Genomic DNA, 114,472 nt, shown 5'->3' with positions numbered 1-114,472 from the left:
ACCTGGAACGGAGCAATCGCGTCCGGCCAGATGATGCCGCGATCGTCGTGGTTCTGCTCAATGGCAGCCGCGACAACGCGCGTCACGCCAATACCGTAGCAGCCCATGGTGAGGATCTGGTTGCGGCCATCTTCACCCTGTACGGCGGCGTTCAGTGCCTCAGAGTATTTGGTGCCGAGCTGGAAGATATGACCCACTTCGATACCGCGTTTGATCAGCAGGGTGCCTTTGCCGTCCGGGCTTGGATCGCCGGCTACCACGTTGCGGATATCCGCCACTTCCGGCGTCGCCACGTCGCGATCCCAGTTGATGCCAAAGTAGTGTTTGCCATCGATGTTCGCGCCCGCGGAGAAGTCGCTCATGGCGGCAACGGTACGGTCAATCACTACCGGGATCGGCAGGTTAACCGGGCCGAGCGAACCCGGGCCGGCGTTGACCAGCGCGCGGATCTCTTCTTCGGTGGCGAAGGTCAGCGGGCTGGCAACCTGCGGCAGTTTTTCCGCTTTCACTTCGTTCAGCTCGTGATCGCCACGCACCAGCAGCGCAATCAGCGGCTCGCTGGCACCCTCTTCGGCTTTCACCAGCAGGGTTTTAACGGTCTTCTCAATCGGCAGATTGAACTGCTCAACCAGCTCGGCGATGGTCTTCGCATTTGGCGTATCGACCAGCGTCATCTCCTGTGTGGCAGCCGCGCGCGGCGCTTTCGGTGCCAGCGCTTCGGCAAACTCAATGTTGGCAGCGAAATCGGAGGAGTCAGAGAAGATCACATCATCTTCGCCGCTCTGCGCCAGCACCTGGAACTCATGGGATGCGCTACCGCCGATGGAGCCGGTGTCTGCCTGCACCGCGCGGAAATCGAGATCCATACGGCTGAAGATTTTGCTGTACGCAGCGTACATCGCGTCATAGGTCTCTTGCAGCGACTCCTGAGAAGTATGGAAAGAGTAAGCATCTTTCATCAGGAACTCGCGCGAGCGCATCACGCCGAAACGCGGGCGCACTTCATCGCGGAACTTAGTCTGGATCTGGAAGAAGTTCAGCGGCAGCTGTTTATAGGAGTTCAGCTCGTTGCGGATCAGATCGGTGATCACCTCTTCGTGGGTCGGGCCGAGCACGAACGGGCGCTCGCCGCGATCGACAAAACGCAGCAGTTCCGGACCGTACTGCTCCCAGCGACCGCTCTCTTGCCACAGGTCGGCTGGCTGCACGACCGGCATGGACACCTCAATCGCACCGGCGTTGTTCATCTCTTCACGCACGATGTTTTCGACTTTTTTCAGGACGCGCAGACCGGTCGGCAACCAGGTGTACAACCCGGAGGCCAGTTTGCGGATCATCCCGGCGCGCAGCATCAGCTGGTGGCTGATCACTTCGGCGTCGGCAGGCGTCTCTTTCAGAGTAGAGAGCAAGTATTGGCTAGTACGCATGTTGTTACGGTTCCATTTGGACAATTGGAGCAGGCCGGAGGCGGCCTGACACAAAAAAGTGGTTTAGTTTATCAGCCCGGCAGAGATGCCAAAAGAGAGGGGCTCAAAATTAGCGTGGTTCAAGGGCAAACACTTCAAAACCGCCGTCGACAACGCGCCAGCGAACATTCACATCATGCAGCCAGACGGCATAGGTTTTCCCCGGCTCCTCCTCTTTGCGGTAGGCCGGGCGCGGATCCTGCGACAGCACCTCCTGCACAAACGCGGCAAAGTGCGGAAAGCGTTTCTCCAGCAGGGCGAGCGACGGTGCAAGTTCAGGTGCAAAGGTTACGGCGACAGTCGCGGCGGGGCGTGCTGTGCATAGCTTGCCTGCGCGTCTGGCAGCGCTTCTGCAAAGGGGAGGTAGGGTTTGATATCAACCACAGGCGTGCCATCAACCAGGTCGAGACTACCAAGTTGCAGGATCACCTCATCTTTATGGCAGCGGATGCCCTTCAGCTCGACCAGCGACATGCCGATCGGATTGGGGCGAAACGTCGAGCGGGTGGCAAAGACGCCCATGCGGGCATTGCCGCCGAGACGCGGAGGCCGCACCGTTGGGCGCCAGCCGCCTTCCATCGTCTGATGAAAAACAAACAGCACCCACAGGTGGCTGAACGCCTCCAGGCCGCGAACCGCATCGGGCTGGTTATAAGGCGTCAGCAAGTGAAGTTCGCCGCCGCCGTGTTTCACCAGGCCTGGCTGGCGCGGGACAGCGAACTTCTCTTTGTAGGGTGAGCGAATAACGCCGATTTGCTCGAAAGCAAAATGACTCATTTGGCCGAAATATTCAGGGCAGAGCCGACACAGATCGCCTGGCGGTAGCAGCCTGGCGTGCCGCTGGTGACTTCGCAGTTATGCAGCAGGACGGCATTCGCTTTGGCTTTTTTCGAGGCGTTGATCTGCAGGCGTTTACGGGCGGTAGGGATGTTCGGCGGTGAATCCTGGTTGCTGGCCTGGCACGATTCGCCGGTCACTTCACCGAGATCGCGGAACGGCTTGCCGACCAGCTCTTCTGCGTTGGTAATAATGCGAACGGGAGCGGCGCGTGCGACTTTCGCTTTTTGCGGCTCTGCTTTGGGTTCCGCTGCGTTGTTCTGCACGGGTTCGACAGGTGATCTGCTTAGCAACGAACAGCCGCTCAGCGTGAGTGCTAATAGACAGATCGGGAAAGCACGCATAAAAGTATCCTCACAAAAATTTTCTTAACGCCGTATTGAAACAAGGGCGTGCCCAAATAACAAGGCGGGCTTTCGCCCGCCCTGAATGATATTACAGACTGATGAGATTACCAGCCTTTCACCGCGCCGCCGTTAAAGACTTTGTTGGCGGCCTCGCTGACTTCGTCAGAGTGGAACGCCTGCACAAATTTCTTCACGTTTTCCGCGTCTTTATTATCTTCACGCGCGACGATCAGGTTTACGTACGGAGAGTTTTTGTCTTCAACAAAGATGCCGTCTTTTTCTGGGGTCAGGCCAATCTGGCTGGCATAAGTGGTGTTGATCACCGCCAGCGCAATCTGCGCATCGTCCAGTGAGCGCGGCAGCTGCGGGGCTTCCAGCTCAACAATCTTCAGGTTTTTCGGGTTTTCAGTAACGTCCAGCACGGTCGGCATCAGGCCAACGCCATCTTTCAGTTTGATCAAACCCTCTTTCTGCAGCAGCAGCAGGGCACGGCCAAGGTTGGTCGGATCGTTAGGAACGGCAACCTGAGAACCATCCTGCAGTTCAGAGATCGCTTTGATCTTTTTCGAGTAGCCAGCGATCGGATAGACAAAGCTGTTGCCGACCGGCACCAGTTTGAAGCCGCGATCTTTGATCTGCTGATCGAGGTACGGTTTATGCTGGAAGGCGTTAACGTCGATATCGCCTTTGCTCAGTGCTTCGTTCGGCAGCACGTAGTCGTTAAAGGTGACCAGCTCAACATCGAGGCCATACTTCTCTTTTGCTACTTTCTGCGCCACTTCCGCGACTTGCTGCTCAGCACCAACAATCACACCGACTTTGATGTGATTCGGATCTTTTTCATCCGGGCCGCAGCCAACCAGCGCCAGGGAGCCGATCAGTGCGCCAACGGCGGCAAAGGTCTTGAAGTTAAAAGCCATCAGTTATTCCTTACTGTCAGAGTCGTTATGTTGTGTAACGTTATTTGTGCGTCACAGCCTGGACGATACGATCGCCCGCGAATTGAATTAAGTAAACCAAAACCACAAGCAATACTAAAACCGTGTTCATTACTAATGGGTTATAGGTGACATAGCCGTACTGAATACCTAACTGACCAAGACCGCCCGCACCCACGGCACCGCCCATCGCTGAGTAACCGACCAGCGTGATAAGCGTAATGGTTGCGGCATTGATTAACCCTGGCAGCGCTTCCGGCAGCAATACCTTGCGGATGATCTGCATCGGCGTTGCGCCCATTGCGCGGGATGCTTCAATCAGACCTGCTGGCAGTTCAAGCAGGGCGTTCTCTACCATACGGGCGATAAACGGCGCTGCGCCAACGGTCAGCGGCACGATCACCGCGTAAAGGCCGATCGAGGTGCCAACGATGACGCGGGTAAAGGGGATCATCCATACCAGCAGAATAATAAAGGGGATAGAGCGGAAGATGTTGACCGTGGCCGAAATCGCGCTATAGAGCGTGAGGTTCTGCATAATCTGGCCGGGACGGGTCACATAAAGTAATACGCCGAACGGCAGGCCGACGACAAAACCGAGCAGGCCTGAGGCAAAGGTCATAAACAACGTTTCCCAGATGCTGCGGGCGAAGAGCCAAATCATTGCCTCAGACATAACCGAGTACCTCTACTTTTACATGGTGTTCTTGCAGCCAGGCGATGGCCGCCTGCGTATCCTGCGCGGTGCCGTGCATTTCGGTCAGCATAATGCCGAACTTCACGCCGCCGGCGTAATCCATCTGCGCGCTGATAATATTGTTATTCACATTGAAACGACGGGCAGTTTCCGACAGCAGCGGTGCGTCTACCGACTGGCCGGTAAACTCCATGCGCAGCATCGGAACGCTATCCGCCTGCGGCTCAGGCAGCAAACGCTGTAAATAGTCTTCGGGGATGTCCAGATGCAGCGTCGATTGGATAAACTGCTGCGCCAGCGGCGTTTTCGGATGGGAGAAGACTTCGCTGACGGTATCCTGCTCAATCAATTCGCCGTTGCTGATTACCGCCACGCAGTCGCAGATGCGCTTCACCACGTCCATCTCATGGGTGATCAACAGAATGGTCAGCCCCAGGCGACGGTTAATGTCTTTCAATAATTCAAGAATCGAGCGGGTCGTTGCCGGGTCAAGGGCGCTGGTGGCTTCATCGCACAGCAGCACCTTTGGATTGCTGGCTAACGCACGGGCGATGGCGACACGCTGTTTCTGCCCGCCGGAGAGGTTGGCCGGGTAGCTGTCGTGCTTATCGCCGAGGCCGACCAGATCGAGCAGCTCTTTAACGCGGCGGTTAATCTCTTCGCGCGGGGTGTTATCCAGCTCCAGCGGCAGCGCCACGTTGCCGAACACCGTGCGGGAAGCGAGCAGGTTGAAGTGCTGGAAGATCATGCCGATTTGGCGGCGCGCTTTGGTTAATTCCGCTTCAGAGAGCTGGGTCAGATCCTGACCGTCGACCAGCACGCTACCTTGTGACGGGCGCTCAAGCAGGTTTACGCAGCGAATCAGCGTACTTTTCCCTGCGCCAGATGCGCCAATCACGCCATATATTTGGCCAGCAGGCACATGCAGACTGACGTTGTTTAACGCCTGAATTTTGCGGTTTCCCTGTTGGAACACCTTGGTGATATTCGAAAGTTTAATCATTAGATTATTTTTATCGTATAAGAGTGAGCCGTGGCATTTTGTTCTGCCGGTTACGGGAAATAGCCGTAAACAGAGCGGATGGTAAGGCATCCAGACGTCTAAATCAATGTCGCGCTGTTATGATGAGCACTTTCCTGCGTAGCGAAACATGAGATACTACGCCGCAACACGGCCTTTATCAGGAGTAAACCTTTGGCAACTTTAGTACCCGCTATTTTTCTCGATCGTGATGGCACGATTAACATCGATCACGGCTATGTTCATGAGATCGATAACTTCGAGTTTATCGATGGCGTCATTGATGCCATGCGTGAATTAAAAGCGATGGGCTATGCGCTGGTGCTCGTCACCAATCAGTCTGGTATTGCGCGTGGCTTATATAGTGAAGCGCAATTTGAAACGCTGACCGAATGGATGGACTGGTCTCTTGCCGATCGCGATGTCGATTTTGATGGCATCTACTATTGCCCGCATCATCCTGAGGCGAGCGTAGAAGAGTATCGCCAGGAGTGCGATTGCCGTAAGCCGCAGCCGGGTATGCTGATCTCTGCGCGTGACTTCCTGAACATTGATATGGCCGCTTCTTATATAGTGGGCGACAAAATGGAAGATATGCAGGCGGGTGCGGCAGCGAACGTCGGCACGAAAGTGCTGGTGCGTACCGGTAAGCCAGTAACGCCAGAGGCGGAAAAAAGTGCAGATTGGGTGCTAAATAGCCTTGCGGAGCTGCCTGCAGCGATTAAAAAGCACCAAAAATAGCCGTTATGTTGAAAAGATGAGCGGTTGAAATAAAAATGCATTTTTCCGCTTGTCATTCCTCGTAGGCTCCCTATAATGAGCCTCCATCGACACGGCGCTAAGCAAACAACAGCTTGCAGCGACGTTAAGTCGGAAGAGAAAAAATCCTGAAATTCAGGGTTGACTCTGAAAGAGGAAAGCGTAATATACGCCACCTCGCGACAGAGCGCTGAAGCGCGTCGCAACTGCTCTTTAACAATTTATCAGACAATCTGTGTGGGCACTCAGGTGACATGGATTCTTAATGTCTTCGGACACTAAATGAATACCAAGTCTCACGGGTGAACACGTAATTCATTACGGTTTAATTCGATGAGCATCAAACTTTAAATTGAAGAGTTTGATCATGGCTCAGATTGAACGCTGGCGGCAGGCCTAACACATGCAAGTCGAACGGTAACAGGAAGCAGCTTGCTGCTTCGCTGACGAGTGGCGGACGGGTGAGTAATGTCTGGGAAACTGCCTGATGGAGGGGGATAACTACTGGAAACGGTAGCTAATACCGCATAACGTCGCAAGACCAAAGAGGGGGACCTTCGGGCCTCTTGCCATCAGATGTGCCCAGATGGGATTAGCTAGTAGGTGGGGTAACGGCTCACCTAGGCGACGATCCCTAGCTGGTCTGAGAGGATGACCAGCCACACTGGAACTGAGACACGGTCCAGACTCCTACGGGAGGCAGCAGTGGGGAATATTGCACAATGGGCGCAAGCCTGATGCAGCCATGCCGCGTGTATGAAGAAGGCCTTCGGGTTGTAAAGTACTTTCAGCGGGGAGGAAGGCGATGCGGTTAATAACCGCGTCGATTGACGTTACCCGCAGAAGAAGCACCGGCTAACTCCGTGCCAGCAGCCGCGGTAATACGGAGGGTGCAAGCGTTAATCGGAATTACTGGGCGTAAAGCGCACGCAGGCGGTCTGTCAAGTCGGATGTGAAATCCCCGGGCTCAACCTGGGAACTGCATCCGAAACTGGCAGGCTTGAGTCTCGTAGAGGGGGGTAGAATTCCAGGTGTAGCGGTGAAATGCGTAGAGATCTGGAGGAATACCGGTGGCGAAGGCGGCCCCCTGGACGAAGACTGACGCTCAGGTGCGAAAGCGTGGGGAGCAAACAGGATTAGATACCCTGGTAGTCCACGCCGTAAACGATGTCGACTTGGAGGTTGTGCCCTTGAGGCGTGGCTTCCGGAGCTAACGCGTTAAGTCGACCGCCTGGGGAGTACGGCCGCAAGGTTAAAACTCAAATGAATTGACGGGGGCCCGCACAAGCGGTGGAGCATGTGGTTTAATTCGATGCAACGCGAAGAACCTTACCTGGTCTTGACATCCACAGAACTTTCCAGAGATGGAAAGGTGCCTTCGGGAACTGTGAGACAGGTGCTGCATGGCTGTCGTCAGCTCGTGTTGTGAAATGTTGGGTTAAGTCCCGCAACGAGCGCAACCCTTATCCTTTGTTGCCAGCGGTCCGGCCGGGAACTCAAAGGAGACTGCCAGTGATAAACTGGAGGAAGGTGGGGATGACGTCAAGTCATCATGGCCCTTACGACCAGGGCTACACACGTGCTACAATGGCGCATACAAAGAGAAGCAATCTCGCGAGAGCCAGCGGACCTCATAAAGTGCGTCGTAGTCCGGATTGGAGTCTGCAACTCGACTCCATGAAGTCGGAATCGCTAGTAATCGTGAATCAGAATGTCACGGTGAATACGTTCCCGGGCCTTGTACACACCGCCCGTCACACCATGGGAGTGGGTTGCAAAAGAAGTAGGTAGCTTAACCTTCGGGAGGGCGCTTACCACTTTGTGATTCATGACTGGGGTGAAGTCGTAACAAGGTAACCGTAGGGGAACCTGCGGTTGGATCACCTCCTTACCTTAAAGAACCTTTCCCTGCAGTGTCCACACAGATTGTCTGATGAAAAATAACGAGCAGTGAAAATCTCTGCAGGCTTGTAGCTCAGGTGGTTAGAGCGCACCCCTGATAAGGGTGAGGTCGGTGGTTCAAGTCCACTCAGGCCTACCAAATTCGCTCCCGTGCTTTGTTGTGCTGAAGCTCACATACGTTACGTATGCTTCGCTCCATCACGCCGCGCCCGGAAACGAATTCAAGGTACAGAGTTTAACTACGATGGGGCTATAGCTCAGCTGGGAGAGCGCCTGCTTTGCACGCAGGAGGTCTGCGGTTCGATCCCGCATAGCTCCACCATCCTCACTGTTCGTCACTAGAAAACTTCAGAGTACACATTCTGTGTGTGCTGCGAAGTTTTGCTCTTTAAAAATCTGGATCAAGCTGAAAATTGAAACACAGAACAATGCGAATTGTTCCGTGAGTCTCTCAAATTTTCGCAACTGATGATGTTTTACGAAACGTCTTCGGGTTGTGAGGTTAAGCGACTAAGCGTACACGGTGGATGCCCTGGCAGTCAGAGGCGATGAAGGACGTGCTAATCTGCGAAAAGCGCCGGTAAGGTGATATGAACCGTTACAGCCGGCGATGTCCGAATGGGGAAACCCAGTGCAATCCGTTGCACTATCACAGCATGAATACATAGTGCTGTGAGGCGAACCGGGGGAACTGAAACATCTAAGTACCCCGAGGAAAAGAAATCAACCGAGATTCCCCCAGTAGCGGCGAGCGAACGGGGAACAGCCCAGAGCCTGAATCAGCCTGAGTGTTAGTGGAAGCGTCTGGAAAGTCGCGCGATACAGGGTGACAGCCCCGTACACAAAAGCACACAGGTTGTGAGCTCGATGAGTAGGGCGGGACACGTGGTATCCTGTCTGAATATGGGGGGACCATCCTCCAAGGCTAAATACTCCTGACTGACCGATAGTGAACCAGTACCGTGAGGGAAAGGCGAAAAGAACCCCGGCGAGGGGAGTGAAACAGAACCTGAAACCGTGTACGTACAAGCAGTGGGAGCCTCTTTATGGGGTGACTGCGTACCTTTTGTATAATGGGTCAGCGACTTATATTCTGTAGCAAGGTTAACCGTATAGGGGAGCCGCAGGGAAACCGAGTCTTAACTGGGCGTTAAGTTGCAGGGTATAGACCCGAAACCCGGTGATCTAGCCATGGGCAGGTTGAAGGTTGGGTAACACTAACTGGAGGACCGAACCGACTAATGTTGAAAAATTAGCGGATGACCTGTGGCTGGGGGTGAAAGGCCAATCAAACCGGGAGATAGCTGGTTCTCCCCGAAAGCTATTTAGGTAGCGCCTCGTGAATTCATCTCCGGGGGTAGAGCACTGTTTCGGCTAGGGGGCCATCCCGGCTTACCAACCCGATGCAAACTACGAATACCGGAGAATGTTATCACGGGAGACACACGGCGGGTGCTAACGTCCGTCGTGAAGAGGGAAACAACCCAGACCGCCAGCTAAGGTCCCAAAGTCATGGTTAAGTGGGAAACGATGTGGGAAGGCACAGACAGCCAGGATGTTGGCTTAGAAGCAGCCATCATTTAAAGAAAGCGTAATAGCTCACTGGTCGAGTCGGCCTGCGCGGAAGATGTAACGGGGCTAAACCATGCACCGAAGCTGCGGCAGCGACACTATGTGTTGTTGGGTAGGGGAGCGTTCTGTAAGCCGTCGAAGGTGGCCTGTGAGGGCTGCTGGAGGTATCAGAAGTGCGAATGCTGACATAAGTAACGATAAAGCGGGTGAAAAGCCCGCTCGCCGGAAGACCAAGGGTTCCTGTCCAACGTTAATCGGGGCAGGGTGAGTCGACCCCTAAGGCGAGGCCGAAAGGCGTAGTCGATGGGAAACAGGTTAATATTCCTGTACTTGGTGTTACTGCGAAGGGGGGACGGAGAAGGCTATGTCGGCCGGGCGACGGTTGTCCCGGTTTAAGCGTGTAGGTGTGTGTTCCAGGTAAATCCGGTTCACTTTAACACTGAGGCGTGATGACGAGGCACTACGGTGCTGAAGTGACAAATGCCCTGCTTCCAGGAAAAGCCTCTAAGCATCAGGTAACACGAAATCGTACCCCAAACCGACACAGGTGGTCAGGTAGAGAATACCAAGGCGCTTGAGAGAACTCGGGTGAAGGAACTAGGCAAAATGGTGCCGTAACTTCGGGAGAAGGCACGCTGGTGCGTAGGTGAAGTGACTTGCTCACGGAGCTGAAACCAGTCGAAGATACCAGCTGGCTGCAACTGTTTATTAAAAACACAGCACTGTGCAAACACGAAAGTGGACGTATACGGTGTGACGCCTGCCCGGTGCCGGAAGGTTAATTGATGGGGTCAACCGCAAGGTGAAGCTCTTGATCGAAGCCCCGGTAAACGGCGGCCGTAACTATAACGGTCCTAAGGTAGCGAAATTCCTTGTCGGGTAAGTTCCGACCTGCACGAATGGCGTAATGATGGCCAGGCTGTCTCCACCCGAGACTCAGTGAAATTGAACTCGCTGTGAAGATGCAGTGTACCCGCGGCAAGACGGAAAGACCCCGTGAACCTTTACTATAGCTTGACACTGAACATTGAGCCTTGATGTGTAGGATAGGTGGGAGGCTTTGAAGCGTGGACGCCAGTCTGCGTGGAGCCAACCTTGAAATACCACCCTTTAATGTTTGATGTTCTAACGTGGACCCGTGATCCGGGTTGCGGACAGTGTCTGGTGGGTAGTTTGACTGGGGCGGTCTCCTCCTAAAGCGTAACGGAGGAGCACGAAGGTCAGCTAATCCTGGTCGGACATCAGGAGGTTAGTGCAATGGCATAAGCTGGCTTGACTGCGAGCGTGACGGCGCGAGCAGGTGCGAAAGCAGGTCATAGTGATCCGGTGGTTCTGAATGGAAGGGCCATCGCTCAACGGATAAAAGGTACTCCGGGGATAACAGGCTGATACCGCCCAAGAGTTCATATCGACGGCGGTGTTTGGCACCTCGATGTCGGCTCATCACATCCTGGGGCTGAAGTAGGTCCCAAGGGTATGGCTGTTCGCCATTTAAAGTGGTACGCGAGCTGGGTTTAGAACGTCGTGAGACAGTTCGGTCCCTATCTGCCGTGGGCGCTGGAGAATTGAGGGGGGCTGCTCCTAGTACGAGAGGACCGGAGTGGACGCATCACTGGTGTTCGGGTTGTCATGCCAATGGCACTGCCCGGTAGCTAAATGCGGAAGAGATAAGTGCTGAAAGCATCTAAGCACGAAACTTGCCCCGAGATGAGTTCTCCCTGAGACTTTAAGTCTCCTGAAGGAACGTTGAAGACGACGACGTTGATAGGCCGGGTGTGTAAGCGCAGCGATGCGTTGAGCTAACCGGTACTAATGAACCGTGAGGCTTAACCTTACAACGCCGAAGATGTTTTGGCGGATGAGAGATGATTTTCAGCTGATACAGATTAAGCCGTCCGGCTAACGCGGGATGGCAACAGAATTTGCCTGGCGGCACTAGCGCGGTGGTCCCACCTGACCCCATGCCGAACTCAGAAGTGAAACGCCGTAGCGCCGATGGTAGTGTGGGGTCTCCCCATGCGAGAGTAGGGAACTGCCAGGCATCAAATAAGAAGAACCCCAGCCTCACGGCTGGGGTTTTTTGCTTTCTGCGGGAAAAAACGCCCAATAAAATGGCAAGTAGCGCTTAAACAGCCTCTTTCTGTCCTAACCACTGCAAGACAAACTCCGCAACTTCCTCAATATCATTAATATCCAGCACCGGTACAGACAGCGCCAGTTCAACATCGCTCGCAACCGCGATCGAATGTTCATCTATCGTTAACTCACTAATGTCATGCCCACAATCTGCGCGCCAAAGCAGGATCTTAGGCACCGGTTCATGTTTAAAGCCTTCTACAAGCACCAAATCCAGCTTTGTCGCATCCATCCTGCTGACCAGCCAGTTAAGATCCAGCCCCGTTTCATCAGGCGTTTCCATCATTAATGCCCATCGTTGACTGCTGGCGACCAGCGTCTGCGCTGCGCCTGCCTTACGTAACTCATAACTATCCTTGCCCGGCGTATCCAAATCCATATCATGATGGGTATGCTTGATTAAGCCGGGACGAATGCCTCGTGCGCACAGCGCCGGAATCAGCTTTTTCAACAGTGTCGTCTTACCCGTTCCGCTCCAGGCCGCCACCGCAAGTAATGGGATCATGATCTCTCCTGCCAACGCGCGAGATCGTCAGGCGTATTCACATTGGCAAATGCCGCACGGCGATCGCTGAAATCTATCGCATGCCCACCTGCTTCGCGCATAAACATCATAACCCTGCGCTCACCTTGTGCCAGCCACGCTTCCAGGCGCGGTGAAAGGTCCCGATGAAGCAGAGCAATCACAGGGTGATCGCGTTCGCCATCATGCACCCAGACTGCCGGAGCCTGGCCGCGGCCGGCCAGTAAACGCGATAAGAGATCGGCCGGAATATAGGGCGTATCACAGGGGCAAAAGAGGAACCATTCGGCTTCGCACTGTTGTAAAGCAGCCAACATCCCAGCAAGCGGGCCCGGGAAGTCACGTAGAGTGTCCTCAATGACCGGCAGGCCGCTGAGGCGATAGGTATCAAGATTGCGATTGGCGCTGATTGCCACGCTCTTCACCTGGGGTGCTAATCGCCCGGCGACATGTTGCCAGAGCGGTTTACCGTTAAGCTCCAGCAACCCTTTGTCTTTGCCCGCCATACGTGACGCTTTGCCGCCAGCCAGCACGACGCCGAGCACTGCACTGCTATCCTTCACCAGTAACGCCTCTTTTATTGTGGGATTGACCCTGCTAACGTGTCGGAACACAAAATAAGGAGCAGATACATGAAATGTAAACGCCTTAACGAAGTTATCGAACTTCTCCAGCCAGCCTGGCAGAAAGAGCCCGAACTCAATTTAATGCAATTTTTACAGAAACTGGCGCAAGAGTCAGGTTATGAAGGCGAACTGGCAGATTTAAGTGATGACATCCTGATCTATCACCTGAAAATGCGCGACTCGGCAAAAGACGCAGCGATCCCGGGCATTCAAAAAGATTACGAAGAGGATTTCAAAACCGCGTTGCTGCGCGCCCGCGGCGTGATTAAAGAGTAAAACCTTGTAAGAGGAGCCACCGAAAACGGCCCAAAATGATATCCTGAATCATTCGTCGTATTTTCGGATCCCAGGATGACCTGTAACGCTTTTACTTTCCAGACGCTTCACCCGGATACCATCATGGATGCGCTTTTCGCGCAGGGGATCCGGGTCGATTCCGGCCTCACTCCGCTTAATAGCTACGAAAACCGTGTTTATCAGTTTCAGGACGAAGATCGCCGCCGCTATGTCGTGAAGTTCTACCGCCCGCAGCGCTGGTCAGCGGAACAGATACGCGAAGAGCATCAGTTTGCGCTCGACCTGCAAGAGAATGATGTGCCGGTCGCCGCACCGCTCGCGTTTAATAATGAAACCTTACTCACCCACCAGGATTTTCTCTTCGCCGTTTTCCCGAGCGTTGGCGGCCGCCAGTTTGAAGCGGACAACCTCGATCAGATGGAGTGGGTTGGCCGCTATCTTGGTCGTCTGCACCAGACCGGCCGTCAAAAGCGTTTTACCCATCGTCCTGACATGGGGGTTAACGAATATTTGCGCGAGCCGCGCCAGCTTTTTGAGACCACCTCGCTAATCCCGACAAGCTTAAAAGAGGCGTTTTTGAGCGCAGTTGATAAGCTTATCGATGCCGTTATGGCGCAGTGGCATAATCGCGCCAACTTGCTGCGTCTGCATGGGGATTGTCATGCCGGGAATATTCTCTGGCGAGATGGCCCAATGTTTGTCGATTTAGACGATGCGCGTAATGGCCCGGCGGTACAAGATTTATGGATGTTGTTGCACGGTGATAAAGCCGAGCAGCGCATGCAGCTGGAGATGATCGTCGAAGCCTACGAAGAGTTTTGCGAGTTTGATACCGCGGAGCTTGCCCTGATTGAACCGCTGCGCGCCATGCGTCTGGTCTACTATCTGGCGTGGCTTATCCGCCGCTGGGACGATCCCGCGTTTCCTAAAAATTTCCCCTGGTTGAACAGCGAAGATCACTGGCGCAATCAGACGCACATTTTTCTTGAACAGGTGAAGGTTCTGCAAGAACCCCCTTTAGCATTAACCCCCATGTATTAAACGGAGAGAGTTGACCATGAAGAAGATTTGGCTGGCGCTGGCAGGAATGATTCTGGCATTTAGCGCTTCGGCAGCAGACATTACCGAAGGTAAGCAGTACAACACGCTGGATAAGCCGGTCGCCGGTGAACCGCAGGTGCTGGAGTTCTTCTCATTCTATTGCCCGCACTGCTACGACTTTGAGCAGGTCTGGCACGTCTCCGAAGCGGTGAAAAAGAAACTGCCGCAGGGGACAAAAATGACCAAATACCACGTCGAGTTCCTGGGGCCGCTGGGCAAAGAGATGACGCAGGCCTGGGCAGTAGCCATGGCGCTGGGCGTGGAAGATAAAATCAGCTCCCCGATGTTTGAAGCGGTACAAAAAACGCAGACTGTTCAAACCGTTGCTGACATTCGTGACGTATTTATCAAAGCCGGCGTGAAGGGCGAAGAGTACGACGCTGCCTGGAACAGCTTCGTGGTGAAATCACTGGTTGCCCAGCAAGAGAAAGCTGCGGCCGATCTGCAGTTGCAGGGTGTACCCGCGATGTTCGTCAACGGTAAATACCAGATCGATCAACGCGGTATGGACGGCAGTAGCCTTGATGCGTTTGTGAAAAGCTACGCTGATACGGTGAAGTTCCTGGTTGAGAAGAAGTAAAGATAACGCCGGTCACTGACCGGCGTTTTTACAGGTGGCTTTGATGGCGTCTATACGTTCATCTTTAGCGAGCCATAACCCATTCAGCCACTGCTGAAAGCTGCGCTTAAAATTCTTGTCATTAATATAATCGCCATGCAACCCTTCGTGAACCGCCAGCAAATCAATACGCACCACGATACGGGTCAATTTGCCGCTGAGCATATCGAAAAAGGGCGTGCTATCGTTCTCGGGGTAGCAAAGCGTCACATCCAGCATTTTGTCGAACTGTTTACCCAGAACGTTTAACGCCATCGCGATACCCGCCGCTTTTGGTGGCAGCAGATGCTTAAACGAAGAGCGTGTCTGACGCCGTTTCTCTTCTGTAAAACGCGATCCTTCAACAAAATTCACCATCGTTGTCGGCTGCAGGCGAAACTTCTCACACGAACGGCGCGTTGTCTCAACATCCTTGCCCCGTCTTTCAGGATGCCTCAGCAGATAACTTCGTGAGTAGCGGCGCATAAAAGGCATATCCAGCGCCCAGCACGCCAGGCCGATAAAGGGCACCCAGGCGAGTTGCTGCTTCAGGAAGTACTTGTTCATCGGGATCTGTTTGCGGAACAGGACACACAGCACCACGATATCTGCCCAACTATGGTGGTTACAAATAAGCAGATACCAGTTTCTTTTATTCAATCCCTCCAGCCCCTGAATATCCCATTCCAGCCGGGGATTGAGGCGCAGCAGCCAGTAGAGGCCTTCGCACCAGCAAGCCATCATCACATTACAGAAGGCAGAGATCGCCCGCCAAAAACGCGGGATCGGAATAAGCAGTTTTATCAGGCCGGCGATAATAATCGGCACAGAGCAGACAGCAGTAAGCAGGATGGTTAACAGAACGCTAAAAAAGAGCGTAATAACCGCGGGTAGTCTCGACATGATTAAATATTTCAAAAAGTTAGCAGCAAAATGCTTGCTAAAAGGTGTGCAAGGCGCCGATTTTATCAGAAAAGCGAGAGCGGCAATGAGGAAACCTTATTCAGCGCTTTTGATAGATAGTAAAGAAGAATGCAATGCCCTTTTTCTTCTATCCACACAGAGCAGATTATCACCAAAAAGCAACAGCGATCCTTTTTATCTTCTCAATGTGTTGATTTTAATGGTTTTGTATATTTTTACGATCCACGAAAAGCCACAAAAATCCAGCCAATTAAAAACTGTGCACAAACTTATCCACAGGATGTTTCTGCGAGGGATCCCGACGATCGCGAAATCTTTTCCGCCATTTACCGGGAAAAACTCATGTTTTCATCCTGTCTGTGGCATCCTTTAGCGTAAATTGAAAAAACAGGCATGGATATCATGGTTCAGATCCCCGAAAACCCACTCATTCTTGTTGACGGCTCCTCTTACCTCTATCGCGCGTATCATGCGTTTCCTCCTCTGACCAACAGCGTTGGAGAACCCACCGGCGCAATGTACGGCGTGTTGAATATGCTGCGCAGCCTGTTGCTGCAGTATCAGCCGACGCATGTCGCAGTGGTGTTTGATGCGAAGGGTAAGACGTTCCGTGATGAGCTGTTCGAACATTACAAATCCCACCGCCCGCCGATGCCGGACGATCTGCGTGCGCAGATTGAGCCGCTGCATGCAATGGTGAAAGCGATGGGTCTGCCGCTGCTGGCGGTGTCGGGTGTTGAAGCGGATGACGTTATCGGCACGCTGGCATGTGAAGCGGACAAAAAAGGGCGTCCGGTGCTGATCAGTACCGGCGACAAAGATATGGCGCAGCTGGTGACACCAAACGTCACGCTGATCAATACCATGTCCAACACCATTTTGGGGCCGGAAGAGGTCGTTACCAAATATGGCGTACCGCCAGAGCTGATTATCGACTTCCTCGCGCTGATGGGCGACTCCTCCGATAACATCCCCGGTGTCCCTGGCGTGGGTGAAAAAACCGCGCAGGCGCTGTTACAAGGGCTGGGTGGTCTCGACTCGCTCTATGCCGCGCCGGAGAAGATTGCCGAACTGAGCTTCCGTGGTGCGAAAACCATGGCGGCGAAGCTGGAGCAGAATAAAGAGGTCGCTTACCTCTCCTACCAGCTGGCGACCATCAAAACCGACGTTCCGCTGGAGCTGACGAGCGAACAGCTCGAAGTTCAGCAGCCGGCCACCGAAGAGCTGGTGGAGCTCTTTAAGCGTTACGAATTCAAGCGCTGGACGGCGGATGTCGAAGCCGGAAAATGGCTGCAGGCGAGAGGAAGCAAGCCAGCCGCGAAGCCGCAGGAAACGATTGTGGTAGAAGCGGAGCCCGATATCCCGACGGCTATCCTCTCTGCTGAAAACTACGTCACCATCCTTGATGAAGAGACGTTGCAGAGCTGGATCGGCAAACTGAAAAGCGCGGCGCTGTTTGCCTTCGATACGGAAACGGACAGCCTGGATAACATCAGTGCCAATCTGGTCGGCATCTCCTTTGCTATCGAACCTGGCGTGGCGGCCTATGTACCGGTTGCCCATGACTACCTTGATGCGCCGGATCAGATCCCGCGCGACCGCGCGCTGGAACTGCTGAAACCGCTGCTGGAAGATGAAAAGCTTCTCAAAGTGGGCCAAAACCTGAAATACGATCGCGGCGTGCTGGAAAATTACGGCATCGAACTGCGCGGTATCGCCTTCGACACCATGCTTGAGTCCTACATCCTCAATAGCGTTGTTGGCCGTCATGATATGGACAGCCTCTCTCAGCGCTGGTTGAAGCACAAAACCGTGACCTTCGAAGAGATCGCCGGGAAAGGTAAAAACCAGCTGACCTTCAACCAGATTGCGCTGGAAGAGGCCGGGCATTATGCGGCGGAAGATGCTGATGTCACGCTGCAACTCCATCTGGCGATGTGGCCTGAGCTGCAACAGCACGCCGGCCCGCTGAATGTCTTCCAGAATATTGAAATGCCGCTGGTGCCGGTCATTTCGCGCATCGAACGCAACGGCGTCAATATCGATCCGGCTGTGCTGCACAAGCACTCTGAGGAGCTGACCCTGCGTCTGGCGGAGCTGGAGCAAAAAGCGCATGAGATCGCGGGCGAAGCGTTTAACCTCTCGTCGACCAAGCAGCTGCAAACCATTCTGTTTGAAAAACAGGGTATTAAACCGCTGAAGAAAACCCCGGGCGGCGCGCCGTCGACCTCAGAAGAGGTGCTGGAAGAGCTGGCGCTGGATTACCCGCTGCCAAAAGTGATCCTGCAATATCGCGGTCTGGCGAAGCTTAAATCGACCTACACCGATAAGCTGCCGCTGATGATCAACCCTAAAACCGGGCGTGTACACACCTCTTACCACCAGGCAGTGACCGCGACGGGACGCTTGTCCTCCACCGATCCTAACCTGCAAAACATTCCTGTGCGTAATGAAGAGGGACGTCGTATTCGTCAGGCCTTTATCGCGCCGAAAGATTACGTCATCGTCTCTGCGGACTACTCGCAGATCGAGCTGCGCATCATGGCGCACCTCTCACGGGATAAGGGCTTGCTGAAAGCGTTTGCTGAAGGTCAGGATATTCACCGTGCAACGGCAGCAGAAGTGTTTGGCCTGCCGCTGGATAGCGTAAGCAATGAGCAGCGCCGCAGCGCGAAAGCGATCAACTTCGGTCTGATCTACGGCATGAGCGCCTTTGGCCTCTCGCGCCAGCTCAATATTCCGCGCAAAGAGTCGCAGAAGTATATGGATCTCTACTTCGAGCGCTATCCTGGCGTGCTGGAGTATATGGAGCGTACCCGCGCGCAGGCGAAAGAGAGCGGCTATGTTGAAACGCTCGATGGTCGCCGCCTCTATCTGCCGGACATCAAATCGAGCAACGCTGCCCGTCGTGCGGGCGCCGAGCGCGCGGCGATCAACGCCCCGATGCAGGGCACCGCGGCAGATATCATCAAACGCGCGATGATCGCCGTCGATGCGTGGTTACAGCAAGAGAAGCCGCGCGTGCGGATGATCATGCAGGTACACGATGAACTGGTGTTCGAGGTGCATAAAGAGGATATCGAGGCGGTCACGAAGAAGATCCATGAGCTGATGGAGAGCAGTACTCAACTCGATGTGCCGCTGCTGGTGGAAGTGGGAAGCGGGCCAAACTGGGATCAAGCGCACTAAGCCTGCGCCAGGAAAGGGACTTTTCTGTAACTAAGCAACATAACGCGGCGTTTTTGTGACAATCATTAGAATTCCGTATGTAAAAATTGAAAAGAAATTACAAAAAGTCCTTTTTCCAGATCCAAAAAGGGAGTAGAGTTATTCGCGTAGGGTACAGAGGTAAGATGTTCTATCTTTCAGACCTTTTACTTCACGTAATCGGATTTGGCTGAATATTTAGCCGCCCCAGTCAGTAATGACTGGGGCGTTTTTTATTGCGCGAAAGAAAGCAATAAAGCGCAGCGGACGCCGCGCCAGAAGGGTTATTCGCCTGCGTCTTCTGTTGCCGGCGCAATAGAAGAGAACCAGCTATCCAGCTTCTCGCGCAGTTTATCCACGCCCTGTTTTTTCAGCGACGAAAACGCTTCAACCTGCACATCGCCGTTAAAGGCAATTGCCGCTTCCCGCACCATCGTAACCTGCGCTTTGCGCGCGCCGCTGGCGAGCTTGTCCGCTTTGGTCAGCAGCACCAGCACAGGGATCTCGCTTGCTACCGCCCAGTGGATCATCTGCTGGTCGAGATCTTTTAACGGATGGCGGATATCCATCAGTACGACCAGCCCCTTCAGGCACTGACGTTTCTCCAGATATTCACCCAGCGCGCGCTGCCATTTGATTTTCATCTCTTCCGGCACTTCGGCATAACCGTAGCCGGGCAGGTCGACAAGGCGTTTGCCTTCTACGACTTCGAACAGGTTGATTAGCTGGGTACGGCCCGGCGTTTTAGAGGTGCGCGCCAGGCTCTTTTGATTGGTTAGCGTATTGAGTGCGCTCGATTTTCCGGCGTTGGAGCGGCCAGCGAATGCCACTTCGATGCCGGTATCGGCGGGTAAGTGGCGAATATCAGGCGCACTGGTGACAAAGTGCGTCTGTTGGTAATTCAGGTTAGTCAAAACGGTCGTCTCCATCGTTAAAGCATGCGGGGATTATACCTGAACCCACGTAAAAGACTGTTTTTCTCGCATCATTCCTCTTTGTAGGTGATTGCCGCGCGCTTTGTAGGATATTTGCCCTTTATACGTTGCGAACTTTCGGAGTAATTGCAGGTTTAAAAATAGTCAATAATAATGCAATCAAAGACTTATTTTTGTGGAATTCTCTTAATTTATCGTTTGTAAGGGTATTCATACTTGTCTCTTTCTCTGAGACAGGTAAAGTAACGCCCTGTAGCAGGACGCTTTACAGGAAAGGATAACTCACGGATTGAGGGGTCGGGAGCGCCAGGAGGCGAAGACCAGAGGAAAACGTCAGGAGACGTTCACAAGGAGAGGGACCGCAACACGGAGTGTTGATGCTAATGGAAAAACAGGGCACGTTGACAGCAAACAGGGAACGTAGAGCCCTTTACGGGTCAGGGTCAAGAAAAAAGGCGACAGTTTACACTGCCGCCTTTTTTCTTTGCTTGCTTTCTGCTAGATTCCGCCGCAATTCTATACTGATGAAAAACCACCTAAGACCCCTATGATGAAAAAACCGTCTACCCAACCGCGCGGCAAAGTGCGCCGTAAAACCCGTGAAGAGTTGAACCAGGAAGGCCGCGAACGTAAGCGTGATAAACGGCATCGCGGCAACGCTTCAGGCAGCCGCGCGAACGGTGGCGATAACGCTTCAGGCTCCGGCAAGGGCAAAGCGCAGAAAGATCCGCGTATTGGCAGTAAAACACCGATTCCGCTGGGTGTTACCGACACGCCAGTCACTAAGCAGCACAAACCGAAGAGTGAGAAACCTATGCTTTCACCACAGGCTGAATTAGAGATGCTGGAAACGGATGAGCGCCTGGATGCGCTACTTGAACGTCTTGAAGAGGGCGAAACCCTGAGCGCCGACGAGCAGAAATGGGTTGATGCCAAACTGGATCGTATTGATGAGCTGATGCAGAAGCTGGGCCTCTCTTACGATGATGACGAAGAAGAAGAGGAAGAGGAGCGTAAGGAAGATATGATGCGTCTGCTCAAGGGCGGCAACTAATCCTTTCTTATGGGGCTTCCCGTCCTGCTTATAACCCTTCCGGTTATATGTTATCTGGTGTGGTTATTCGTTAAACTACAGCGGTTGTCGCGGCGCAAACAGTGGCTGCGCAACCGGCTGATAACCCGAAACGGGATCGGCCCAGGCCGCCGGTATCGCCAGCGGCGTCATCGGAAGGAGTAAGCAATGTCTGAGCACGTCATCGACTGGGATCTGGCCCTGATCCAGAAATATAACTATTCCGGGCCGCGTTACACGTCCTATCCCACCGCGCTTGAGTTTTCTGACGCCTTTGGCGAAGCGGATTTTCACCGCGCCGTGGCGCGTTACCCTGAACGTCCGCTTTCGCTCTACGTTCATATCCCGTTTTGCCACAAGCTCTGCTACTTCTGCGGCTGCAATAAAATCGTCACCCGCCAGCAGCATAAAGCCGATCAATACCTCGATGCGCTGGAGCAGGAGATTATCCACCGCGCGCCGCTGTTTAAAGGCCGTCACGTCAGCCAGCTGCACTGGGGCGGCGGTACGCCAACCTATCTCAACAAAGCACAGATCAGCCGCCTGATGGCGCTGCTGCGCGGCAACTTCGCCTTTGATGCCGAGGCGGAGATCTCCATTGAGGTCGACCCGCGCGAAATTGAACTGGATGTGCTCGACCATCTGCGTGGGGAAGGGTTTAACCGCCTCAGCATGGGCGTGCAGGATTTTAATAAAGAGGTGCAGCGGCTGGTTAACCGCGAACAGGATGAATCGTTTATCTTTGCTCTGCTTAACCACGCGCGCGACATCGGCTTTACCTCGACCAATATTGACCTGATCTATGGCCTGCCCAAACAGACGCCGGAGAGTTTCGCCTATACGCTGCAACGCGTCGGCGAACTCAGCCCCGATCGCTTAAGCGTCTTCAACTATGCACATCTGCCGACGCTCTTTGCCGCCCAGCGTAAAATCAAAGACGCGGATCTGCCTTCGGCGCAGCAGAAGCTCGATATCCTGCAGCAGACCATCTCCTCGCTGACCGCATCCGGGTATCAGTTTATCGGCATGGATCACTTTGCCCGTCCGGATGATGAACTGGCGATTGCCCAGCGCAACGGCGTGCTGCACCGCAACTTCCAGGGTTACACCACTCAGGGCGACAGCGATCTGCTGGGCCTTGGCGTCTCTGCCATCAGCATGATTGGCGACAGCTATGCGCAAAACCAGAAAGAGCTCAAACACTACTATCAGCAGGTTGATGAGCAGGGAAATGCGCTGTGGCGCGGCATTGCGCTGACCCGCGATGACTGCATTCGCCGGGATGTGATCAAAGGGCTTATCTGTAATTTCCGTCTCTCATTCAGCGATATTGAGCGCGCGTGGGATCTCGATTTCCAGGACTACTTTGCTGAAGATCTGCAACTGCTTGCGCCATTGATCAAAGATGGGCTGGTGGAGAGGGATGAGCAGGGGCTTCAGGTAACGGCGAAAGGGCGTCTGTTGATTCGCAACATCTGCATGTGCTTCGATGTCTATCTGCGCCAGAAAGCGCGGCTACAGCAGTTCTCGCGGGTGATTTAACAGGCCTGCAAAAGCACCAGGCCTGTTAAACCGTTAGCTAAACAGCCCGACCAGCGTTGCACACAGCAGCGCTGCGACAGCCGTTTGTGGCGTATGGCTGGCAGAGGCGCCAGCCGTAACCAGATGAATGAACGATTCCAGCATGATAACCCCCCTGAACGCGCAAGATCATACTGCACTGCGACGAACAGTAAAGCACAAAATAGCAGCACTTTTCGCGGGCGGATCGCGCTTTACGTTTACTCCATTCCCAGCTCTTTTAACTTACGCGTAAGGGTATTGCGCCCCCAGCCAAGCAGGCGTGCCGCTTCCTGCTTATGCCCCTGAGTGTGGCGCAGCGCGGTGGTCAGCAGGGTGCGCTCCATCTCCGGTTGCGCTTCAGAGAGCAGGTTTTGATGACCGGAACGCAGCGCGCGATCGGCCCACTGCGCGAGCAGCGTTGCCCAGCTGTCCGGCAAACTCTGCGACGGGCTTTCCGGCGCGGTAGCTTCAAACAGTTCACTGGGCAGATCCTGAATCAGCACTTCCTGCCCTGCCGCCATCACCGTTAACCAGCGGCAGGTGTTCTCCAGCTGGCGCACGTTGCCCGGCCATGCCAGACGGGTCAATGCCGCTTCGGTTTCCGGGTGCAGCAGCTTCGCTTCCACACCCAGTTCACGGGCCGCGTCCTGTAAGAAGTGGCGCGCCAGACGCGGAATATCTTCCCGGCGTTCGCGCAGCGGCGGCAGATGCACACGGATAACATTCAGGCGGTGGAACAGATCCTCCCTGAATTTCCCCTCCTGCACGCGCAGCTCCAGGTTCTGGTGTGTCGCCGCAATAATACGCACATCGACTTTCACCGGCGCATAGCCGCCCACGCGGTAAAACTGCCCATCGGCGAGCACGCGCAGCAAACGCGTCTGCACATCAAGCGGCATATCGCCAATCTCATCAAGAAACAGCGTGCCGCCGTCGGCCTGCTCAAAACGCCCCTGACGAATGGTGTTAGCGCCGGTAAAAGCCCCTTTTTCGTGGCCAAACAGCTCCGATTCAATCAAATCTTTCGGGATTGCCGCCATATTGAGCGCGATAAACGGCGCTTTGACGCGCGGGCTGTGGCGATGCAGCGCATGGGCAACCAGCTCTTTCCCGGTGCCGGACTCGCCGTTAATCAATACGCTGATCGATGAGCGCGACAGACGGCCAATAATGCGAAACACATCCTGCATCGCCGGCGCTTCGCCAATGATATCGGTGGTCGGGCCGAGAGCCTGCACATTGCGCGGCTGCTGCTGCTCCTGGTAGTGACTGATAGCGCGCTCAACCAGTGCCACCGCTTCATCAATATCGAACGGTTTAGGCAGGTAGTCGAATGCTCCCTGCTGATAAGCGCTTACCGCCGCATCAAGATCGGAGTGGGCAGTCATAATGATGACCGGAAGCATCGGATGGCGCTGCTTAATCTGTTTTAACAGTGCCAGCCCGTCCATACCGGGCATACGGATATCCGAAAGCAGAACATCCGGCGTTTTGGTGGTCAGCGCATCAAGCACTTCAATGGCACTTTCAAACGTTGTACAACTCAAGCCTGCCCCGGTGAGCGCGCGTTCAAGCACCCAACGGATGGAGCTATCGTCATCCACGATCCAGACTATCCCTCGTTGCATAAACACCTCTACTTCCGAATAGGCAGGAATACCGAGAACTCGGTATGGCCTGGCCAACTGGTAAATTCAATTTTGCCTGAGTGTTGATCAATCAGGCTGCGTGCAATCGATAAGCCAAGCCCGGTGCCGCCTTCGCGGCCGCTGACCATCGGGTAAAACAGCGTGTCCTGCAGATGCTGCGGTATACCCGGGCCGTTATCCTGCACATCGATTCTTGCTGCCAGGCGATAACGCACACCGTGCAGCGTTAACTGGAACGCGGTGCGGGTGCGCAGAATAATTTCGCCGCCCTCCGGCCCTAATGCCTGAAGCGCATTGCGCACGATATTGAGTAAAACTTGCTCGATCTGGTCAGGATCGTGCGCCAGCTCCGGTAAACTGGGATCGTAATCGCGAATTAACGTGACGTTAGCTGGCAGCTCCATCGACACCAGGTTCACCACGCGCTCGGCCACTTTATGGATGCTTTCGGTAACGTGCATTCCCGGCTGCTGTGGCCCTAACAGGCGATCGACCAGATTGCGCAGGCGGTCGGCCTGCTCAATGATCACTTTGGTGTATTCCAGCAGCGACGGGTCGGGCAGGGCTTTACTCAAAAGCTGTGCCGCGCCGCGCAGGCCGCCCAGCGGGTTTTTAATCTCATGCGCCAGGCCGCGCACCAGATCGCGCGCCGCCACCTGTTGAGCATGCTGAAGCTGCTCCTGGCTTAAACGACGCTGGTTATCCATCGGCGCCATTTCCAGCAGCACCAGCCCGTCCGGCAGGCGTTGCGCCGTCAGGGAGAGAATATGCGAGCGCCCGTCGATGACCAGCGTCACTTCGTTATCGGTAAAGCCCTGGCCTGCATGCAAACTTTCACGCATCAGGTCGATATTGAGGGAGAAGTAGCTCAGCAGTTCCGGCAGCGGGGTGCCGAACAGTTTGCGCGAGCTTTGCGCCAGCAGCTGTTGTGCTGCGGGGTTGGCGTAATGTACCGCCAGGTCGTCATCAACCAGCAGGATGCTGTTGATCAAAGAGTTGAGGATCTGCCCAGCATCGGGCAGCGCGCCGCTTGCCATGTAGCAGTCTCCCGGAGATATGCACCAATTTTGTGCAGTATAGCGTTATAGAAAGAAAAAGCGCGTGAGATCAGGTTGTTGTCGGCGAAAAAAGCCCATCGTGTGATGGGCCAAAGTTTCCACGGCAACTAAAAAATTCTCTGGCCTCTTTCTCGCCGTCAGCTGCCTGTGACGAGAAAGAGGCTGAGTATTAATAACGTAATTAAACGCTGTAATAGAGTTCGAACTCTACCGGGTGCGGCGTCATGCGAACGCGGTCGTTCTCTTCAATGCGCAGCGCAATGTAAGCGTCGATAGCGTCGTCGGTGAATACGCCGCCGGCGGTCAGGAACTCGCGGTCAGCGTCCAGCGCGTTAAGCGCTTCTTCCAGGGAGCCTGCAACCTGTGGGATCTCTTTCGCCTCTTCCGGCGGCAGATCGTACAGGTTTTTGTCCATTGCTTCGCCCGGGTGGATTTTGTTCTTAATACCATCCAGACCCGCCATCAGCAGTGCGGCAAAGCACAGGTACGGGTTCGCAGCCGGATCCGGGAAGCGCACTTCGATACGACGCGCTTTCGGAGAGGCAACAACCGGAATACGGATAGAGGCAGAACGGTTACGGGCTGAGTAGGCCAGCATAACCGGTGCTTCGTAACCCGGGACCAGACGCTTGTAGGAGTTGGTGGTCGGGTTAGAGAGGGCGTTGATCGCTTTAGCGTGTTTGATTACGCCGCCGATGTAGTACAGCGCCATTTCAGACAGGCCAGCGTATTTGTCGCCAGAGAACAGGTTGGTGCCGTTCTTGGAGAGAGACATGTGGCAGTGCATACCGGAACCGTTATCACCGAACATCGGTTTCGGCATAAAGGTCGCGGTTTTACCGAAGCGGTGCGCAACGTTATGTACCACATATTTGTAAATCTGAATTTCGTCCGCTTTTTTGGTCATGGTGTTGAAGCGGGTTGCCACTTCGTTCTGACCCGCAGTCGCCACTTCGTGGTGATGCGCTTCGACAACCAGGCCCATCTCTTCCATCACCAGACACATGGTGGAACGCAGATCCTGAGAGGAGTCTACCGGCGGAACCGGGAAGTAACCGCCTTTCACAGCCGGACGGTGACCTTTGTTACCACCTTCATATTTGGTGGTGGTGTTCCATGCGCCTTCGATATCGTCGATAGCAACGCTGGAACCGGAGATGGAGCTGCCGAAACGCACGTCGTCAAACAGGAAGAATTCCGGCTCTGGCCCGAACAGCACGGTGTCTGCCAGACCGGTGGAGCGCAGGTACTCTTCAGCGCGTTTGGCGATGGAGCGTGGGTCGCGATCGTAGCCCTGCATAGTGCCTGGCTCGAGGATATCGCAGCGAATAATCAGCGTAGACTCTTCGTAGAACGGGTCAATGACAGCGGTAGTGGCGTCCGGCATCAGCACCATGTCGGATTCGTTGATGCCTTTCCAGCCACCAATCGAAGAACCATCAAACATTTTGCCTTCTTCGAAGAAGTCAGCGTTTACCTGATGGGCTGGGATCGTGACGTGCTGTTCTTTACCTTTGGTATCTGTGAAGCGCAGATCGACAAACTTCACTTCGTGCTCATTCAGCATCGTCAAAACGTGTTCAGCGGACATACTTAAACTCTCCCGGGATTGTCATTGTCGTCGTGGTAACGAGGTCTTCTAATTACTACGTAAATCTGGCGTAGTTGCCGTACAATGGATAAGCGAAATCTATGCCAACTTTTAAATCACCCCAAAAAGGCGTTATCATGCTCGGCATAGTGCAAAAGGGCTGCACCATGATGGTTACCTTGCACCAATATAGTGCTTTTATGGAAACATAGGGCACCATATTGGTGCAATTTTCGTTATTTGCCCCTTTTAACGCTCCGTGAAAGCGATCACAAAGCAACTCTGCAATACTTGTTTGCAGGGTATGTTTGTGATCCTGTTTAGTCCTTCGATTAATACGTGTACAATAACGCGCTATTTCTAATGCCTGAGGCAAAGTTGTGATCGAAAATCTGCGTAACATCGCCATCATTGCTCACGTTGACCATGGTAAAACGACCCTGGTTGACAAGCTGCTGCAGCAATCCGGTACGTTCGACGAACGTGCTGAAACTCAAGAGCGTGTGATGGACTCCAACGATTTGGAGAAAGAGCGTGGGATTACCATCCTCGCTAAAAACACCGCTATCAAATGGAATGATTATCGTATCAACATCGTTGATACCCCAGGGCACGCCGACTTCGGTGGTGAAGTTGAGCGTGTAATGTCCATGGTCGATTCCGTGCTGCTGGTGGTTGACGCATTTGACGGCCCGATGCCGCAAACGCGCTTCGTGACCAAAAAAGCATTTGCCCATGGTCTGAAACCTATCGTGGTAATCAACAAAGTTGACCGTCCTGGCGCGCGTCCGGACTGGGTTGTTGATCAGGTCTTCGACCTGTTCGTTAACCTTGACGCGACCGACGAACAGCTGGACTTCCCGATCGTTTACGCTTCTGCGCTGAACGGTATCGCGGGTCTGGACCACGAAAACATGGCTGAAGACATGACCCCGCTGTACCAGGCGATTGTTGAACATGTACCGGCACCGAACGTCGATCTCGACGGCACGCTGCAGATGCAGGTTTCCCAGCTCGATTACAACAACTACGTTGGCGTAATCGGCATCGGCCGTATCAAGCGCGGTAAAGTGAAGCCGAACCAGCAGGTCACTATCATCGATAGCGAAGGCAAAACCCGTAACGGTAAAGTTGGCAAAGTGCTGACTCACCTGGGGCTGGAGCGTATTGAGAGTGACGTGGCTGAAGCGGGCGACATCATTGCAATCACCGGTCTGGGCGAGCTGAATATCTCCGACACCATCTGTGATCCGCAGAGTGTTGAAGCGCTGCCGGCGCTCTCCGTTGATGAGCCGACCGTCACCATGTTCTTCAACGTCAACACCTCTCCGTTCTGTGGCAAAGAGGGTAAATATGTTACCTCTCGTCAGATCCTTGACCGCCTGAACAAAGAGCTGGTGCACAACGTTGCGCTGCGCGTTGAAGAGACTCAGGATGCGGATGCGTTCCGTGTTTCTGGTCGTGGTGAGCTGCACCTCTCTGTTCTGATCGAAAACATGCGTCGTGAAGGTTTCGAAATGGCGGTTTCCCGTCCGAAAGTAATCTTCCGCGAAATCGATGGCCGCAAACAAGAGCCGTTCGAGAACGTAACGCTGGACGTTGAAGAGCAGCACCAGGGTTCTGTCATGCAGGCACTGGGCGAGCGTAAAGGCGATCTGAAAAACATGAATCCGGACGGCAAAGGCCGCGTACGTCTCGACTACGTGATCCCAAGCCGCGGTCTGATCGGCTTCCGTTCAGAGTTCATGACCATGACCTCTGGTACCGGTCTGCTGTACTCCACCTTCAGCCACTACGACGATATTCGTCCGGGCGAAGTGGGCCAGCGTAACAACGGCGTGCTGATCTCCAACGGTCAGGGTAAAGCGGTTGCGTTTGCGCTGTTCGGTCTGCAGGATCGCGGTAAGCTGTTCCTCGGTCACGGTGCGGAAGTGTATGAAGGCCAGATCATCGGTATTCACAGCCGCTCTAACGACCTGACGGTAAACTGCCTGACCGGTAAGAAACTGACCAACATGCGTGCGTCCGGTACTGACGAAGCAACGGTTCTGGTTCCGCCGATCAAGATGACCCTGGAGCAGGCGCTCGAGTTCATCGATGATGACGAACTGGTAGAGGTAACACCTCAGTCCATTCGTATCCGTAAACGTCATCTGACTGAGAACGACCGTAAACGCGCCATGCGCGGTGCAAAAGAAGAGTAATTCTCCTCTTTTAGCCCAACAAAAGCCGCTGATTATCAGCGGCTTTTTTTATCCCGCGATCGCGGGCGTGAAAGGGCCCGCTATTCAAGCGGAAACTTTCCCGCTACAGTTAACTCTCCATGGCAGGCAAGGAGAGGCAAATGCTCTATATCTTTGATTTAGGTAATGTGATTGTCGATATCGACTTCAACCGGGTGCTCGGAGCCTGGAGCGATTTCAGCCGCGTACCATTGGCAACCCTGAAGCAGAACTTTGTCATGGGGGAGGCCTTCCACCGTCATGAACGCGGGGAGATCAGCGATGAGGAGTTCGCCAAAGCCCTGTGTGAAGAGATGGCGCTGCCGTTAAGTTATGAGCAATTCTCCACCGGCTGGCAGGCGGTTTTCGTCGCGCTACGCCCGGACGTTATCGATATCATGCACAAACTGCGCGCGAAAGGAGATCGTGTGGTGGTGCTGTCCAACACCAACCGCCTGCATACGACCTTCTGGCCGGAACAGTATCCGGAGATCCGCGCCGCCGCCGATCATATCTATCTCTCGCAAGAGATGGGCATGCGTAAACCCGAATCAAGAATTTATCAGCAGGTTCTAACGCTAGAAGGTTTTTCTGCCGAAGATGCCGTCTTTTTCGACGACAATGCTGAAAATATCGCTGGCGCTGAGCGCGTGGGAATTACGTCGATCCTGGTCGCTAACAAGGCCACCATTCCGGACTATTTTTCAAAGCTGCTATGAAAGAAGCCGTAAAACAGCGCGCGAAGAGGAGTGCGCAGTCGCTGCAGGCCTGGTCAAAACTGCTGTGGCGACATATCAACGATGACAATATGACGACGCTGGCGGGGAATCTCGCCTACGTCTCACTGCTTTCGCTGGTGCCGCTGATTGCGGTGATCTTCGCGCTGTTCGCCGTTTTCCCAATGTTTTCCGACATCAGCATCCAGCTGCGTCACTTTATTTTTGCCAATTTCATTCCCACAACCGGCGACGTTATCCAGAACTACATTGAGCAGTTCGTCGCTAACTCGACGAAGATGACCGCGGTAGGGGCCTGCGGGCTGGTGGTCACTTCGCTCTTACTGATGTACTCCATCGACAGCGCGCTGAATACCATCTGGCGCAGCACCCGCGTGCGCCCGCATGTTTACTCATTTGCCGTCTACTGGATGATCCTGACCCTCGGCCCGCTGCTGGCCGGGGCAAGTCTGGCAATCAGCTCTTATCTGCTGTCGCTGCGCTGGGCGAGTGAGCTTAATAGCGTGATTGATGATGTGCTGCGAATTTTCCCGCTGATCCTCTCCTGGCTCTCGTTCTGGCTGCTCTACAGCATTGTTCCGACCACGCGCGTACCAAACCGCGATGCGGTGCTGGGGGCGTTTGTTGCGGCGGTGCTGTTTGAACTGGGCAAGAAAGGTTTTGGCTTATATATCACCATGTTCCCCTCCTACCAGCTGATTTATGGTGTGCTGGCTGTTATCCCTATCATGTTTCTCTGGGTCTACTGGACCTGGTGTATCGTCTTGCTTGGGGCTGAAATTACTGTCACTCTCGGGGAATACCGCGAACTTAAAAAAGCAGCACAACGAGAAGAAGCAGACCAACCATGATTGCATTAATTCAACGCGTTTCCCGTGCGAGCGTTAGCGTGGCGGGAGAGGTGACGGGTGAAATTGGCCCGGGTCTCCTGGTATTACTGGGCGTCGAGAGGGAAGACGACGAGCAGAAAGCAAACCGCCTGTGTGAACGGGTGCTGGGATACCGAATTTTTAGCGATGCCGACGGGAAAATGAACCTCAACGTCCAGCAGGCCGGCGGCAGCGTGCTGGTGGTATCGCAGTTTACGCTGGCAGCCGATACGGAACGCGGCATGCGTCCGGGCTTTTCGCGCGGCGCCGCGCCGGAAAAAGCCGAGGCGCTCTATAACCACTTTGTTGCACACTGCGGCCAGCAAATCGCCACGCAAACCGGGCGCTTCGCTGCCGATATGCAGGTGTCGCTGGTCAATGACGGTCCCGTTACATTCTGGCTACAGATATGAGCCAGCTTGCGGCGCGGCCCCGGGTCACAAGAGAGAATGCAGCTATGTATCATCTTCGCGTACCGCAAACTGAAGAAGAGTTAGAACGTTACTACCAGTTCCGCTGGGAAATGTTACGCAAGCCGTTGCACCAGCCGCAGGGCTCCGAGCGCGACGCCTGGGACGCCATGGCGCATCACCAGATGGTGGTTGATGAAGAGGGCAATATCGTCGCGTCCGGTCGGCTCTATATCAATGCCGATAACGAAGGCTCGATTCGCTTTATGGCGGTGCACCCCTCCGTACAGGATAAAGGCCTCGGCACGCTGATGGCGATGACCCTGGAATCCGTCGCCCGCCAGGAGGGTGTTAAGCGCGTAACCTGTAGCGCCCGCGAAGATGCGGTACCCTTTTTCGCCAAGCTTGGGTTTATCAACGAGGGCGAAATCACCGCGCCGCAAACCACCCCCATCCGCCATTTTCTGATGATCAAACCCATCGCCTCGCTGGATGATATTCTTCATCGCGGCGACTGGTGCGGTCAGCTACAACAAGCCTGGTATCAGCATATTCCGCTCAGCGAAAAGATGGGCGTGCGCATCCAGCAGTACACCGGGCAGAAATTTATTACCACCATGCCGGAGATCGGCAATCAAAACCCGCATCACACGCTGTTTGCCGGCAGCCTTTTCTCGCTGGCGACGCTCACCGGCTGGGGTCTTATCTGGCTGATGCTGCGCGAACGCCATCTCGGCGGCACAATTATTCTCGCCGACGCCCATATCCGCTACAGTTCACCCATCAGCGGTAAACCGAGCGCCATTGCCGATCTCGGCTCGTTAAGCGGCGATCTCGACCGCCTGGCACGCGGGAAAAAAGCGCGCGTGCAGATGCAGGTAGAGCTGTTTGGCGATGATAAGCAGGGTGCGATTTTTGAAGGCATCTATATCGTCCTGCCCGCAAAACCGTTTGGCTCGTTCGAAGAGGGCGGCAACGAAGAGGAGTAGGCGCTGGGCCTGCCGATGGCGCGCGCGAAAAGCGCGCTTTCCCGTATAGCCAGTTACACCCTGGCGACGCGCGACGCCACATCGTGGATTACATCCACTGCCGTGCGGCTGATGCCGGCAAGCTGGAAGAAACCGTGTATCACACCGAGATAACGCGAACAGGAGCAGGCCACGCCCTGTTCGGTCATTCGCTGATAGAGTGACTCTCCTTCATCGCACAGCGGGTCAAACTCCGCGGTGACAATATGCGTCGGCGGCAGGCCGTTGAAATCATCGCGCCACAGCGGGCTGACATCCGGCAGCAGGCGGTCGGTCTCGCCGAGATAGTGCGTGTAGCCGGAGAGCAGTGCCTCGCGGGTGATCACATAATCTGCGCCGTTAAGGGTATAGCTGTCGAACCAGGCGGTTGCATCAAGCATCGGGTAGATGAGGATCAGCTGAGCAGGCTGCCACTCCCCTGCGGCTTTTAAGCGCAGTGCCGTGACCAGCGCCAGATGTCCGCCTGCGCTATCGCCCGCCAGCGTGAGGCGCTGAGGATCGATGCCAAGCTGCTGCGCGTTTTCCCGGACAAGTTCAGCGCCCCTCAGCGCATCATCATGTGCCGCTGGCCAGCGGTGTTCTGGTGCAAGGCGGTACTGCACGGCGATAACCCGACAGCCGCTGTAAAAGGCGAGCTGGCGCAACTGTTTATCATGGGTATCAAAGCCACCGCTAACAAAACAGCCACCGTGGTAGTAGATAAGCGCGGGTAAATTATCATCGGCATTTTGTGGCGAGAAGCAGCGAAAGCGAATGCCCTCAAGCGTTAACTCACTCACCTCAACACGGGTTTCCGTCTCGCCTGCCAGCGTCGTGCTGGCGAGATACCCCGCGCGCCGGTCATCAATACTCTGCTCGCCGGCGGAAGGCCGTCCTGCAGCAATAAAGTCGCTTACCAGTTGGCTAATACCCTGTTCCAGTGCCATTTTGCATTCCTTTATCTGTATAAATACCCAGGTTTTATAGCCTGGTTTTTGCGAAATGGAAACGGGGTTTTTGGGCTGAAAATGAAAAGTGGAACCCAGCTCGAAAGAACGTTTTTTTCTTTCAGGAATGCATCAGAAGGGAGACTTAAGACTTATTAGAAGGGGGGAAGCGCTAATAAACTTGAAAAAGGAGGGGAGTGAGTGTGTCACCCCATATCAGTAACAGGCCGGGCAAAAACTTACCGCGACCTGCTGATTTTACTCCCCTTCGCCGGGGAATAAGAACGGGTTGATGGAGCTACGGGCGAACCCTTCCTGCTCCATGCGGGCATCGAGGATCAGCGACGCAAGATCGTCGGCTACCGCTTCGACATTCTGGTCTTTTTCCTGATAAAGGATCTTCAGGTAAGTGCCGCAGTCGCCGCAGCTTTCCGCTTTGATTGCCGCCTGCTCGTTATCCAGCGACCAGTAGTGCAGATCGCGGGTTTGCTCGCAGTTGCTGCACTTGACGCGTACCACGTGCCATTCGGTTTCGCACAGGTTGCAGTGCAGGTAGCGCAGCCCCTGGCTGCTGCCGATGTGCACCGTACTGGAAACCGGCATCGATCCGCATACCGGGCAGAACTGGCGCTGCTCGCCATATTCCGCGCGGGCTTTCCCCGGAATCAGGCTGGCCATCTGCGCCCAGTAGAGCGACAGCGCGGCCCAGATAAAGGGCGCTTTATCGCTGCTGACGGAGGCGAAGTCGGCGGCGAAGAGCGCGCTGGCCATCGCTTCCAGCTCCTGCGCAGAGGCTTTTTCCAGATTCTCGATCACCGCCAGCGCCGGGCCGCTCATCTCCGGCTTCAGCTCGGCGATCAGCGAATGCAGCAGCTTATGCCAGTGCGTATCGCGCGGCAGAACATGAATATCAAGCGGCGGCTTGCCCTGCGCGGCAGCTTCTTTAAGACGCGCCGTCAGATCGAGTTGTAACGGGTGGTCATACAGCACCACCTCCTGGGCATGGGCGATAAGCGCGGCAAAACGCAGATAATCACCCAGCGGATTACTCTCTGCCAGCGTGCGCAGACGTTCCGCACGGCGGTTATAGAGGTTTTTAAGTCTGGGGAATAACAACGGCGGAATTACTTCCGCCGTGCGTTTCTCGCTCTTCTCCAGCTCATCTTGCGGGATTATGCGAATACTCATTCAGTTGGTTTTTCCGTTGTCTTGCTGCGAACTTCCCGGTACCAGCGCGGGTGATGTTTCTTCGCCCAGGTGCTGGTAACCCAGCCTTCCACCATTGCGGTTATGGTGCCTTTAACCCACAAGGCGGCATAAATGTGCACCATGATAACCACAATTAACGCAACTGCTGCAAATGAATGCACCATCAGCGCTAAGCGGATCACCGGGATGGGAAACGCGGGTGCAAAGTAAGGGCGCCAGATAACCACGCCGCTTGCCAGTAGCAACACCAGGAAGATAATCGCCGCCCAGAACACACACTTCTGACCGAAATTATAGCGCCCGGTGTCACCCACTTCCTCATTGACGACGATCTTACGAATATTCTTCGCCCAAAAGATATCATCCCTATTGATGAGGTTATGGTGCCAATAGCGGAAAAACATGATTATAAACGAGGCAAACATCACCACGCCGACAAACGGATGAAGAATACGCGCCAGCTGCGGCGTGCCCAAAATGTTCATCAACCAGTTGAAGGAGGGGAAGAAAAACCCCAGCCCGCTCACCGACGCCAGCACGAAGCAGAAGGCGGTGATCCAGTGGTTGATGCGCTCGGGTGCCGAATAGCGCACGATGGTGTCACGTTTTCTCATTTGCGCACCTCGTCTTTCTCTTCATGCAGGTTGTCCTCTTCCTCTTCTGCGCGGTTCGGACCGACACCGACATAGTGGAAGATGCTGGCCGCGAAGGTGGCAGCAAAGCCGACCGCCGCAAGTGGTTTCCAGATCCCTTTCCAGAACTTCACGGTTGCGCTGATTTCCGGGTTCTCCGGCAGACCGTGGTACAGATTCGGGTTATTGGCATGGTGCAGCACATACATCACGTGCGTGCCGCCAACACCGGCCGGATCGTACAGACCTGCGTTATCGTAACCACGGGTTTTCAGCTCTGCCACGCGCTCGCCGGCGAGGTTTTTCATATCCTCTTTGGAGCCAAAGTGGATAGCGCCGGTCGGGCAGGTCTTCACGCAGGCTGGTTCCTGGCCTACCGTCACACGGTCAACGCACAGCGTACATTTGTAGACGCGGTTGTCTTCCGGGTTCAGGCGCGGCACATCGAACGGGCAGCCCGCGATGCAGTAACCGCAGCCAATGCACTGCTCAGACTGGAAGTCGACAATGCCGTTAGCATACTGAATGATAGCCCCTTCTGACGGACATGCTTTCAGACAGCCGGGATCGGCGCAGTGCATGCAGCCATCTTTACGAATCAGCCACTCCAGTTTGTCGTTCTGCTCCACTTCCGAGAAACGCATCACCGTCCATGATTTGGCGGTCAGATCCGCCGGGTTGTCATACATCCCGACGTTATGCCCCACCTCATCACGCAGGTCATTCCATTCGGAACAGGCCACCTGACAGGCTTTACAGCCGATACAGGTGGTGACGTCGATAAGCTTCGCCACTTCCTGCTGGTGATCCCGCGCCTGAGGCGCGGGAGTGAAACCGTTAGTCGCGGAACGACGGATGATGTCTTGCGATTGATAAGCCATAAGTCGTCTCCGTTACACCTTTTCCACATTCACCAGGAACGCCTTGAACTCCGGCGTTTGGGTATTCGCATCACCGACAAACGGCGTCAGCGTGTTAGCGATAAAGCCTTTCTTCGCCACGCCTTCGTAACCCCAGTGAATCGGAATACCAATCGTGTCGATATCTTTGCCGTCCACTTTCAGGGTACGAATACGTTTGGTCACCACCGCTTTGGCTTTGATATAGCCACGGTTGGAGGAGACGCGCACAGTATCGCCCTGCGTAATGCCCAGCTTGCCCGCCAGTTTCTCGCCAATCTCCACAAACTGTTCCGGCTGCGCGATGGAGTTCAACAGCGCGTGTTTAGTCCAGTAGTGGAAGTGCTCGGTCAGGCGGTAAGTGGTCCCGACATACGGGAACTTATCGGCTTTACCCATCGCAGCGAGATCGTCTTTAAAGACGCGCGCGGCAGGATTCGAGACGACATTCGGGTGCAGCGGGTTGGTGCCCAGCGGCGTTTCAAACGGCTCGTAGTGTTCCGGGAATGGCCCTTCCATCATCTTATCGAGAGCGAAGAGGCGACCCATCCCTTCCGGCTGCATGATAAACGGCCCGACTTCACTGCCAGGTGCGGCGGTGCTGTAGTCCGGAATATCTGCACCCACCCACTTGCCGTTGGCATAGCTGAGCAGCTTGCGCTTCGGATCCCACGGGTTACCCTGCGGGTCAGCGGAGGCACGGTTATAGAGAATACGGCGGTTGAGCGGCCACGCCCATGCCCAGCCCAGCGTATTGCCAAGGCCCGACGGATCGGCGTTATCACGGCGCGCCATCTGGTTGCCGTCCGGCGTCCAGCTCCCGGCGAAAATCCAGCAGCCGCTTGAGGTGGTGCCGTCATCGCGCAGGTGCGCAAAGCTACCAAGCTGGTTGCCTTTCTTCGCCAGCACGTCGCCGCTTACCGGATCGATAATATCGACCAGCGCTTTGCCGTTGCTCTCCATCGCCACTTCTTCTGCTGACGGATTCTCCGGCGTCGAGTAGTTCCAGGTCATGTTCAGAACCTGTTCCGGATTCGCGCCACCCTCTGCGGCATACATCTTACGCAGACGTAAGAAGATACCGGCCAGGATCTCACCGTCGTTCAGCGCTTCGCCCGGGGCGTCTGCGCCTTTCCAGTGCCACTGCAACCAGCGGCCGGAGTTAACGATGGAGCCGTTCTCTTCAGCAAAGCAGGTCGACGGCAGGCGGAACACTTCGGTCTGGATGGTCGACGGATCGACATCGTTAGACTCGCCGTGGTTCTGCCAGAAGGTCGAGGTTTCCGTATTCAGCGGATCAATGGTCACCAGGAACTTCAGTTTCGACAGGGATGCCACCACCTTGTTCTTGTTCGGGAACGAGGCGACCGGGTTAAAGCCCTGGCAGAGATAGCCGTTGACCTTGCCCTGGCTCATCATTTCGAAATACTGCAGAACGTCGTAGCCTTTGTCCCACTTCGGCAGCCAGTCAAAGCCCCAGCTGTTCTCCGCCGTCGCTTTGTCGCCAAAGAAGGCTTTCATCATCGACACGAAGAATTTCGGGTAGTTGCTCCAGTAGTTAACCTGGCCTTCCAGCAGCGGTTTAGGCGTGTTGACGGTCAGGTAGGTCTGGAGATCCTTCTGCTTCTCACTCGGCAGCGTCATGTAACCCGGCAGGCTCTGCGACAGCAGGCCAAGATCGGTCAGACCCTGAATATTGGAGTGGCCGCGCAGGGCGTTTACGCCGCCGCCTGCCATCCCCATATTGCCGAGCAGCAGCTGGATCATCGCCATGGTACGGATGTTCTGCGCGCCGACGGAGTGCTGCGTCCAGCCCAGTGCATAGAGGAACGAGGCGGTTTTATCATGCACGCTGGTTTCCGCGATGTACTCGCACACCTTCAGGAAGTCCGCTTTTGGCGTCCCGCAGATGTTTTCAACCACATCTGGCGTATAGCGGGAAACATGCTGTTTCAGCAGGTTCCACACGCAGCGCGGGTGAGTCAGCGTTTTATCGCGCTTAGCGAAGCCCTTCTCATCCAGCTCGTAGTTCCAGGTGGTTTTGTCGTACTTGCGTGTTTCCGCGTCATAGCCGGTGAACAGGCCATCTTCGAAGCCAAAATCTTCACGCACGATCAGGCTGGCGTTGGTATAGGCTTCGGTATATTCGCGGTTATATTTTTCGTTGTTCAGCAGGTACAGCAACACGCCTGACAGGAAAGCGATGTCAGTACCGGAACGAATCGGCGTATAAAAATCCGCAACCGAGGCGGTTCGCGTAAAGCGAGGATCGATAACAATCAGCTTCGCGCCATTGTGGATCTTGGCTTCCATCGCCCAGCGGAATCCCACCGGATGCGCTTCTGCCGCGTTCCCTCCCATCACCACGATGAGATTGGCGTTCTTCATATCAACCCAGTGGTTGGTCATCGCACCGCGACCAAATGTTGGAGCAAGACTTGCTACCGTTGGTCCGTGTCAGACACGCGCCTGGTTATCGACGGCTAACATGCCGAGGGCGCGGGTAAATTTCTGGGTTAAATAGCCGGTTTCGTTACTGGAAGCGGATGCGCACAGCATCCCGGTGCTCAGCCAGCGGTTCACGGTGGTGCCTTCGGCGTTCTGCGCAACATAGTTGGCGTCGCGGTCGGCTTTCATCAGTTTGGCGATGCGCTCAAAGGCATCTTCCCAGGTGATGCGTTGCCACTTATCGGAACCTGGAGCACGGTATTCCGGGTATTTCAGGCGGCTTTCAGAGTGGATGAAATCCACCAGACCTGCCCCTTTCGGGCAGAGCGCGCCGCGGTTTACCGGATGGTCCGGATCCCCTTCGATATGGAAAATTGACGCTTTGGCGTTTTTTGCACCGTCGCCGAGGCTATACATCAATAGCCCGCAGCCCACGGAACAATATGTGCAAGTATTACGGGTTTCGCGGGTGCGCAACAGCTTATATTGCCGTGTCTCCGCGAGTGCAATGTTGGGGGCAAAGCCCAGTGCTGCAGCCGTTGTACCTGCCATACCGCCAGCGCAGATCTTAAAGAACTGCCTTCTGCTGACCTGCATGGGTTACTCCTGGTTGACATTACTCTTATCGTTTTTTTCTTTGCGGTGAATTTCACAAAGGTTCAGAATTGCTGCATATCCCTCTGCTTAAGAAGGATATGCGCGGAGAATACCACAATGTCGGTACGCTTGTTCGAGGGTAGTTAATACAAAGTGAACATTTTGCATACTAAAAAGCACAAAAATGCAACATCAGTCACAGGCGTACGCGAAGTCGTGCTCTGGAAGCGTGACAACCTGCAGCAGCCCCAGCCAGACATGCTGGCGGAAGAGGTGCCTGTTGCGCTGGTCTACAACGGTATTTCCCACGTGGTGATGATGGCATCGCCAAAAGATCTGGAGGAGTTCGCCATCGGCTTCTCCTTATCCGAAGGGATTATTGAAACCCCCGCCGACATTTACGGCATGGAGGTTGTGCCGTCCTGTAATGGGCTGGAAGTGCAGATTGACCTCTCCAGCCGCCGTTTTATGGGGCTGAAAGAGCGTCGCCGCGCGCTGGCCGGGCGCACCGGCTGTGGCGTCTGCGGCGTTGAGCAGCTCAATGATATCGGCAAGCCCATTGTGCCGCTGCCGTTCACCCAGACCTTTGATTTAGCCACGCTGGATAACGCGCTCACTCACTTAACTGATGTGCAGCCGATCGGGCAGCTGAGCGGCTGTACCCACGCCGCCGCGTGGCTGTTGCCTTCCGGCGAGCTGGCGGGGGGGCATGAAGATGTGGGTCGCCATGTGGCGCTGGATAAGCTGCTCGGGCACCGGGCACGCGCCGGTGAAAGGTGGGCCTCCGGTGCGGTGCTGGTCTCCAGCCGCGCCAGCTATGAGATGGTGCAAAAGTCGGCGATGTGCGGCGTCGAAATCCTCTTTGCCGTCTCGGCGGCGACTACGCTGGCGGTAGAAGTGGCAGAGCGTTGTAACCTGACGCTGGTCGGTTTTTGCAAGCCGGGCAGGGCGACAATTTATACCCATCCGCAGCGGCTGGTGGGTGTTAAATAACCGTCAAAAAAACTGAAAGAGATTAACAAATCCTTCCGCTTTTTGTTTTGAAGGTAGAGGTCTATCATTACTTTCATCGAGGCACGGCGCCTCACTTAAACAAAACAACGTAAGGGTTTATCTCATGAAAAGCATCAAAACTTTTGTCGCAGTTATCGCTCTCGCTTCCTCTTTCGGTACATTTGCTGCGCAAACCGTGACCGCAACTGACACCACCCTGAGCGGTGCTGAAGCGAAAATCGCGGCCCAGGCACAACAGGCTGGCGCCTCTTACCAGATCACCGAAGCGTATAACGGCAACCAGGTTCACATGACCGCTGAACTGACCAAATAAGTTAAGCACTATCGTCGAAAGAGCGCCTACGGGCGCTTTTTTCGTTTTAGTGCAGACCCGCCAGCCGCAGCAGCGCTGTCACCACCGCTGCTGACAGGATTACCACAATCAGCGGCATCTTGCGCCAGGCAAGAAAGAGCGCAAACAGCACGCCGGAAACCCGCGCCATCCCGGCGAAGTGATCCCCTTCATAGAGCATTGCGGCCAGCGCCACAGCAAACAAAAGCGTGGTTGCTGCATCCGAAAGCAGCCCCTGTGCGCGTTCCGACAGCGCCAGACGCCCGCCCAGTTTTGCGCCGCCGAGCCGCATCAGATAGGTACCTACCGAGAGAATGGCGATACCGCCAAGAGTCAGTGCAACGCTTGCCATTATCGCTTCCTCGTCAATAAACCAAGCAGTGAGAGCAGCACCGGTAACCCCACCGGCGCGAAGGGGACTGTCGCCAGCGAGAGCGCCGCGCCGCTGCAGGCGCGTATCAGCGTGGTGCGCTTTTTCAGCGCTGGCAGCACTAATGCCAGCAAAATCGCCGGGAACACCGCGTCCAGACCGATGGTTTCCGGCGCGGGCAGAAACGTGCCGACCGATGCGCCGATCAGCACGCCAACCGGCCACAGCAGCGCCACGCCCAGCCCGCAGAGCCAGTAGGCGGCTTTGCGCTGTTCCGGGGTTGACTGTGAAAGCCCGAACACCACGCTCTCATCATTCATAATGTGGCAGCCCAATAATCCGGCGGCCCGTTTACCCACCAGTTCTCGCACCGTTACGCCGAAGGGAATATGGCGCGCATTGACCAGCAGCCCGGCGACCGCTGCCGCCAGCGGGCTACCGCCGCTTGCCACAATACCGATAAACATAAACTCCGAGGCGCCTGCCAGCACCAGCGTTGAGAGCATCAGCGGCACCCAGAGCGGAAAGCCGTAGGCCATCGCCAGCGAACCATAGGAGACGCCGACAACGCCGACCGCCAGGCAGACCAGCCCAATCGCTCTAACCGTGTCGCGTGTAAGGGAAGAAAAGTGTTGTGTGAACATCGCTTTTTAGCCATATCGAACGTGTATCCATTATAATGAACACCCTGAGACCGTTTTTCAAGACGAACATAACGTTCGATTAAATGAACATTAAGGCCGGTATGACACAACCCATCGCTATTATCGCCAAAAGCCTGGCGCGTGAGCGGCAGCGGACCGGGCTCTCGCTGGCGGAGATCGCCCGCCGCGCCGGGATTGCGAAATCGACGCTCTCGCAGCTGGAAGCGGGCAACGGCAATCCGAGCCTCGAAACCCTGTGGGCACTCTGCGTGGCGCTGGATATTCCGTTTGCCCGCCTGCTGGAGCCGCAAAACCCACAAACGCAGGTGATTCGCCGCGGTGAAGGCACCAAAGTGGTTGCCGAGCAGGCGCACTACCAGGCGATATTGCTGGCAACCTGCCCGCCCGGTGCGCGGCGCGATATCTATCTGCTGCTGACGCAGCCCGGCGCGGATCGCATCTCCCATCCGCATCCCGCCGGTTCCGTTGAGCACATTATTGTGACGCAGGGACGGGCACTGGTCGGGCTGACCGAAGCGCCTGAAGAGTTAAACGAAGGGGATTACATCTGTTACCCGGCGGATCGCGAGCATATCTTTAAAGCGCTGGAGCCGGATACGCAGGCGATCCTCGTTGCCGAGCAGAATTGAGCCTTCATCCCCTGCGTGCCTTGAGGGGATGAAGGGAGCGGCTTACGCCAGATAGAACACCTCTTCCAGCTCGGCGCTCACCGGGCTGTTATCGGCATTGGCAGGCATCACGTCGCGCATATGCTTCCACCAGCGCTGGCACACCTCGGTGCGGGCAACCGCCTCCCAGCGCGCTTCTGATTCAATCTCCACCGTGGCGAAGAGCAGGTTGCGCGCTTTATCGAGATAGATGGCGTAATGGTGCGCGCCCGCCTCTTTCAGCACCGCTTCCAGCTCCGGCCAGATTGGGTTATGGCGACGCGCGTACTCCTCATGCGCATCGGGATTGACCTGCATAACAAACGCTTTACGGATCATAATGCCTCCAGATAGAGCTCGCGCACCTCATCGCGGCTGGCGCTGCGCGGGTTGCAGGGCGCACACGGATCGGCGAGCGCCTTATCCAGCCACCCTTCGATATCGGCTTCGCGCACGCCCAGCGCACTAAAGCCGGAGGGAATACCGACTTTGGCGCTCAGCGCGCGAATGGCAGCAATCGCCTGCTGGCTTGCCGCCTCCTCGCTCATCTCCCGGGTATCAACGCCCATCGCCTGCGCGATGCGGGCGAAACGCGTTACCGCATGGGGGCGGTTAAAGTTTTCGATGATCGGCAACAGGATGGCGTTGCAGACGCCGTGCGGCAGATTGTGGGTCGCGCCCGGCTGGTGGGCCAGCGCGTGCACCAGCCCGAGCCCGGCGCTGTTAAAGGCCATACCGGCCAGATACTGCCCGTAAGCCATCTGTTCGCGCGCCTCAAGGTTATCGCCCTCGGCAACGGCGGTCGGCAGCCACAGGTTGATGAGGCGAATCGCCTCCAGCGCGTTGGCATCCGTTAACGGATGCGCGCCCACGGAGACATAGGCTTCGACCGCATGGGTCAGGGCATCCATGCCGGTTGCGGCAGTGACCGCGGCGGGGATCGCCAGCATCACGCTGGCATCGTCGACGGCGATATCGGGGATCAGGTTGGCATCAATAATCACCTCCTTCACCTGGCGCTCGCTGTCGATAATCACTGCGTTGCTGGTCATCTCCGCCGCCGTGCCTGCGGTAGTGTTGATTGCCACCAGCGGCACCCCGGCATGTTTCACTTTGCCAACGCCGGAGTAAGCGGTTGACGGTCCGGGGTTCGCGGTGAGGATTTTTATCGCTTTCGCGGTATCAATCGGGCTGCCGCCGCCGAAGGCGATCAGGTAGTCACAGCCTGACTGCTGATAGGCGGCAAACCCCTCCTGCACCAGCGCTTCGGTCGGGTTGGGGAAGACGCCATCAAACAGCTGATAGGGCATCTTATGCGCCTTTAGCGCGGTAAACAGGCTGTCGAGCAGACCGAGTTTCACCAGCTGCCCGTCGGTGACAATCAGCGCCTTACCCCACTGTTTGTCAGCCACCAGTTTCACCATATCGCCAATTGCGCCCGCGCCGTGCAGGCTGATTTTCGGCAGTGCCAACATAAAGCTCATCATGTTTCTCCTTGATTTGGTTGAATCCTGACCGGCGGCAATGCTCCCTGTCGCCGGATAAAATTTTTCCCGCTAGCGCTTTGACGTAAGCCGCCATCCGGCAAGCCATGCCTGCACTACAGCCGCCTGCGCTGCAACAGGCGCCGGGTGAGGATCGGCAGTGAAATCACCACGATCAGCATCGCGCCGACAATAATCGACATCACGATCCCCGGCACGTTGAGCAGGCTCAGGCCAAAGGTCACCAGCCCCATCAAAAAGGCGGCGATAATCACGCCGACCATGCTGCCGGAGCCGCCGAGAATATTGACGCCGCCGAGCACCGCCATCGTCACCACGGAAAGCTCCCAGCCCAGCGCGATGGTCGGGCGCGTGCTGCCGAGGCGCGAAGTGAGCAGCACTGACGCCAGCCCCGCCATTAACCCCACCAGCGCAAAGAGGATCAGGTTGTGGCGTTTGACATTGATCCCGGCATACCACGCGGCGGTCGGGTTATTGCCGATGGCGTAAGTGCGGCGGCCAAAGTTGGTTTTATGCAGCAGAAAGGCAAACAGCAGCCCGAGCACAATAAAGAGCGCAAACTCAAACGACAGCGCGCCCCAGACGTAGCCCTGGCCGAGCCACGCGAAGCTCTCCGGCCAGCTGTTGAGCGCCTGGTCGCCCAGCAGGATGTAGGAGATGCCACGGTATAAGCTCATGGTGCCGATGGTGATAACAATCGACGAGAGGTTAAATCGGGTCACCAGAAAGCCGTTGAACAACCCGCACAGCAAGCCGACGCCCAATCCCACGCAGACTAACAGCGGCGTATCGACGCCCGCCTGCGCACAAAAGCCCATCGCCGTTGAGCTGAGCGCGATGGTGGCGGCGACCGAGAGATCGATCTCTCTGGCGATAATCAACATCGCCATTGGCAACACGATGATCGCCTTCTCGGTGAAGTTAAAGGTGGCATCTGACAGGTTCCAGATATTAAGGAAGTAGGGCGAGGCGAGGGCGTTCACCACAAACACCGCCAGCGTCACCGCCAGTAAAAACCCCTCCCAGCAGAGCAGACGGCGCAAGAGTGGCGTCGGCGCAGCCGGGCTATTTACCGCTTCAGAAGTGAGAATTTTGCTCATGATTTCACCGCCTGTTTCTGCCGGGCCAGCGCCGCATCGCGCAGGATCAACCGCCCTTTGCGCTTATTGCCACGCTCGTTGAGCAGCACCGCAATCACGATCACCGTGCCGGAAATCGCCATTTGCCAGAAGGGCGAGACGCCAATCACCGGCAGGGCATTGTTGATAACGCCGAGGAACAGCGCGCCAAACAGACAGCCGAGCACGCGCCCGCTGCCGCCCATGGTGCTGATGCCGCCAATCACGCAGGCGGCCACAACTTGTAGCTCAAAGCCGTTGGCGACATCGACATAAGCGACGGCGAAGCGCGAGATCCACAAGTAACCGCAGAACCCGGCCAGCGCGCCTGAAAGGCAGAAGCTGACAAACTGCATCTTGCCGGCGTTGATACCGGTGTAGTAGGCCGCCGTGGCGTTGCCGCCTGCGGTATAGAGCGCCCGTCCGCTGCGGCTGTAACGCAGGAAGTAGCCGACCAGCAGCAGCGCGGCGATGGCGCACCAGCTCAGCACCGGTAACCCCAACAGCCCACTGCGCGGCACGGCAAGGAAATCGGCGCTCATCTGGTTGGCGTTCACCCAGCCGCCGCCGGAGAGGAGAAAGATAATGCCGCGGTAGATGCTCATGGTGCCGAGCGTTACCACAATCGCCGGAATACCCAGTTTCCACACCAGCAGGCCGTTGATGATCCCCATCACCAGCCCGAGCGCAGTTGCCAGCAGCAGCAACGCCCACACCGGTACATCCGGGTGATGGAAGTTAATCAGCGCGACAATCATGCCGGTGAGCGCCAGGTTCGCCGCCATCGACAGATCGATCCCTTTGGTCAGCAGCACCAACATCTGCCCGAGGGCGAGAATGATCAGGATGGAAGTATCGTTGAACATCTCCACCAGGTTGCCGGGGCTGATAAAGGCAGGCACGCGGCTGCCGATTGCCAGCATCAGCAGCACAATCACCCCGCCGAGCAGCGCTTCACGATGTTTAAGCAGTGCGTTCATCATGCGGCCTCCTGCCCGGCACCGCTGGCGGCGCTGACAATGGTTTCTGCCGACGCTTCTCCGGCCCGGTAGTGCGCGACCATCAATCCTTCATGCATGACGATCACCCGATCCGCCATGCTCATCACTTCCGGCAGTTCGGAGGAGACCATAATCACCGCCAGCCCCTGCGCCACCAGTTCGGACATAAACTGGTGCACCGCCGCTTTCGAACCGATATCGATCCCTTTGGTCGGCTCATCGAGAATAATTACCTGCGGCTGGGTGGCGAGCCACTTACCGATCACCACCTTCTGCTGATTGCCGCCGGAGAGCGTCTCAACCGCCTGCTTCCAGCTAAAAGCTTTGACCTGCAAGCGGCGGGCGTACTCCTCCGCCAGCGCCCACTCTTTGGCATCATTCAGCACCCCGTTGGCGTTGAGCGTGCTCAGCTGCGGCAGGCTGATGTTCTGGGCAATCGACAGGGCGGTGATCGCCCCCTGCTGTTGGCGCTCTTCCGGCACGCAGACAATCCCGGCCTGAATCGCATCCGCCGGCTGGCGGAACTGTACCGCCTTGCCATTGAGGATAATGTCGCCCGAGGCGGGACGCGTTACGCCGCAGAGCGCCTGCATCAGCTCGGTGCGCCCGGCACCCACCAGGCCATAAAAGCCGAGGATCTCCCCTTTGCGCAGGCTGAAGTTGATATGGGCAAACTCAGTGGCATGGCAGAGATCGTTTACCTCCAGTACCACCTCGCCCGGCTCGCAGGCGATTTTCGGCCAGCTCTGGCTGATGGCGCGCCCGACCATCAGCGTCACCATCCGCGCTTCGGTAATCTCCTTGATAGCACCGGATTCGATAAAGACGCCGTCGCGCAAAATGGTGTAGTGATCCGCCAGTTCGAAGATTTCATCGAACTTGTGCGAGATAAAGAGGATCGCTTTCCCCTCCTGCTTCAGGCGCTCAACGATGTGGTAGAACTCCAGAATCTCGTGCTGCGAGAGGGCGGCGGTCGGCTCATCAAGGATCACCACCTGCGCATCGAAGGCGAGCGCGCGGGCAATCGCCACCATATGCCGCTGGGCAATGCTGAGGGTTTTAAGCGTCGCGCGCGGATCGATCTGCACCTCCAGCCGGGCGAGGAGTGCCCGTGCCTGCTGGTGCATGGCGGGCCAGTCGAGCTTTTTCAGCAGCCCTTTATAGAGATAGTGGCCAACAAAAATATTTTCGGTGACCGATAGCTCGTCGAACAGCACCGTCTCTTGGTGAATGGCGGTAATGCCCACTCTGTGCGCCGCATCGGGTGTCGGCAGAGAGATGGGGATCGCTTTATAGAGGATCTCGCCCTCATCGGGCTGATAAATGCCGGTCATTACTTTGACCAGCGTCGATTTGCCCGCGCCGTTCTCGCCAATCAGGGCGGTTACGTGGCCAGGCCAGAGATCAAGCTGTACGTTCTCAAGTGCGCGCACGCCGGGAAAGCGCTTGCTGATGCCCTTAAGCGACAGCAGTGGGGTGGATGCCGTCATGATAACTCTCCGGTTTTGCCCCCTCCCGTCGGAGAGGGGAAAGGGTCAGAACATCTTCGAGAACTTATCAATATTGCTGGCATCGTAGACGAACGGTTGCGCCATCGCGCCATTGCCGTCGGCATCCAGCGTCACTTTCCCTAAGCGGCCCATGCTGGCTTCCGTTTTCGTCGCCGTCCCTTTCACCAGATCGTTTGCTAAATAGGTGGCGGCATAGCCGAGATCGATCGGGTTCCAGATGGCAAAACTTTTACTCGCGCCGGATTTGATGGCACCCGCCATTTCAGAGGGCAAGCCGAGACCGGTAACGTAGACTTTGCCGATTTTGCCCTGATCCTTCACCGCCTGCGCGGCGGCGACAATGCCGACGGAGGAGGGGGAAACAATTACTTTCAGATCCGGATAAGACTTCAGCAGGCCGACCGCTTCGCGGTAGCTTTTATCGGAGAGGTCGTCGCCATAGGCGACGGTGACCAGATTGACGGAGGGGTACTTCGGCAGCACCTTTTTCATCTCCGCAATCCAGATATTCTGGTTGGTGGAGGTGGGCGTGGCGCTCAGAATGGCGACATCGCCCTTCTCAACATTCAGCGCTTTCAGCGCATCGGCGGCAAGCTTGACGTTGGTTTCGCCAATCAGCGCGTTATTGGAGGGGTTAAGGTGGATCTGCCGCCCGGCTTTCGCCACGCCGGAGTCCCAGGACACCACTTTGATACCGCGCTGCATCGCTTTTTTCAGCACCGGCACTACCGCGTCCGGATCGTTGGCGGAGATGGCGATCGCATCTACCCCTTGGGCGATCAAGCCGTTCAGCACTTCGATCTGCGCTTCCGCGGTGGTGGTGGTCGGCCCGGTGTAGATCACTTTAACGTCGCCTAACTCTTTCGCTGCCTCCTGCGCGCCGGTGTTGGCGGCTTCAAAAAAACCATTCCCTAACGATTTCGCCACCAGGGCGATTTTCACTTCGGCGATGGCGGAACCGGATAACGCCATCATGACAACGGTGAGGATCAAGCTTGCTTTTGTTTTCATTGCTCGTACTCCACGGATGACACTCCCGTTCGCTTTCGTGTTACCGAAATCATTGGGAGTGGTTTTTTGCAGGTGAACAGAGTTCGCCCCGTCTGCGTGAGCGGGGCGCGTTTTTTTTAGTGGTACAGATCTAACGCCGATTGCAGCGGGTTGACGCCGAAGCGTTTGCCCAGTGCGATCAGTTCTTCACGGGTGATGGTCTGTTTCATACTGCCCATCGAATAGACTTTGACTAACACCTCGGCAGATTTTTCTGCGGTGTCGATCAGGCCAAAAGCTTCATCCAGCGTCGGGCCGCTGCCGAAAACGCCGTGGAACGGCCACAGTACCAGCGAATGTTTCTGCATGTCGTTGGCGGTGGCGCGGCCGATTTCATCGGTGCCCGGCACCATCCACGGCAGAATGCCGACGCCGTCCGGGAAGACCACCAGGCACTCGGTGCTCCCTTCCCACAGCTTGCGGGTAATCAGATCCGAGCTGTTTTCCAGCACGTAGGTCAGGGCGATAAGGTTGGTGGCGTGGCAGTGCATGATCACCCGATCTTTGCCGCCGGTCGCCTGGATGCGCTCGCAGTGGGACAAGAAGTGCGCCGGCAGTTCGGAGGTGGGCACCGCTTCGTTAGTCAGCCCCCACAGGATGTGGTAACCGGCGCCGTCGCTGTCGACTTTGACCACGCCGAGGTTGGCCGTTGGATCGAGCTGCACGTTGCGGAAAAATTTGCCGGAGCCGGTAACGATAAAGTGCGTGTTGGCGAGCAGCGGCATCGGCTGGCTGAGGGGAATGTAGCGCGGCTGCGGGTGAAAATCTGCTTCATAGGGCGCAATATCCGCATCGTCGAGACGCAGGGTCAGGTTGCCGCCGTTGCGCTCGTCCCAGCCTTTTAGCCAGGCGTCGGTCGTCGCTTTGATCATCCCCTGGACGAACCAGGCGTTAATAATGGTCTGCATGTATGGAGTTCCTGTTGGTTCTGTTGCCGGATGGCGCTGCGCTTATCCGGCCTACGTGAATCGGTTTCTCTGTAATCCGCCATCCGGCACAGCGTTACTGGCGCTGGCGTAATACCGCTTGCTCATACGCCCGCACGCTCTCAAGCCACTGGCTACCGGCGGGAGTGTCGTGGCGCTGGCAATAGATCTCCCACACCGCCTGCCACGGCAGGGATTTCTGCTCTTCGAGCAGCGCAAGGCGCGCGGTGTAATCCCCGTCGGCTTCCAGCTGGCGCAACTGTTCAACCGGCTCCAGCAGGGCGCGCAGCAGCGCTTTTTTCATATTGCGGGTACCAATCACCCACGCGGCGATACGGTTGATAGAGGCGTCAAAGAAATCCAGCCCGATATGCACGCGGTCGAACAGCTGGTGGCGAATGATCTCGCTGGCAATGGCCTGGGTTTCATCATCCAGCAGCACCACGTGATCGCTGTCCCAGCGCACCGGGCGGCTGACATGCAGCAGCAGGCGCGGCACATAGAGCATGGCGGCGGAGATTTTGTCGGAGATCACCTCCGTCGGGTGGAAGTGGCCCGCATCCAGGCAGAGCGCGGTCTGGCGGCTGGTGGCGTACCCCATATAGAACTCATTCGAGCCGACGGTATAGCTTTCGGCACCGATGCCGAACAACTTACTCTCCACGGCATCGATATGGTGGGCCGGGTTCAGTTTCTCGCTCATCGCCTCATCCAGCGCCGCCAGCAGACGCTGGCGCGGGGCCAGGCGATCGACGGTGACATCCTTCATGCCATCCGGCACCCAGATATTCATCACCGACGGCGTGCCGAGCTGCTCGCCGAAGGAGGCAGAGACGCGGCGGCTGGCTTTAACATGATCAATCCAGAACTGGCGCACCTCATCATTGGCGTGGGAGAGGGTAAAACCATCCGCGCTGAGCGGGTGCGAAAAACAGGAGGGGTTAAAATCGAGCCCCAGTTTGTTGGCTTTTGCCCACGCAACCCAGTTTTTAAAGTGCTCCGGTTTGATCTCGTTACGCGCCACGGGCGCATCGGCTTCGTGATAAATCGCGTGCAGGTTGAGGCGTTTAGGGCCGGGGATCAGGCTCAGCGCCTGCTCAAGATCGGCGCGTAATTCGGCGGCGTTGCGCGCTTTACCCGGGTAGTTACCGGTGGCCTGAATGCCGCCGGTCAGGCTGCCTTCCGGGTTTTCGAACCCGGCCACATCGTCGCCCTGCCAGCAGTGCATCGAGACCGGCAGGCGATCGAGCTGACGCAGCGCCTCCTCGGCGTCGATGCCGACCGCGGCAAAACGCTCTCTGGCAATCTCCCAGGCCTGTTCAAGTTGAGTGGTCATGCGCAAAGCTCCTTTGTCTGTCGTTTTTGCTGAAAACGCGCGACATAGCGGGCGATTTCATTATCAGAATCGGGGGTAAAGGTGAGCAGGGGGTGGTTAGCCGCCACCACCTGACGGAACTCATCGACGTTGGTCAGCTCATCGAGCGTCATCAGCTGTACGCCAATATTGCCGAGCGTTGAGGCTTCAACCGGCCCGGCGACCACCGGCAAACCGCAGGCGTCGGCGCAAAGCTGGTTTAACAACTGGTTCTGGCAGCCGCCGCCAACAATATGCAGGCGGGTAAAGGGCTTGCCGCGCAGGGTTGCCAGCTCGCTCAGCACATCGGCATAGAGCAGGGCGAGGCTGTCGAAGATGCAGCGCGCCAGCTCGGCGGCGCTCTGCGGCACCGGCTGATCCGCGTCGCGGCAGGCGGCCTGGATCTCGGCACTCATATTCGCCGGGTTGATAAAGCGCTCATCGTTGGGGTTGATGATGAAGCGGCAGACCGCGATCTGTTCAGTGAGGGCGATAAGTGCGGGCAGGTCGCTGATGTTCTGCTCTTTCAGCACCCGCTGTAGCAGCCACAAACCCATGATATTTTTCAGCACCCGGTAGCGCCCCTCGGCACCGCCCTCATTGGTGATATTGGCGGCGAGCGCGGCGTCGCTGGTGTAGGGCGTTTTGCTCTCAAAGCCCATCAATGACCAGGTGCCGGAAGAGAGGTATGCCGCATCGTTATCGGCCAACGGCGAGGCGATCACCGCGCTGGCGGTATCATGGCTGGCAACGGCGACCACCGGAATGGCGTTGCCCTGCGGGCAGATCCAGTCACCAATCACATTCCCCGGATGGGTCGGTGTGCCAAACCAGCTTGCAGGCACCCCGGCCCAGTCGAGCAGCGTCGTGTCCCAGTTGTCAGTGTTGATATTGACCAGCTGCGTGGTGGTGGCGTTGGTGTACTCCCAGTTGAGCTGCCCGGTCAGGCGGAAGCTGAAGTAGTCCGGGATCAGCAGAGCGTGCTCCACCTGCGCTACGGTGTGCGGTTGCTGCTCCGCCAGCGCGCGCAGCTGATAGAGAGTGTTGAAGGGGAGAAACTGGATGCCGCTGCGGCGATAGATATCGGCTTGGCCCGGCTGCTGGAAAGCGCGCTGCATAATGCCGTTGGTGCGGCTGTCGCGGTAGGCGATTGGCAGACCGACGCGTTCACCCGCGCGGTTAATCAGCACATAATCGACGCCCCAGGTATCAATGCCGATGCTGTCAGGCTGCACGCCGGATTCGCACACCTTTTGCAGCCCGCTGCGGATCTCGGCTTCCAGGCGGTCGATATCCCAGCAGTCGAATCCATCAACACTCTGTAAGCAGTTAACAAAGCGGTGAATTTCCTGAAGCGTCAGCGCCCGGCTCTGGCGATCGTAACGCGCCAGCATTACCCGTCCGCTGGAGGCACCTAAATCAACCGCGACGCAGTGGCGAAAAGTCATGATGAGGTCCTTCATAGAGTCATTGCGGACAGTCTAAAAAAGGGGGCGTGGGGTCTACCTTCTTGCTACTGACAGCGGCAAGGGGGCGCTGGCAAGAAAGCAAAGATGAACGTGAGAGAGTTCACAAATTCCAGTGATGACGCGGCGTTGCGCCATTGTGACTCTCGCCACATTTCCCGATCTTTCCGGGCGTTTCTTGAAAAACGGGCAACTTATGCGCGAAATGGCGTCGAAAATTAAAGGTGAGGTTGGCTGCCCTTAATTACTATTTTGAGACTGTTTCTCATTTGCTGGGGCGATCATGACCATACTGCATAGCGTCGATTTCTTTCCGCCAGGTAAATCACCGGTTGCCATTGAGCCGCGGCTGCCGCAGGCGGCTTTCCCTGAGCATCATCATGATTTTCATGAAATTGTAATTGTTGAGCATGGCTCCGGCATTCATGTTTTTAACGGTCAGCCTTACACCATCAGCGGCGGCACGGTCTGCTTTGTGCGCGATCATGACCGCCATCTCTATGAACACACCGATAATCTCTGCCTGACCAACGTGCTCTACCGCTCGCCGGACGCTTTCCAGTTCCTTGCCGGGTTAAACCAGCTGTTACCGCAGGAGCAGGAGGGGCATTACCCGTCGCACTGGCGGGTGAGCCAGCAGACGCTGGGGCAGGTGCGCGGCATTATCAGCCAGATGGAGGCGCAGGGCGCGGAACTGGAAACCCACGATATTGCTAACCGCGAGATACTCTTTATGCAGCTGCTGGTGCTGCTGCGCCGTAGCAGCCAGCAGGCGGAGATGGGCAACAGCGACGCACGGCTTAACCAGCTGCTGCTGTGGCTGGAGGATCACTTCGCCGAAGATGTCTGCTGGGCGTCGCTTGCCGAGCGCTTCACGCTCTCCTTGCGCACGCTGCATCGCCAGCTTAAACAGACCACCGGCATGACACCGCAGCGCTACCTGAACCGCCTGCGACTGATTAAAGCCCGCCATATGTTGCGTCACAGCGATGAGAGCGTAACGAATATCGCTTTTCGCTGCGGATTTGGCGACAGTAACCACTTTTCGACCCTGTTTCGCCGCGAGTTTAGCTGGTCTCCGCGCGAGATCCGTCAGGGGCGCGATACGCTGCTTCAGTAACGAGAAGAGAATCACCGATTTTTGGCTGCGCTTTGGCTAATAATGTCAGGTTAGTGCACGCGGAGGTGATGATGTGACAGGCCAGCTTATTCTTCGTCGGGACGACTTTTTTCCGCGCGCCGGTCAGGCGGTGGCGGTGGCGGATCGCTACCCGCAACATGTGTTTGCCGAACACACTCACGAGTTTAATGAGCTGGTGATGGTGTGGCGCGGCAATGGCCTGCATGTGCTCAACAACCGCCCGTATCGCATTACGCGCGGCGATCTCTTTTATATCCGCGCCGAGGATTGCCACTCTTACGCCTCGGTTAACGATCTGGTGTTGCAGAACATCATCTACTGCCCGGAGCGGCTGACGCTCAATCTGGACTGGGCGGCGCTGATCCCAGGCTTTAGCGGCGGGGCGTGGAGCCCGCACTGGCGCATTGGCAGCAGCGGCATGACGCAGGCCCGCCAGGTGATTGCCCAACTGGAGCATGAGAGCAATAAGAGCGATCCGCTGGCGAATGGGATGGCAGAAATGCTCTTCGCCCAACTGGTGATGATCTTAAAACGCCACCGCTTCGCCGCCGATAACCTTGCCGCTACCCACAGCGAAGCGCTGCTGGATAAGCTGATCACCGCCCTTTCCGGCAGCCTGAATCGCAGCTTTGTGCTTGAGCAGTTTTGCGAGCAGGAGCAGTGCAGCGAGCGTGCCCTGCGCCAGCAGTTTCGCTCCCAGACCGGCATGACCATCAACCACTATCTGCGCCAGTTGCGCATCTGCCACGCGCAGTATCTGCTCCAGCACTCGGAGCAGATGATTGGTGAAATCGCCATGCAGTGCGGGTTTGAGGACAGTAACTACTTTTCGGTGGTCTTTAGCCGCGAAGTGGGGATGACGCCAGGACAGTGGCGTCATCGCAGTCGCGCCGCCGCCTGATTAGCTCGCCATACCGAGGCCGACGATATTGGCCGCGATAATGATCACCACGCAGCCGAGGCTCAGCACGCTGACCGGCTGGCGTCCGGCATTTTTCCACTCCTTCAGCACCAGCCCGACAATGCCGCCGCACAGCACGTAGAAACTCATGTGCAGCATCCAACTGATGTAGTCATACTGCGCCGGAATACGGGCGTGGCCCCAGGCGTAGAAGAAGAATTGCAGATACCACATCAGCCCGCCAAGCGCTGAGAGCAGGATATTGCTGATAATCAACGGCGTTGCCAGCGAGAAGTCCGCTTTGACCGACAAATTCTTCACTTTTGCCAGGCGAATAATGCAGAAGCCAAGGTTGACCAGCGCGCCCCCGCCCATGATCACCACATAGCTTGGCAGCGCGGTATAGAGCGGATCGATGCCCAGCGCCGCAGCGGCATCGTGCATCGGTTTGGCGGCATTCATCGCAAAGGACATCCCCGCTGAGAAGATGCCGCACATGACGGCCAGCGCCAGCCCTTTTTTCAGGTTGAACTCTTCGGCTTTGATGCCCATTTTGCGCTCTTTCAACTGCCCGGCGCGCGTCACAATGCCGACGCCAATCAGGGCAACCAGCACGCCAAGCAGCGTCATCCGACCCCCTTCGGTATGGATCAGCACGCCGAAAGTGCCGTTGAGCACCGGCGTCATCAGGGTGCCAACAATCAGCGTGATGCCGATGGCGATACCAATGCCCATCGACATGCCGAGATAGCGCATCGTTAAACCATAATTGATATTGCCGACGCCCCACATTGCGCCGAAGAGAAACACCGGCAGCAGGGTGGAGGCATTGAACGAGCTGAAATAGGCCCAGAAATCGGGCAGTAACAGCGCGCTGATGCTCCAGGGAAGGACTATCCAGGAGACGAGGCCGCCTATCGACCACATCGTCTCCCATGACCACTGTTTGACCTTTTTGAACGGGGCATAGAAACAGGCAGCACTGGCCGCGCCTATCAAATGCCACAAAATACCCATCGTAATCGCGTTACTCATTGTGCACTCCTTTTGTTTTTATGGCCGGGACAGAGGTCGCCGACTCGCAGAGTGTAAAAATCAGTAAACGATTTAACCTTGAGACGATTGCCGCGCTGCGCCTGGCGCTGGCAATCAGGGCATGATGGGGGTGAGCAGCTTCACAATTTCAAGAACATAACTAAAATTTATAACCTTATAAAAACTACGGCATTGATAAACATTTTCAATATCACGTAATTAACTATAATGATCCGACTGCTTACGCGGCATTAACAATCCGCCGCCAGACTAAAAATGGAGATGAAAATGAGCTATACACTGCCCGCTCTGCCGTATGCGTATGATGCCCTTGAGCCTCATTTCGACAAGCAGACGATGGAAATCCATCACACTAAACATCACCAGACCTACGTAAACAACGCTAACGCCGCGCTGGAAAACCTGCCGGAGTTCTCAAGCCTGCCGGTTGAAGAGCTGATCACCAAACTGGACCAGCTGCCGACCGACAAGAAAACCGTACTGCGCAACAACGCGGGCGGCCACGCTAACCACAGCCTGTTCTGGAAAGGCCTGAAAGTCGGCACTACCCTGCAGGGCGATCTGAAAGCGGCTATCGAGCGCGATTTCGGTTCCGTGGACAACTTCAAAGCTGAATTTGAAAAAGCAGCAGCAACCCGCTTCGGTTCCGGCTGGGCATGGCTGGTGCTGAAAGGCGACAAACTGGCTGTAGTCTCTACCGCAAACCAGGACTCCCCGCTGATGGGTGAAGCGATCTCTGGCGCATCCGGCTTCCCGATCATCGGTCTGGATGTGTGGGAACACGCTTACTACCTGAAATTCCAGAACCGCCGCCCGGACTACATCAAAGAGTTCTGGAACGTGGTGAACTGGGACGAAGCAGCAGCACGTTTCGCCGCTAAAAAATAAGTTCGCACGATCCCCCACGCTTGCGTGAGGTCAACCCCCGTCCGGCTTCGCCGTCGGGGGTTTTTTATTGCCTGCGGTTTACCTTCGCGAGGTGATACTAAACACCTGATCGACAATGGCGCACTGCGCGTCGCTGAGCGTGCCGCCGACGTTGCGCGAGACGGGCGTCGAGTAGCCAAATTTACGTGATACCACGGTTTTGATGGTGGTGACGAAATCATCCCCGATGGCGTAGATCGCCATAAACTTGCCGATCTCCTGCTGCGCTTTACTCAACCCGTCGAGATCGCCGGTGCGCCAGGCTTCTCTCGCCTGCACAAACAGCTCTGGCATAACGTTATTCAACCCGGAGATCACCCCTGCGCCGCCTGCCAGTAAGTTCGGGATGTAGTACTCGTCGTAGCCGCTCAACACGGCGAAATCGCCGCGTACCGCCTGGGTGGCGAGGATCATGTTCCGCGTGTGTGACTGGCAATCGACCGTATCTTTGATGCCGGCGAAATCAGGAAACTCGGCGGCCAGGGTGGCAACCAGTTCCGGCGTTAAATCGCAGCCGGTGCGCGCCGGGAAGTTGTAGGCGAACCACTTGCCTTCAACCGCCTGGCCGATGGCGCGGAAATAGTGCAATAACTGCCCGCTGGTCTGCCCGTAGTAATAGGGTGGCAGCACCATTACTGCATCATACCCGACGCGCCTGGCCTCTTGCGCCATGTGCACCACATCGGAAAAGCAGGGGGAGGAGACGTTTGCTACCAGCGTACCCGGCGACATCTCCCGCGCTTCGCGGATAAGCATCAAGCGCTCCTCCAGCGAGAACGAGGCAAACTCCCCGATGCTGCCCATCAGCAGCACGACATCGACTTTTGCCGCGTTCAGGCGGGCAATGTGTTGCGCCAAGCCTGCCAGATCGATATTCCCTTCACGATCCATCGGCGTGATGGAAGGGCACCAGACGCCGGAAAATGGAACTGTAGTGGCCACGTCGCTCTCTCCTCGTTTAATGAAATTGCGTTTCAAAACTCAAGGTAAGTGATAACACGGCATGGCGTCAGACACGCGCATGAATGTCTCATTTTCGCCGCTTCGGGTGAGAAAAAAGTGTGCTCTAATAACGCGACCAACAACGGAATTCCGGGAGGGAAGATGCGCCATCAGGTTAACGTTTTCAGGGGCAAGATAAGGGATTATGAGGGCAGCCGACCGAGCGCCATCGCCAAATTGCAGGTTCAGGGGGAGTTGACCCTGACCGAACTGGGCCTTGCCGGCGATGAGCAGGCGGAGAAAAGCTACCACGGCGGGGCCGATCGCGCGCTGTGCCACTATCCGCGTGAACACTACACGCACTGGGCGCAAGCCTTCCCGCAACAGGCCGCACTTTTCTGCGCGCCCGCCTTCGGCGAAAACCTCTCTACCGTCGGGCTGACGGAACAAAATGTCTTTATCGGCGATATCTTTCGCTGGGGCGAGGCGCTGATTCAGGTGACGCAGCCACGCTCGCCCTGCTTTAAGCTCAACTACCACTTCGGCATTGAGGATATGGCCACGCAGATGCAGGCGAGCGGCCGCGTGGGCTGGCTCTATCGGGTGATTGCCGCAGGCAAAGTCGCCGCTGACGCGCCTTTAGAGCTGGTATCAAGGGTAAGCGATGTCAGCGTTCATGAGGCCGCGGCGATCGCCTGGTATCAACCGTTTGATGATGAGCAGTATCAGCGCCTGCTGGCGGCGGCGGGGTTATCGGCAAGCTGGACGCGCACAATGCAGAAGCGACGCCTGAGCGGCAAAGTTGAGGATAACGCCCGGCGGCTGCGCGGATAAAAAAACGCCCCCTCCGGCAGGAGAGGGCGCATTATCAGGCGCGTTTATAGAGCGGCAGCCAGAGGGTTAAGCGTAAACCGCCTAACGGGCTGTCGTCCGCTTTCACCCAGCCGCGATGCTGCTGAATTGCCGTTTCGACAATCGCCAGCCCGAGGCCAGTGCCGCCCGATTCGCGGTCGCGCGCTTCGTCGGTGCGGTAGAAGGGACGGAAAATCTGCTCGCGATCTTCTGCGCTGACGCCAGGGCCGTCGTCATCAACGTTGATGGTGATGCCCTCTTTATCCACCGCAAAACTCACTTCGATTTTAGTGTGGGAGTAGCGCAGCGCGTTGCGGACAATATTCTCCAGCGCACTCTCCAGCGCGTTGGGGTTGCCATACAGCGGCCACGGCCCGGGCGGGAAGGTGACCGTCAGGGATTTGCCCATCTGCTCGGCTTCGAACGCGGCGTTATCCAGCACCTCATGCCACAGCTGATTGGCTTTCACCGTTTCGCTAACCAGCGCGTTTTTCTGCTGGTTGCGCGACATCACCAGCAGATCGTTGATCATGCTGTCCAGCCGCTGCGCCTCGGTTTCAATGCGCTCCAGCTCTTTGCTCTCTCCGCTACGACGACGCAATAGCGCGGTGCCAAGTTGCAGGCGCGTCAGCGGCGTGCGCAGCTCGTGAGAGATATCCGACAGCAGACGCTGCTGCGCGGTCATCATGCGCTCCAGCGCGCTCACCATCTGGTTAAAACTGGCCCCGGCGGCGAGAAACTCCTGCGGCCCGGCTTCCAGCTCCGGATGCTGACGCAGGTTGCCTTGCGCCACCTCATCCGCCGCGTTTTTCAACTTACGCGCCGGTTTTGCCAGGCTCCACGCCAGCCACAGCAGCAGCGGTGAACTGATCAGCATGGTGACAATCAGCAGCAGCAGCGGGCGGTCGAACAGCAGATTGATAAAGTCAGATTGCGAATTGCTGGCAGGGCGAATCAGGTAGAGCTGGTAGTTGTCTTCCCCGTCACGAATGGAGAAGGGGCCAACCATTTCGACGCGGCCATACTTTTTCTTCTGCGGATGATCGGAGTTATCGGCCTGGCCGATAAAGTTGCGGATGATCTGCATTTCGCTGCGCTCCGCGCCGATCACGCGCCCTTCGCTGGTGACCAGCAGCAGACGTTGACCGGGCGGCGCCCATTTGTCGATGGCGCGAAACAGCCTTCGCCACCACATCAGATCGTTCGGCGGGTCGTTAGCCAGCTCCGCTTCCACATGCTGTTCAATCATCAGACCCTGGCGCTGCTCGCTGTCGAGCAGCTCCGTCATCTGGCGGGAGTCCAGCTTTGGCACCATCAATACCAGCATCAACACCAGCGCCAGGGTTAACCAGAAGATGGCGAAGATGCGGGCGGTCAAACTTCCTATCATGAAGCGGAGACCATCAGATAACCGCGGCCGCGCAGGGTTTTAAACCACGGATGCCCATCTTTACGCTCCGGCAGTTTGCGGCGCAGGTTGGAGATATGCATGTCGATGGCGCGATCGAACGGCGTCAGACGTTTACCCAGCACTTCCTGGCTCAGGTGTTCACGCGACACCACCTGGCCTAAATGCTGAGCCAGCAGGTAGAGCAGGGTAAATTCGGTGCCGGTAAGCTCCAGCGACTGGCCGTCAAAGCTCGCTTCCTGGCGGCCAGGATTGAGGCTAAGCGCGTCCACTTCCAGCGTCGGCGAACCGCTGTCGCTGTTCTGCTGCTGTTCGCTCCAGTGGGAGCGGCGCAAAATCGCGCGAATACGCGCCACGAGTTCACGATCGTTAAAGGGTTTCGGAAGATAGTCATCCGCGCCCAGCTCAAGGCCGAGAACGCGATCCAGCTCGCTGCCGCGGGCTGTAAGCATGATTACCGGTGTCTGGTGTGTCTGGCGAAGCTCTTTAAGGGTATCAATGCCGTTTTTCTTCGGCATCATCACGTCGAGCAAAAGCAAATCGATGCTGTCATCAAGGAGGTCGAGCGCCTGTTCACCGTCATGGGCAACGAGCACGTTAAAACCTTCCATGTCGAGAAGTTCCTTTAACAAGGAAGTCAGCTCTCGGTCATCATCTACTAAAAGGATTTTATTCATTGTTTAAATACCTCCGAGGCAGAAATTACGTCATCAAGCGTCGCTAATCCATGACTTTACGTTGTTTTACACCCCCTGACGCATGTTTGCAGCCTGAATCGTAGACTGATTTTCGTTCACTCGTGAGACAAATAGGTTACTGGAGTAAATGATGCGCATCGTTACCGCTGCCGTCATGGCCTCAACGCTGACATTAAGCGCTGTTAGCCAGGCTGCTGAAGCCGTAACAGGCGATAACTGGCATCCGACTGAAGGGATTGCACAGCGCAGTGTTCAGAGCCATATGTTCGACGGTATTAATCTGACCGAACATCAGCGCCAGCAGATGCGGGATCTGATGACACAGGCGCGGCACGACCAGCCACCTGTTAATGTTAGCGAAATGGAGACAATGCACAGCCTTGTCACCGCAGATAAATTTGATGAAACCGCTGTACGCGCTCAGGCAGAAAAAATGGCGCAGGAGCAGGTCGCTCGCCAGGTTGAGATGGCGAAAGTCCGCAACCAGATGTACCACCTGCTAACGCCGGAGCAGCAAGCGGTTTTAAACCAGAAGCACCAACAACGGATGGCAAAGCTGCGTAACGTTGCGCAGATGCAAAAAAGCTCCCCGTTGACGGTAATGAGTAGTAGCAGTACCAGGTAACAACCCCTGTTTTTCCTTGCCATAGACACCATCCCTGTCTTCCCCCACATGATGTGGGGGTTTTTTTTGCCTGCAATTCCTGCCCCTATTTTCTCCATTGCTCCTTTTGCTATCCGTTATAATTCCGCCAACGACAAGCAGGAGCGTGTATGAAAGCATCTTATGGACGGCTGGTCACACGGGCGGCAATGGCGGCAACCATCATGGCGTCGCTGCTGCTGGTGATTAAAATTTTCGCCTGGTGGCACACCGGTTCGGTCAGTATTCTGGCGGCGCTGGTCGATTCGCTGGTGGATATCGCCGCGTCGCTCACCAACCTGCTGGTGGTGCGCTATTCGCTACAACCGGCAGATGAGGAGCATACGTTCGGGCACGGCAAAGCGGAGTCATTAGCCGCGCTGGCGCAGAGCATGTTTATCTCGGGCTCCGCGCTGTTCCTCTTTTTAACCGGCATTCAGCACCTTGCGCGGCCGGAGCCGTTGCAGGCCGCGGGAATTGGCGTTGCCGTCACGCTGGTGGCGCTGCTCAGCACTGTGATTCTGGTCACCTTTCAGCGCTGGGTTGTGCGCAAAACACACAGCCAGGCGGTGCGCGCGGATATGCTTCATTATCAGTCTGATGTTATGATGAACGGCGCTATTCTCATCGCGCTTGGGCTGGCGTGGTATGGCTGGCACCGGGCGGATGCGCTGTTTGCGCTGGGTATCGGCGGCTATATCTTGTACAGTGCGTTGCGTATGGGGTATGAGGCGGTACAGGCGCTGCTAGATCGCGCACTACCCGATGGAGAGCGTCAGGAAATTGTTGATATTGTCACTTCCTGGCCGGGCGTCAGAGGCGCTCACGATCTTCGCACGCGGCAGTCAGGGCCGACCCGCTTTATTCAAATACATCTGGAAATGGACGATCACCTGCCGCTGGTTGAGGCGCACCTTGTCGCCGAACAGGTAGAGCAGGCGATTTTGCGCCGTTTCCCCGGCTCCGATGTGATTATTCATCAGGATCCGTGCTCAGTTGTTCCTCAAGGACGATAAGCCCGCAGAGGCTTTCGTAACGCGTTTTTTAAGTGTGGGTCAGTCAGTGCGGTTGTGTATAAAATACCCCCATTTCGCCTGACCTGAATCAATTCAGCAGTAGTGGATTGAGATACTATTTGCAGCATTGTTGTTCGCTCCCCGTGGGAGTTGCTTCGGGCCACAGAATTTTATTTTGCATTCCTAAGTTCAGAGGTAGTCATGATTAAAAAAATCGGTGTGTTGACAAGCGGCGGTGATGCGCCAGGCATGAATGCCGCCATCCGCGGCGTTGTCCGTGCAGCATTAACAGAAGGTCTGGAAGTTGCAGGTATCTACGACGGCTACCTGGGCCTGTATGAAGACCGGATGATCCAGCTCGACCGCTACAGCGTGTCTGACATGATCAACCGCGGCGGTACCTTCCTCGGCTCTGCCCGCTTCCCGGAGTTCCGCGAAGAGCATATCCGTGCCGTGGCTATCGAAAATATGAAAAAGCGCGGCATTGACGCGCTGGTCGTTATCGGCGGCGACGGCTCCTACATGGGCGCGAAGCGCCTGACCGAAATGGGCTTCCCGTGCATCGGTCTGCTGGGCACCATCGATAACGACGTTGCCGGTACCGACTACACCATCGGCTACTTCACTGCGCTGCAAACCGTGGTTGAAGCGATTGACCGCCTGCGCGACACCTCCTCTTCACACCAGCGTATCTCCATCGTTGAAGTGATGGGCCGTTACTGTGGCGATCTGACCCTGGCCGCAGCCATTGCCGGCGGGTGTGAGTTTATCGTTCTGCCGGAAGTGGAGTTCAACCGCGAAGACCTGGTAGCCGAGATCAAAGCTGGTATCGCCAAAGGTAAAAAACACGCGATTGTGGCGATCACCGAGCACATCTGCGATATCGACGAGCTGGCGAAGTATATTGAGAGCGAAACGCAGCGCGAAACTCGCGCGACCGTGCTGGGCCACATCCAGCGTGGCGGTTCGCCGGTGCCTTACGACCGCATACTTGCCTCCCGCATGGGTTCCTACGCTATCGATCTGCTGCTGCAGGGCTACGGCGGTCGCTGCGTCGGCATCCAGAACGAAAAAATGGTGCATCACGACATCATCGACGCGATTGAAAACATGAAGCGTCCGTTCAAAGGCGACTGGCTGGACTGCGCCAAAAAGCTCTACTGATACGCAATACGCCCTCGTTGCTGAGGGCGTTTTTTTACCGCAATATATTCCTCAAAGTTATAGCCAATCTTTTTTTATTCTTTAATCATCGGATCCCTTTCTGGCAGGCTGGTGTCATCAAAATTGACAACCGAAGAGAGCGGGCAATGAATAAATGGGGCGTGGGCTTAACGCTGCTGCTGGCTTCCAGCAGCGTACTGGCAAAAGATATTCAACTATTGAACGTGTCTTACGATCCGACGCGTGAACTGTACGAGCAGTACAACAAAGCGTTCAGCGCGCACTGGAAACAGGAGACCGGCGACAATGTGGTGATCCGCCAGTCGCACGGCGGCTCCGGCAAACAGGCGACTTCGGTTATCAACGGTATTGACGCCGATGTGGTGACGCTGGCGCTGGCCTATGACGTCGACGCGATTGCCGAACGCGGTCGTATCGATAAAAACTGGATCAAACGCCTGCCCGACAACTCTGCACCCTACACTTCGACCATTGTCTTCCTGGTGCGTAAAGGCAACCCGAAACAGATTCATGACTGGAACGATCTGGTAAAACCGGGCGTCTCCGTTATCACGCCGAACCCGAAAAGCTCCGGTGGCGCACGCTGGAACTACCTGGCGGCCTGGGGCTACGCTCTGCATCAGAACGGCGGCGATCAGGCTAAAGCGCAGGAGTTTGTTAAAGCGCTGTACAAAAACGTCGAAGTGCTCGACTCCGGCGCGCGCGGCGCGACCAACACCTTCGTGGAACGCGGGATTGGCGATGTGCTGATTGCGTGGGAAAACGAAGCGCTGCTGGCGACCAAAGAACTGGGCAAAGATAAGTTTGAGATCGTCACCCCGAGTGAATCTATCCTCGCCGAGCCGACCGTGTCGGTGGTCGATAAAGTTGCGGATAAAAAGGGCACTCAGAAAGTGGCGGAAGCCTATCTGAAATATCTCTACTCGCCAGAAGGGCAGGAGATTGCCGCGAAGAACTTCTACCGCCCGCGTGATGCGCAGGTTGCGGCGAAGTACGCCAGCGAATTCCCGAAACTGAAATTGTTCACCATTGATGATGTGTTCGGCGGCTGGAGCAAGGCGCAGAAAGAGCACTTCGCCAACGGCGGCACCTTTGATGAGATCAGCAAACGCTAATTTTTACTGTTAAACCAGCCGGATGGCGTCAGTGCTATCCGGCAAAATCGATGTGTCACTTCGTTTAATTTTTGCGCTATTATGCCGTTTCTTTCAGCAAAGGAAGCGGAAAATGAAAACTGTTAAACGTCTTATGATTGCCCTGCTGGTCCTGATTGTCGTTGCAGCCGCAGGTGTATGGATTTGGATGAAGTTCACCAGCAACCCGGACGCGTTGCGCCAAATCGTCTTTCAGCAGTGCCTGCCCAATATGCGTAATCACAACAACCCCGCACCCTGCGAGCAGGTTAATTTCAAAAACGGCTATGTGTTAATGAAGGACCGCAACGGCCCGTTGCAGTATTTGTTAATGCCCACCTATCTGGTTAACGGCACCGAAAGCCCGGTACTGCTTAAGTCTGCTACGCCGAACTTCTTCTGGCAGTCCTGGCAATCACGCGATGTGATGAGCACTCGGCGCGGCAGTCCGATCCCGGATGAGGCGGTCTCGCTGGCGATTAACTCCCGCTCTGGCCGCACGCAGAACCATTTCCATATTCATATCTCCTGCCTGCGTACCGACGTGCGCGAAAAGCTTGATGAGAATGCCGGGCGCATCAGTAGCCAGTGGCTGGTGTTTCCCGGCGGGCTGCTTGGGCATGAGTATTTAGCCCGGCGTGTAACGGCGGCAGAGCTGGCGCAGCGTAGCCCCTTCCTGATGCTGGCGGAAGAGGTGCCGGATGCGAAAGCACATATGGGTCGCTTTGCACTGGCGTTGGCGCAGCAGTCGGACGGCTCGTTTGTGCTGCTGGCGACAGAGCGAAATCTGCTGGCGTTAAACCGCGCATCGGCGGAAGAGATTCAGGATCATCAGTGCGAGATCCTCAAATAACCCCACCATAATTCGCATTTACTCACTCTGCCTGTCCCCGTAGACTTGCTGAAAAAATCTACAGGAGACAGGCATGTCGCTCTGGCTTTCACACCCTCTGTTCCTTCCCTCTGTTATCGTCGGTATCACTATTATTCTCTGGGCGACGTCGCTGTTGCCGGAGTTCATCACTGCGCTGCTCTTTTTCACCGCTGCGATGATCGCGAAAATCGCGCCGCCGGAGGTGATTTTTGGCGGTTTTGCTTCGTCCGCTTTCTGGCTGGTGTTTAGCGGTTTTGTGCTTGGCGTGGCTATCCGTAAGACCGGGTTGGCGGATCGCGCGGCGCGGGCGCTGTCGGCGAAGATGACCGGCTCCTGGCCGCAGATGGTGGCAAGCGTGGTGCTGCTCAGCTATGCGCTGGCGTTTGTTATGCCCTCCAACATGGGGCGAATTGCGCTGTTAATGCCGATTGTCGCGGCGATGGCGGCACGCGCTGGCATCAATGAGGGCACGCGCGCGTGGTATGGCCTGGCGCTGGCGGTTGGCTTCGGCACCTTTCAACTTTCGGCAACCATTCTGCCTGCCAACGTTCCCAATCTGGTGATGAGCGGCGCGGCGGAAGGCTCCTACGGTATCCATCTCAACTATTTGCCATATCTGCTGCTGCACACGCCGGTGCTGGGGATCCTGAAAGGTGCAATTCTGATTGGCCTGATCTGCTGGCTCTTTCCCGGTAAACCGCAGGCGATGCGCGAAGCGCTGCCTTCTACGCCCATGAGCGGGGATGAGAAGCGGCTCGCGTGGCTGCTGGCGGTGGTGCTGACGCTGTGGGTAACGGAGAGCTGGCACGGCATTGGCCCGGCGTGGACCGGGCTGGCAGCCGCTTTCGTTACGCTGCTACCGCGCGTTGGCTTTATCTCCGGCGATGAGTTCTCCAGCGGGGTAAATATCCGCACCTGCATCTATGTCGCCGGGATTTTGGGGCTGGCGATCACCGTGACGCAAACCGGTATCGGTAGCGCGGTGGGCGATGCGCTGCTGCATGTGATGCCGCTCGATGCCGAACGCCCGTTCACCAGTTTTCTCGCGCTCACCGGCATTACCACCGCGCTCAATTTTATAATGACCGCCAACGGCGTCCCGGCGCTGTTTACCACGCTGGCGCAAAGCTTTGCTGACGCCACCGGTTTTCCGCTACTGTCGGTGATTATGATTCAGGTGCTGGGCTATTCGACGCCGCTATTGCCCTATCAGGCTTCGCCGATTGTGGTGGCGATGGCGCTCGGCAAAGTGCCTGCGCGCGCGGGGATGCTGCTCTGCCTGGCGCTGGCGCTGGTGAGTTATCTGCTGTTGCTGCCGCTTGATTACGCGTGGTTTAAAGTACTGGGGAAATTGTAGAAGAGACCCTCTCCCGGGCGGGAGAGGGTAGCAGCATTACGCCTGTTTAGCGGCTTCAGCAGCTTTAACGATCACTGCGAAGGCGTCGGCTTTCAGGGAAGCACCGCCAACCAGCGCGCCGTCGATATCCGGCTGGGCAAAGAGTTCTGCCGCGTTGCTGGCGTTAACAGAACCGCCGTACTGGATGATCACTTGCTCAGCCACTTTCGCGTCGGCTTTAGCAATGTGGTCACGGATAAATTTGTGCACGGCCTGAGCCTGCGCCGGGGTAGCGGATTTGCCGGTACCGATCGCCCAAACGGGTTCGTACGCGATAACCACGCCTTCGAACGCGCTCGCGCCCTGCGTTTTCAGCACGGCATCGATCTGGCGAGCGCACACTTCTTCGGTTTTACCCGCTTCGTTTTCCGCTTCAGTTTCACCGATGCACAGCACCGGAACCAGACCCTGCTCTTTCAGCACGGCGAATTTTTTCGCGATCAGCTCATCGGATTCAGCGTGGTAAGTACGACGCTCAGAGTGGCCGATGATGATGTATTTAGCGCCGATATCTTTCAGCATTTCAGCGGAGGTTTCGCCGGTGAACGCGCCAGAGAGGTTGGTATCAACATTCTGCGCGCCGAGGATGATGTGGCTGCCGTCAGCGGCGTGTTTTGCCAGATCCAGGTAGAGGTTCGGCGGCGCAATCGCCACGCCGCAGCCTGAAACGCCCGCCAGTTCGGTACGCAGGTTGGCAATCAGTTCGTTAACCATGTGGCGGCTGCCGTTCAACTTCCAGTTACCCATCACTAAAGGATGTCGCATTTTTACTCTCCACGCGCTTGGCGAATTAATGAAAATGGCCGCCCGTCAGGGCAGCATGGTCTGAGAAACAGTATAGAGATCCCTCCCCTGAAAGGCTTTGCTTTTTGTCATTTATTGTTCCCTTCGAGAGGTTCAGATAGCGTCAGCTTAATCGGTTCAACCGCGAAGGTTAGCCCCTTTTCGCCGTTGTCTGCCACCACATAGCGCACCGCGCCTTCCGTCTCAGCGTAGTAGGCCTTGCTTTTGCCATTGGTCAGCAGCTTTTGTACTTTTTGCATGCTTTGCGCCGCGGTCATGGTCGGAGAGAAGGCGCGGATAAAGGCGCTCATATACTCCTGCGCCTTCGCTTTCGTCGCTTTCTGCTCCGGCCCCTGCACCGGCAGCCAGGTGATCTGCATCGATTTGATCTTTAACGTGCCGCGCTCAAGCGCCGTGGAGGCATAGAGATAATCGTTGATGCGCGTAGCCGCGCGCGTCAGGTTGGCGCGATCGCTGCGGCTATCAACAGCGCGAAACTCGTTCAGCGCAAGCGTGGGATTGTCGGTATTGAACTTCTCCCGGAACTGGCTGATCGATTCATCAAAGGTGGGGGCGCCCGGCAGTAAATAGGGCGCGGTGACGGCGGCTGGCGCCTCTTCTGCCCAACCCGGCGCGCAGAACGCCAGCGCGGAAAAGAGCAGCCAAAAGTGGTAACGCCGTGCTTTCATTCACATCCCCCTCTGTAGAGTGTGCTGACGATTAAAACGAGATTGGGCGGCCTTGTCAAAAACTCCCGCCGCCAGGGTACACTAGCCGCTATTACGATAATAAGGAACCTTACATGGGCATACAGCAGTGGTTGTTTTCGTTTAAGGGGCGCATTGGACGCCGCGATTTCTGGATCTGGATGGTGCTGTGGGTGGTGAGCATGACCCTGCTGTTTGTGCTGGCGAATGGCGGCATGCTCGATTTTCAGACGGCGGCGTTTATTCTCGTCTGCCTGATCTGGCCGACCGCCTGCGTGATGGTCAAACGGCTGCACGATCGCGGTCGTCACGGCGGCTGGGCGCTGCTGATGGTGCTGGCGTGGATGCTGCTGTCAGGTAACTGGACGATGCTCGACGGCACGCTGGCGTGGGCGGTGGGACGCCTGATCCCGGTGGCGATTATTGTGGTAATGATGATCGACCTGGGCGCGATGATCGGCACCCAGGACAAAAACCGTTTTGGCAGCGAGACGCTCGAGGTGAAGTTCCGCTGATTACCAGTAGTGCTCAGCGGTGATATGCCCCGGACGGCGGCGCAGGTGTTTGGCCATCTGCCGGGTATCTTTCAGCAACTGTGTGGTGTCGCGCACCATCTGCGGATTACCGCACAGCATCACATGGCTGGTCTCGGCGGTCAGTGGCAGACCTACCGCTTCCTCAAGGGCGCCACTCTCAATCAGCGCCGGCACGCGCCCGGTTAAAGAGCCGGAGAGCGTCTCGCGGCTGACCACCGTCTGAATGCGCAGCTTCCCTTCATAGCGCTTTTGCAGTTCCAGCATCAGCGGCAGGTAGCTTAAGTCCGCGCCGTAGCGCACCGCGTGCAGCAGGACGATATTTTTGAACCGTTCAAGATCTTTCCCCTCTTGCAGCATCGACAGATAAGGCCCGATGGCCGTGCCGGTCGCCAGCATCCACAGCGTCTCGCACTCCGGTACCTCTTCCAGCACGAAAAAGCCGGCGGCTTCGCTGACAATTAACAGCTCATCGCCCGGTTGCAGGGCGGCCAGGCGCGGGCTCAGTTTGCCTTCCGGAACGGTGACGAGGTAGAACTCAAGATCGGGATTGCTCGGCGCGTTGACGTAGGAGTAAGCGCGCTGCACGCGCTCGCCGTCAATCTCCAGCCCAAGCTTGGCGAACTGTCCGGCAGTGAAGGGTTGAACGGGGGCATGTACGGTGAGGCTGAAGAGTGCATCGGTCCAGAATTCCACCTTTGTGACTTTTCCTGTTACCCAATCCGCCATGGTTCTCTCCTGTTCTGTAACGTTGCCTTATCCTGGTGGTTGTCGCCTGAGATTTCCAGCCCGTGCGGGCCGGAAAGCTCAATTCAACAAATAGACTTACAGTATATGTCGTTGTACGTCCGGGTCTTTACGATCCAGATAATGGATCGATTGAATCCGGCGAATGGTGCGCGATTTACCGCGGATCAGCAGCGTCTCGGTGGTCGCCATATTGCCTTTGCGCGTAATACCATCCAGCAGATCGCCTTTGGTGATGCCGGTAGCAGAGAAGATAACATTATCGCTGCGCGCCATCTCATCGAGGCGCAGCACATTGCCCGCTTCAATGCCCATACCGCGGCAGCGTTTCAGCTCCTGCTCGCCGATACGGCGGTTCTCTTCGCTGTCGCCTTTCACCTGGTGACGCGCCAGCAGTCGGCCTTGCATATCGCCATCCAGGGCGCGGATCACCGCCGCCGACACCACGCCTTCCGGCGCGCCGCCAATCCCATACAGCACATCCACTTCGCTGTCGGGCATGCAGGTGAGGATCGAGGCGGCGACATCGCCGTCAGGAATGGCAAACACGCGCACGCCCAGCGCCTGTAACTCGGCGATGGTCGCATCATGGCGCGGCTTGGCAAGAATGGTGACCGTCAGCTCGCTGAGCGGTTTACCGAGCGCGGCGGCGATATTGCGCAGGTTGTCGGCTAAGGGCAGGTTGAGATCGATAGCGCCTCTGGCACCGGGGCCGACGATCAGCTTTTCCATATACATGTCCGGTGCGTTGAGGAAGCAGCCTTTGTCACCGACCGCCAGCACCGCCAGCGCGTTGGCCTGGCCCATCGCCGTCATGCGTGTCCCTTCAATCGGATCGACGGCAATATCCACCGCGTCGCCTTTGCCGGTGCCCACTTTCTCACCGATAAAGAGCATCGGCGCTTCGTCGATCTCCCCTTCGCCGATGACAATCGTGCCGTCAATGTTGACCTGGTTGAGCATAATGCGCATAGCGTGTACCGCTGCGCCGTCCGCCGTGTTTTTATCGCCGCGCCCCAGCCACTTATAGCCAGCCAGCGCCGCAGCTTCGGTAACACGGGAGAATTCGATGGCAAGTTCTCGTTTCATCACACACTCAGTTTTGAAAGAAATTGCGCGAAGTTTAACACAGTGAAAAGAGGAGGGGGGTGAGGCAGATGCCCCCTCCCGGCAGGGAGAGGGCATAAGTGGAGCGGTTACTCTTCGTGTTCTTCCCACGCCATCGCGCGTTTCACGGCTTTTTTCCAGCCGCTGTAGCGGAAGTTACGCTCGGTAGTTTCGATACCCGGACGGAATTCGCGCTCGATCACGGCTTTCTCCTGCAACTCATCCAGGTTCTGCCAGAAACCGACCGCCAGACCCGCCAGGTAAGCGGCACCCAGCGCGGTCACTTCGCGCACTTCCGGACGCTCAACGCGCGTGCCGAGAATGTCGGACTGGAACTGCATCAGGAAGTTATTCGCCACCGCGCCGCCATCCACACGCAGTGCGTGCAGGCGAATGCCGGAGTCAGCCTGCATCGCTTCCAGCACGTCGCGGGTCTGGAAGGCAATCGACTCCAGCGTCGCACGAATGATGTGGTTCGCGTTAACGCCGCGGGTCAGGCCGAAGATGGAGCCGCGTGCATACGGGTCCCAGTACGGCGCGCCCAGGCCGGTGAAGGCCGGAACAACGTAGACGCCGTTGGTGTCCTTCACTTTGGTAGCGAAGTACTCGGAGTCGAACGCGTCGTTAATCAGCTTCATCTCATCGCGCAGCCACTGAATGGAGGCGCCAGCCATAAACACCGCGCCCTCCAGCGCATAGTTCACTTCGCCTTTCGGGCCGCAGGCGATGGTGGTCAGCAGGCCATGATCGGATTTCACTGCCTGCTCGCCGGTGTTCATCAGCATAAAGCAGCCGGTGCCGTAAGTGTTTTTCGCCATCCCCTCTTTCACGCAGAGCTGGCCAAACAGCGCCGCCTGCTGGTCGCCCGCAATACCGGCGATAGGAATACGCGTGCCGCCTTTACCGCCGATGTTGGTCTGGCCGTACACTTCGGACGACTTACGCACCTGCGGCAGCATTGCGCGCGGGATATCCAGCACTTCCAGCATTTTGTCGTCCCACTCCAGCGTATGGATATTGAACAACATGGTGCGTGAGGCGTTGGTGTAGTCGGTGACGTGTACGCGCCCCTGGGTCATTTTCCAGATAAGCCAGGTATCGACGGTGCCGAACAGCAGTTCTCCGCGTTTAGCACGCTCGCGCGAACCTTCAACGTGGTCGAGGATCCACTTCACTTTGGTGCCGGAGAAGTAGGGGTCGATAACAAGCCCGGTGGTGCTACGGATGTAATCTTCCATGCCGTCGCGTTTGAGCTTTTCGCAGATCTCAGAGGTGCGGCGGCACTGCCAGACGATGGCGTTATGAATCGGTTTGCCGGTTTCACGCTCCCAGACAATCGCGGTTTCGCGCTGGTTGGTGATGCCGATGGCGGCAATCTCGTCGGAGTTGATATCCGCTTTCGCCAGCACTTCGACCAGCGTGGAGCTTTGTGACGCCCAAATTTCCATCGGGTCATGCTCAACCCAGCCTGGCTTCGGGTAGATTTGTTCAAATTCGCGCTGTGAAACGCTAATGATGTTGGCATCGTGGTCCATCACAACGGCGCGGGAGCTGGTAGTGCCCTGGTCGAGCGCAACGATATATTTTTTGTCAGTCATAGTTATGATCCCGTAGTCACATTACAGCGAAGCTTTTTGTTGAGCCGTGGTGGAGGCGGTGCCTTTCTCTTTCGCAGCCTCACTGGTTCCAGACGGCAGATGGCGGGCGATCAGTTTGCGATAGCTGAACGCGCCAAGCGCCGCGCCTACAATCGGCCCAAACAGCGGCACGAGGAAGTAGGGAATATCTTTGCCGCCGGTAAAGGCGACGTTACCCCAGCCAGCGAGCCAGGCGAAGGTCTTCGGTCCCAGGTCACGCGCCGGGTTCATGGCAAAGCCGGTGAGCGGACCCATGGAAGCACCAATGACCGCGATCAGCAGACCGATCAGCAGCGGCGCCATTGGGCCGCGCGGCACGCCGTTGCCATCATCGCCCAGCGCCATAATCACGCCCATCAGAATAGCGGTAATTACCATCTCAACAGCGAAGGCCTGCACAAAATTGATGTGCGGGTTGGGGTAGGTTGAAAAGATACCAGCCAGATCAAGACTTTCGACGCTGCCGCGTACCATATTGTGCGTCTGTTCGAAGTCGAGGAAAAGATTGTAGTAAAGCCCGTAAACAAGTGCAGCCGCGCAAAACGCGCCGGCAAATTGAGAAAAAATAAAAGGAACAACTTTGCGTCCGTCAAAGCTCGCGAAGAGCCAAAGTGCAATGGTTACAGCCGGATTAAGATGCGCGCCGGAAACCCCTGCGGTCAGGTAGATGGCCATCGCCACGCCCAAACCCCAGATAATACTGATTTCCCACTGGCCAAAGGTGGCACCCGCCACTTTTAACGCTGCAACACATCCCACGCCGAAGAAAATCAACAACCCGGTACCGAGAAACTCGGCAATGCACTGGCCTTTTACGGTTGGTGTCTGACTCATAATCGGATCCTGCAGAAGTTTAATGGTTATTGTAGGCATGAGGGAAACAGCACCCCCATGATGTCCTGTAGACATAGTGTTAATTTATCGTTAACGAGCAAAAACGAGAAATATCGAAATCGAAATGTGTGTACTGCGTCAATAAAATGAGCGTTTACGAGCGGCGGCGCGCGTTTTTGCACCAATACGAAATGAGAGCTGAATCATTTTTGTAACCCGGGCATTAACAATTACGGGGTAGCGAAGCGGATTGCACCAGGACGAGGACGAAAAGTGTTGCAAAGCGCAAACAGCGCCGCTCCACGCTGGACAGGGGCTGGCGCGATTCATACAATCGGTAACAAGCGAAATCCGCTCATTGTATTAAGGCGTCGCCGCTCTGCGGGACGAGGACGCTTAAAGACACGCATAATTTAGCGGGCAGAGGGGTAACCTATTTGTCTGGCGAATAATGAGGTGTAAGTCCATCAACGCCTTGCCACTCAGGAGAAGTATGACTATGTCATTAGAAGTGTTTGAGAAACTGGAAGCAAAAGTACAGCAGGCGATTGATACCATCACGCTGCTGCAGATGGAAATCGAAGAATTGAAAGAGAAGAACAACAGCCTGTCGCAGGACGTTCATTCTGCACACCAGAGCCGTGAAGAGCTGGAGCGCGAAAACCAACAGCTGCGCGAGCAGCAGCACGGCTGGCAGGAGCGTCTGCAGGCGCTGCTGGGCCGCATGGAAGAAGTGTAATTACGCTTTATCTTTCGTGCCGTAGCGGCATTGGCTGCGCACGCTCACCCCGGTCACATAGTGATCTATGCTCCCGGGGATTCACTTGCTTGCCGCCTTGCCACAACACGAAATCTTTCGCGTATTAAGCAAAATAGTTAAGCGCCATTGCATTCGGCAGCGACAAAAAAGGGCACCTTCAGGTGCCCTTTCGTTTATTCGATATCGAGAGGATCTTCGGCGAGAATAATGCCGGTGTTATCGGCATAAAGATGGTCACCGGAGAAGAAGGTCACGCCGCCGAAGTTGACGCGAATATCGCTTTCGCCAATGCCTTCGCCCGCTGCGCCAACCGGGATCGCGGCCATCGCCTGGATGCCGATATCCAGCTCTTCCAGATCGTCCACCTGGCGCACCGCGCCGTAGACCACCATCCCTTCCCACTCGTTTTGCGCCGCCAGACGCGCGAGATCGGCGTCGACTAACGCCCGGCGTACAGAACCGCCGCCGTCGACTACCAGCACGCGACCACGGCCATTCTGTTCGAGCAGATCGTAAAGCAACCCGTTATCCTCGAAACATTTCACCGTGATGATTTGCCCGCCGAAAGAGGAGCGACCGCCAAAGTTGGAGAACAGCGGTTCGACGACGTTGACCTCTTCCTGGTAGATGTCACAAAGCTCAGAAGTATCGTATTTCATAGGATTTACGTTCAGTTGCTGCGAGAGCCGTAAGTATATCGCGCATCGCGCGCTGTTGGCAAAAGCATCAATTTTTAATTGTTCTTTGGCACTCAGGCGAGCGTCTTGCTCAAAATAATCCCCAGTACAAACAGGAGATTAGTCAGCAGCGCGCCTTTCACGGTGCGTTCGAGCATCGGCGGCATCGCGCGCGGATCGCGCTCACGCAGCACATAACGTGCCTGTTTAAACAGCAGCGGTGCGGCAAGCAAAAACAGCCAGCCCCAGAGGCTGTGGAGCGAAATCAGGTTGAAGAGCGCAAAGCAGAGCAGCGCGCCCGCCAGCAAACCGGCGTGATAACGGCGGGCATTCACCGGACCTAAACGCACCACTAGCGTATGTTTACCGTTCTCGCGATCGCTATCGATATCGCGCAGGTTATTGATATTCAGCACTGCCGTCGCCAGCAAACCGCAGGCGGTCGCGGGCAGGAAGATCGCCGGAATCAGCGTATGCGCCTGCAAATACCAGCTTCCCATCACGCTTATCCAGCCGAAGAAGGTGAGCACCGAAATATCGCCCAGCCCCTGATAACCATACGGGCGCTTGCCGACGGTATAGGTGATGGCGGCGATAATCGACAGGCCGCCGAGTGCGAGGAAGCCGACAAAATCCGCCATCGTCTGGGTCGCGGCGCTTACCAGCCAGAGCCCGGACACGCAGCTCAGCACAATGACGATAAGCAGCGCGCGCTTCATCTGCCCAAGGGAGATCGCCCCTTTCTGCATCCCGCGCAGCGGGCCGATGCGATCCGGCTTATCGCTGCCTTTAATGGCATCGCCGTAATCATTCGCGAGGTTAGAGAGGATTTGCAGCAAACCGGCGGTGATCAGCGCCAGCGCCGCCACCAGCGGATCGAAGTAGCCCTGCCACCAGGCAAGCACGGTTCCCACCACGATAGCGGCAAAGGCCAGCGGCAACGTTTTCGGTCGCAGGCTTTCCAGCCATGCCTGGGTAAGGCTCAGAGAGTGCGTATCGTTCATAAGTCCGGCCAATAAAAATGGGGGCATAAGCCCCCATCGAGTGTGATGAAAAGAGTATGAGCGCGATTATAAGATAAAACGGCTCAGATCTTCATCCGCCACTAAAGCATCAAGGTGTTTACTCACATAGTCTGCATCAATGGTAATGGTTTCGCCGCCCAGATCGCTGGCGTCGTAGGAGATATCCTCCATCAAACGCTCCAGCACGGTGTGCAAACGGCGTGCGCCGATGTTCTCGGTGCTTTCGTTCACCTGCCATGCGGCCTGCGCGATACGCTTAATGCCGTCGTCGGTAAATTCGATATTCACCCCTTCGGTTGCCATCAGCGCTTTGTACTGCACGGTCACAGAAGCGTTTGGCTCGGTGAGGATGCGCTCAAAGTCTTCCGCGGTGAGCGCCTGCAGCTCAACGCGGATCGGCAGACGGCCCTGCAGTTCCGGGATCAGATCTGACGGGCTGGCAACCTGGAACGCGCCGGACGCGATAAACAGGATATGGTCAGTTTTCACCATCCCGTGTTTGGTCGACACGGTGCAGCCCTCAACCAGCGGCAGCAGGTCGCGCTGTACGCCTTCGCGGGAGACGTCCGGGCCGGAGGTGTTACCGCCGCGCTTACAGATTTTGTCGATCTCATCGATAAAGACGATACCGTGCTGCTCAACGGCTTCGATCGCTTCCTCTTTCAGCTCTTCCGGGTTCACCAGCTTCGCCGCTTCCTCTTCGATCAGCAGTTTCATCGCGTCTTTGATTTTCAGCTTACGCGGCTTCTGCTTCTGCCCGCCGAGGTTCTGGAACATCGACTGCAGCTGGTTGGTCATCTCTTCCATGCCCGGAGGCGCCATGATCTCGACGCCCATTGGCGCAGCGGCGAGATCGATCTCAATCTCTTTGTCATCCAGCTGGCCTTCGCGCAGTTTTTTACGGAAGGATTGGCGCGCCGCAGAGGGTTCTGCCGCCTGTTCCGGCTGGCCCCAGTTGTTTTTCGCCGGCGGGATCAGCACATCAAGAATGCGCTCTTCCGCCATCTCTTCGGCGCGGTAGCGGTTCCTGTCAATTGACTGGCTGCGCACCATTTTCACGGCGGCATCGGTCAAATCGCGGATAATCGAATCCACCTCTTTCCCGACATAGCCAACTTCGGTGAACTTGGTCGCTTCCACTTTGATAAACGGCGCGTTGGCGAGCTTTGCCAGACGACGGGCGATTTCGGTTTTACCAACGCCGGTCGGGCCGATCATCAGAATATTTTTTGGTGTCACTTCGTGACGCAGCTCTTCATCGAGCTGCATACGGCGCCAGCGGTTACGCAGAGCAATCGCCACAGAGCGCTTTGCCGCGTCCTGGCCGATGATGTGTTTATTCAGTTCGCTGACGATTTCGCGTGGGGTCATTTCAGACATGGGAGATCCTTACGCTTGAGCGGGTAATTCTTCGATGGTATGGAAGTGGTTGGTGTAGATGCAGATATCGCCTGCGATCCCCAACGCCTTCTCAGCAATGTCGCGCGCGCCAAGCTCGGTGTTCTCCAGCAGTGCGCGGGCAGCGGCCTGGGCGTATGGTCCGCCGGAGCCAATGGCAATCAGGTCATTTTCCGGCTGAATCACATCGCCGTTACCGGTGATGATCAGCGACGCGGTTTCGTCGGCGACCGCTAACAGCGCTTCCAGCTTGCGCAGCATACGATCGGTACGCCAGTCCTTTGCCAGCTCGACGGCGGCTTTCACCAAGTGACCCTGGTGCATTTCCAGTTTGCGTTCAAAAAGCTCAAACAGCGTGAAGGCATCCGCTGTGCCGCCCGCAAAGCCTGCAATGACTTTGTCGTTATAGAGACGGCGAACTTTTTTAACGTTGCCCTTCATCACGGTGTTGCCCAGTGTGGCCTGGCCATCACCGGCGATAACGACATGGCCGTTACGGCGTACGCTTACGATTGTTGTCACGAGCAGACCCCTTGGTTACAAAAGCACATACAGCGCCCCGCACAGCGTACGGGGCAGAATGCATTTATAGATGGGGGAGATTTTGGGGGTTTCAACCCCCGGCGGAAAGTCGAATGCAGTTTGCGTGACCGGCCAGTTTCAGCTTGCCGAGGGTGGCTTCGGCGCTCTCTTTGCCTTTCAGCGGGCCCATCACAACGCGATTCCAGCCATTATTGCTGGTGATGCGTGAGTCAAAGCCCTCAAACGCCAGCTGCGCGCGGACGGTTTCCGCCTGCTCCTGGCCTTTGAACGAGCCGCACTGGATCAGCCAGCGACGCTCATCTTTTTTCTCTGTCGGCTGCGCCTTCGCCGTTTCCGCTTCGCGCGTTACCGGCGCGGCCTGCTGCGTTTTCGACTGCGCGGCGTTGCTGTGCGGCGGCGTTTGCAGCAGATCCTGATAGGGCTGCGAATTAGTGGCCGGCTTCTGCTGCGCTTGCTGCGTCTGGCGTGGCGGCGTGGCGACGCGCGCAGGCTGCTGTTCTACGGTGCGCGGCTGCGTACGTGGTTGCTGAACCGGCTGGCTTTGCGTCCACTGAGACTGCTGCTGCTGCTGCTGCTGCATCTGCTGAACCTGGCGCTGACGCTGCAACGTTTGCTGGCGCTGCTCCGGCGTCTGCTCGTTCCACGGCACCTCATTGAGCTGCGTCGGCGTCTGGCGCATATCTGCCTGCATCTGGGCTAACAGCTGGCGCTGCTCATCGGTTAACTGCTCCGGTTTTTGCACTTCGCCCCCGGCTGTCGGCTCGGTCGGCGCGCGTACGCCAGGCTGGCGGCTCTCCAGCTCTTTAATATAGCGCCAGCGCTCTTCCGGCTTCGGCGGCAGGCCGTTACCGGTCACTTTCTGGTTCTGCAGGGATTCTGACTCTTCTTTCTTATGATGCGTAATAAAGTACAAACCACCGATAAAGGCGACCAGCACGGCGGCCGCTATCGCGACCATTGCTGGCGAGACCGCAGGCGCGCTGCGCTGCTTTTTCTTTGAGGTGCTCTTCTTTCGCCGCGCAGGAGTCGACTGGCTGCGGCGTACATAATCTCGTTGGGCCACTATCGTTTCGCTGTATTCATATTCGTTTAACAGCCCGCCATGTTACTTAAGCGACGGGGTTTTGACCAGAAGAGGGCGTCCGAAAGCCCCCGCCTTTACGTTAGCGCTCGCGTTGAGCCACGCAGGATTAATTCACAATCTAATAGTCGCGAGCCGCTGCTCACCGTGTGGCCCTGCAACTGCTCCAGCAGAAGCAGCATTGCTTCGCGCCCAATGTCGTAGCGCGGCTGCGCAACGGTAGTGAGCGGTGGGTCGCAATACTCTGCCAGCGAGATGTTATCAAAGCCGATAATCGACAGATCCTCCGGCACCTTCAGGCCCCGGCGTTTTGCCTGCGACAGTGCGCCGAGCGCCATCACATCGCTATGGCAGAAGAGAGCCGTCGGCGGTTTCGGCAGGGAGAGAAGCTGCTCCAGCGCCTGCGCTCCGGCTTCGAAGGTAAAATCACCGCGCGTAATATACTCCTTATCTACCGTCGCACCCGCGCGGCGCGGCGCCTGCACGTAACCCTGTAAGCGATAGTGGCAGAGCGGCATCTCTTCCGGGCCGGCGATACAGCCAATCAGTTGATGCCCCTGCTCTTGCAGGTAAGAGACAGCGTTGAAGGCTGCGGTCAGGTTGTCGATATGCACCGTCGGCAGCTCCAGCTCCGGCGCGAACTCATTGGCCATCACCATCGGCGGTAAATTGCGCTGCTCTTCAATGCTGGCGTCAAACGGCAGACGTGAACCGAGCAGCAGCATGCCATCAATTTGCTTGGTGATGATCAGATCGATAAAGGTCTTTTCCTGCTGATTTTGATGGGCGCAGTCGCCAATCAGTACCAGGTAGCCATGCTCCGCAGCGGTCACTTCGATGCCGCGGATAATCTCACTGAAGAAGGGATCGCAGATATCCGGCACAATCACCAGCAGGGTACGGGACTCATTGCGCTTCACATTGCGGCCCATCGACTGTGGCAGGTAGCCCACTTCCATGGCGGCCTGCTCAACGCGGTTGCGGGTCGCCTGTGACACTTTTTCCGGGTTCATTAATGCACGGGATACGGTTGCCGTAGAAACCTTTGCTTTCATGGCAACATCTTTCATGGTTGCTGCCGCAACCTGATTTTTCGGTTTCACCTTGTTCTCCTCGCATGCACGGCGCAGGCGTAGTCACATTTTTATCAGATAGTTAAGCGCATCGGTTACAGAAATTTCACAAAAAGTGTGACGGGCATTCTATTTTACGCGCTGGCTCGCAGCATTAGCTCTCGATCGGATCGACATCCAGCACCCATTTTACGCGTCGGGCATCGGGCAGGGTGTTAATCAGCGCCAGCGCGCCATGCACAATGTGTTGCAGGCGAATGCGGGAGGGGTGTTGTAGCAGGATTTGCCAGCGGTAGCGCCCGGCGCGCTTGGCCGCCAGCGCCGGAACCGGGCCGAGGATCCAGAGTTGGTTATCTGCCAGCGGGCTCGCCTGCAGCAGGTTTTTCAGCTGTTGCAGGAAGAGGGGGGCATGCTGGTTGTTCTGATCTTCCGCACGGATCAGCACATGGCTGGTCCACGGCGGGAGTTGCAGCGTCTGGCGCTCGGCCAGCGCCTGCTCGGCAAAAGTGTCGTAGCCTTTATGCAGCAGAGTTTGCAGCAGCGGATGTTCAGGGTGGTGCGTTTGCAGCACCACCTCGCCCTGTTTGCCAGCGCGTCCGGCGCGGCCGGAAACCTGGGTATAGAGCTGAGCAAAGCGCTCTGCGGCGCGGAAATCGGCGGAAAAGAGCGCGCCGTCGACGTCGAGCAGCGCCACCAGCGTAACATCCGGAAAGTGATGCCCTTTGGCGAGCATCTGTGTGCCGATCAAAATGCGCGCACCGCCGCGATGCACTTCGGCAAGATGCTGCTCCAGCGCGCCTTTGCGGCTGGTGGTGTCGCGGTCGATGCGCGAAATCGGCACGCCGGGAAAGAGCGGGGCCAGCGCCTGCTCCAGTTGTTCGGTACCAAGTCCAACCGGCAGCAGGTGGGTGGAGCCGCACGACGGACACTGGCGCGGCACCGGGCGCTGGCTGTCGCAGTGGTGGCAACGCAGATGCTGCTGCGCCTGATGGAAGGTGTAGTAGTGATCGCAGCGCGCGCACTCGGCGATCCAGCCGCAATCATGACAGAGCAGCGCCGGGGCGAAGCCGCGCCGGTTAAGGAAGAGGATCGCCTGGTTACCCGCTTGCAGATGCTGACGCAGGCGGTTGATTAAGGCAGGAGCCAGACCCGCCTGCAGCGGCTGGGCTTTCATATCCAGCACGTGCTGCATCGCCGGACGCGCGTTGCCTGCGCGGCGGGTTAAACGCAGAATATGGTATTTCCGCGCCCGCACGTTGTGCAACGTCTCCAGCGCCGGCGTCGCCGAACCGAGGATTATCGGGATTTGCTCGCTATGCGCACGGTAAACAGCCAGATCGCGCGCATGGTAGCGCCACCCCTCCTGCTGTTTATAGGAGCTGTCGTGCTCCTCATCGATGACGATCACGCCAAGGTTTTTAAAAGGGGTGAAGAGCGAGGAGCGCGTGCCGATGACAATCGCCGCTTCACCGCTCTTTGCTTTCTGCCAGGTGGTCAGGCGTTCACTGTCGTTAAGTCCAGAGTGCAGCACTTCGACAGGAGCATTAAACCGCTCGCGAAAACGGGCGATGGTTTGTGGCGTCAGGCCAATTTCCGGCACCATCACCAGCGCCTGCTTGCCCTGTTCGAGCACATTTTCCAGCACGCTCAGATAGACTTCCGTTTTGCCCGATCCGGTGACGCCCGCCAGCAGCCAGGCGGAGAAGCGATCTGCTGCGCTGTGGATCGCGCCGACGGCGGTGGCCTGTTCGGTATTGAGCCGCAGACGATCGCCGCTGACGGAAAAGGTGCTGCGCCAGTCCGTAAACGTCGGCGCTTCGCTGTTCATCTCCACCAGCCCTTTTGCGCGTAGCGCTTGCAGGGTCACGCTTTTCAGATCTAACGCCGCTAGCTGATGCTGCCACACTTTGCCTTTGCGCAGCGCCGATAACGCCTGCTGCTGTTTTGGCGACTTGATGCGGTTGATGTCGGTGGCCTGCCCCTGTTCAGTGGCGAACCAGTAGCCCTGAAACTCGGCGCTGGCCGGTTTGGTCTGGCGTAGCAGAACGGGCAGGGCATTGAATAGCACATCGCCAATTGGATGATGATAATAGTCAGCTGCCCAGAGCAGCATTCGCCAGACGGGCGTTGAAAACGCGGGCTCGCTGTCGAGCACCTCTTCGACGCTTTTCAGCTCCGCCAGTGGCAGCTCGCTTTTGTCGCTGACCGCCACCACAATCCCGACGCGGGTCTGGTTACCGAACGGCACGCGCACGCGAAAACCAGCGCTGGCGGGGGTTCCCTCCGGCAGCAGGTAATCGAAAGTGCGGGGCAGCGGTACAGAGAGCGCAACGTGGGCGACGGGCATTTCATCATCCTGACTTGAAAAGTGGCGGGTTAGTATACACATTGTTAAGACGGTCGAGCGGATCAGTTTGCATACGCTGGTTAATTTCTGTATGATTCGCCGCCTTTGATGCTCATTGCGGCGTCAAAGATTCACTTACATATCAACTCGCGTGGTGTCTGGCGTTAGGGCTGGAAGAGCGACGCGGCCTTAAACTGAGGTTTCCCCATGAAAAAAGGTATTCACCCGAATTACGTAGCGATTACTGCAACCTGTTCTTGCGGTAACGTGATCGAAACCCACTCTACTCTGGGTCACGATCTGAACCTGGACGTGTGTGGTAAATGCCACCCGTTCTTCACCGGTAAGCAGCGTGATGTTGCAACTGGTGGCCGTGTTGACCGTTTCAACAAACGCTTCAGCATCCCGGGCAGCAAGTAAGTTGCCAAAGAAAAAAGCGCCGAAAGGCGCTTTTTTTGTCTCTGCGGTTTGCCTCAGGGGGAATATTTTTGTGATGAGCTTCACAAAAATATTGCTCTGGTCAAAAAACAGGCATACCCTGTCGCCATACATCTCCTCACACTATTTGAGCGTAAAAGGATCATTTGTATGCTGACAGCAATGAAAAACGTATTTATGTCTTACCTGCTCTCACTGGCAGAAGTGCATCCGGAAGTGACGCGTTTCTGATAAGCAGGTGCGATAAATCAAAAAAGGGCGGAATATGATTTCCGCCCTTTTTATTGCGATCAGTATTCCCACGTATCCGGGTCGATACCCATTTCACGCATAATCACTTTCGCCTCTTCCGGGATCTCATCGCTGCGCTCTTTACGCAGGTCTTCATCATTCGGCAAAGGCTGGCCGGTAAACGCATGTAAAAACGCCTCGCACAGCAGTTCGCTGTTGGTGGCGTGGCGCAGGTTATTCACCTGACGACGGGTACGTTCATCGGTGAGGATTTTTAACACCTTAAGAGGAATGGACACCGTAATTTTTTTTACTTGCTCACTCTTCTTGCCGTGCTCAGCGTATGGGCTGATATATTCGCCGCTCCATTCAGCCATGAGATACCTTTAATCCTCTCAGTCATTGATCTATACCCGGTCGCGCCGGGCCGTAATTGCGCGTAGTTTACCGTAGAGTCATCGGGGTGACACCGTGTATCGCTCTGCAATATCGTACGAAAGCATATAATTTTAACGGCTATTATGCGATTGCTCAATCTATACGCAAAGAAGTTTAGATGTCCAGATGTATTGACGTCTATTATTCCAGTGTTTACTCTGTGACCTGACTTTTCATCCATTAAGCCAGGAAGCCTTCACCATGACGCGTAAACAGGCCACCATCGCAGTGCGTAGCGGATTGAACGATGACGAGCAGTACGGTTGCGTTGTCCCCCCGATTCACCTCTCCAGTACCTATAACTTCACCGGTTTTAACGAACCTCGCGCCCACGACTACTCGCGCCGCGGTAATCCTACGCGTGATGTGGTGCAGCGCGCGCTGGCGGAGCTGGAGGGCGGTGCAGGCGCGGTGATGACCAATACCGGCATGTCGGCAATTCACCTGGTGACCACGGTGTTCCTTAAGCCTGGCGATCTGCTGGTGGCACCGCACGACTGTTACGGCGGCAGCTATCGTCTGTTTGATAGCCTGGCGAAGCGCGGCTGCTACCGCGTGAAGTTTGTCGATCAGGGCGATGAGCAGGCGCTGAAAGCGGCGCTGGCGGAAAAACCGAAGCTGGTGCTGGTAGAAACTCCCAGTAACCCATTGTTGCGCGTCGTAGATATTGCGAAAATCTGTGGGCTTGCGCGGGAAGCGGGTGCGGTGAGCGTGGTGGATAACACCTTCCTGAGCCCGGCGTTGCAAAACCCGCTGGCGCTGGGGGCGGATCTGGTGCTGCACTCCTGCACCAAATACCTCAACGGCCACTCCGATGTGGTAGCCGGCGTGGTGATTGCGAAGGATGAGGCGACCGTCACCGAACTGGCATGGTGGGCGAATAATATTGGCGTCACCGGCAGCGCTTTCGACAGCTATTTGCTGCTGCGCGGGCTGCGCACCCTGTCGCCGCGCATGGAAGTGGCGCAGCGTAACGCGCAGGCGATTGTCGACTTTTTGCAGACTCAGCCGCTGGTGAAAAAGCTGTACCATCCCTCTCTGCCTGATAACCAGGGGCATGAGATTGCGGCGCGTCAGCAAAAGGGCTTTGGCGCGATGTTGAGTTTTGAACTGGCTGGCGATGAGCAGACGCTGCGTCGTTTCCTGAGCGGACTGTCGCTGTTTACACTGGCGGAATCGTTAGGCGGGGTTGAGAGTTTAATCTCCCACGCCGCGACCATGACCCACGCGGGCATGGCGCCGGAAGCACGCGCCGCCGCTGGGATCGGTGAGACGCTGCTGCGCATCTCAACCGGTATTGAAGATAGTGAAGATTTGATTGCCGATCTGGAAAATGGCTTCCGGATCGCCGCTGAGGGGTAAACATGAGTGTGATTGCGCAGGCAGGGACGAAGGCTCGTCAGCTGCACAAATTTGGTGGCAGTAGTCTGGCGGATGTGAAGTGTTATCTGCGCGTAGCAGGGATCATGGCGGAGTATTCGCAGCCGGGCGACATGATGGTGGTTTCGGCCGCCGGTAGCACCACCAACCAGTTGATCAGCTGGCTTAAACTGAGCCAGACCGATCGCCTCTCTGCGCATCAGGTGCAGCAATCGCTGCGCCGCTATCAGCTCGAATTAATTAACGGCCTGTTACCTGCCGATGTAGCCGATGGCCTGACCAGCGCCTTTATTCACGATCTGGAGCACCTCGCCGCGCTGCTCGACAGCGGCATCAACGATGCCGTTTATGCCGAAGTAGTGGGGCACGGTGAAATCTGGTCCGCGCGCTTAATGGCAGCGGTGCTGAATCAGCAGGAGCTTGACGCCACCTGGCTCGATGCCCGCGACTTCCTCCGCGCCGAGCGCAGCGCGCAGCCGCAGGTCAATGAAGGGGCCTCTTACCCCTTATTGCAGCAGCAGCTGGCGCAGCATCCGGGTAAACGAATTGTGGTGACCGGCTTTATCAGCCGCAACGACGCGGGCGAAACCGTGCTGCTTGGCCGTAACGGTTCCGACTACTCGGCAACGCAGATCGGCGCGCTGGGCGATGTTTCGCGCGTGACCATCTGGAGCGACGTCGCCGGGGTCTACAGCGCCGACCCGCGCAAAGTGAAAGATGCCTGTCTGCTGCCGCTGTTGCGTCTGGATGAAGCGAGCGAGCTGGCGCGCCTGGCCGCACCGGTACTGCATGCCCGCACATTACAGCCGGTTTCCGGCAGCAATATCGATCTGCAACTGCGTTGCAGCTACAACCCCGAACAGGGTTCAACGCGCATTGAGCGCGTGCTCGCTTCCGGCACCGGGGCACGCATTGTTACCAGCCATGATGATGTCTGCCTGATTGAGTTCCTCGTGCCGTCAGGGCAGGACTTCAAGCTGGCGCACAGAGAGATCGACATTATTCTCAAGCGCGCGCAGGTGCGTCCGCTGGCGGTCGGTGTTCACGCTGACCGCAATCTGCTGCAACTCTGCTACACCTCCGAAGTGGTCGACAGCGTCTTTAAACTGCTTGATGAGGCGGGTCTGCCGGGCGAGCTGCGTTTACGCCAGGGGCTGGCGCTGGTGGCGATGGTCGGTGCGGGCGTATGCCGCAACCCGCTGCACAGCCACCGCTTCTGGCAGCAGTTAAAAGGGCAGCCGGTCGAGTTTATCTGGCAATCGGACGAAGGGATCAGCCTGGTTGCCGTGCTGCGCGTCGGCCCGACCGAGAGCCTGATCCAGGGTCTGCACCAGTCGCTGTTCCGCGCGGAAAAACGCATTGGTCTGGTGCTGTTTGGTAAAGGCAATATCGGCTCGCGCTGGCTTGAGCTTTTCTCTCGCGAGCAGAGCGCGCTCTCGGCGCGCACCGGGTTTGAGTTTGTGCTGGCAGGCGTGGTTGATAGCCGCCGCAGCCTGTTGAGCTACGACGGGCTGGATGCCAGCCGCGCGCTTGCCTTCTTTAATGATGAGGCGGTAGAGCAGGATGAGGAGTCGCTGTTCCTGTGGATGCGTGCCCATCCGTATGATGATTTAGTGGTGCTGGATGTCACCGCCAGCGAGCAGCTTGCGGAGCAGTATCTCGATTTCGCCAGCCACGGTTTCCATGTCATCAGCGCTAACAAGCTGGCGGGCGCGAGCAAAAGCGATCGCTTCCGCCAGATCCATGACGCCTTTGAAAAAACTGGCCGCCACTGGCTCTATAACGCCACCGTCGGCGCGGGTCTGCCGGTTAACCACACCGTGCGCGATCTGCGCGACAGCGGCGATTCGATTCTGGCGATCAGCGGTATCTTCTCCGGTACGCTCTCCTGGCTATTCCTGCAGTTTGATGGCAGCGTGCCCTTCACCGAGCTGGTGGATCAGGCGTGGCAGCAGGGGCTGACCGAGCCGGACCCGCGCGTCGATCTCTCCGGTAAAGATGTGATGCGCAAGCTGGTGATCCTCGCCCGCGAAGCGGGGTATGACATCGAGCCGGATCAGGTGCGCGTCGAGTCGCTGGTGCCGCCGGGCTGCGAAGCAGAATCCGTCGATCACTTCTTCGAGAATGGCGAGGCGTTAAATGAGCAGATGCTCCAGCGCCTTGAAGCCGCCCGCGAGCTGGGGCTGGTGCTGCGTTACGTCGCCCGTTTCGATGCCAATGGCAAAGCGCGCGTTGGCGTTGAAGCGGTGCGCCCGGAGCATCCGCTGGCCGCGCTGCTGCCGTGCGATAACGTCTTTGCGATTGAGAGCCGCTGGTATCGCGATAACCCGATGGTGATCCGCGGGCCCGGCGCAGGCCGGGATGTCACCGCGGGCGCTATTCAGTCCGATATTAACCGCCTTGCACAGCTGCTGTAGCCCTCGCTGCAACTCCTCTCCCGCTCCGGGAGGGGAGTGTTCCCGCCTCATGAATCTTTTTCATCTTCGCTGAAAACTCCTCACACACAATCGAGATATTTCTGTTGACGCTTTGTACGATTTCCGTCATTTTTACATCTGGACGTCTAAACGTATAGAAGTTCACTCACCCTGAATAATGACTTGTGATTGATGAGGTAAGGTATGAGCTTTTTTCACGCCAATCAGCGGGAAGCCCTGAACCAGAGCCTGGCGGAAGTTCACGGCCAGATTAACGTCTCCTTTGAGTTTTTCCCGCCGCGCACCAGTGAAATGGAACAGACCTTATGGAGCTCCATCGATCGCTTAAGCAGCCTGAAGCCGAAATTCGTTTCGGTCACCTACGGCGCGAACTCCGGCGAACGCGACCGCACGCACAGCATTATTAAAGGGATTAAAGATCGCACCGGGCTGGAAGCGGTGCCGCATCTGACCTGCATTGACGCCACCCGTGATGAGTTGCGCACCATCGCGCAGGATTACTGGAACAACGGCATTCGCCATATTGTTGCCCTGCGCGGCGATTTACCGCCGGGCGGCGGAAAGCCTGAAATGTATGCCACCGACCTGGTGAGCCTGTTAAAAGAGGTGGCGGATTTTGATATCTCCGTCGCTGCTTACCCGGAGGTGCACCCGGAAGCGAAAAGCGCGCAGGCCGACTTGCTCAACCTGAAGCGTAAAGTCGATGCGGGCGCCAGCCGCGCCATCACGCAATTTTTCTTCGATGTTGAGAGCTACCTGCGCTTTCGCGATCGCTGCGCCTCAACCGGTATCGACGTCGAGATCATTCCCGGCATTCTGCCGGTCTCCAACTTTAAGCAGGCGAAAAAGTTCGCCGACATGACCAACGTGCGCATCCCGGCGTGGATGTCGCAAATGTTCGCCGGGCTGGATGACGATGCGGAAACCCGCAAGCTGGTCGGCGCGAATATCGCCATGGATATGGTGAAGATCCTCAGCCGCGAAGGGGTTAAAGATTTCCACTTCTATACCCTGAACCGCGCCGAAATGAGCTATGCCATTTGCCACACCCTCGGCGTGCGCCCGGCCTGTAACGTTGCCGTTTAGTTCGGGGGAAATTACAGGCTCAGGCAGCCAAACGCGCCCTGCCAGTCCTGCTCGAATTTCTCGACGGCGGATTCAACGGCGGGCGTATTGAGCATCTGCTTCGCCACATCGACCGGCAGGGTAATCGCCTCGCATCCGGCGAGCAGACAGTCGAGCGCCTGGCGCGGGGTTTTAAAGCTCGCTGCCAGCACCTTGCTCTCCGGCGCATGCAAACTCAGCAAGGTTTGCAGCTCCTGCACCATGCGCACACCATCGCCGCCCTGCGCATCGACACGGTTAACATAGGGCGCGACATATTTGGCTCCCGCCAGTGCAGCCAGTAAGCCCTGCGCGGCGCTATAGACCGCCGTACCGAGCGTGACGATCCCCTGTTTTTTCAACTGCTTAATCGCCGCCAGCCCTTCGCCCGTTACCGGGATTTTAACCACAATACCCGGCAGCGCGTGGTGAAGCCTTTTCGCCTCGCTCACCATGCCCTCTGCATCGCGGCTCATCACCTGGGCGAAGAGCGTCCCGTTCGCGCCTATTGCCTGTTGCAGACGCGGCAAAACCTCCCACAGAGGAGTTTTACCGGCAGCAATAATGCTCGGGTTGGTGGTAACGCCAGCCAGCGGATAGATGCGCGCAAGGCGCTCCACTTCCGCGATATTGGCCGTATCCAGATAGAGTTCCATCCTGCTTCCTCATCAATATGATCTGGCGAAAGCATACGGTCTGCGAGGCGGCGGCGGCTATATAACAATTCTGCCAAACACTGGACAAATGTACGCATGCTGATGAAGTGCGACAGCGCTCACAAAATGCAGTGCACTCCGATGAAAAGCGGATTCAGGCGCGGAGCGTAGAAGAGAAGCGGGTATAAAAGCGTACAAAAATCCAGTCGCGGAATTATTTGTCCCGTAGCTGGCTGTGGTAGTGCTGGCGATACTCCGAGGGCGAGCGTTCGGTGTTTTTACGGAACAGGCGGCAGAAGTAGTTGCTGTCGACAAACCCGCAGCTGTGCGCCACCTCTTTGATTTTCAGGTCGTAGCCTTTAAGCAGCGTTTTCGCATGCTCCAGCCGGGTATGGGTCAGATATTCACTAAAGCCGACCGCGCCGGTTTTCTGGAACAGATGGGAGAGGTAGTTGGGCGAGATATAGAACGCCTGCGCGACCGACTCGCGGGTGAGCGGCATGGCGTAATGTTCGTCGATATAGTCACGAATAGCTTCAAACAGCGCCTGGCTGCGCGACGCGGTGTGGATCTGGCTGCCGAGCAGATCGTGGCAGTGGCTCAGCAGGCTGGTGACAATCAACCGCGCCGTGTGCTGCTCCTCTGGCTGCATCTGCATCTCGTGCAGCGTTTGCAGCAGGAAGGAGCCTATGCGCGGGCCGCGCCGGGCTACGTGCTGCCGGGTCAGCGTCTGGAGGGCTTCGCCATCCCACTGCGTAAGGCTAAAGCAGAGCTGCTGTTTGCCAAACAGCACGCTTAAGCTTTTCGCCGGTGCCAGCCAGCGCGGGCTGTTCCAGCCGCCAGCGGGAACGTAAAGCACATCATGTTGCATCATCAATGCTGTCTCGCCGGCGATCGCCGCATCGGTCAGCGCTCCTTCCAGCACAATTTCAAGACGCGGGAAATCGACCTGGCAGGCAAGCGCAGGCGCGGTTGCATTCACCGCCGCAAAGCGGATCTGCCTGAGCGTTGCCGGACCGTGGATCAGGCGGGAGAGGAGAGACGCAATATCGTGACTCATGATGTTCCTGCGACGAAAAAAACAGGCTCACCATAGCGCCAGGCTAAAAAAAAAGCCATCCCGATGGGATGGCTTTACACGCTTACTGATTGGCAGGGAGATCGCCGTAAGGCAGCGCGTCGTAATCCCGTAACGCGTTTTTCTTATACGGGTTACCGATCCAGCGCGTCGCTTCAACGAACTGCGGGCTGACCACCGAGCGCGTGGCGTCATAGCCGTCATAGCGCAGGCCAGCTAAATCCGACCAGGTGTGGATCAGCTGCGAACTGCTGTATTTACGGTTGAGGTCGGCGGAGAAATCCCGCGGATGCGCCGCTTGCCACTTATCCGACGTCCAGAGGATAAACGGAATGGTGTACATATGGCGCGTCGGCTCCGCTTCGTTACGCCCCTGAATATTGTGCGGCGGTGTGTCATACACCTCTTCGCCATGATCGGAGAAGTAGAGCAGGAAGCCGTTCGGGTCGGTCGCTTTGTAATCATTAATCAGCGAGGAGACAACATGATCGTTAAAGCGGTTGGCATCGTCATAGCTGTTGTAGGTCTCGGATTGATCGGCATCCAGCCCCGGCGGTTGATGGTCGTGCTTATCCGTAAACTTGCCCCAGCCTTGCGGGTAGCGGAAGTCGTAACGAATATGCGTCCCGAGCAGGTGCACAATGATGAACTTTTTCGGCGCAGGATCGGCGAGCACGGTTTTAAACGGCTTCAGCACGTTGGTGTCATATTCACGGGCGCTCTGCGTACGCTGCTGGTTCATATAGAACTGCACATCCGTCTGTTTTGAAAAGACGGTCAACATGGTGTTGCGCTCGGTCATCGTCTGCTGGTTGGTGATCCAGAAGGTTTTGTACCCGGCCTGCTTCATCATGTTCATCAGCGAGGGCTGCGTCAGATAGAGATCCGGATGCTGCTCATCGGCGAACGTCAGCGCCTGTTGCAGGATCTCAATGGTATAGGGACGTGACGTCACTACGTTAGTAAAGAGGCTCATCCGCGGATCGCTTTTATGCAGCGCATCCAGCTCCGGCGTGGTTTCGCGTGGGTAGCCATACAGGCTCATGCGGCCACGCTGCGTCGATTCACCAATCACCAGCACCAGCGTGCGCGGCGCATCGCCCGACTCATCTTTCAGGTTTGCCAGCGGCGGCAGAGCGTGGTTGCTGTCGAGCAGCCTGTTGAGGCTGTTCAACTGGTTACGATACTGCACATAACCCATCACCAGCTGCCACGGCGCGGCAGGCTCCAGCTTGGAGGCTAATCCTGAGGCAGCCTTAGGGAGATCCTGCTTATATTTCAGCATGTTTATCGCAATCGGATTGAGGATCAGCCCATACAGCAGGGCGAAAGAGACAACCCAGCGCCACGGGTTAGGAATGTAAACCGGACGCAGGCGAGTCCAGAGGAAGATCGCGCCCGCGGTGTAGGCCAGCGCAATCAGCACCAGCTTCAGGCTGAAGTATTGCCCTAAAAACTCGCTCGCTTCATGGGTGTTGGTTTCGAACATTACAAACAACACGCTTTGCGAGAACTCCTGCCCGTAGATGACGTAGTAGGAGAGCATCGACAGCGAAGTGGCCCACAACACTACGCCAATAGCTGCCGCGATGGCGCGCGTATAGCGTGGGAAGAGGAAGACCGGGATCAACCACAGCGAGCTGAAGAGAATGGAGTCGCGAAAACCGTTGGTGCCGCTGTATCCGCTAACCAGGATAGCGACCTGCAGAACCGTGGAGAAGTACCAAAAATAGAGCAGAGCCCATCCAAGGGCTTTCACACTAAACGGTTGTTTAGCATGAGATTGTGTGGAGCGCATACGAAGTGCCTGTGCGAATAAATAGCGCTAAAACATAGCGGCTAAAGCTTAAGCAAACCTGAATGTCACTATTCAGGCGGGTTTATTGTGGTGAAGACTCACCAGGATGTGAGAATTTCGCGAGGAATATAAGGAATGTGAAGGATAGATGACAACCAAAATTTGCAGCATTTTTACCCAAAAGATAAAAATGCTGCAATCGGTTAACAAAACTAACGCGAGAAGATTAGCCGGTGTTACGCATCCCGGCGGCGACGCCAGCGATGGTCACCATCAGCGCCTGCTCGACGCGGCTATCAGGCTCTTTTTGCTGCTCTTCTGCCAGACGCGAGCGTTGCAGCAGCTCGGCCTGCAACACGTTGAGCGGGTCGGTGTAGATGTTACGTAACTGGATAGATTCAGCAATCCACGGCAGATCGGCCATCAGATGGGAGTCGTTGGCGATATCCAGCACCACTTTGATATCAGCCGCCAGCAGCTTACGCAGCTCTTTGCCCAGCGGCCACAGCTCCGGTTTCACCAGGCGCTGATCGTAATACTCTGCCAGCCACAGATCTGCTTTCGAGAAGACCATCTCCAGCATGCCAAGGCGCGTGGAGAAGAAGGGCCAGTCGCGGCACATCGCTTCCAGTTCGCTCTGTTTGCCATCTTCCACCACTTTTTGCAGCGCCGCACCCGCGCCGAGCCAGGCCGGCAGCATCAGGCGATTCTGCGTCCAGGCGAAAATCCACGGAATAGCGCGCAGCGACTCGACGCCGCCGGTCGGGCGACGTTTTGCCGGACGCGAACCCAGCGGCAGCTTGCCCAGCTCCTGCTCCGGCGTTGCCGAGCGGAAGTAGGGCACAAAGTCTTTGTTTTCGCGCACATAACCACGGTACATTTCGCAGGAGATAGCCGACAGCTCATCCATAATGTGACGCCATTCGGTTTTTGGCTCCGGCGGCGGCAGCAGGTTGGCTTCCATAATCGCGCTGGTGTACAGCGAGAGGCTGCTGATGGTCACTTCCGGCAGACCATATTTAAAGCGGATCATCTCGCCCTGCTCGGTGACGCGCAGGCCGCCTTTCAGGCTGCCAGGGGGTTGCGAGAGCAGCGCCGCGTGCGCCGGTGCGCCGCCGCGACCAATAGATCCACCGCGACCGTGGAACAGCGTCAGCTCAATGCCCGCTTTCTCACAGGTTTTGATCAATGCGTCCTGTGCCTGGTACTGCGCCCAGCTGGCGGCCATCACGCCCGCATCTTTCGCGGAGTCGGAGTAGCCAATCATCACCATCTGTTTGCCCTGAATAAAGCCGCGATACCAGTCGATATTGAGCAGCTGGCTCATCACGTCATTGGCGTTGTTCAGGTCATCAAGGGTTTCAAACAGCGGTGCAACCGGTAGGGCGAAGCCGATCCCGGCCTCTTTCAACAGCAGATGGACGGCCAGCACGTCGGACGGCGTTTTCGCCATCGAGATCACATACGCAGCAATCGATCCGCGCGGCGCTTCGGCGATCACCCGGCAGGTGTCGAGCACTTCGCGGGTCTCGTCGCTTGGCTCCCACTGGCGCGGCAGTAATGGACGTTTGGAGTTAAGCTCGCGGATCAGGAAAGCCTGTTTGTCAGCTTCTGACCAGCTTTCGTAATCGCCGATGCCGAGATAGCGGGTCAGCTCGCCCAGCGCTTCGGTGTGGCGGGTGCTCTCCTGGCGAATATCGATACGCACTAAAGGCACGCCAAAACTCTTCACGCGGCGCAGGGTATCAAGCAGTTCGCCGTTGGCGATAATGCCCATGCCGCAGGCCTGCAAGGATTTATAACAGGCGTAGAGCGGCTCCCACAGCTGCTCGTTTTGCGTCAGCAGCCCGGCAGGCTTCGGCAGCTTCTGCCCTTTCAGGCGCGCTTCCAGCCAGCTCTGCGTCGCGATCAGATCGCCGCGCAGCTTTTTCATCAGGTAACGATACGGCTCGCGGGCGCCTTCGGCACCGGCCAGTTCGCGCAGCTCATCGGTACACTCAACCATCGACAGCTCGGAAATCAGCAACTGGATATCTTTCAGGAAGAGATCGGTCGCTTTCCAGCGGCTAAGCAGCAGAACGTGGCGGGTGATATCGGCGGTGACGTTCGGGTTGCCGTCACGGTCGCCGCCCATCCAGGAGGTAAAGCGCACCGGGACAAAATCGACCGGCAGCTTGTAATTGAGGTTCTCTTCCAGCTGTTCGTTCAGCTCGCGCAGGTAGTTTGGTACCCCTTCCCACAGGCTGTTTTCCACCACCGCAAAGCCCCACTTCGCTTCATCAACCGGGCTTGGGCGATTGCGGCGGATCTCATCCGTGTGCCAGGACTGGGCGATCAGCTGGCGCAGACGGCGCATCAGCTGGTGGCGCTCATAATCGGCGATATCGCTGTTATCAAGCTGTTTTAAACAGGCATTCACTTCCACCATCTTGTGGATGAGGGTGCGACGCGTGATCTCCGTCGGATGCGCGGTCAGTACCAGCTCCAGCGAGAGGGATTCAATCGCATTGATAATGGTGGATTCGTTGAGATGAGGTTGGTCTTTCAGCTTTCTGATGGTGCGGGCAATCACCTCCGGGTTGCTGGCCGCTTCGCCTTTCGCTGAAATGCTGTGGTACTGCTCGGCGGTGTTCGCCAGATTCAGAAACTGGCTGAATGCGCGGGCCACCGGCAGCAGCTCATCATTAGAGAGATTCTGCAGGGTAGTGAGCAGTGCCTGGCGGTCGGTTTCGTTGCCAGCGCGAGAAGATTTGGACAGCTTACGGATTGTTTCGACGCGGTCGAGAATGTTCTCGCCCAGTGCATCCTTGATGGTATCTCCCAGCAGTTTGCCGAGCATACTGACATTACTACGCAACGCGGAATATTGTTCGTTCATGTTACCCCAGACACCCCATCTCATTTTGTTTTGTTATACCCGCCGTTGAGCAGATATAAGACACCGTCTTTTATAAAGCCACGTAAAACTCACTACGTCAATTGCGGCGAAATCGGTTCAGCAAACGAATAAATCACGGGAATTTATGAAAGTTAACACCCTTCGCTGCAGATAAGTTTCGCTTATGAAATGCACTATTTTGGCGCATAAAAATCCCCTCAGCAGAGGGGAGTATTCATCTGTTTTGTCGCGCTTAATGCCAACAGAAATGGTGCACAACCTGAGTAATAAGCTCGCGCGTTGGCTTAATAAAGCGCGTTTCCAGGTATTCATCCGGTTGGTGCGCCTGGTTAATGGAGCCAGGGCCGAGGACCAGCGTCGGGCAGAGAGTCTGGATAAACGGCGCTTCGGTGCAGTAGTTCACCACCTCCGTTTCGACGCCGAGCAGTTTTTCCACCACTTCCACCAGCTGATGATCGGGCGGGCATTCGTAACCGGGGATCGGTGGATGGAGTTCAAAGACATTCAGGCGGCCCGGCCAGCGCGAACTGACCGGCTCCAGCGCTTCATTAAGCAGACCGTTGAGATCGTCGAGCGTCATCCCCGGCAGCGGGCGAATATCCATATGTAATTCACAGCAGGCGCAGATTCGGTTTGCCGCATCACCACCATGAATATGTCCCAGGTTAAGCGTCGGATAGGGAACGGTAAACGCCTCGTAGTGATAACGCGCTTTCAGGTTGTCGCGCAGGGTCAGGATATGGCCGATGGCATCGTGCATCAATTCAATGGCGTTGACGCCGCGCGCCGGATCGCTCGAGTGGCCGGACTGACCAAGAATGCGAATGGCGTTGGAGATATGGCCTTTATGGGCGCGAACCGGCTGCAGTGAGGTCGGCTCGCCAATAATCGCGCAATCCGGGCGCAGCTGCGTATTCTCAGAGAAGTAGCGCGCGCCCGCCATGCTGGTCTCTTCATCGGCGGTGGCGAGGATGTAGAGCGGCTTGCTCAGTTTTGTCACATCGACGTCACGCAGGGCATCAAGAATAAAGGCGAAGAAGCCCTTCATATCCGCTGTGCCAAGGCCGTAGAGCTTGTTGTCGTGCTCGGTCAGGGTGAAGGGATCGCGCGTCCAGCGCCCATCGTCAAACGGCACGGTGTCCGTATGGCCGGTTAATAACAGCCCGCCCGCGCCGCTACCGACGCTGGCAAGCATATTGAATTTGTTACGTGTGCCGGGTACCGGCTGCACTTCAACAGTGAACCCAAGATCGCCAAACCATCCTGCCAGCAGATTGATTAAAGACGCATTACTCTGATCGAGTGCTTCTTCCGTTGCGCTGATCGACGGAGTGGCAATCAGGGCGCGGTAGATCTCGATAAATGGCGGCAAATTCATTTTCATTGTTGACATACCTGAGTTCGTGATAGTATCAATATTCATGCAGTAAATGTGCATAAAAATACAATAATGTTGAGCGTATGGGAACCCGTAAGGCGACTTTGCTCAGCGACGCGGGAGGGAGAACGCACCCTTCCAGATCCGAACATGACGTAAGAAGGTAGACCGCACCGATGTTGAACACATTAATTGTGGGTGCCAGCGGTTACGCCGGCGCAGAACTTGTGTCCTATGTAAATCGCCATCCTCATATGAACATAACCGCTTTGACGGTTTCTGCGCAAAGTAATGATGCAGGAAAATGTCTCTCCGATTTACATCCGCAGCTGAAGGGCATTGTTGATCTGCCGCTGCAGCCGATGGCCGATATCAAGGATTTTCTGACCGGTGTGGATGTGGTGTTCCTCGCAACCGCCCACGAAGTGAGCCACGATTTGGTGCCGGATTGCCTGGCGGCTGGCTGCGTGGTGTTCGATCTCTCTGGCGCGTTCCGCGTGAACGATCCCGCGTTTTATGAAACCTTCTATGGCTTTACTCATCAGCATGCCGATCTGCTCGAAAAAGCGGTTTACGGCCTGGCGGAGTGGAACCATGACAAAATCAAAGAGGCGCAACTGGTTGCCGTGCCAGGTTGCTACCCGACGGCGGCGCAGCTCTCGTTAAAACCGCTGATCGATGCGGGCCTGCTGGATCTTAATCAGTGGCCGGTGATCAATGCCACCAGCGGCGTCAGCGGTGCAGGGCGCAAAGCCGCGCTCTCTAACAGCTTCTGTGAAGTGAGCCTGCAACCGTACGGCATCTTCAACCATCGCCACCATCCGGAAATCGCCACGCATCTCGGTACGGACGTGATCTTCACGCCGCATCTGGCAAGCTTCCCGCGTGGGATCCTGGAAACCATCACCTGCCGCTTAAAACCGGGCGTGACCCATGCGCAAATCGCAGCTGTGTTCAAACAGGCTTACGACGGCAAACCGCTGGTGCGCCTGTATGAAAAAGGCGTCCCGGCGCTGAAAAACGTGGTCGGCCTGCCATTCTGCGACATCGGCTTTGCCGTGCAGGGCGAGCACCTGATTGTGGTGGCGACGGAAGATAACCTGCTGAAAGGCGCGGCGGCGCAGGCGATGCAGTGTGCCAATATTCGTTTCGGCTATGCTGAAACCCAGTCTCTTATCTAATCGAACAGGCGTGATGATGAATCCATTAATTATTAAGCTCGGTGGCGTACTGCTGGATAGCGAAGAAGCGCTGGAGCGTTTGTTTACCGCCCTGGTGCAGTACCGCGAAGCCCATCAGCGCCCGCTGGTGATCGTTCACGGCGGCGGCTGCGTGGTGGATGAGTTAATGAAGCAGCTCAATCTGCCGGTGAAGAAGAAGAATGGCCTGCGCGTGACGCCTGCCGATCAGATTGACATCATTACCGGCGCGCTGGCGGGCACCGCCAACAAAACGCTGCTGGCGTGGGCGAAGAAACACCATATCGCTTCGGTAGGTCTGTTCCTTGGCGATGGCGACAGCGTCAGCGTCACCCAACTGGATGAAGAGCTTGGTCATGTCGGTTTAGCGCAGCCGGGCTCGCCGACGCTGATTAACACCCTGCTGGAGGGCGGTTTCCTGCCTGTCGTCAGCTCCATCGGCGTGACCGATGAAGGCAAGCTGATGAACGTTAACGCCGATCAGGCAGCAACGGCGCTGGCGGCGACCCTTGGCGCGGATCTGATTCTGCTCTCCGACGTGAGCGGCATTCTTGATGGCAAAGGCCAGCGCATTGCCGAGATGACCGCGGCTAAAGCAGAGCAGCTGATTGCGCAGGGCATTATTACCGATGGCATGATCGTGAAAGTGAATGCGGCGCTTGATGCAGCGCGCACGCTGGGTCGTCCGGTGGATATCGCCTCCTGGCGTCACGCCGAGCAACTGCCGGCACTGTTTAACGGCACGCCAATCGGCACCCGTATTCTGGCTTAATCACAGACACACTTATGTAGGCTGGATAAGCGCAGGCGCCATCCGGCAAAACGTAGAAAAAGAAGGAAGCATATTATGGCACTTTGGGGCGGGCGTTTTACTCAGGCAGCGGATCAACGGTTCAAACAGTTCAACGACTCTTTGCGCTTTGACTACCGCCTGGCGGAGCAGGATATCGTTGGCTCTGTGGCCTGGTCCAAAGCGTTAGTCACCGTTGGCGTAATGACCGACGCCGAGCAGCAGCAGCTGGAAGAGGCGCTGAACACCCTGCTGGAAGAGGTGCGCGCCAACCCGGAGCAGATCCTGCAAAGCGACGCGGAAGATATTCACAGCTGGGTGGAAGGTAAGCTGATCGACAAAGTGGGCCAACTGGGCAAGAAATTGCACACCGGGCGCAGCCGTAACGACCAGGTCGCGACGGATTTAAAGCTGTGGTGCAAAGAGACCATCAGTGAACTGCTGCTGGCCAACCGTCAGTTGCAGAGCGCGCTGGTGGTGACCGCAGAGAATAATCAGGATGCCGTCATGCCGGGTTATACGCACCTGCAACGCGCCCAGCCGGTCACTTTTGCGCACTGGTCTTTGGCCTACGTTGAGATGCTGGCCCGCGATGAGAGCCGTTTGCAGGATGCGCTGAAGCGCCTGGATGTCAGCCCGCTGGGCTGCGGCGCGCTGGCGGGTACCGCTTATGAGATCGATCGTGAACAGCTGGCGGGCTGGTTAGGTTTCGCGTCGGCTACCCGTAACAGCCTCGACAGCGTCTCCGATCGCGACCACGTGCTTGAACTGCTCTCCGATGCCTCGATTGGCATGGTGCACCTGTCGCGTTTTGCCGAAGATCTGATCTTCTTCAACTCCGGCGAAGCGGGCTTTGTTGAGCTTTCCGATCGCGTTACTTCCGGCTCATCGTTAATGCCGCAGAAGAAAAACCCGGATGCGCTGGAGCTGATCCGCGGCAAGTGCGGCCGTGTTCAGGGTGCGCTGACCGGTATGATGATGACGCTGAAAGGGCTGCCGTTGGCCTACAACAAAGATATGCAGGAAGATAAAGAGGGGCTGTTCGACGCGCTCGATACCTGGCTTGACTGCCTGCATATGGCGACGCTGGTGCTGGATGGTATTCAGGTCAAACGCCCACGTTGCCAGGAAGCGGCGCAGCAGGGTTACGCCAATGCGACCGAGCTGGCAGATTATCTGGTCGCCAAAGGCGTGCCGTTCCGCGAAGCACACCACATTGTGGGTGAAGCGGTTGTGGAGGCGATTCGTCAGGGTAAACCGCTGGAGGAGCTGGCGCTTGCCGACCTGCAACAGTTCAGTGCGGTGATTGGCGACGATGTCTACCCGATCCTTGCCCTGCAATCGTGCCTGGATAAACGCGCGGCGAAAGGGGGCGTTTCCCCGACGCAGGTAGCGCAGGCAATTGCTGAAGCGAAAGCGCGCCTGGTGTGAGATAAGCGTGGAAACAGAGTGAGCCTGGCGTAACGCCGGGCTTTTTTATGCAAAAAAAAGCGGACACGGGGTCCGCAAAACGTTCACGTTGGCTTTAGTTGTACAGAGAGAAACGGTAGTGAAAAGGGTGACTGGTTAGGGTAGAACACAGTACCGCTACGTTTCCTGGAGCCAATTATTGTACAGAAGGCTTGATAGGGATAATCGTTCGTTGCTATGCTATTTATCGCCATGAACTATCGTGGCGACGGAGGATGAAGATGAATATTCGTGATCTTGAATACCTGGTGGCGTTAGCGGAACACCGCCATTTTCGCCGTGCAGCCGACTCGTGCCACGTCAGCCAACCTACGCTGAGCGGGCAGATCCGCAAACTGGAAGATGAATTGGGCGTAATGCTGCTTGAGCGCACCAGCCGCAAAGTTCTCTTTACCCAGGCTGGATTGCTGCTGGTGGACCAGGCGCGCACGGTACTGCGCGAGGTCAAGGTGCTGAAAGAGATGGCAAGCCAGCAAGGTGAAGCCATGTCCGGCCCGCTGCATATCGGGCTGATCCCGACCGTAGGCCCCTATCTGCTGCCGCATATTATTCCGCTGCTGCATCAAACCTTCCCGAAACTTGAGATGTATCTGCACGAAGCGCAGACGCAGCAGCTGCTGGCGCAGCTTGATAGCGGCAAGCTCGACTGCGCGATCCTCGCGCTGGTCAAAGAGAGTGAAGCTTTTATTGAAGTGCCGCTGTTTGACGAGCCGATGATGCTGGCGATTTATGAAGATCACGCCTGGGCGAACCGCGACTGCGTGCCGATGGCCGATCTGGCGGGTGAAAAACTGCTGATGCTGGAAGATGGGCACTGCCTGCGCGATCAGGCGATGGGCTTCTGCTTTGAAGCGGGCGCGGATGAGGATACCCATTTCCGCGCAACCAGCCTGGAAACGCTGCGTAATATGGTCGCGGCCGGGAGCGGCATCACGCTGCTGCCTGCGCTTGCCGTACCGCGCGAGCGTAAACGTGATGGCGTGGTCTACTTACCGTGCATTAAGCCGGAGCCGAAGCGTACCGTTGGGCTGGTTTATCGACCGGGCTCGCCGCTGCGCAGCCGCTATGAGCAGCTGGCAGAGGCCATCCGCGGCGCGATGGATGGTCATTTCGACAAAGGCTTAAAACAGGCGGTTTAGGCCGTTCAGTGCCGCTACCCGATAGGCTTCCGCCATGGTTGGGTAATTGAAGGTGGTGTTAACGAAGTACTCAATGGTGTTACCGCCACCTTTCTGCTCCATAATCGCCTGGCCGATATGAATAATCTCGGCCGCGCGCTCGCCAAAGCAGTGGATCCCCAAAATCTCTTTCGTTTCGCGGTGAAACAGAATCTTCAGCGTACCAATGTTCATGCCGACGATTTGCGCCCGTGCGAGGTGTTTAAACTGCGCACGGCCCACTTCATAAGGCACTTTCATGGCGGTGAGCTGCTGTTCGGTTTTCCCGACGGAGCTGATCTCCGGAATGGTGTAGATCCCGGTCGGGATATCCTCAATCAGATGCGCGGTAGCTTCGCCTTTAATCATCGCCTGTGCGGCGATACGCCCCTGATCGTAAGCCGCTGATGCCAGGCTCGGATAACCAATCACATCACCCACGGCATAGATATGCGGTAGCGCGGTCTGGTACATGCTGTTGACCTTCAACTGACCACGGCTATCCGCTTCCAGCCCGATATTGGCAAGCTGAAGGCTGTCGGTGTTGCCAGTGCGGCCGTTCGCGTAGAGCAGGCAGTCCGCTTTCAACTTCTTACCCGATTTCAGGTGCATGATGACGCCATCATCTAATGGCTCAATGCGCTCATACTCTTCGTTGTGGCGAATCACCACGCCGCTGTTCCAGAAGTGGTAGGAGAGGGAGTCGGACATCTCCTGATCGAGAAACGCCAGCAGACGATCGCGGGTGTTGATCAGATCGACCTTTACATTCATACCGCGGAAGATGGACGCATATTCACAGCCGATAACCCCTGCGCCATAGATAATCACGTGGCGAGGTTCGTGGTGCATATCGAGAATCGAGTCGCTGTCGTAGACGCGCGGGTGCGCGAAGTCGACATCATCCGGGTGATAAGGGCGCGAACCGCAGGCGATGACAAACTTCTCCGCCGTCAGCGTTTCGACGGTGCCATCGTGGCACTCCAGCCCCAGCGTGTGGTCATCAATAAAGTGCGCGTTGCCTTCCAGAATATCGCAGTGGTTACGCTCGTAAAAACCCTGACGCATACGCGTTTGCTGGTTAATCACGCTTTCGGCATGGTTCAGGATATCGGAGAAAGAGGAGCGAAGAAGGCGGGTATGGTCGCTGTAGAGCGGGTTTTGGTTAAATTCGATAATACGGCTGACTGCGTGACGGAGCGCTTTCGAGGGGATGGTGCCCCAGTGCGTACAGCCGCCGCCGACATTATGGTAGCGCTCAATAACCGCTACCCGGGCTCCCTGTTTAACGAGGCCCATGGCTGCGCCTTCGCCGCCGGGACCGGAGCCTATCACTATTGCATCGTAATCGTAGGAATGTGGCATGGTAAGGCTTACCTGTTCTTATACATAAAAGCAACATAATACTAACATTAACCACGGGATAACCCAATTATCACTGTGCTTTTTTCCGCTGAAAAAGAAGAATCTGCGCGTAAACAATCCGTCACAATCCAGTACAATCGGTTTGGATTTATTCTCTGGTATAGTGCCAGCGGGCCCCTGGAAGGATTCAAACATCGTGATGGGTGTAAGAGCGCAACAAAAAGAGAGAACGCGGCGGTCACTGGTTGAAGCCGCATTCAGCCAACTGAGCGCTGAGCGAAGTTTTACCAGCCTGAGCCTGCGGGAAGTGGCTCGTGAAGCGGGCATCGCGCCAACGTCATTTTACCGCCACTTCCGCGACGTGGATGAGCTTGGCCTGACGATGGTCGATGAGAGCGGCCTGATGCTACGCCAGCTGATGCGCCAGGCGCGTCAGCGAATTGCCAAAGGCGGCAGCGTGATCCGCACGTCGGTCTCCACTTTTATGGAATTTATTGGCAATAACCCGAACGCCTTCCGGCTACTTTTACGTGAACGCTCCGGAACGTCAGCCGCGTTTCGTGCAGCGGTTGCGCGCGAGATCCAGCACTTTATTGCGGAACTTGCCGATTACCTCGAACTCGAAAACCACATGCCGCGCGCCTTTACGGAAGCGCAGGCTGAAGCGATGGTCACCATCGTTTTTAACGCCGGTGCGGAAGCGCTGGACGTGAGCGCAGAGCAGCGCAAACAGCTGGAAGAGCGGCTGGTTTTACAGCTGCGTATGATTTCAAAAGGCGCATATTACTGGTATCGCCGCGAACAGGAAAAAATGGCGCAACAACCGACGAGTGAAGGATGAATGATGAAACAGTCAGGTCAAGAGAAAGGTACGCTGCTGCTGGCGCTGATCGCCGGTTTGTCGATTAACGGCACGTTTACCGCCGTGTTTAGCTCCCTCGTACCCTTTTCGCTCTTTCCGATTATCTCGCTGGTGCTGACAATCTACTGTCTGCATCAGCGCTACCAGAATCGCACCATGCCGGTAGGTTTACCGGGTCTTTCAGCGGCCTGCTTTATTCTCGGTGTGCTGCTCTATAGCGCCGTGGTGCGGGCGGAGTATCCGGATATGGGCTCCAACTTCCTGCCCGCGCTGCTGGCGGTAATTCTGGTCTTCTGGATTGGCTTTCGCCTGCGCAACCGCAGCCGCCAGTACGAAGCCTCCGATTCCGAGTAAGCGGTAAGCCGGAGGGCGTTTTAGCACCTCCGGCATCGCGATTACTTGCGCGTCAGCAGAACGCCGCACTCCATATGGTGCGTGTAGGGGAACTGGTCAAACAGCGCCAGGCGTGAAACCGTATGCGTCTGGCTTAATGTTTCCAGGTTTTTGCACAACGTTTCCGGGTTGCAGGAGATATAAAGGATGCGCGGGTAAGCCTGCACCATCTTCTCAGTTTCCGCATCCAGCCCGCTGCGCGGTGGATCGACGAAAATCGTTTCGCACTGGTAGCTCTGCAAATCAATGCCCTGTAAGCGGTTAAAAGCGCGTACGCCGTTCATCGCCTGGGTAAACTCCTCCGCCGACATGCGGATAATCTGCACATTATCAATCTGGTTCGCCGCGATGTTGTACTGCGCCGCTGCAACCGAAGGTTTGGCAATTTCTGTTGCCAGCACGCGATCGAAATTACGCGCCAGCGCCAGCGAGAAGTTGCCGTTGCCGCAGTAAAGCTCCAGCAGATCGCCTTTTGACCCACGCGTGACATCCAGCGCCCACTCCAGCATCTGAATATTCATCGCCGCATTCGGCTGGGTGAAGCTGTTCTCCACCTGGCGGTAGATCATCTCCTGACCGCCAACCGGCAGACGCTCATCGACGAAATCCTGGTCCAGCTCGATTTTGGTTTTGGTGGCGCGGCCAATAATCTGCACATTCAGGTTCTGCGCGCGTAACGCATCGCGCAGACGCGTGGCCTCTTCCTGCCACTCGGCATCCAGCTTCTTGTGATAGAGCAGCGTGACGATCGCCTGGTTGCTCAGGGTGCTCAGGTAATCAATCTGGAAGAGTTTATGGCGCAGGGTTTTGTTGTCGCGCACCGCCTCGATCATCACCGACATTAATTGGTTAATCAGCTCGCTTGCCGCCGGGAAGCTGTCGACGCGGATACGCGATTTGGTCTGCTGATCGAAAATGATGTGGTAGAGATCGTCCCCATCGTGCCAGATACGAAACTCGGCGCGCATGCGGTAATGGCTGACGGGTGAGCGGAACACCTCCGGAAGCGGCGCGGAAAAGGTCGTCATCAACGATTGCAGACGTACGACTTTTTCGGCCAGCTGGGCTTCGTACTGTTCTGTCGGCAGGTGTTCTGGGGTCATGATGCTTCCTGAGAGATTATGAATAACGCGGGGATTGTAGGGATTGCTCACGGGATGTCCAGCCCGCGGCGCAACGAAATAGTCTCGTAGCAGTCTGGACATCTATATGTAACGGAATGTAGCATCCTTTTTCCGGTCCTGTGAGTTAAAAGGGAACCCAGTGCAAATCTGGGGCTGACGCGCAGCGGTAAGGATAAAGGTGAGAGGCCAGACACTGCCTGCGGGTGGGAAGTCGCCTGTCGTAGTACCTCCGAGCCCGAAGACCTGCCGGCATACGTCGCATCTGGTTGTCATCATCGCGAGCTATTGATGGAACCTGCGGCATCCTTCTTATTATGTGGATGCTTACATAATGATAAAAAAAGCTTCGCTGCTGACGGCGCTCTCCGTCACGGCGTTTTCCGGCTGGGCGCAGGATAGCGGTCAGGATCAGTTAGTGGTGACAGCAAACCGTTTTCAACAACCGCTTAAAACCGTGTTGGCACCGACGGAAATTGTTACGCGTGAAGATATCGATCGCTGGCAGTCCCGCTCATTAATTGAGGTTCTGCGCCGCCTTCCGGGCATCGATGTTTCGCAAAGCGGTGGTATTGGGCAGATCTCCTCCGTCTATGTGCGGGGTACGGAAGCCAAACATCTCCTGCTGATGATTGACGGTGTGCCGGTTGGTCGTTCGGGTATCAGCAACAGTCCTGAACTCAACCAGATCCCGCTCTCGCTGGTGCAGCGTGTGGAGTACATCCGCGGGCCGCGCTCGACGGTGTATGGCTCCGGCGCGATTGGCGGCGTAGTAAACATCATTACTCTGACGGGCGATCAGAAATCTCAAATTAATGCTGGCATCGGTTCGAAGGGGTATCAAACCTACGACGGTACAGTGCGCCAGCGTTTTGGTGACACGGTGGTGACCGGTGCGGCCTCCTATACCGGCACGCGCGGGTTTAACGTTCAGCCCGGTTCAAGCTGGGATCATGACGAGGATCGCGACGGCTACCGGAACAAAACCTTCTGGGGCAGCGTTCAGCATACGTTTAACGACAATTTTGACGGCTTCTTCCGCGGATATGACTTCAGCAATAACGTGGACTATGACCTCGGTAGCCCGCCATTTTTACCGGAATACAGCGCCGATGAGCGTCAGCTCTACGCCCAGGGCTGGGATACCGGGCTCAACTTCAACCAGGGCATTTACTCTTCTCAGCTACTGGCGAGCTATCAAAAAAGCAAAGACTACAACTACAGCAGCGTCTATGGTCGATATCATACGGGCACGACGCTGGATGAGCTGGAGCAGCGTTATATCCAGTGGGCAAATAACGTTGATATCGGCAAAGGCTCGGTCGGCGCAGGCGTGGACTGGAAGCAGGAGCGCCTGGTGTCATCTAATGAGACCAGCCGAGATGCCTACGATCGCGATAACACCGGGCTCTATCTGACGGGAATGAAGCAGTTAGGCGATGTAACGCTTGAGGCGTCCGGCCGTGAAGATAAAGATGATTCGTTTGGCTGGCACGGCACCTGGCAGACGGCGGCAGGGTGGGAGTTTGTACCGGACTATCGCCTGACGCTCTCTTACGGCACCGGTTTCCTTGCGCCGTCGCTGGGCCAGCAGTTCGGCGCGAAGCGGTTTGGCATTGCGTCGAATCCAGACCTGAAGCCGGAAGAGTCGAAACAGTGGGAAGCGGGCATTGAAGGGCTTACCGGTCCGCTGGACTGGCGCCTCTCCGCTTACCGGTATGAGATCGAAAATCTCATTAGTTATAGCAATACGACCTATTACAACGTCAACTCGGCCACCATTAAAGGGGTGGAATGGACCGGCAACATTGATACGGGGATTTTCTCTCACCGTATTACGCTGCAATATATTGACCCACGTGATGATGAAACCCACGACGTGTTGCAGCGCAGGGCACAGCGCCAGGCGAAGTACCAGCTTGACTGGTCTGTATATGATGTCGATTTGGATCTTGCCTGGGAGTACTTCAGTAAGCGTCACGATTATACAACGGGCGAGAAACGTATTCTGCCAAGTTATAGCACCGTCGATTTTTCTGCCTCATATCCTGTAACCTCTCACCTGACAGTTCGTGGTAAAATCGCCAACCTGTTCGATAAAGAGTACGAGACAGCATATGGTTACCAAACTGCAGGACGGGAATACACCTTGTCTGGCAGCTACACCTTCTGACGCGCGGCCCACCGTGCTGGTGTTTGACTCCGGTGTCGGTGGGCTTTCCGTGTATGACGAGATCCGGCAGCTCCTGCCGGACTTGCACTATATCTACACCTTCGACAACGTCGCGTTTCCCTATGGTGAGAAGAGCGAGGAGTTTATCGTTGAGCGTGTTGTCGAGATTGTTTCCGCCGTTCAGGCACGTTATCCCCTCTCTCTGGCCATTATTGCCTGTAACTCGGCAAGCACCGTTTCGCTGCCCGCGCTGCGTGAGAAGTTCACCTTCCCGGTAGTGGGTGTGGTGCCAGCGATCAAACCTGCGGCGCGGTTAACGGCAAACGGCATCGTGGGCCTGCTGGCGACGCGCGGGACGGTGAAGCGTCCTTATACGCATGAATTGATCGCGCGCTTCGCTAATGAGTGCCGGATCGAAATGCTGGGTTCCGCTGAGCTGGTGGAGCTGGCCGAAGGCAAACTGCACGGCGAACCTGTGCCGCTTGAGGAGTTGCGCCGTATTCTGCGCCCGTGGCTGCGGATGAAGGAGCCACCGGATACCGTGGTGCTGGGTTGTACCCACTTCCCGCTATTACAAGAAGAGCTGTTGCAGGTGCTGCCAGAAGGGACGCGGCTGATTGATTCCGGTTCGGCTATTGCACGCCGTACCGCCTGGCTACTGGAGCATGAAGCGCCGGAGGCTAAATCGTCTGACAGTAATATTGCCTATTGCATGGCTTTGACGCCGGAAACTGCGCAATTACTGCCCGTTTTGCAGCGCTATGGCTTCGAAAGGCTCGAAAAACTGGCTGTTTAACGCCGTTTTGAGCAAAAAAGAGACGGTTGAAAAGTTTTTTGAAATTAGGGGTTGTCAGGGAAAATTAACTCCCTATAATGCGCCTCCACTGACACGGCACAACGGCAAACACACCGGCCTGTCAGGTGAAGAATTCTGAAAATAATCAGTTGACTTCACAGCGGGAAAGCGTAATATGCACACCCCGCGCCGCTGCGAAAAGCGAAGCGGCACTGCTCTTTAACAATTTATCAGACAATCTGTGTGGGCACTCAGGTGACATGGATTCTTAATGTCTTCGGACACTAAATGAATACCAAGTCTCACGGGTGAACACGTAATTCATTACGGTTTAATTCGATGAGCATCAAACTTTAAATTGAAGAGTTTGATCATGGCTCAGATTGAACGCTGGCGGCAGGCCTAACACATGCAAGTCGAACGGTAACAGGAAGCAGCTTGCTGCTTTGCTGACGAGTGGCGGACGGGTGAGTAATGTCTGGGAAACTGCCTGATGGAGGGGGATAACTACTGGAAACGGTAGCTAATACCGCATAACGTCGCAAGACCAAAGAGGGGGACCTTCGGGCCTCTTGCCATCAGATGTGCCCAGATGGGATTAGCTAGTAGGTGGGGTAACGGCTCACCTAGGCGACGATCCCTAGCTGGTCTGAGAGGATGACCAGCCACACTGGAACTGAGACACGGTCCAGACTCCTACGGGAGGCAGCAGTGGGGAATATTGCACAATGGGCGCAAGCCTGATGCAGCCATGCCGCGTGTATGAAGAAGGCCTTCGGGTTGTAAAGTACTTTCAGCGGGGAGGAAGGCGATGTGGTTAATAACCGCGTCGATTGACGTTACCCGCAGAAGAAGCACCGGCTAACTCCGTGCCAGCAGCCGCGGTAATACGGAGGGTGCAAGCGTTAATCGGAATTACTGGGCGTAAAGCGCACGCAGGCGGTCTGTCAAGTCGGATGTGAAATCCCCGGGCTCAACCTGGGAACTGCATCCGAAACTGGCAGGCTTGAGTCTCGTAGAGGGGGGTAGAATTCCAGGTGTAGCGGTGAAATGCGTAGAGATCTGGAGGAATACCGGTGGCGAAGGCGGCCCCCTGGACGAAGACTGACGCTCAGGTGCGAAAGCGTGGGGAGCAAACAGGATTAGATACCCTGGTAGTCCACGCCGTAAACGATGTCGACTTGGAGGTTGTGCCCTTGAGGCGTGGCTTCCGGAGCTAACGCGTTAAGTCGACCGCCTGGGGAGTACGGCCGCAAGGTTAAAACTCAAATGAATTGACGGGGGCCCGCACAAGCGGTGGAGCATGTGGTTTAATTCGATGCAACGCGAAGAACCTTACCTGGTCTTGACATCCACAGAACTTTCCAGAGATGGATTGGTGCCTTCGGGAACTGTGAGACAGGTGCTGCATGGCTGTCGTCAGCTCGTGTTGTGAAATGTTGGGTTAAGTCCCGCAACGAGCGCAACCCTTATCCTTTGTTGCCAGCGGTTAGGCCGGGAACTCAAAGGAGACTGCCAGTGATAAACTGGAGGAAGGTGGGGATGACGTCAAGTCATCATGGCCCTTACGACCAGGGCTACACACGTGCTACAATGGCGCATACAAAGAGAAGCGATCTCGCGAGAGCTAGCGGACCTCATAAAGTGCGTCGTAGTCCGGATTGGAGTCTGCAACTCGACTCCATGAAGTCGGAATCGCTAGTAATCGTGAATCAGAATGTCACGGTGAATACGTTCCCGGGCCTTGTACACACCGCCCGTCACACCATGGGAGTGGGTTGCAAAAGAAGTAGGTAGCTTAACCTTCGGGAGGGCGCTTACCACTTTGTGATTCATGACTGGGGTGAAGTCGTAACAAGGTAACCGTAGGGGAACCTGCGGTTGGATCACCTCCTTACCTTAAAGAACCTTTCCCTGCAGTGTCCACACAGATTGTCTGATGAAAAATAACGAGCAGTGAAAATCTCTGCAGGCTTGTAGCTCAGGTGGTTAGAGCGCACCCCTGATAAGGGTGAGGTCGGTGGTTCAAGTCCACTCAGGCCTACCAAATTTTCCCTGAATACAGCGTTGTGAAACGACTCGCATACTTCAGTATGCTTCGCCCTTTCACGCCTTGTCTCAGGAAAAATTACCGGTAACGGGATTTAACTACGATGGGGCTATAGCTCAGCTGGGAGAGCGCCTGCTTTGCACGCAGGAGGTCTGCGGTTCGATCCCGCATAGCTCCACCATCCTCACTGTTCGTCACTAGAAAACTTCAGAGTACACATTCTGTGTGTGCTGCGAAGTTTTGCTCTTTAAAAATCTGGATCAAGCTGAAAATTGAAACACAGAACAATGCGAATTGTTCCGTGAGTCTCTCAAATTTTCGCAACTGATGATGTTTTACGAAACATCTTCGGGTTGTGAGGTTAAGCGACTAAGCGTACACGGTGGATGCCCTGGCAGTCAGAGGCGATGAAGGACGTGCTAATCTGCGAAAAGCGCCGGTAAGGTGATATGAACCGTTATAACCGGCGATGTCCGAATGGGGAAACCCAGTGCAATCCGTTGCACTATCGTTAACTGAATACATAGGTTAACGAGGCGAACCGGGGGAACTGAAACATCTAAGTACCCCGAGGAAAAGAAATCAACCGAGATTCCCCCAGTAGCGGCGAGCGAACGGGGAACAGCCCAGAGCCTGAATCAGCCTGAGTGTTAGTGGAAGCGTCTGGAAAGTCGCGCGATACAGGGTGACAGCCCCGTACACAAAAGCACTCTTGCTGTGAGCTCGATGAGTAGGGCGGGACACGTGGTATCCTGTCTGAATATGGGGGGACCATCCTCCAAGGCTAAATACTCCTGACTGACCGATAGTGAACCAGTACCGTGAGGGAAAGGCGAAAAGAACCCCGGCGAGGGGAGTGAAACAGAACCTGAAACCGTGTACGTACAAGCAGTGGGAGCCTCTTTTATGGGGTGACTGCGTACCTTTTGTATAATGGGTCAGCGACTTATATTCTGTAGCAAGGTTAACCGTATAGGGGAGCCGCAGGGAAACCGAGTCTTAACTGGGCGTTAAGTTGCAGGGTATAGACCCGAAACCCGGTGATCTAGCCATGGGCAGGTTGAAGGTTGGGTAACACTAACTGGAGGACCGAACCGACTAATGTTGAAAAATTAGCGGATGACCTGTGGCTGGGGGTGAAAGGCCAATCAAACCGGGAGATAGCTGGTTCTCCCCGAAAGCTATTTAGGTAGCGCCTCGTGAATTCATCTCCGGGGGTAGAGCACTGTTTCGGCTAGGGGGCCATCCCGGCTTACCAACCCGATGCAAACTACGAATACCGGAGAATGTTATCACGGGAGACACACGGCGGGTGCTAACGTCCGTCGTGAAGAGGGAAACAACCCAGACCGCCAGCTAAGGTCCCAAAGTCATGGTTAAGTGGGAAACGATGTGGGAAGGCACAGACAGCCAGGATGTTGGCTTAGAAGCAGCCATCATTTAAAGAAAGCGTAATAGCTCACTGGTCGAGTCGGCCTGCGCGGAAGATGTAACGGGGCTAAACCATGCACCGAAGCTGCGGCAGCGACACTATGTGTTGTTGGGTAGGGGAGCGTTCTGTAAGCCGTCGAAGGTGGCCTGTGAGGGCTGCTGGAGGTATCAGAAGTGCGAATGCTGACATAAGTAACGATAAAGCGGGTGAAAAGCCCGCTCGCCGGAAGACCAAGGGTTCCTGTCCAACGTTAATCGGGGCAGGGTGAGTCGACCCCTAAGGCGAGGCCGAAAGGCGTAGTCGATGGGAAACAGGTTAATATTCCTGTACTTGGTGTTACTGCGAAGGGGGGACGGAGAAGGCTATGTCGGCCGGGCGACGGTTGTCCCGGTTTAAGCGTGTAGGTGTGTGTTCCAGGTAAATCCGGTTCACTTTAACACTGAGGCGTGATGACGAGGCACCACGGTGCTGAAGTGACAAATGCCCTGCTTCCAGGAAAAGCCTCTAAGCATCAGGTAACACGAAATCGTACCCCAAACCGACACAGGTGGTCAGGTAGAGAATACCAAGGCGCTTGAGAGAACTCGGGTGAAGGAACTAGGCAAAATGGTGCCGTAACTTCGGGAGAAGGCACGCTGGTGTGTAGGTGAAGCGACTTGCTCGCGGAGCTGAAACCAGTCGAAGATACCAGCTGGCTGCAACTGTTTATTAAAAACACAGCACTGTGCAAACACGAAAGTGGACGTATACGGTGTGACGCCTGCCCGGTGCCGGAAGGTTAATTGATGGGGTCAACCGCAAGGTGAAGCTCTTGATCGAAGCCCCGGTAAACGGCGGCCGTAACTATAACGGTCCTAAGGTAGCGAAATTCCTTGTCGGGTAAGTTCCGACCTGCACGAATGGCGTAATGATGGCCAGGCTGTCTCCACCCGAGACTCAGTGAAATTGAACTCGCTGTGAAGATGCAGTGTACCCGCGGCAAGACGGAAAGACCCCGTGAACCTTTACTATAGCTTGACACTGAACATTGAGCCTTGATGTGTAGGATAGGTGGGAGGCTTTGAAGCGTGGACGCCAGTCTGCGTGGAGCCAACCTTGAAATACCACCCTTTAATGTTTGATGTTCTAACGTGGACCCGTGATCCGGGTTGCGGACAGTGTCTGGTGGGTAGTTTGACTGGGGCGGTCTCCTCCTAAAGCGTAACGGAGGAGCACGAAGGTCAGCTAATCCTGGTCGGACATCAGGAGGTTAGTGCAATGGCATAAGCTGGCTTGACTGCGAGCGTGACGGCGCGAGCAGGTGCGAAAGCAGGTCATAGTGATCCGGTGGTTCTGAATGGAAGGGCCATCGCTCAACGGATAAAAGGTACTCCGGGGATAACAGGCTGATACCGCCCAAGAGTTCATATCGACGGCGGTGTTTGGCACCTCGATGTCGGCTCATCACATCCTGGGGCTGAAGTAGGTCCCAAGGGTATGGCTGTTCGCCATTTAAAGTGGTACGCGAGCTGGGTTTAGAACGTCGTGAGACAGTTCGGTCCCTATCTGCCGTGGGCGCTGGAGAATTGAGGGGGGCTGCTCCTAGTACGAGAGGACCGGAGTGGACGCATCACTGGTGTTCGGGTTGTCATGCCAATGGCACTGCCCGGTAGCTAAATGCGGAAGAGATAAGTGCTGAAAGCATCTAAGCACGAAACTTGCCCCGAGATGAGTTCTCCCTGACTCCTTGAGAGTCCTGAAGGAACGTTGAAGACGACGACGTTGATAGGCCGGGTGTGTAAGCGCAGCGATGCGTTGAGCTAACCGGTACTAATGAACCGTGAGGCTTAACCTTACAACGCCGAAGATGTTTTGGCGATGAGAGACAGATTTTCAGCTGATACAGATTAAGCCGTCCGGCTAACGCGGGATGGCAACAGAATTTGCCTGGCGGCACTAGCGCGGTGGTCCCACCTGACCCCATGCCGAACTCAGAAGTGAAACGCCGTAGCGCCGATGGTAGTGTGGGGTCTCCCCATGCGAGAGTAGGGAACTGCCAGGCATCAAATTAAGCCGAAAGCCTCATGCGAAAGCATGAGGCTTTTTGCGTTGTATCTTCCTGAAACACCGCAAGCACTCCCCCTTCGTATACGGTAAACTAGCCCTGTTTTTGCATCAGGATAGCGTGAATGAATCTCTCCCTTAAGCCGTGGAACACTTTTGGTATCGAGCATAATGCCCGTCGCATCGTATGCGCCGAGAATACCCATCAACTGCTGGAAGCCTGGCAGAGTGCAGTAGAGCAGCAGCAACCGGTGCTAATCCTTGGAGAGGGCAGTAATGTGCTTTTCCTGGAGGATTTTGCCGGAACCGTCATCATCAATCGCATCAAAGGCATCAAGATTAGCGAAGAGGCTGATGCATGGCTTCTGCATGTTGGCGCCGGTGAGAACTGGCATCAGCTTGTGCAATTCACGCTTGAACGCGAAATGCCCGGTCTGGAAAACCTCGCGCTGATCCCTGGCTGCACGGGATCCTCACCTATCCAGAATATCGGCGCGTATGGCGTTGAGCTGCAGCGTGTCTGCGATTACGTTGATTGCGTTGAATTGAGCAGCGGTAAACAACAGCGGTTAAGCGCAAAAGAGTGCCGTTTCGGCTACCGCGATAGCATATTCAAGCATGAGTATCAGGATCGCGTTGCGATCACTGCCGTAGGATTGCGTCTGGCTAAAGCGTGGCAACCGGTACTCACCTATGGAGACCTCACCCGGCTTGATCCTGCGACAGTCACACCGCAGCAGGTCTTCGATGCCGTCTGTCATATGCGTACCAGCAAGCTGCCGGACCCAAAAGTGTATGGTAACGCGGGCAGTTTCTTCAAAAATCCGGTGATCACGGCTGAAGAGGCGGTTGCTCTACTGGCTGCGCATCCTCATGCCCCCCACTATCCACAGACCGATGGCTCGGTAAAACTGGCCGCCGGTTGGCTTATCGATCAATGTCAGTTGAAAGGGACATCAACAGGCGGTGCTGCCGTTCATCACTTACAGGCTCTGGTGCTCATTAATGCAGGCCAGGCGACAAGTGATGATGTGGTTCAGCTTGCCCATTTAGTGCGCCAGCGCGTCGGCGAAAAATTTAACGTCTGGCTGGAGCCAGAGGTGCGCTTTATTGGCCATGCCGGTGAGGTGAATGCCGTGGAGGTTATTGCGTGAAAGATAATACTATCCCATTGACGCTTATCTCGATTCTGGCTGACGGCGAGTTTCACTCCGGTGAACAGCTTGGCGAGAGCCTGGGTATGAGCCGGGCTGCAATTAATAAACATATACAGACGCTCAGGGACTGGGGTGTGGATGTGTTTACCGTGCCTGGGAAAGGCTACAGCCTTCCTGAACCTATTCAACTATTGGATGAGACATTCATCCGTCGTGAAGTTGCGCAAGGAAGTGTGGCTGTATTGCCTGTCATTGACTCCACTAACCAGTATTTGCTCGATCGTCTTGCCGGGTTGCAGTCAGGCGATGCCTGTGTCGCTGAGTATCAGCAGGCAGGCCGAGGACGCCGTGGCCGGAAATGGGTTTCGCCCTTTGGGGCCAATCTCTATATCTCCATGTACTGGCGTCTTGAACAAGGTCCCGCAGCCGCTATCGGTTTAAGCCTGGTTATTGGCATCGTCATGACTGAAGTATTACGCGATTTGGGTGCTGACCAGGTGCGCGTTAAATGGCCTAACGATCTTTATCTTAACGATCGCAAACTTGCCGGTATTCTCGTTGAATTAACAGGGAAAACAGGCGATGCGGCGCAGATCGTTATCGGTGCCGGTGTCAATCTGGCGATGCGAAATGCGCAGGCAGGTGATATCAATCAGGGCTGGATCAACCTGCAGGAAGCGGGCGTGCGTATTGACCGCAACGTTCTTGCTGCACGGCTTATCACTGAGTTACGCAGCGCACTGCACTGCTTTGAACAAGAGGGACTCACGCCTTTTCTTGCCCGCTGGGAAGTGCTGGATAATTTTATTAACCGTCCGGTTAAATTGATTATTGGCGAGAAAGAGATCTTCGGTATCTCTCGAGGCATCGATTCGCAGGGGGCTTTATTGCTTGAGCAGGATGGCGTAGTTAAACCCTGGGTTGGTGGGGAAATATCGCTACGCAGCGCGGAATAACTTCAAGGGAGCAGAGATGCTCCCTTTTTATTACTTACGCAGACGCACTTCTTCAACAGCATGATTAGCGCTTTTGGTCATAATCAGGCTCGCTCGCTCGCGTGTTGGGAGGATATTTTCTTTAAGATTTAAGCCGTTAATTTCTTTCCACAGCGATTGCGCAATCTCGATGGCTTCCTCTTTCGATAATTTCGCATAGTTATGGAAATAAGAATCGGGATTGGTAAAAGCGCCTTCACGGAATTTCAGGAAGCGATTGATATACCAGTTCTGCAGCAGCTCCTCAGGCGCGTCGACATATATTGAAAAATCGACAAAGTCAGAGACAAATACATGATGCGGGTCATGAGGATAATCCATACCGCTTTGCAGCACATTCAGCCCTTCAAGAATCAGAATATCGGGCTGAGCAACTGTCTTGTCGCCATCCGGAATAACATCATAAATCAGGTGCGAATAGACCGGCGCGGTGACATTGGTCACCCCTGATTT

At 56.2% G+C, this 114,472-nt stretch carries 98 protein-coding genes, 4 tRNA genes, 6 rRNA genes, 1 pseudogene and 1 riboswitch (2 of these 110 running past the window's edge); of the genes and pseudogenes, 53 read left to right on the top strand and 56 right to left on the bottom strand.

Annotation, left to right across the window (positions count from 1 at the left end):
- The 6 genes and pseudogenes from proS to metN form a co-directional block, all read right to left on the bottom strand.
- On the bottom strand, positions 1-1,427 hold the 5' portion of the coding sequence (gene proS, locus BWI95_RS01365; protein WP_076768866.1) for a proline--tRNA ligase. It extends 292 nt beyond the left edge of the window; the window shows 1,427 of its 1,719 coding nt (coding positions 1-1,427); its start codon is at positions 1,425-1,427; the stop codon falls past the left edge of the window.
- A gap of 109 nt (positions 1,428-1,536) precedes the next feature.
- Positions 1,537-2,243: pseudogene (tsaA, locus tag BWI95_RS01360) on the bottom strand (tRNA (N6-threonylcarbamoyladenosine(37)-N6)-methyltransferase TrmO).
- A complete protein-coding gene (rcsF, locus tag BWI95_RS01355; protein WP_076768865.1) occupies positions 2,240-2,647 on the bottom strand; it encodes an Rcs stress response system protein RcsF in 408 nt (135 codons plus the stop codon). The pseudogene tsaA and the gene rcsF overlap by 4 nt, the downstream one beginning before the upstream one ends.
- Before the next feature lie 107 nt (positions 2,648-2,754).
- Entirely contained in the window at positions 2,755-3,570 is an 816-nt protein-coding gene (locus BWI95_RS01350; RefSeq protein WP_042713897.1) for a MetQ/NlpA family lipoprotein, read from the bottom strand.
- A gap of 40 nt (positions 3,571-3,610) precedes the next feature.
- Positions 3,611-4,264: a methionine ABC transporter permease MetI gene (gene metI / locus BWI95_RS01345; RefSeq protein WP_054802830.1), complete on the bottom strand. Its 654-nt coding sequence runs from the start codon at positions 4,262-4,264 to the stop codon at positions 3,611-3,613.
- Positions 4,257-5,288 carry a methionine ABC transporter ATP-binding protein MetN gene (metN, locus tag BWI95_RS01340; protein WP_054802831.1) on the bottom strand — a complete coding sequence of 344 codons (1,032 nt, stop codon included), beginning with the start codon at positions 5,286-5,288 and terminating at the stop codon, positions 4,257-4,259. The genes metI and metN overlap by 8 nt, the downstream gene beginning before the upstream one ends.
- Positions 5,289-5,480: 192 nt before the next feature.
- Here metN and gmhB point away from each other — a divergent pair, with 192 nt between their 5' ends.
- The 6 genes from gmhB to rrf (BWI95_RS01310) all read left to right on the top strand — a co-directional run bounded on the left by gmhB (position 5,481) and on the right by rrf (BWI95_RS01310) (position 11,580).
- A complete protein-coding gene (gmhB, locus tag BWI95_RS01335; RefSeq protein ID WP_076768864.1) occupies positions 5,481-6,047 on the top strand; it encodes a D-glycero-beta-D-manno-heptose 1,7-bisphosphate 7-phosphatase in 567 nt (188 codons plus the stop codon).
- Positions 6,048-6,414: 367 nt separating this feature from the next.
- A 16S ribosomal RNA gene (locus BWI95_RS01330) occupies positions 6,415-7,956 on the top strand.
- 73 nt (positions 7,957-8,029) lie between these two features.
- Positions 8,030-8,106, top strand: a tRNA-Ile gene (locus tag BWI95_RS01325).
- A gap of 107 nt (positions 8,107-8,213) precedes the next feature.
- Positions 8,214-8,289, top strand: a tRNA-Ala gene (locus BWI95_RS01320).
- A gap of 178 nt (positions 8,290-8,467) precedes the next feature.
- A 23S ribosomal RNA gene (locus tag BWI95_RS01315) occupies positions 8,468-11,373 on the top strand.
- A gap of 91 nt (positions 11,374-11,464) precedes the next feature.
- Positions 11,465-11,580 (top strand): 5S ribosomal RNA (gene rrf / locus BWI95_RS01310).
- Together the 16S, 23S and 5S rRNA genes with 2 tRNA genes alongside form the textbook arrangement of a ribosomal RNA operon.
- 84 nt (positions 11,581-11,664) lie before the next feature.
- Here the strand turns inward: rrf (BWI95_RS01310) and mobB are convergent.
- A complete protein-coding gene (gene mobB / locus BWI95_RS01305) occupies positions 11,665-12,180 on the bottom strand; it encodes a molybdopterin-guanine dinucleotide biosynthesis protein MobB (protein WP_054804641.1) in 516 nt (171 codons plus the stop codon).
- Complete coding sequence (mobA, locus tag BWI95_RS01300; RefSeq protein ID WP_232374439.1) at positions 12,177-12,704, bottom strand: molybdenum cofactor guanylyltransferase MobA; 528 nt, start codon at positions 12,702-12,704, stop codon at positions 12,177-12,179. Before mobA ends, mobB begins: the two co-directional genes overlap by 4 nt.
- A 126-nt stretch (positions 12,705-12,830) precedes the next feature.
- On the opposite strand from mobA, the gene BWI95_RS01295 reads away from it, so the two are divergent.
- From BWI95_RS01295 to dsbA, 3 genes are all read left to right on the top strand, one after another.
- Positions 12,831-13,100 (top strand): YihD family protein, encoded by a 270-nt coding sequence (locus BWI95_RS01295; RefSeq protein WP_023479302.1) that lies wholly within the window; start codon positions 12,831-12,833, stop codon positions 13,098-13,100.
- A 75-nt stretch (positions 13,101-13,175) separates the two neighbouring features.
- A complete protein-coding gene (locus BWI95_RS01290) occupies positions 13,176-14,162 on the top strand; it encodes a serine/threonine protein kinase (RefSeq protein WP_076768862.1) in 987 nt (328 codons plus the stop codon).
- A 16-nt stretch (positions 14,163-14,178) separates the two neighbouring features.
- Positions 14,179-14,802 (top strand): thiol:disulfide interchange protein DsbA, encoded by a 624-nt coding sequence (dsbA, locus tag BWI95_RS01285; RefSeq protein WP_042716840.1) that lies wholly within the window; start codon positions 14,179-14,181, stop codon positions 14,800-14,802.
- Between the two features lie 12 nt (positions 14,803-14,814).
- Here dsbA and BWI95_RS01280 read toward each other — a convergent pair whose 3' ends face one another.
- Positions 14,815-15,723, bottom strand: coding sequence for an acyltransferase (locus BWI95_RS01280; protein WP_076768861.1), 909 nt, complete (start codon positions 15,721-15,723; stop codon positions 14,815-14,817).
- On the opposite strand from BWI95_RS01280, the gene BWI95_RS23195 reads away from it, so the two are divergent.
- From BWI95_RS23195 to spfP, 3 genes are all read left to right on the top strand, one after another.
- Entirely contained in the window at positions 15,722-16,117 is a 396-nt protein-coding gene (locus BWI95_RS23195; RefSeq protein ID WP_076768860.1) for a hypothetical protein, read from the top strand. The two genes, BWI95_RS01280 and BWI95_RS23195, sit on opposite strands and share 2 nt — an antisense overlap.
- Before the next feature lie 29 nt (positions 16,118-16,146).
- On the top strand, positions 16,147-18,933 hold the full coding sequence (gene polA, locus BWI95_RS01270) for a DNA polymerase I (protein WP_076770262.1): 2,787 nt from the start codon (positions 16,147-16,149) through the stop codon (positions 18,931-18,933).
- Between the two features lie 164 nt (positions 18,934-19,097).
- On the top strand, positions 19,098-19,145 hold the full coding sequence (gene spfP, locus BWI95_RS24100; protein WP_071892919.1) for a small protein SpfP: 48 nt from the start codon (positions 19,098-19,100) through the stop codon (positions 19,143-19,145).
- A 90-nt stretch (positions 19,146-19,235) separates the two neighbouring features.
- On the opposite strand, the gene yihA is transcribed toward spfP, so the two are convergent.
- Positions 19,236-19,865 carry a ribosome biogenesis GTP-binding protein YihA/YsxC gene (yihA, locus tag BWI95_RS01265; RefSeq protein WP_023479300.1) on the bottom strand — a complete coding sequence of 210 codons (630 nt, stop codon included), beginning with the start codon at positions 19,863-19,865 and terminating at the stop codon, positions 19,236-19,238.
- Between the two features lie 571 nt (positions 19,866-20,436).
- On the opposite strand from yihA, the gene yihI reads away from it, so the two are divergent.
- Both yihI and hemN read left to right on the top strand, forming a co-directional pair.
- The gene (gene yihI, locus BWI95_RS01260; protein WP_042712325.1) at positions 20,437-20,940 is read left to right on the top strand and encodes a Der GTPase-activating protein YihI; all 504 of its coding nucleotides are present in this window, start codon (positions 20,437-20,439) and stop codon (positions 20,938-20,940) included.
- Between the two features lie 186 nt (positions 20,941-21,126).
- A complete protein-coding gene (gene hemN, locus BWI95_RS01255; protein ID WP_054804145.1) occupies positions 21,127-22,500 on the top strand; it encodes an oxygen-independent coproporphyrinogen III oxidase in 1,374 nt (457 codons plus the stop codon).
- A 33-nt stretch (positions 22,501-22,533) separates the two neighbouring features.
- On the opposite strand, the gene BWI95_RS23190 is transcribed toward hemN, so the two are convergent.
- From BWI95_RS23190 to glnA, 4 genes are all read right to left on the bottom strand, one after another.
- Complete coding sequence (locus BWI95_RS23190; protein WP_094192975.1) at positions 22,534-22,644, bottom strand: YshB family small membrane protein; 111 nt, start codon at positions 22,642-22,644, stop codon at positions 22,534-22,536.
- A 95-nt stretch (positions 22,645-22,739) separates the two neighbouring features.
- Positions 22,740-24,149, bottom strand: coding sequence for a nitrogen regulation protein NR(I) (glnG, locus tag BWI95_RS01250; protein ID WP_054804147.1), 1,410 nt, complete (start codon positions 24,147-24,149; stop codon positions 22,740-22,742).
- Between the two features lie 8 nt (positions 24,150-24,157).
- Positions 24,158-25,207 carry a nitrogen regulation protein NR(II) gene (gene glnL, locus BWI95_RS01245; RefSeq protein WP_023479377.1) on the bottom strand — a complete coding sequence of 350 codons (1,050 nt, stop codon included), beginning with the start codon at positions 25,205-25,207 and terminating at the stop codon, positions 24,158-24,160.
- Positions 25,208-25,409: 202 nt separating this feature from the next.
- Positions 25,410-26,819: a glutamate--ammonia ligase gene (glnA, locus tag BWI95_RS01240; protein WP_023479289.1), complete on the bottom strand. Its 1,410-nt coding sequence runs from the start codon at positions 26,817-26,819 to the stop codon at positions 25,410-25,412.
- A gap of 380 nt (positions 26,820-27,199) precedes the next feature.
- Between glnA and typA the strand changes: the two genes are divergently transcribed.
- The 5 genes from typA (at position 27,200) to fabY (ending at position 32,046) form a co-directional block, all read left to right on the top strand.
- Positions 27,200-29,023, top strand: coding sequence for a ribosome-dependent GTPase TypA (gene typA, locus BWI95_RS01230; RefSeq protein ID WP_042712320.1), 1,824 nt, complete (start codon positions 27,200-27,202; stop codon positions 29,021-29,023).
- Positions 29,024-29,163: 140 nt separating this feature from the next.
- The gene (gene yihX, locus BWI95_RS01225; protein WP_054804144.1) at positions 29,164-29,760 is read left to right on the top strand and encodes a glucose-1-phosphatase; all 597 of its coding nucleotides are present in this window, start codon (positions 29,164-29,166) and stop codon (positions 29,758-29,760) included.
- Positions 29,757-30,629: a virulence factor BrkB family protein gene (locus BWI95_RS01220; RefSeq protein WP_076768859.1), complete on the top strand. Its 873-nt coding sequence runs from the start codon at positions 29,757-29,759 to the stop codon at positions 30,627-30,629. Before yihX ends, BWI95_RS01220 begins: the two co-directional genes overlap by 4 nt.
- Positions 30,626-31,060 carry a D-aminoacyl-tRNA deacylase gene (gene dtd / locus BWI95_RS01215; RefSeq protein WP_023479361.1) on the top strand — a complete coding sequence of 145 codons (435 nt, stop codon included), beginning with the start codon at positions 30,626-30,628 and terminating at the stop codon, positions 31,058-31,060. The genes BWI95_RS01220 and dtd overlap by 4 nt, the downstream gene beginning before the upstream one ends.
- A gap of 44 nt (positions 31,061-31,104) precedes the next feature.
- On the top strand, positions 31,105-32,046 hold the full coding sequence (fabY, locus tag BWI95_RS01210; protein ID WP_023479318.1) for a fatty acid biosynthesis protein FabY: 942 nt from the start codon (positions 31,105-31,107) through the stop codon (positions 32,044-32,046).
- A 53-nt stretch (positions 32,047-32,099) separates the two neighbouring features.
- Here fabY and BWI95_RS01205 read toward each other — a convergent pair whose 3' ends face one another.
- From BWI95_RS01205 to fdnG, 5 genes are all read right to left on the bottom strand, one after another.
- Positions 32,100-33,011, bottom strand: a complete 912-nt coding sequence (locus BWI95_RS01205; protein ID WP_076768858.1) for an alpha/beta hydrolase — start codon at positions 33,009-33,011, stop codon at positions 32,100-32,102.
- Between the two features lie 258 nt (positions 33,012-33,269).
- On the bottom strand, positions 33,270-34,199 hold the full coding sequence (gene fdhE / locus BWI95_RS01200) for a formate dehydrogenase accessory protein FdhE (RefSeq protein ID WP_023479362.1): 930 nt from the start codon (positions 34,197-34,199) through the stop codon (positions 33,270-33,272).
- Complete coding sequence (gene fdoI, locus BWI95_RS01195) at positions 34,196-34,834, bottom strand: formate dehydrogenase cytochrome b556 subunit (RefSeq protein ID WP_023479367.1); 639 nt, start codon at positions 34,832-34,834, stop codon at positions 34,196-34,198. Before fdoI ends, fdhE begins: the two co-directional genes overlap by 4 nt.
- Positions 34,831-35,733 (bottom strand): formate dehydrogenase subunit beta, encoded by a 903-nt coding sequence (fdxH, locus tag BWI95_RS01190; RefSeq protein WP_054804143.1) that lies wholly within the window; start codon positions 35,731-35,733, stop codon positions 34,831-34,833. Before fdxH ends, fdoI begins: the two co-directional genes overlap by 4 nt.
- Before the next feature lie 12 nt (positions 35,734-35,745).
- Positions 35,746-38,796: a formate dehydrogenase-N subunit alpha gene (fdnG, locus tag BWI95_RS01185; protein ID WP_139966890.1), complete on the bottom strand. Its 3,051-nt coding sequence runs from the start codon at positions 38,794-38,796 to the stop codon at positions 35,746-35,748.
- A 153-nt stretch (positions 38,797-38,949) separates the two neighbouring features.
- On the opposite strand from fdnG, the gene fdhD reads away from it, so the two are divergent.
- Complete coding sequence (gene fdhD / locus BWI95_RS01175) at positions 38,950-39,789, top strand: formate dehydrogenase accessory sulfurtransferase FdhD (protein WP_076768857.1); 840 nt, start codon at positions 38,950-38,952, stop codon at positions 39,787-39,789.
- A 124-nt stretch (positions 39,790-39,913) separates the two neighbouring features.
- Positions 39,914-40,123: a YdgH/BhsA/McbA-like domain containing protein gene (locus BWI95_RS01170; protein WP_042712305.1), complete on the top strand. Its 210-nt coding sequence runs from the start codon at positions 39,914-39,916 to the stop codon at positions 40,121-40,123.
- A gap of 46 nt (positions 40,124-40,169) precedes the next feature.
- Here BWI95_RS01170 and BWI95_RS01165 read toward each other — a convergent pair whose 3' ends face one another.
- Positions 40,170-40,493 carry an AzlD domain-containing protein gene (locus tag BWI95_RS01165; RefSeq protein WP_023479297.1) on the bottom strand — a complete coding sequence of 108 codons (324 nt, stop codon included), beginning with the start codon at positions 40,491-40,493 and terminating at the stop codon, positions 40,170-40,172.
- Positions 40,493-41,155, bottom strand: a complete 663-nt coding sequence (locus tag BWI95_RS01160) for an AzlC family ABC transporter permease (RefSeq protein ID WP_076768856.1) — start codon at positions 41,153-41,155, stop codon at positions 40,493-40,495. The genes BWI95_RS01165 and BWI95_RS01160 overlap by 1 nt, the downstream gene beginning before the upstream one ends.
- A 101-nt stretch (positions 41,156-41,256) precedes the next feature.
- On the opposite strand from BWI95_RS01160, the gene BWI95_RS01155 reads away from it, so the two are divergent.
- Positions 41,257-41,805, top strand: a complete 549-nt coding sequence (locus BWI95_RS01155; RefSeq protein ID WP_023479331.1) for a helix-turn-helix domain-containing protein — start codon at positions 41,257-41,259, stop codon at positions 41,803-41,805.
- 42 nt (positions 41,806-41,847) lie between these two features.
- On the opposite strand, the gene rhaM is transcribed toward BWI95_RS01155, so the two are convergent.
- The 9 genes from rhaM to rhaB form a co-directional block, all read right to left on the bottom strand.
- Positions 41,848-42,162, bottom strand: a complete 315-nt coding sequence (rhaM, locus tag BWI95_RS01150) for an L-rhamnose mutarotase (RefSeq protein ID WP_054804141.1) — start codon at positions 42,160-42,162, stop codon at positions 41,848-41,850.
- On the bottom strand, positions 42,159-43,307 hold the full coding sequence (gene fucO / locus BWI95_RS01145) for a lactaldehyde reductase (protein WP_054804140.1): 1,149 nt from the start codon (positions 43,305-43,307) through the stop codon (positions 42,159-42,161). The genes rhaM and fucO overlap by 4 nt, the downstream gene beginning before the upstream one ends.
- A gap of 116 nt (positions 43,308-43,423) precedes the next feature.
- Positions 43,424-44,428 carry an ABC transporter permease gene (locus BWI95_RS01140; protein ID WP_023479320.1) on the bottom strand — a complete coding sequence of 335 codons (1,005 nt, stop codon included), beginning with the start codon at positions 44,426-44,428 and terminating at the stop codon, positions 43,424-43,426.
- Positions 44,425-45,429 (bottom strand): ABC transporter permease, encoded by a 1,005-nt coding sequence (locus tag BWI95_RS01135; protein ID WP_076768855.1) that lies wholly within the window; start codon positions 45,427-45,429, stop codon positions 44,425-44,427. Before BWI95_RS01135 ends, BWI95_RS01140 begins: the two co-directional genes overlap by 4 nt.
- Positions 45,426-46,937, bottom strand: coding sequence for a sugar ABC transporter ATP-binding protein (locus tag BWI95_RS01130; RefSeq protein WP_054804139.1), 1,512 nt, complete (start codon positions 46,935-46,937; stop codon positions 45,426-45,428). The genes BWI95_RS01135 and BWI95_RS01130 overlap by 4 nt, the downstream gene beginning before the upstream one ends.
- Before the next feature lie 45 nt (positions 46,938-46,982).
- On the bottom strand, positions 46,983-47,969 hold the full coding sequence (gene rhaS, locus BWI95_RS01125) for a rhamnose ABC transporter substrate-binding protein (protein ID WP_023479368.1): 987 nt from the start codon (positions 47,967-47,969) through the stop codon (positions 46,983-46,985).
- A 116-nt stretch (positions 47,970-48,085) separates the two neighbouring features.
- The gene (gene rhaD, locus BWI95_RS01120) at positions 48,086-48,916 is read right to left on the bottom strand and encodes a rhamnulose-1-phosphate aldolase (protein WP_054804138.1); all 831 of its coding nucleotides are present in this window, start codon (positions 48,914-48,916) and stop codon (positions 48,086-48,088) included.
- Between the two features lie 94 nt (positions 48,917-49,010).
- Entirely contained in the window at positions 49,011-50,270 is a 1,260-nt protein-coding gene (locus BWI95_RS01115; RefSeq protein ID WP_076768854.1) for an L-rhamnose isomerase, read from the bottom strand.
- Positions 50,267-51,736 carry a rhamnulokinase gene (rhaB, locus tag BWI95_RS01110; RefSeq protein WP_076768853.1) on the bottom strand — a complete coding sequence of 490 codons (1,470 nt, stop codon included), beginning with the start codon at positions 51,734-51,736 and terminating at the stop codon, positions 50,267-50,269. The genes BWI95_RS01115 and rhaB overlap by 4 nt, the downstream gene beginning before the upstream one ends.
- Before the next feature lie 301 nt (positions 51,737-52,037).
- On the opposite strand from rhaB, the gene rhaS (BWI95_RS01105) reads away from it, so the two are divergent.
- Positions 52,038-52,874 carry an HTH-type transcriptional activator RhaS gene (rhaS, locus tag BWI95_RS01105; protein WP_054804137.1) on the top strand — a complete coding sequence of 279 codons (837 nt, stop codon included), beginning with the start codon at positions 52,038-52,040 and terminating at the stop codon, positions 52,872-52,874.
- Between the two features lie 73 nt (positions 52,875-52,947).
- Positions 52,948-53,796: an HTH-type transcriptional activator RhaR gene (gene rhaR, locus BWI95_RS01100; RefSeq protein ID WP_076768852.1), complete on the top strand. Its 849-nt coding sequence runs from the start codon at positions 52,948-52,950 to the stop codon at positions 53,794-53,796.
- Here the strand turns inward: rhaR and rhaT are convergent, their stop codons facing one another.
- Positions 53,797-54,831: an L-rhamnose/proton symporter RhaT gene (gene rhaT / locus BWI95_RS01095; RefSeq protein WP_076768851.1), complete on the bottom strand. Its 1,035-nt coding sequence runs from the start codon at positions 54,829-54,831 to the stop codon at positions 53,797-53,799. It lies immediately after the preceding gene.
- 288 nt (positions 54,832-55,119) lie between these two features.
- Here rhaT and sodA point away from each other — a divergent pair, with 288 nt between their 5' ends.
- A complete protein-coding gene (sodA, locus tag BWI95_RS01090) occupies positions 55,120-55,740 on the top strand; it encodes a superoxide dismutase [Mn] (RefSeq protein ID WP_054804136.1) in 621 nt (206 codons plus the stop codon).
- Between the two features lie 78 nt (positions 55,741-55,818).
- On the opposite strand, the gene BWI95_RS01085 is transcribed toward sodA, so the two are convergent.
- Positions 55,819-56,670 carry a dihydrodipicolinate synthase family protein gene (locus tag BWI95_RS01085; RefSeq protein ID WP_232374437.1) on the bottom strand — a complete coding sequence of 284 codons (852 nt, stop codon included), beginning with the start codon at positions 56,668-56,670 and terminating at the stop codon, positions 55,819-55,821.
- A gap of 213 nt (positions 56,671-56,883) precedes the next feature.
- Here BWI95_RS01085 and yiiM point away from each other — a divergent pair, with 213 nt between their 5' ends.
- Positions 56,884-57,555: a 6-hydroxyaminopurine reductase gene (gene yiiM / locus BWI95_RS01080; RefSeq protein ID WP_076768849.1), complete on the top strand. Its 672-nt coding sequence runs from the start codon at positions 56,884-56,886 to the stop codon at positions 57,553-57,555.
- A gap of 34 nt (positions 57,556-57,589) precedes the next feature.
- On the opposite strand, the gene cpxA is transcribed toward yiiM, so the two are convergent.
- Both cpxA and cpxR read right to left on the bottom strand, forming a co-directional pair.
- A complete protein-coding gene (gene cpxA, locus BWI95_RS01075) occupies positions 57,590-58,963 on the bottom strand; it encodes an envelope stress sensor histidine kinase CpxA (RefSeq protein WP_054804135.1) in 1,374 nt (457 codons plus the stop codon).
- Entirely contained in the window at positions 58,960-59,658 is a 699-nt protein-coding gene (gene cpxR, locus BWI95_RS01070) for an envelope stress response regulator transcription factor CpxR (protein WP_034812606.1), read from the bottom strand. The genes cpxA and cpxR overlap by 4 nt, the downstream gene beginning before the upstream one ends.
- Before the next feature lie 151 nt (positions 59,659-59,809).
- Here cpxR and cpxP point away from each other — a divergent pair, with 151 nt between their 5' ends.
- The 6 genes from cpxP (at position 59,810) to BWI95_RS01040 (ending at position 65,887) form a co-directional block, all read left to right on the top strand.
- Positions 59,810-60,304 (top strand): cell-envelope stress modulator CpxP, encoded by a 495-nt coding sequence (cpxP, locus tag BWI95_RS01065; RefSeq protein WP_023479354.1) that lies wholly within the window; start codon positions 59,810-59,812, stop codon positions 60,302-60,304.
- 149 nt (positions 60,305-60,453) lie between these two features.
- Positions 60,454-61,338, top strand: coding sequence for a CDF family cation-efflux transporter FieF (gene fieF, locus BWI95_RS01060; RefSeq protein ID WP_076768848.1), 885 nt, complete (start codon positions 60,454-60,456; stop codon positions 61,336-61,338).
- A 201-nt stretch (positions 61,339-61,539) separates the two neighbouring features.
- On the top strand, positions 61,540-62,502 hold the full coding sequence (gene pfkA, locus BWI95_RS01055; RefSeq protein WP_076768847.1) for a 6-phosphofructokinase: 963 nt from the start codon (positions 61,540-61,542) through the stop codon (positions 62,500-62,502).
- 146 nt (positions 62,503-62,648) lie between these two features.
- Complete coding sequence (locus BWI95_RS01050) at positions 62,649-63,638, top strand: sulfate ABC transporter substrate-binding protein (RefSeq protein WP_054804134.1); 990 nt, start codon at positions 62,649-62,651, stop codon at positions 63,636-63,638.
- Positions 63,639-63,750: 112 nt separating this feature from the next.
- Positions 63,751-64,509, top strand: coding sequence for a CDP-diacylglycerol diphosphatase (locus BWI95_RS01045; protein ID WP_054804133.1), 759 nt, complete (start codon positions 63,751-63,753; stop codon positions 64,507-64,509).
- Between the two features lie 73 nt (positions 64,510-64,582).
- On the top strand, positions 64,583-65,887 hold the full coding sequence (locus tag BWI95_RS01040; protein WP_054804132.1) for an SLC13 family permease: 1,305 nt from the start codon (positions 64,583-64,585) through the stop codon (positions 65,885-65,887).
- A gap of 36 nt (positions 65,888-65,923) precedes the next feature.
- Here BWI95_RS01040 and tpiA read toward each other — a convergent pair whose 3' ends face one another.
- Positions 65,924-66,691 (bottom strand): triose-phosphate isomerase, encoded by a 768-nt coding sequence (gene tpiA, locus BWI95_RS01035; RefSeq protein WP_023479339.1) that lies wholly within the window; start codon positions 66,689-66,691, stop codon positions 65,924-65,926.
- A gap of 107 nt (positions 66,692-66,798) precedes the next feature.
- Entirely contained in the window at positions 66,799-67,398 is a 600-nt protein-coding gene (locus BWI95_RS01030) for a DUF1454 family protein (RefSeq protein ID WP_054804131.1), read from the bottom strand.
- A 113-nt stretch (positions 67,399-67,511) separates the two neighbouring features.
- Between BWI95_RS01030 and BWI95_RS01025 the strand changes: the two genes are divergently transcribed.
- Positions 67,512-67,931 carry a DUF805 domain-containing protein gene (locus BWI95_RS01025; protein WP_054804130.1) on the top strand — a complete coding sequence of 140 codons (420 nt, stop codon included), beginning with the start codon at positions 67,512-67,514 and terminating at the stop codon, positions 67,929-67,931.
- Here BWI95_RS01025 and fpr read toward each other — a convergent pair whose 3' ends face one another.
- The 4 genes from fpr to BWI95_RS01005 all read right to left on the bottom strand — a co-directional run bounded on the left by fpr (position 67,932) and on the right by BWI95_RS01005 (position 72,274).
- Complete coding sequence (fpr, locus tag BWI95_RS01020) at positions 67,932-68,678, bottom strand: ferredoxin--NADP(+) reductase (RefSeq protein ID WP_042717039.1); 747 nt, start codon at positions 68,676-68,678, stop codon at positions 67,932-67,934.
- Between the two features lie 96 nt (positions 68,679-68,774).
- Positions 68,775-69,785: a class II fructose-bisphosphatase gene (glpX, locus tag BWI95_RS01015; protein WP_042717041.1), complete on the bottom strand. Its 1,011-nt coding sequence runs from the start codon at positions 69,783-69,785 to the stop codon at positions 68,775-68,777.
- Positions 69,786-69,892: 107 nt separating this feature from the next.
- Entirely contained in the window at positions 69,893-71,401 is a 1,509-nt protein-coding gene (glpK, locus tag BWI95_RS01010) for a glycerol kinase GlpK (RefSeq protein ID WP_076768846.1), read from the bottom strand.
- 21 nt (positions 71,402-71,422) lie between these two features.
- The gene (locus BWI95_RS01005; RefSeq protein ID WP_023479322.1) at positions 71,423-72,274 is read right to left on the bottom strand and encodes an MIP/aquaporin family protein; all 852 of its coding nucleotides are present in this window, start codon (positions 72,272-72,274) and stop codon (positions 71,423-71,425) included.
- A gap of 493 nt (positions 72,275-72,767) precedes the next feature.
- Here BWI95_RS01005 and zapB point away from each other — a divergent pair, with 493 nt between their 5' ends.
- On the top strand, positions 72,768-73,013 hold the full coding sequence (gene zapB / locus BWI95_RS01000) for a septal ring assembly protein ZapB (protein ID WP_023479321.1): 246 nt from the start codon (positions 72,768-72,770) through the stop codon (positions 73,011-73,013).
- A 194-nt stretch (positions 73,014-73,207) separates the two neighbouring features.
- On the opposite strand, the gene rraA is transcribed toward zapB, so the two are convergent.
- From rraA to priA, 7 genes are all read right to left on the bottom strand, one after another.
- Complete coding sequence (rraA, locus tag BWI95_RS00995; protein WP_023479360.1) at positions 73,208-73,693, bottom strand: ribonuclease E activity regulator RraA; 486 nt, start codon at positions 73,691-73,693, stop codon at positions 73,208-73,210.
- A gap of 92 nt (positions 73,694-73,785) precedes the next feature.
- Positions 73,786-74,715 carry a 1,4-dihydroxy-2-naphthoate polyprenyltransferase gene (gene menA, locus BWI95_RS00990; protein WP_023479363.1) on the bottom strand — a complete coding sequence of 310 codons (930 nt, stop codon included), beginning with the start codon at positions 74,713-74,715 and terminating at the stop codon, positions 73,786-73,788.
- A gap of 66 nt (positions 74,716-74,781) precedes the next feature.
- The gene (gene hslU, locus BWI95_RS00985; RefSeq protein ID WP_023479328.1) at positions 74,782-76,116 is read right to left on the bottom strand and encodes an HslU--HslV peptidase ATPase subunit; all 1,335 of its coding nucleotides are present in this window, start codon (positions 76,114-76,116) and stop codon (positions 74,782-74,784) included.
- Positions 76,117-76,125: 9 nt separating this feature from the next.
- Positions 76,126-76,656, bottom strand: a complete 531-nt coding sequence (gene hslV / locus BWI95_RS00980) for an ATP-dependent protease subunit HslV (protein WP_023479345.1) — start codon at positions 76,654-76,656, stop codon at positions 76,126-76,128.
- Positions 76,657-76,747: 91 nt separating this feature from the next.
- On the bottom strand, positions 76,748-77,740 hold the full coding sequence (ftsN, locus tag BWI95_RS00975) for a cell division protein FtsN (RefSeq protein WP_076768845.1): 993 nt from the start codon (positions 77,738-77,740) through the stop codon (positions 76,748-76,750).
- Between the two features lie 95 nt (positions 77,741-77,835).
- A complete protein-coding gene (gene cytR, locus BWI95_RS00970) occupies positions 77,836-78,861 on the bottom strand; it encodes a DNA-binding transcriptional regulator CytR (protein ID WP_054804428.1) in 1,026 nt (341 codons plus the stop codon).
- 124 nt (positions 78,862-78,985) lie between these two features.
- Complete coding sequence (gene priA / locus BWI95_RS00965) at positions 78,986-81,178, bottom strand: primosomal protein N' (protein WP_042717058.1); 2,193 nt, start codon at positions 81,176-81,178, stop codon at positions 78,986-78,988.
- Positions 81,179-81,385: 207 nt separating this feature from the next.
- Here priA and rpmE point away from each other — a divergent pair, with 207 nt between their 5' ends.
- On the top strand, positions 81,386-81,598 hold the full coding sequence (rpmE, locus tag BWI95_RS00960; RefSeq protein ID WP_023479344.1) for a 50S ribosomal protein L31: 213 nt from the start codon (positions 81,386-81,388) through the stop codon (positions 81,596-81,598).
- Between the two features lie 308 nt (positions 81,599-81,906).
- On the opposite strand, the gene metJ is transcribed toward rpmE, so the two are convergent.
- On the bottom strand, positions 81,907-82,224 hold the full coding sequence (metJ, locus tag BWI95_RS00955) for a met regulon transcriptional regulator MetJ (RefSeq protein ID WP_023479337.1): 318 nt from the start codon (positions 82,222-82,224) through the stop codon (positions 81,907-81,909).
- Between the two features lie 262 nt (positions 82,225-82,486).
- Between metJ and metB the strand changes: the two genes are divergently transcribed.
- The 3 genes from metB (at position 82,487) to metF (ending at position 87,189) form a co-directional block, all read left to right on the top strand.
- Positions 82,487-83,647, top strand: a complete 1,161-nt coding sequence (gene metB, locus BWI95_RS00950; RefSeq protein ID WP_054804429.1) for a cystathionine gamma-synthase — start codon at positions 82,487-82,489, stop codon at positions 83,645-83,647.
- Between the two features lie 2 nt (positions 83,648-83,649).
- On the top strand, positions 83,650-86,082 hold the full coding sequence (locus tag BWI95_RS00945) for a bifunctional aspartate kinase/homoserine dehydrogenase II (RefSeq protein ID WP_042717061.1): 2,433 nt from the start codon (positions 83,650-83,652) through the stop codon (positions 86,080-86,082).
- A gap of 204 nt (positions 86,083-86,286) precedes the next feature.
- A complete protein-coding gene (gene metF, locus BWI95_RS00940; RefSeq protein ID WP_076768844.1) occupies positions 86,287-87,189 on the top strand; it encodes a methylenetetrahydrofolate reductase in 903 nt (300 codons plus the stop codon).
- 11 nt (positions 87,190-87,200) lie between these two features.
- Here metF and fsa read toward each other — a convergent pair whose 3' ends face one another.
- The 5 genes from fsa to argE form a co-directional block, all read right to left on the bottom strand.
- The gene (gene fsa / locus BWI95_RS00935) at positions 87,201-87,863 is read right to left on the bottom strand and encodes a fructose-6-phosphate aldolase (RefSeq protein ID WP_054804430.1); all 663 of its coding nucleotides are present in this window, start codon (positions 87,861-87,863) and stop codon (positions 87,201-87,203) included.
- Between the two features lie 214 nt (positions 87,864-88,077).
- Complete coding sequence (locus tag BWI95_RS00930; RefSeq protein WP_076768843.1) at positions 88,078-88,923, bottom strand: helix-turn-helix transcriptional regulator; 846 nt, start codon at positions 88,921-88,923, stop codon at positions 88,078-88,080.
- Positions 88,924-89,005: 82 nt separating this feature from the next.
- Positions 89,006-90,739, bottom strand: coding sequence for a phosphoethanolamine transferase CptA (locus BWI95_RS00925; RefSeq protein WP_076768842.1), 1,734 nt, complete (start codon positions 90,737-90,739; stop codon positions 89,006-89,008).
- Between the two features lie 226 nt (positions 90,740-90,965).
- The gene (ppc, locus tag BWI95_RS00920; RefSeq protein ID WP_076768841.1) at positions 90,966-93,617 is read right to left on the bottom strand and encodes a phosphoenolpyruvate carboxylase; all 2,652 of its coding nucleotides are present in this window, start codon (positions 93,615-93,617) and stop codon (positions 90,966-90,968) included.
- Positions 93,618-93,870: 253 nt separating this feature from the next.
- Positions 93,871-95,022, bottom strand: coding sequence for an acetylornithine deacetylase (gene argE, locus BWI95_RS00915; protein WP_076768840.1), 1,152 nt, complete (start codon positions 95,020-95,022; stop codon positions 93,871-93,873).
- A gap of 170 nt (positions 95,023-95,192) precedes the next feature.
- On the opposite strand from argE, the gene argC reads away from it, so the two are divergent.
- The 4 genes from argC (at position 95,193) to oxyR (ending at position 99,614) form a co-directional block, all read left to right on the top strand.
- Positions 95,193-96,197: an N-acetyl-gamma-glutamyl-phosphate reductase gene (gene argC / locus BWI95_RS00910; RefSeq protein ID WP_054804431.1), complete on the top strand. Its 1,005-nt coding sequence runs from the start codon at positions 95,193-95,195 to the stop codon at positions 96,195-96,197.
- 13 nt (positions 96,198-96,210) lie between these two features.
- Positions 96,211-96,987, top strand: a complete 777-nt coding sequence (argB, locus tag BWI95_RS00905; RefSeq protein ID WP_094193156.1) for an acetylglutamate kinase — start codon at positions 96,211-96,213, stop codon at positions 96,985-96,987.
- Positions 96,988-97,062: 75 nt separating this feature from the next.
- Positions 97,063-98,436, top strand: coding sequence for an argininosuccinate lyase (gene argH / locus BWI95_RS00900; protein WP_076768839.1), 1,374 nt, complete (start codon positions 97,063-97,065; stop codon positions 98,434-98,436).
- Positions 98,437-98,696: 260 nt separating this feature from the next.
- Positions 98,697-99,614, top strand: a complete 918-nt coding sequence (oxyR, locus tag BWI95_RS00895) for a DNA-binding transcriptional regulator OxyR (RefSeq protein WP_054804432.1) — start codon at positions 98,697-98,699, stop codon at positions 99,612-99,614.
- Here oxyR and sthA read toward each other — a convergent pair.
- Positions 99,597-100,997, bottom strand: a complete 1,401-nt coding sequence (sthA, locus tag BWI95_RS00890) for a Si-specific NAD(P)(+) transhydrogenase (protein WP_023479370.1) — start codon at positions 100,995-100,997, stop codon at positions 99,597-99,599. The two genes, oxyR and sthA, sit on opposite strands and share 18 nt — an antisense overlap.
- Positions 100,998-101,193: 196 nt before the next feature.
- On the opposite strand from sthA, the gene fabR reads away from it, so the two are divergent.
- Both fabR and BWI95_RS00880 read left to right on the top strand, forming a co-directional pair.
- Positions 101,194-101,838 carry an HTH-type transcriptional repressor FabR gene (fabR, locus tag BWI95_RS00885; RefSeq protein WP_034812619.1) on the top strand — a complete coding sequence of 215 codons (645 nt, stop codon included), beginning with the start codon at positions 101,194-101,196 and terminating at the stop codon, positions 101,836-101,838.
- 3 nt (positions 101,839-101,841) lie between these two features.
- Positions 101,842-102,213, top strand: a complete 372-nt coding sequence (locus tag BWI95_RS00880) for a YijD family membrane protein (RefSeq protein WP_023479341.1) — start codon at positions 101,842-101,844, stop codon at positions 102,211-102,213.
- Positions 102,214-102,254: 41 nt separating this feature from the next.
- Here the strand turns inward: BWI95_RS00880 and trmA are convergent, their stop codons facing one another.
- Positions 102,255-103,355 (bottom strand): tRNA (uridine(54)-C5)-methyltransferase TrmA, encoded by a 1,101-nt coding sequence (gene trmA, locus BWI95_RS00875; protein ID WP_054804434.1) that lies wholly within the window; start codon positions 103,353-103,355, stop codon positions 102,255-102,257.
- Positions 103,356-103,471: 116 nt separating this feature from the next.
- A riboswitch (cobalamin riboswitch) is annotated at positions 103,472-103,641 on the top strand.
- A 66-nt stretch (positions 103,642-103,707) separates the two neighbouring features.
- Between trmA and btuB the strand changes: the two genes are divergently transcribed.
- The 9 genes from btuB (at position 103,708) to birA (ending at position 113,980) form a co-directional block, all read left to right on the top strand.
- Positions 103,708-105,546 carry a TonB-dependent vitamin B12 receptor BtuB gene (gene btuB / locus BWI95_RS00870; RefSeq protein WP_076768838.1) on the top strand — a complete coding sequence of 613 codons (1,839 nt, stop codon included), beginning with the start codon at positions 103,708-103,710 and terminating at the stop codon, positions 105,544-105,546.
- A complete protein-coding gene (gene murI, locus BWI95_RS00865; RefSeq protein ID WP_023479359.1) occupies positions 105,491-106,342 on the top strand; it encodes a glutamate racemase in 852 nt (283 codons plus the stop codon). Before btuB ends, murI begins: the two co-directional genes overlap by 56 nt.
- A 355-nt stretch (positions 106,343-106,697) precedes the next feature.
- Positions 106,698-108,239: ribosomal RNA gene (locus BWI95_RS00855) — 16S ribosomal RNA — on the top strand.
- A gap of 73 nt (positions 108,240-108,312) precedes the next feature.
- Positions 108,313-108,389: transfer RNA gene (locus tag BWI95_RS00850), tRNA-Ile, on the top strand.
- A 108-nt stretch (positions 108,390-108,497) separates the two neighbouring features.
- Positions 108,498-108,573: transfer RNA gene (locus BWI95_RS00845), tRNA-Ala, on the top strand.
- Between the two features lie 178 nt (positions 108,574-108,751).
- Positions 108,752-111,658 (top strand): 23S ribosomal RNA (locus BWI95_RS00840).
- Between the two features lie 91 nt (positions 111,659-111,749).
- Positions 111,750-111,865: ribosomal RNA gene (gene rrf, locus BWI95_RS00835) — 5S ribosomal RNA — on the top strand.
- Between the two features lie 127 nt (positions 111,866-111,992).
- Positions 111,993-113,021, top strand: coding sequence for a UDP-N-acetylmuramate dehydrogenase (gene murB, locus BWI95_RS00830; protein ID WP_054804684.1), 1,029 nt, complete (start codon positions 111,993-111,995; stop codon positions 113,019-113,021).
- A complete protein-coding gene (birA, locus tag BWI95_RS00825) occupies positions 113,018-113,980 on the top strand; it encodes a bifunctional biotin--[acetyl-CoA-carboxylase] ligase/biotin operon repressor BirA (protein WP_054804683.1) in 963 nt (320 codons plus the stop codon). The genes murB and birA overlap by 4 nt, the downstream gene beginning before the upstream one ends.
- A gap of 30 nt (positions 113,981-114,010) precedes the next feature.
- Here birA and coaA read toward each other — a convergent pair whose 3' ends face one another.
- On the bottom strand, positions 114,011-114,472 hold the 3' end of the coding sequence (coaA, locus tag BWI95_RS00820; protein ID WP_076768837.1) for a type I pantothenate kinase. Its footprint extends 489 nt past the window's final position; 462 of the gene's 951 nt are visible here — the last part of the coding sequence; its start codon lies off the right edge, out of view; its stop codon occupies positions 114,011-114,013.

Source organism: Kosakonia cowanii JCM 10956 = DSM 18146 (assembly GCF_001975225.1).
In the GTDB taxonomy this organism is placed as follows: Bacteria; Pseudomonadota; Gammaproteobacteria; order Enterobacterales; family Enterobacteriaceae; genus Kosakonia; species Kosakonia cowanii.
Note: the sequence above shows the minus strand (reverse complement) of the source record. Positions and strands in the feature narration are given on the sequence as shown.

What these genes read in the sequence shown, in the direction of transcription:
- rcsF (WP_076768865.1), bottom strand. Translation starts at nt 2,647, where the DNA reads ATGCGTGCTTTCCCGATCTGTCTATTAGCACTCACGCTGAGCGGCTGT.
- BWI95_RS01350 (WP_042713897.1), bottom strand. Translation starts at nt 3,570, where the DNA reads ATGGCTTTTAACTTCAAGACCTTTGCCGCCGTTGGCGCACTGATCGGC.
- metI (WP_054802830.1), bottom strand. Translation starts at nt 4,264, where the DNA reads ATGTCTGAGGCAATGATTTGGCTCTTCGCCCGCAGCATCTGGGAAACG.
- metN (WP_054802831.1), bottom strand. Translation starts at nt 5,288, where the DNA reads ATGATTAAACTTTCGAATATCACCAAGGTGTTCCAACAGGGAAACCGC.
- mobB (WP_054804641.1), bottom strand. Translation starts at nt 12,180, where the DNA reads ATGATCCCATTACTTGCGGTGGCGGCCTGGAGCGGAACGGGTAAGACG.
- mobA (WP_232374439.1), bottom strand. Translation starts at nt 12,704, where the DNA reads ATGGCGGGCAAAGACAAAGGGTTGCTGGAGCTTAACGGTAAACCGCTC.
- BWI95_RS01295 (WP_023479302.1), top strand. Translation starts at nt 12,831, where the DNA reads ATGAAATGTAAACGCCTTAACGAAGTTATCGAACTTCTCCAGCCAGCC.
- BWI95_RS01290 (WP_076768862.1), top strand. Translation starts at nt 13,176, where the DNA reads ATGACCTGTAACGCTTTTACTTTCCAGACGCTTCACCCGGATACCATC.
- dsbA (WP_042716840.1), top strand. Translation starts at nt 14,179, where the DNA reads ATGAAGAAGATTTGGCTGGCGCTGGCAGGAATGATTCTGGCATTTAGC.
- BWI95_RS23195 (WP_076768860.1), top strand. Translation starts at nt 15,722, where the DNA reads ATGATTAAATATTTCAAAAAGTTAGCAGCAAAATGCTTGCTAAAAGGT.
- BWI95_RS01280 (WP_076768861.1), bottom strand. Translation starts at nt 15,723, where the DNA reads ATGTCGAGACTACCCGCGGTTATTACGCTCTTTTTTAGCGTTCTGTTA.
- polA (WP_076770262.1), top strand. Translation starts at nt 16,147, where the DNA reads ATGGTTCAGATCCCCGAAAACCCACTCATTCTTGTTGACGGCTCCTCT.
- yihI (WP_042712325.1), top strand. Translation starts at nt 20,437, where the DNA reads ATGAAAAAACCGTCTACCCAACCGCGCGGCAAAGTGCGCCGTAAAACC.
- hemN (WP_054804145.1), top strand. Translation starts at nt 21,127, where the DNA reads ATGTCTGAGCACGTCATCGACTGGGATCTGGCCCTGATCCAGAAATAT.
- BWI95_RS23190 (WP_094192975.1), bottom strand. Translation starts at nt 22,644, where the DNA reads ATGCTGGAATCGTTCATTCATCTGGTTACGGCTGGCGCCTCTGCCAGC.
- glnG (WP_054804147.1), bottom strand. Translation starts at nt 24,149, where the DNA reads ATGCAACGAGGGATAGTCTGGATCGTGGATGACGATAGCTCCATCCGT.
- glnL (WP_023479377.1), bottom strand. Translation starts at nt 25,207, where the DNA reads ATGGCAAGCGGCGCGCTGCCCGATGCTGGGCAGATCCTCAACTCTTTG.
- glnA (WP_023479289.1), bottom strand. Translation starts at nt 26,819, where the DNA reads ATGTCCGCTGAACACGTTTTGACGATGCTGAATGAGCACGAAGTGAAG.
- yihX (WP_054804144.1), top strand. Translation starts at nt 29,164, where the DNA reads ATGCTCTATATCTTTGATTTAGGTAATGTGATTGTCGATATCGACTTC.
- BWI95_RS01220 (WP_076768859.1), top strand. Translation starts at nt 29,757, where the DNA reads ATGAAAGAAGCCGTAAAACAGCGCGCGAAGAGGAGTGCGCAGTCGCTG.
- dtd (WP_023479361.1), top strand. Translation starts at nt 30,626, where the DNA reads ATGATTGCATTAATTCAACGCGTTTCCCGTGCGAGCGTTAGCGTGGCG.
- fabY (WP_023479318.1), top strand. Translation starts at nt 31,105, where the DNA reads ATGTATCATCTTCGCGTACCGCAAACTGAAGAAGAGTTAGAACGTTAC.
- BWI95_RS01205 (WP_076768858.1), bottom strand. Translation starts at nt 33,011, where the DNA reads ATGGCACTGGAACAGGGTATTAGCCAACTGGTAAGCGACTTTATTGCT.
- fdhE (WP_023479362.1), bottom strand. Translation starts at nt 34,199, where the DNA reads ATGAGTATTCGCATAATCCCGCAAGATGAGCTGGAGAAGAGCGAGAAA.
- fdoI (WP_023479367.1), bottom strand. Translation starts at nt 34,834, where the DNA reads ATGAGAAAACGTGACACCATCGTGCGCTATTCGGCACCCGAGCGCATC.
- fdxH (WP_054804143.1), bottom strand. Translation starts at nt 35,733, where the DNA reads ATGGCTTATCAATCGCAAGACATCATCCGTCGTTCCGCGACTAACGGT.
- BWI95_RS01170 (WP_042712305.1), top strand. Translation starts at nt 39,914, where the DNA reads ATGAAAAGCATCAAAACTTTTGTCGCAGTTATCGCTCTCGCTTCCTCT.
- BWI95_RS01165 (WP_023479297.1), bottom strand. Translation starts at nt 40,493, where the DNA reads ATGGCAAGCGTTGCACTGACTCTTGGCGGTATCGCCATTCTCTCGGTA.
- BWI95_RS01160 (WP_076768856.1), bottom strand. Translation starts at nt 41,155, where the DNA reads ATGTTCACACAACACTTTTCTTCCCTTACACGCGACACGGTTAGAGCG.
- BWI95_RS01155 (WP_023479331.1), top strand. Translation starts at nt 41,257, where the DNA reads ATGACACAACCCATCGCTATTATCGCCAAAAGCCTGGCGCGTGAGCGG.
- rhaM (WP_054804141.1), bottom strand. Translation starts at nt 42,162, where the DNA reads ATGATCCGTAAAGCGTTTGTTATGCAGGTCAATCCCGATGCGCATGAG.
- fucO (WP_054804140.1), bottom strand. Translation starts at nt 43,307, where the DNA reads ATGAGCTTTATGTTGGCACTGCCGAAAATCAGCCTGCACGGCGCGGGC.
- BWI95_RS01140 (WP_023479320.1), bottom strand. Translation starts at nt 44,428, where the DNA reads ATGAGCAAAATTCTCACTTCTGAAGCGGTAAATAGCCCGGCTGCGCCG.
- BWI95_RS01135 (WP_076768855.1), bottom strand. Translation starts at nt 45,429, where the DNA reads ATGATGAACGCACTGCTTAAACATCGTGAAGCGCTGCTCGGCGGGGTG.
- BWI95_RS01130 (WP_054804139.1), bottom strand. Translation starts at nt 46,937, where the DNA reads ATGACGGCATCCACCCCACTGCTGTCGCTTAAGGGCATCAGCAAGCGC.
- rhaS (WP_023479368.1), bottom strand. Translation starts at nt 47,969, where the DNA reads ATGAAAACAAAAGCAAGCTTGATCCTCACCGTTGTCATGATGGCGTTA.
- rhaD (WP_054804138.1), bottom strand. Translation starts at nt 48,916, where the DNA reads ATGCAGACCATTATTAACGCCTGGTTCGTCCAGGGGATGATCAAAGCG.
- BWI95_RS01115 (WP_076768854.1), bottom strand. Translation starts at nt 50,270, where the DNA reads ATGACCACTCAACTTGAACAGGCCTGGGAGATTGCCAGAGAGCGTTTT.
- rhaB (WP_076768853.1), bottom strand. Translation starts at nt 51,736, where the DNA reads ATGACTTTTCGCCACTGCGTCGCGGTTGATTTAGGTGCCTCCAGCGGA.
- rhaS (WP_054804137.1), top strand. Translation starts at nt 52,038, where the DNA reads ATGACCATACTGCATAGCGTCGATTTCTTTCCGCCAGGTAAATCACCG.
- rhaT (WP_076768851.1), bottom strand. Translation starts at nt 54,831, where the DNA reads ATGAGTAACGCGATTACGATGGGTATTTTGTGGCATTTGATAGGCGCG.
- sodA (WP_054804136.1), top strand. Translation starts at nt 55,120, where the DNA reads ATGAGCTATACACTGCCCGCTCTGCCGTATGCGTATGATGCCCTTGAG.
- BWI95_RS01085 (WP_232374437.1), bottom strand. Translation starts at nt 56,670, where the DNA reads ATGGATCGTGAAGGGAATATCGATCTGGCAGGCTTGGCGCAACACATT.
- yiiM (WP_076768849.1), top strand. Translation starts at nt 56,884, where the DNA reads ATGCGCCATCAGGTTAACGTTTTCAGGGGCAAGATAAGGGATTATGAG.
- cpxA (WP_054804135.1), bottom strand. Translation starts at nt 58,963, where the DNA reads ATGATAGGAAGTTTGACCGCCCGCATCTTCGCCATCTTCTGGTTAACC.
- cpxR (WP_034812606.1), bottom strand. Translation starts at nt 59,658, where the DNA reads ATGAATAAAATCCTTTTAGTAGATGATGACCGAGAGCTGACTTCCTTG.
- cpxP (WP_023479354.1), top strand. Translation starts at nt 59,810, where the DNA reads ATGCGCATCGTTACCGCTGCCGTCATGGCCTCAACGCTGACATTAAGC.
- fieF (WP_076768848.1), top strand. Translation starts at nt 60,454, where the DNA reads ATGAAAGCATCTTATGGACGGCTGGTCACACGGGCGGCAATGGCGGCA.
- pfkA (WP_076768847.1), top strand. Translation starts at nt 61,540, where the DNA reads ATGATTAAAAAAATCGGTGTGTTGACAAGCGGCGGTGATGCGCCAGGC.
- BWI95_RS01050 (WP_054804134.1), top strand. Translation starts at nt 62,649, where the DNA reads ATGAATAAATGGGGCGTGGGCTTAACGCTGCTGCTGGCTTCCAGCAGC.
- BWI95_RS01045 (WP_054804133.1), top strand. Translation starts at nt 63,751, where the DNA reads ATGAAAACTGTTAAACGTCTTATGATTGCCCTGCTGGTCCTGATTGTC.
- BWI95_RS01040 (WP_054804132.1), top strand. Translation starts at nt 64,583, where the DNA reads ATGTCGCTCTGGCTTTCACACCCTCTGTTCCTTCCCTCTGTTATCGTC.
- tpiA (WP_023479339.1), bottom strand. Translation starts at nt 66,691, where the DNA reads ATGCGACATCCTTTAGTGATGGGTAACTGGAAGTTGAACGGCAGCCGC.
- BWI95_RS01030 (WP_054804131.1), bottom strand. Translation starts at nt 67,398, where the DNA reads ATGAAAGCACGGCGTTACCACTTTTGGCTGCTCTTTTCCGCGCTGGCG.
- BWI95_RS01025 (WP_054804130.1), top strand. Translation starts at nt 67,512, where the DNA reads ATGGGCATACAGCAGTGGTTGTTTTCGTTTAAGGGGCGCATTGGACGC.
- fpr (WP_042717039.1), bottom strand. Translation starts at nt 68,678, where the DNA reads ATGGCGGATTGGGTAACAGGAAAAGTCACAAAGGTGGAATTCTGGACC.
- glpX (WP_042717041.1), bottom strand. Translation starts at nt 69,785, where the DNA reads ATGAAACGAGAACTTGCCATCGAATTCTCCCGTGTTACCGAAGCTGCG.
- glpK (WP_076768846.1), bottom strand. Translation starts at nt 71,401, where the DNA reads ATGACTGACAAAAAATATATCGTTGCGCTCGACCAGGGCACTACCAGC.
- BWI95_RS01005 (WP_023479322.1), bottom strand. Translation starts at nt 72,274, where the DNA reads ATGAGTCAGACACCAACCGTAAAAGGCCAGTGCATTGCCGAGTTTCTC.
- zapB (WP_023479321.1), top strand. Translation starts at nt 72,768, where the DNA reads ATGACTATGTCATTAGAAGTGTTTGAGAAACTGGAAGCAAAAGTACAG.
- rraA (WP_023479360.1), bottom strand. Translation starts at nt 73,693, where the DNA reads ATGAAATACGATACTTCTGAGCTTTGTGACATCTACCAGGAAGAGGTC.
- menA (WP_023479363.1), bottom strand. Translation starts at nt 74,715, where the DNA reads ATGAACGATACGCACTCTCTGAGCCTTACCCAGGCATGGCTGGAAAGC.
- hslU (WP_023479328.1), bottom strand. Translation starts at nt 76,116, where the DNA reads ATGTCTGAAATGACCCCACGCGAAATCGTCAGCGAACTGAATAAACAC.
- priA (WP_042717058.1), bottom strand. Translation starts at nt 81,178, where the DNA reads ATGCCCGTCGCCCACGTTGCGCTCTCTGTACCGCTGCCCCGCACTTTC.
- rpmE (WP_023479344.1), top strand. Translation starts at nt 81,386, where the DNA reads ATGAAAAAAGGTATTCACCCGAATTACGTAGCGATTACTGCAACCTGT.
- metJ (WP_023479337.1), bottom strand. Translation starts at nt 82,224, where the DNA reads ATGGCTGAATGGAGCGGCGAATATATCAGCCCATACGCTGAGCACGGC.
- metB (WP_054804429.1), top strand. Translation starts at nt 82,487, where the DNA reads ATGACGCGTAAACAGGCCACCATCGCAGTGCGTAGCGGATTGAACGAT.
- BWI95_RS00945 (WP_042717061.1), top strand. Translation starts at nt 83,650, where the DNA reads ATGAGTGTGATTGCGCAGGCAGGGACGAAGGCTCGTCAGCTGCACAAA.
- metF (WP_076768844.1), top strand. Translation starts at nt 86,287, where the DNA reads ATGAGCTTTTTTCACGCCAATCAGCGGGAAGCCCTGAACCAGAGCCTG.
- fsa (WP_054804430.1), bottom strand. Translation starts at nt 87,863, where the DNA reads ATGGAACTCTATCTGGATACGGCCAATATCGCGGAAGTGGAGCGCCTT.
- BWI95_RS00930 (WP_076768843.1), bottom strand. Translation starts at nt 88,923, where the DNA reads ATGAGTCACGATATTGCGTCTCTCCTCTCCCGCCTGATCCACGGTCCG.
- BWI95_RS00925 (WP_076768842.1), bottom strand. Translation starts at nt 90,739, where the DNA reads ATGCGCTCCACACAATCTCATGCTAAACAACCGTTTAGTGTGAAAGCC.
- ppc (WP_076768841.1), bottom strand. Translation starts at nt 93,617, where the DNA reads ATGAACGAACAATATTCCGCGTTGCGTAGTAATGTCAGTATGCTCGGC.
- argE (WP_076768840.1), bottom strand. Translation starts at nt 95,022, where the DNA reads ATGAAAATGAATTTGCCGCCATTTATCGAGATCTACCGCGCCCTGATT.
- argC (WP_054804431.1), top strand. Translation starts at nt 95,193, where the DNA reads ATGTTGAACACATTAATTGTGGGTGCCAGCGGTTACGCCGGCGCAGAA.
- argB (WP_094193156.1), top strand. Translation starts at nt 96,211, where the DNA reads ATGATGAATCCATTAATTATTAAGCTCGGTGGCGTACTGCTGGATAGC.
- argH (WP_076768839.1), top strand. Translation starts at nt 97,063, where the DNA reads ATGGCACTTTGGGGCGGGCGTTTTACTCAGGCAGCGGATCAACGGTTC.
- oxyR (WP_054804432.1), top strand. Translation starts at nt 98,697, where the DNA reads ATGAATATTCGTGATCTTGAATACCTGGTGGCGTTAGCGGAACACCGC.
- sthA (WP_023479370.1), bottom strand. Translation starts at nt 100,997, where the DNA reads ATGCCACATTCCTACGATTACGATGCAATAGTGATAGGCTCCGGTCCC.
- BWI95_RS00880 (WP_023479341.1), top strand. Translation starts at nt 101,842, where the DNA reads ATGAAACAGTCAGGTCAAGAGAAAGGTACGCTGCTGCTGGCGCTGATC.
- trmA (WP_054804434.1), bottom strand. Translation starts at nt 103,355, where the DNA reads ATGACCCCAGAACACCTGCCGACAGAACAGTACGAAGCCCAGCTGGCC.
- btuB (WP_076768838.1), top strand. Translation starts at nt 103,708, where the DNA reads ATGATAAAAAAAGCTTCGCTGCTGACGGCGCTCTCCGTCACGGCGTTT.
- murI (WP_023479359.1), top strand. Translation starts at nt 105,491, where the DNA reads ATGGTTACCAAACTGCAGGACGGGAATACACCTTGTCTGGCAGCTACA.
- murB (WP_054804684.1), top strand. Translation starts at nt 111,993, where the DNA reads ATGAATCTCTCCCTTAAGCCGTGGAACACTTTTGGTATCGAGCATAAT.